The sequence below is a fragment of the Rhodanobacter lindaniclasticus genome (assembly GCF_004799035.1).
Classification (GTDB): domain Bacteria; phylum Pseudomonadota; class Gammaproteobacteria; order Xanthomonadales; family Rhodanobacteraceae; genus Rhodanobacter; species Rhodanobacter lindaniclasticus.
In genome coordinates this window covers 1-102,584 of sequence record NZ_MWIO01000008.1, presented here as the reverse complement: position 1 = coordinate 102,584, position 102,584 = coordinate 1, and the positions used below count along the sequence as shown (strand labels likewise).

96 protein-coding genes and 4 tRNA genes are annotated in these 102,584 nt (G+C 66.0%); 61 read left to right on the top strand and 39 right to left on the bottom strand.

Annotated elements, in window-relative coordinates:
- The 23 genes from B1991_RS02725 to gyrA form a co-directional block, all read left to right on the top strand.
- On the top strand, positions 1-83 hold an 83-nt coding region (locus B1991_RS02725; protein ID WP_136257176.1), incomplete at its 5' end, for an NADH-quinone oxidoreductase subunit D-related protein.
- Between the two features lie 163 nt (positions 84-246).
- Positions 247-813 carry an NADH-quinone oxidoreductase subunit NuoE gene (gene nuoE / locus B1991_RS02720; protein ID WP_136257173.1) on the top strand — a complete coding sequence of 189 codons (567 nt, stop codon included), beginning with the start codon at positions 247-249 and terminating at the stop codon, positions 811-813.
- Entirely contained in the window at positions 813-2,123 is a 1,311-nt protein-coding gene (nuoF, locus tag B1991_RS02715; RefSeq protein ID WP_136257172.1) for an NADH-quinone oxidoreductase subunit NuoF, read from the top strand. Before nuoE ends, nuoF begins: the two co-directional genes overlap by 1 nt.
- 127 nt (positions 2,124-2,250) lie before the next feature.
- A complete protein-coding gene (nuoG, locus tag B1991_RS02710) occupies positions 2,251-4,575 on the top strand; it encodes an NADH-quinone oxidoreductase subunit NuoG (protein WP_136257171.1) in 2,325 nt (774 codons plus the stop codon).
- Positions 4,576-4,580: 5 nt separating this feature from the next.
- Positions 4,581-5,633: an NADH-quinone oxidoreductase subunit NuoH gene (gene nuoH, locus B1991_RS02705; protein WP_136257170.1), complete on the top strand. Its 1,053-nt coding sequence runs from the start codon at positions 4,581-4,583 to the stop codon at positions 5,631-5,633.
- 3 nt (positions 5,634-5,636) lie between these two features.
- Positions 5,637-6,128, top strand: coding sequence for an NADH-quinone oxidoreductase subunit NuoI (gene nuoI, locus B1991_RS02700; protein WP_136257169.1), 492 nt, complete (start codon positions 5,637-5,639; stop codon positions 6,126-6,128).
- Between the two features lie 9 nt (positions 6,129-6,137).
- On the top strand, positions 6,138-6,794 hold the full coding sequence (locus B1991_RS02695) for an NADH-quinone oxidoreductase subunit J (RefSeq protein ID WP_136257168.1): 657 nt from the start codon (positions 6,138-6,140) through the stop codon (positions 6,792-6,794).
- Positions 6,791-7,096: an NADH-quinone oxidoreductase subunit NuoK gene (nuoK, locus tag B1991_RS02690; RefSeq protein ID WP_136257167.1), complete on the top strand. Its 306-nt coding sequence runs from the start codon at positions 6,791-6,793 to the stop codon at positions 7,094-7,096. Before B1991_RS02695 ends, nuoK begins: the two co-directional genes overlap by 4 nt.
- 4 nt (positions 7,097-7,100) lie before the next feature.
- Entirely contained in the window at positions 7,101-9,128 is a 2,028-nt protein-coding gene (gene nuoL, locus B1991_RS02685) for an NADH-quinone oxidoreductase subunit L (protein ID WP_136257166.1), read from the top strand.
- Positions 9,129-9,142: 14 nt separating this feature from the next.
- A complete protein-coding gene (locus B1991_RS02680; RefSeq protein ID WP_136257165.1) occupies positions 9,143-10,648 on the top strand; it encodes a complex I subunit 4 family protein in 1,506 nt (501 codons plus the stop codon).
- 12 nt (positions 10,649-10,660) lie between these two features.
- Positions 10,661-12,115, top strand: coding sequence for an NADH-quinone oxidoreductase subunit NuoN (nuoN, locus tag B1991_RS02675; protein ID WP_136257164.1), 1,455 nt, complete (start codon positions 10,661-10,663; stop codon positions 12,113-12,115).
- Between the two features lie 90 nt (positions 12,116-12,205).
- Positions 12,206-12,282 (top strand) — tRNA-Met (locus B1991_RS02670).
- 176 nt (positions 12,283-12,458) lie between these two features.
- The gene (locus tag B1991_RS02665; protein WP_168709562.1) at positions 12,459-12,986 is read left to right on the top strand and encodes a ribosome maturation factor RimP; all 528 of its coding nucleotides are present in this window, start codon (positions 12,459-12,461) and stop codon (positions 12,984-12,986) included.
- A 100-nt stretch (positions 12,987-13,086) separates the two neighbouring features.
- Positions 13,087-14,592 (top strand): transcription termination factor NusA, encoded by a 1,506-nt coding sequence (nusA, locus tag B1991_RS02660; protein ID WP_136257162.1) that lies wholly within the window; start codon positions 13,087-13,089, stop codon positions 14,590-14,592.
- Positions 14,593-14,726: 134 nt separating this feature from the next.
- Positions 14,727-17,492, top strand: coding sequence for a translation initiation factor IF-2 (infB, locus tag B1991_RS02655; RefSeq protein ID WP_136257161.1), 2,766 nt, complete (start codon positions 14,727-14,729; stop codon positions 17,490-17,492).
- A 145-nt stretch (positions 17,493-17,637) separates the two neighbouring features.
- Positions 17,638-18,021 carry a 30S ribosome-binding factor RbfA gene (gene rbfA / locus B1991_RS02650; RefSeq protein WP_136257160.1) on the top strand — a complete coding sequence of 128 codons (384 nt, stop codon included), beginning with the start codon at positions 17,638-17,640 and terminating at the stop codon, positions 18,019-18,021.
- Between the two features lie 25 nt (positions 18,022-18,046).
- On the top strand, positions 18,047-18,985 hold the full coding sequence (gene truB / locus B1991_RS02645) for a tRNA pseudouridine(55) synthase TruB (protein WP_136257159.1): 939 nt from the start codon (positions 18,047-18,049) through the stop codon (positions 18,983-18,985).
- 157 nt (positions 18,986-19,142) lie between these two features.
- On the top strand, positions 19,143-19,412 hold the full coding sequence (gene rpsO / locus B1991_RS02640; protein WP_136257158.1) for a 30S ribosomal protein S15: 270 nt from the start codon (positions 19,143-19,145) through the stop codon (positions 19,410-19,412).
- 83 nt (positions 19,413-19,495) lie between these two features.
- Entirely contained in the window at positions 19,496-21,601 is a 2,106-nt protein-coding gene (pnp, locus tag B1991_RS02635; RefSeq protein WP_136257157.1) for a polyribonucleotide nucleotidyltransferase, read from the top strand.
- A gap of 122 nt (positions 21,602-21,723) precedes the next feature.
- Positions 21,724-22,749, top strand: a complete 1,026-nt coding sequence (locus tag B1991_RS02630) for a poly(R)-hydroxyalkanoic acid synthase subunit PhaE (protein ID WP_136257156.1) — start codon at positions 21,724-21,726, stop codon at positions 22,747-22,749.
- 12 nt (positions 22,750-22,761) lie between these two features.
- Positions 22,762-23,829, top strand: a complete 1,068-nt coding sequence (locus B1991_RS02625) for a class III poly(R)-hydroxyalkanoic acid synthase subunit PhaC (protein ID WP_136257155.1) — start codon at positions 22,762-22,764, stop codon at positions 23,827-23,829.
- 64 nt (positions 23,830-23,893) lie between these two features.
- On the top strand, positions 23,894-24,913 hold the full coding sequence (gene mtnA / locus B1991_RS02620; RefSeq protein WP_136257154.1) for an S-methyl-5-thioribose-1-phosphate isomerase: 1,020 nt from the start codon (positions 23,894-23,896) through the stop codon (positions 24,911-24,913).
- Positions 24,914-25,214: 301 nt separating this feature from the next.
- Positions 25,215-27,821, top strand: a complete 2,607-nt coding sequence (gene gyrA, locus B1991_RS02615; RefSeq protein ID WP_136257153.1) for a DNA gyrase subunit A — start codon at positions 25,215-25,217, stop codon at positions 27,819-27,821.
- Between the two features lie 76 nt (positions 27,822-27,897).
- On the opposite strand, the gene hflD is transcribed toward gyrA, so the two are convergent.
- The 3 genes from hflD to B1991_RS02600 are packed head-to-tail and all read right to left on the bottom strand — an operon-like array spanning position 27,898 to position 30,156.
- The gene (gene hflD / locus B1991_RS02610) at positions 27,898-28,521 is read right to left on the bottom strand and encodes a high frequency lysogenization protein HflD (RefSeq protein WP_136257175.1); all 624 of its coding nucleotides are present in this window, start codon (positions 28,519-28,521) and stop codon (positions 27,898-27,900) included.
- Between the two features lie 10 nt (positions 28,522-28,531).
- Positions 28,532-29,674 (bottom strand): tRNA 2-thiouridine(34) synthase MnmA, encoded by a 1,143-nt coding sequence (gene mnmA, locus B1991_RS02605; RefSeq protein WP_136257152.1) that lies wholly within the window; start codon positions 29,672-29,674, stop codon positions 28,532-28,534.
- Positions 29,671-30,156: an NUDIX hydrolase gene (locus tag B1991_RS02600; protein ID WP_136257151.1), complete on the bottom strand. Its 486-nt coding sequence runs from the start codon at positions 30,154-30,156 to the stop codon at positions 29,671-29,673. Before B1991_RS02600 ends, mnmA begins: the two co-directional genes overlap by 4 nt.
- A gap of 118 nt (positions 30,157-30,274) precedes the next feature.
- Here B1991_RS02600 and clpS point away from each other — a divergent pair, with 118 nt between their 5' ends.
- Positions 30,275-30,601 (top strand): ATP-dependent Clp protease adapter ClpS, encoded by a 327-nt coding sequence (clpS, locus tag B1991_RS02595; protein WP_136257150.1) that lies wholly within the window; start codon positions 30,275-30,277, stop codon positions 30,599-30,601.
- A gap of 65 nt (positions 30,602-30,666) precedes the next feature.
- On the top strand, positions 30,667-32,937 hold the full coding sequence (gene clpA, locus B1991_RS02590) for an ATP-dependent Clp protease ATP-binding subunit ClpA (protein WP_136257149.1): 2,271 nt from the start codon (positions 30,667-30,669) through the stop codon (positions 32,935-32,937).
- A gap of 86 nt (positions 32,938-33,023) precedes the next feature.
- Here clpA and infA read toward each other — a convergent pair whose 3' ends face one another.
- Entirely contained in the window at positions 33,024-33,242 is a 219-nt protein-coding gene (gene infA / locus B1991_RS02585) for a translation initiation factor IF-1 (protein WP_007081871.1), read from the bottom strand.
- A gap of 99 nt (positions 33,243-33,341) precedes the next feature.
- Positions 33,342-33,617 (bottom strand): polyhydroxyalkanoic acid system family protein, encoded by a 276-nt coding sequence (locus B1991_RS02580; protein ID WP_136257148.1) that lies wholly within the window; start codon positions 33,615-33,617, stop codon positions 33,342-33,344.
- An 81-nt stretch (positions 33,618-33,698) separates the two neighbouring features.
- Here B1991_RS02580 and B1991_RS02575 point away from each other — a divergent pair, with 81 nt between their 5' ends.
- The 9 genes from B1991_RS02575 (at position 33,699) to B1991_RS02535 (ending at position 41,764) form a co-directional block, all read left to right on the top strand.
- A complete protein-coding gene (locus tag B1991_RS02575; protein WP_136257147.1) occupies positions 33,699-34,466 on the top strand; it encodes an FHA domain-containing protein in 768 nt (255 codons plus the stop codon).
- A 71-nt stretch (positions 34,467-34,537) separates the two neighbouring features.
- A complete protein-coding gene (serC, locus tag B1991_RS02570; RefSeq protein WP_136257146.1) occupies positions 34,538-35,623 on the top strand; it encodes a 3-phosphoserine/phosphohydroxythreonine transaminase in 1,086 nt (361 codons plus the stop codon).
- Between the two features lie 66 nt (positions 35,624-35,689).
- Positions 35,690-36,778 (top strand): prephenate dehydratase, encoded by a 1,089-nt coding sequence (gene pheA, locus B1991_RS02565; RefSeq protein WP_136257145.1) that lies wholly within the window; start codon positions 35,690-35,692, stop codon positions 36,776-36,778.
- The gene (gene aroA, locus B1991_RS02560; protein ID WP_136257144.1) at positions 36,775-38,085 is read left to right on the top strand and encodes a 3-phosphoshikimate 1-carboxyvinyltransferase; all 1,311 of its coding nucleotides are present in this window, start codon (positions 36,775-36,777) and stop codon (positions 38,083-38,085) included. The genes pheA and aroA overlap by 4 nt, the downstream gene beginning before the upstream one ends.
- 62 nt (positions 38,086-38,147) lie before the next feature.
- On the top strand, positions 38,148-38,927 hold the full coding sequence (kdsB, locus tag B1991_RS02555; RefSeq protein ID WP_136257143.1) for a 3-deoxy-manno-octulosonate cytidylyltransferase: 780 nt from the start codon (positions 38,148-38,150) through the stop codon (positions 38,925-38,927).
- A gap of 47 nt (positions 38,928-38,974) precedes the next feature.
- Positions 38,975-40,816 carry an excinuclease ABC subunit UvrC gene (uvrC, locus tag B1991_RS02550; protein WP_136257142.1) on the top strand — a complete coding sequence of 614 codons (1,842 nt, stop codon included), beginning with the start codon at positions 38,975-38,977 and terminating at the stop codon, positions 40,814-40,816.
- Positions 40,817-40,888: 72 nt separating this feature from the next.
- The gene (pgsA, locus tag B1991_RS02545) at positions 40,889-41,485 is read left to right on the top strand and encodes a CDP-diacylglycerol--glycerol-3-phosphate 3-phosphatidyltransferase (protein WP_136257141.1); all 597 of its coding nucleotides are present in this window, start codon (positions 40,889-40,891) and stop codon (positions 41,483-41,485) included.
- A 37-nt stretch (positions 41,486-41,522) separates the two neighbouring features.
- Positions 41,523-41,598 (top strand) — tRNA-Gly (locus B1991_RS02540).
- A gap of 92 nt (positions 41,599-41,690) precedes the next feature.
- Positions 41,691-41,764: transfer RNA gene (locus tag B1991_RS02535), tRNA-Cys, on the top strand.
- Between the two features lie 72 nt (positions 41,765-41,836).
- Here the strand turns inward: B1991_RS02535 and B1991_RS02530 are convergent.
- From B1991_RS02530 to B1991_RS02510, 5 genes are all read right to left on the bottom strand, one after another.
- Positions 41,837-41,923, bottom strand: a tRNA-Leu gene (locus B1991_RS02530).
- 58 nt (positions 41,924-41,981) lie between these two features.
- Entirely contained in the window at positions 41,982-43,214 is a 1,233-nt protein-coding gene (locus B1991_RS02525) for a TraB/GumN family protein (protein WP_136257140.1), read from the bottom strand.
- A gap of 134 nt (positions 43,215-43,348) precedes the next feature.
- Positions 43,349-44,239 (bottom strand): carbon-nitrogen hydrolase, encoded by an 891-nt coding sequence (locus B1991_RS02520; RefSeq protein WP_136257139.1) that lies wholly within the window; start codon positions 44,237-44,239, stop codon positions 43,349-43,351.
- Positions 44,240-44,341: 102 nt separating this feature from the next.
- Positions 44,342-45,376 carry an agmatine deiminase family protein gene (locus B1991_RS02515; RefSeq protein WP_136257138.1) on the bottom strand — a complete coding sequence of 345 codons (1,035 nt, stop codon included), beginning with the start codon at positions 45,374-45,376 and terminating at the stop codon, positions 44,342-44,344.
- 95 nt (positions 45,377-45,471) lie between these two features.
- Positions 45,472-45,837 (bottom strand): hypothetical protein, encoded by a 366-nt coding sequence (locus tag B1991_RS02510; RefSeq protein WP_136257137.1) that lies wholly within the window; start codon positions 45,835-45,837, stop codon positions 45,472-45,474.
- Between the two features lie 202 nt (positions 45,838-46,039).
- On the opposite strand from B1991_RS02510, the gene B1991_RS02505 reads away from it, so the two are divergent.
- The 5 genes from B1991_RS02505 (at position 46,040) to asnB (ending at position 53,344) form a co-directional block, all read left to right on the top strand.
- Positions 46,040-48,061 (top strand): ABC-F family ATP-binding cassette domain-containing protein, encoded by a 2,022-nt coding sequence (locus tag B1991_RS02505; RefSeq protein ID WP_136257136.1) that lies wholly within the window; start codon positions 46,040-46,042, stop codon positions 48,059-48,061.
- Positions 48,062-48,065: 4 nt separating this feature from the next.
- Positions 48,066-48,986 carry a phosphoglycerate mutase gene (locus B1991_RS02500; RefSeq protein WP_136257135.1) on the top strand — a complete coding sequence of 307 codons (921 nt, stop codon included), beginning with the start codon at positions 48,066-48,068 and terminating at the stop codon, positions 48,984-48,986.
- Positions 48,983-50,695: a single-stranded-DNA-specific exonuclease RecJ gene (gene recJ, locus B1991_RS02495; RefSeq protein ID WP_136257134.1), complete on the top strand. Its 1,713-nt coding sequence runs from the start codon at positions 48,983-48,985 to the stop codon at positions 50,693-50,695. Before B1991_RS02500 ends, recJ begins: the two co-directional genes overlap by 4 nt.
- 102 nt (positions 50,696-50,797) lie before the next feature.
- Positions 50,798-51,163, top strand: coding sequence for a SpoIIAA family protein (locus B1991_RS02490; protein WP_136257133.1), 366 nt, complete (start codon positions 50,798-50,800; stop codon positions 51,161-51,163).
- Positions 51,164-51,676: 513 nt separating this feature from the next.
- Positions 51,677-53,344: an asparagine synthase B gene (asnB, locus tag B1991_RS02485; RefSeq protein ID WP_136257132.1), complete on the top strand. Its 1,668-nt coding sequence runs from the start codon at positions 51,677-51,679 to the stop codon at positions 53,342-53,344.
- A 4-nt stretch (positions 53,345-53,348) separates the two neighbouring features.
- Here the strand turns inward: asnB and chrA are convergent, their stop codons facing one another.
- Both chrA and B1991_RS02475 read right to left on the bottom strand, forming a co-directional pair.
- Positions 53,349-54,548 carry a chromate efflux transporter gene (gene chrA / locus B1991_RS02480; protein WP_136257131.1) on the bottom strand — a complete coding sequence of 400 codons (1,200 nt, stop codon included), beginning with the start codon at positions 54,546-54,548 and terminating at the stop codon, positions 53,349-53,351.
- Positions 54,545-56,026 (bottom strand): multicopper oxidase family protein, encoded by a 1,482-nt coding sequence (locus B1991_RS02475; protein ID WP_210772079.1) that lies wholly within the window; start codon positions 56,024-56,026, stop codon positions 54,545-54,547. The genes chrA and B1991_RS02475 overlap by 4 nt, the downstream gene beginning before the upstream one ends.
- Positions 56,027-56,132: 106 nt before the next feature.
- Between B1991_RS02475 and prfB the strand changes: the two genes are divergently transcribed.
- The 9 genes from prfB to B1991_RS02430 all read left to right on the top strand — a co-directional run bounded on the left by prfB (position 56,133) and on the right by B1991_RS02430 (position 65,424).
- A protein-coding gene (gene prfB, locus B1991_RS02470; RefSeq protein WP_136257130.1) for a peptide chain release factor 2 occupies positions 56,133-57,258 on the top strand; the annotation gives its coding sequence in 2 pieces (ribosomal slippage) (positions 56,133-56,207 and positions 56,209-57,258; 1,125 coding nt in all).
- 42 nt (positions 57,259-57,300) lie between these two features.
- The gene (locus B1991_RS02465) at positions 57,301-57,627 is read left to right on the top strand and encodes a hypothetical protein (protein ID WP_136257129.1); all 327 of its coding nucleotides are present in this window, start codon (positions 57,301-57,303) and stop codon (positions 57,625-57,627) included.
- A 61-nt stretch (positions 57,628-57,688) separates the two neighbouring features.
- Complete coding sequence (gene lysS, locus B1991_RS02460) at positions 57,689-59,206, top strand: lysine--tRNA ligase (RefSeq protein ID WP_136257128.1); 1,518 nt, start codon at positions 57,689-57,691, stop codon at positions 59,204-59,206.
- Positions 59,203-59,697 carry a PaaI family thioesterase gene (locus B1991_RS02455; RefSeq protein WP_136257127.1) on the top strand — a complete coding sequence of 165 codons (495 nt, stop codon included), beginning with the start codon at positions 59,203-59,205 and terminating at the stop codon, positions 59,695-59,697. The genes lysS and B1991_RS02455 overlap by 4 nt, the downstream gene beginning before the upstream one ends.
- A 51-nt stretch (positions 59,698-59,748) precedes the next feature.
- The gene (locus tag B1991_RS02450) at positions 59,749-60,051 is read left to right on the top strand and encodes a YciI family protein (RefSeq protein ID WP_136257126.1); all 303 of its coding nucleotides are present in this window, start codon (positions 59,749-59,751) and stop codon (positions 60,049-60,051) included.
- Positions 60,048-60,305, top strand: coding sequence for a BolA family protein (locus B1991_RS02445; RefSeq protein WP_136257125.1), 258 nt, complete (start codon positions 60,048-60,050; stop codon positions 60,303-60,305). Before B1991_RS02450 ends, B1991_RS02445 begins: the two co-directional genes overlap by 4 nt.
- Positions 60,306-60,439: 134 nt before the next feature.
- Positions 60,440-63,949 (top strand): chromosome segregation protein SMC, encoded by a 3,510-nt coding sequence (gene smc, locus B1991_RS02440; RefSeq protein WP_136257124.1) that lies wholly within the window; start codon positions 60,440-60,442, stop codon positions 63,947-63,949.
- Between the two features lie 11 nt (positions 63,950-63,960).
- The gene (zipA, locus tag B1991_RS02435) at positions 63,961-64,923 is read left to right on the top strand and encodes a cell division protein ZipA (protein ID WP_136257123.1); all 963 of its coding nucleotides are present in this window, start codon (positions 63,961-63,963) and stop codon (positions 64,921-64,923) included.
- 33 nt (positions 64,924-64,956) lie between these two features.
- On the top strand, positions 64,957-65,424 hold the full coding sequence (locus B1991_RS02430) for a hypothetical protein (protein WP_136257122.1): 468 nt from the start codon (positions 64,957-64,959) through the stop codon (positions 65,422-65,424).
- Between the two features lie 58 nt (positions 65,425-65,482).
- Here the strand turns inward: B1991_RS02430 and ligD are convergent, their stop codons facing one another.
- The 3 genes from ligD to B1991_RS02415 form a co-directional block, all read right to left on the bottom strand.
- Entirely contained in the window at positions 65,483-66,514 is a 1,032-nt protein-coding gene (gene ligD, locus B1991_RS02425) for a non-homologous end-joining DNA ligase (protein WP_246031031.1), read from the bottom strand.
- 179 nt (positions 66,515-66,693) lie between these two features.
- Positions 66,694-68,778: a TonB-dependent receptor family protein gene (locus B1991_RS02420; RefSeq protein ID WP_136257121.1), complete on the bottom strand. Its 2,085-nt coding sequence runs from the start codon at positions 68,776-68,778 to the stop codon at positions 66,694-66,696.
- A gap of 23 nt (positions 68,779-68,801) precedes the next feature.
- Positions 68,802-69,026 carry a hypothetical protein gene (locus B1991_RS02415; RefSeq protein ID WP_136257120.1) on the bottom strand — a complete coding sequence of 75 codons (225 nt, stop codon included), beginning with the start codon at positions 69,024-69,026 and terminating at the stop codon, positions 68,802-68,804.
- A 202-nt stretch (positions 69,027-69,228) separates the two neighbouring features.
- Here B1991_RS02415 and B1991_RS02410 point away from each other — a divergent pair, with 202 nt between their 5' ends.
- On the top strand, positions 69,229-71,640 hold the full coding sequence (locus tag B1991_RS02410; protein ID WP_246031030.1) for a PAS domain S-box protein: 2,412 nt from the start codon (positions 69,229-69,231) through the stop codon (positions 71,638-71,640).
- A 17-nt stretch (positions 71,641-71,657) separates the two neighbouring features.
- Here B1991_RS02410 and B1991_RS02405 read toward each other — a convergent pair whose 3' ends face one another.
- The 3 genes from B1991_RS02405 to B1991_RS02395 all read right to left on the bottom strand — a co-directional run bounded on the left by B1991_RS02405 (position 71,658) and on the right by B1991_RS02395 (position 73,693).
- The gene (locus B1991_RS02405; RefSeq protein WP_136257118.1) at positions 71,658-72,038 is read right to left on the bottom strand and encodes a response regulator; all 381 of its coding nucleotides are present in this window, start codon (positions 72,036-72,038) and stop codon (positions 71,658-71,660) included.
- Between the two features lie 152 nt (positions 72,039-72,190).
- Positions 72,191-73,222, bottom strand: a complete 1,032-nt coding sequence (locus tag B1991_RS02400; RefSeq protein ID WP_136257117.1) for a LysR family transcriptional regulator — start codon at positions 73,220-73,222, stop codon at positions 72,191-72,193.
- Positions 73,223-73,294: 72 nt separating this feature from the next.
- Complete coding sequence (locus B1991_RS02395) at positions 73,295-73,693, bottom strand: hypothetical protein (RefSeq protein WP_136257116.1); 399 nt, start codon at positions 73,691-73,693, stop codon at positions 73,295-73,297.
- Between the two features lie 196 nt (positions 73,694-73,889).
- Between B1991_RS02395 and B1991_RS02390 the strand changes: the two genes are divergently transcribed.
- Both B1991_RS02390 and B1991_RS02385 read left to right on the top strand, forming a co-directional pair.
- Positions 73,890-76,877, top strand: a complete 2,988-nt coding sequence (locus B1991_RS02390) for a sensor histidine kinase (protein ID WP_246031032.1) — start codon at positions 73,890-73,892, stop codon at positions 76,875-76,877.
- Positions 76,870-77,496: a response regulator transcription factor gene (locus B1991_RS02385; protein WP_136257114.1), complete on the top strand. Its 627-nt coding sequence runs from the start codon at positions 76,870-76,872 to the stop codon at positions 77,494-77,496. The genes B1991_RS02390 and B1991_RS02385 overlap by 8 nt, the downstream gene beginning before the upstream one ends.
- Before the next feature lie 37 nt (positions 77,497-77,533).
- Here B1991_RS02385 and B1991_RS02380 read toward each other — a convergent pair whose 3' ends face one another.
- The 3 genes from B1991_RS02380 to B1991_RS02370 form a co-directional block, all read right to left on the bottom strand.
- Positions 77,534-78,964, bottom strand: coding sequence for an alpha,alpha-trehalose-phosphate synthase (UDP-forming) (locus B1991_RS02380; protein ID WP_136257113.1), 1,431 nt, complete (start codon positions 78,962-78,964; stop codon positions 77,534-77,536).
- A gap of 61 nt (positions 78,965-79,025) precedes the next feature.
- Positions 79,026-79,673: a hypothetical protein gene (locus tag B1991_RS02375; protein WP_136257112.1), complete on the bottom strand. Its 648-nt coding sequence runs from the start codon at positions 79,671-79,673 to the stop codon at positions 79,026-79,028.
- A gap of 193 nt (positions 79,674-79,866) precedes the next feature.
- Positions 79,867-80,763, bottom strand: coding sequence for a LysR family transcriptional regulator (locus B1991_RS02370; protein WP_136257111.1), 897 nt, complete (start codon positions 80,761-80,763; stop codon positions 79,867-79,869).
- A gap of 98 nt (positions 80,764-80,861) precedes the next feature.
- Between B1991_RS02370 and B1991_RS02365 the strand changes: the two genes are divergently transcribed.
- Positions 80,862-81,611, top strand: coding sequence for an SDR family NAD(P)-dependent oxidoreductase (locus B1991_RS02365; protein ID WP_136257110.1), 750 nt, complete (start codon positions 80,862-80,864; stop codon positions 81,609-81,611).
- Positions 81,612-81,644: 33 nt separating this feature from the next.
- The gene (locus B1991_RS02360) at positions 81,645-82,079 is read left to right on the top strand and encodes a hypothetical protein (RefSeq protein ID WP_136257109.1); all 435 of its coding nucleotides are present in this window, start codon (positions 81,645-81,647) and stop codon (positions 82,077-82,079) included.
- Between the two features lie 109 nt (positions 82,080-82,188).
- Here B1991_RS02360 and B1991_RS02355 read toward each other — a convergent pair whose 3' ends face one another.
- Both B1991_RS02355 and B1991_RS02350 read right to left on the bottom strand, forming a co-directional pair.
- The gene (locus B1991_RS02355; RefSeq protein WP_136257108.1) at positions 82,189-82,683 is read right to left on the bottom strand and encodes an Ohr family peroxiredoxin; all 495 of its coding nucleotides are present in this window, start codon (positions 82,681-82,683) and stop codon (positions 82,189-82,191) included.
- Positions 82,684-82,806: 123 nt separating this feature from the next.
- Complete coding sequence (locus B1991_RS02350; protein ID WP_136257107.1) at positions 82,807-83,616, bottom strand: SDR family oxidoreductase; 810 nt, start codon at positions 83,614-83,616, stop codon at positions 82,807-82,809.
- A gap of 341 nt (positions 83,617-83,957) precedes the next feature.
- Between B1991_RS02350 and B1991_RS02345 the strand changes: the two genes are divergently transcribed.
- Together B1991_RS02345 and B1991_RS02340 are read left to right on the top strand one after the other, a co-directional pair.
- Positions 83,958-84,437, top strand: coding sequence for a carboxymuconolactone decarboxylase family protein (locus B1991_RS02345; RefSeq protein ID WP_136257106.1), 480 nt, complete (start codon positions 83,958-83,960; stop codon positions 84,435-84,437).
- A gap of 77 nt (positions 84,438-84,514) precedes the next feature.
- On the top strand, positions 84,515-84,940 hold the full coding sequence (locus tag B1991_RS02340; protein ID WP_136257105.1) for a cupin domain-containing protein: 426 nt from the start codon (positions 84,515-84,517) through the stop codon (positions 84,938-84,940).
- Between the two features lie 40 nt (positions 84,941-84,980).
- Here the strand turns inward: B1991_RS02340 and B1991_RS02335 are convergent, their stop codons facing one another.
- The 6 genes from B1991_RS02335 to B1991_RS18580 all read right to left on the bottom strand — a co-directional run bounded on the left by B1991_RS02335 (position 84,981) and on the right by B1991_RS18580 (position 88,174).
- On the bottom strand, positions 84,981-85,310 hold the full coding sequence (locus tag B1991_RS02335; protein ID WP_136257104.1) for a hypothetical protein: 330 nt from the start codon (positions 85,308-85,310) through the stop codon (positions 84,981-84,983).
- Positions 85,301-85,693, bottom strand: a complete 393-nt coding sequence (locus B1991_RS02330; RefSeq protein ID WP_136257103.1) for a hypothetical protein — start codon at positions 85,691-85,693, stop codon at positions 85,301-85,303. The genes B1991_RS02335 and B1991_RS02330 overlap by 10 nt, the downstream gene beginning before the upstream one ends.
- Positions 85,694-85,867: 174 nt before the next feature.
- Entirely contained in the window at positions 85,868-87,166 is a 1,299-nt protein-coding gene (locus tag B1991_RS02325; RefSeq protein ID WP_136257102.1) for a cytochrome b, read from the bottom strand.
- Positions 87,167-87,292: 126 nt separating this feature from the next.
- A complete protein-coding gene (locus B1991_RS02320; RefSeq protein WP_136257101.1) occupies positions 87,293-87,565 on the bottom strand; it encodes an antitoxin Xre/MbcA/ParS toxin-binding domain-containing protein in 273 nt (90 codons plus the stop codon).
- Between the two features lie 47 nt (positions 87,566-87,612).
- Positions 87,613-87,942, bottom strand: coding sequence for a hypothetical protein (locus B1991_RS02315; protein WP_136257100.1), 330 nt, complete (start codon positions 87,940-87,942; stop codon positions 87,613-87,615).
- A gap of 94 nt (positions 87,943-88,036) precedes the next feature.
- Positions 88,037-88,174: a hypothetical protein gene (locus B1991_RS18580; protein ID WP_168709561.1), complete on the bottom strand. Its 138-nt coding sequence runs from the start codon at positions 88,172-88,174 to the stop codon at positions 88,037-88,039.
- 472 nt (positions 88,175-88,646) lie between these two features.
- Between B1991_RS18580 and B1991_RS02310 the strand changes: the two genes are divergently transcribed.
- Positions 88,647-89,408 carry a sensor histidine kinase gene (locus B1991_RS02310; RefSeq protein ID WP_168709560.1) on the top strand — a complete coding sequence of 254 codons (762 nt, stop codon included), beginning with the start codon at positions 88,647-88,649 and terminating at the stop codon, positions 89,406-89,408.
- A 162-nt stretch (positions 89,409-89,570) separates the two neighbouring features.
- Here the strand turns inward: B1991_RS02310 and B1991_RS02305 are convergent, their stop codons facing one another.
- Positions 89,571-90,395 (bottom strand): alpha/beta fold hydrolase, encoded by an 825-nt coding sequence (locus B1991_RS02305; RefSeq protein ID WP_210772078.1) that lies wholly within the window; start codon positions 90,393-90,395, stop codon positions 89,571-89,573.
- Between the two features lie 533 nt (positions 90,396-90,928).
- Between B1991_RS02305 and B1991_RS02300 the strand changes: the two genes are divergently transcribed.
- Positions 90,929-91,693 carry an SDR family oxidoreductase gene (locus B1991_RS02300; RefSeq protein WP_136257097.1) on the top strand — a complete coding sequence of 255 codons (765 nt, stop codon included), beginning with the start codon at positions 90,929-90,931 and terminating at the stop codon, positions 91,691-91,693.
- 61 nt (positions 91,694-91,754) lie between these two features.
- On the opposite strand, the gene B1991_RS02295 is transcribed toward B1991_RS02300, so the two are convergent.
- The 3 genes from B1991_RS02295 to B1991_RS02285 all read right to left on the bottom strand — a co-directional run bounded on the left by B1991_RS02295 (position 91,755) and on the right by B1991_RS02285 (position 93,233).
- Positions 91,755-92,027, bottom strand: coding sequence for a ParB N-terminal domain-containing protein (locus tag B1991_RS02295; RefSeq protein ID WP_136257096.1), 273 nt, complete (start codon positions 92,025-92,027; stop codon positions 91,755-91,757).
- A gap of 85 nt (positions 92,028-92,112) precedes the next feature.
- Positions 92,113-92,436: an SEC-C metal-binding domain-containing protein gene (locus B1991_RS02290; RefSeq protein WP_136257095.1), complete on the bottom strand. Its 324-nt coding sequence runs from the start codon at positions 92,434-92,436 to the stop codon at positions 92,113-92,115.
- On the bottom strand, positions 92,436-93,233 hold the full coding sequence (locus tag B1991_RS02285; protein WP_281280518.1) for a VC1465 family Xer recombination activation factor: 798 nt from the start codon (positions 93,231-93,233) through the stop codon (positions 92,436-92,438). Before B1991_RS02285 ends, B1991_RS02290 begins: the two co-directional genes overlap by 1 nt.
- 657 nt (positions 93,234-93,890) lie before the next feature.
- Between B1991_RS02285 and B1991_RS02280 the strand changes: the two genes are divergently transcribed.
- Positions 93,891-94,148, top strand: a complete 258-nt coding sequence (locus B1991_RS02280) for a hypothetical protein (protein ID WP_136257093.1) — start codon at positions 93,891-93,893, stop codon at positions 94,146-94,148.
- 226 nt (positions 94,149-94,374) lie between these two features.
- Here B1991_RS02280 and B1991_RS02275 read toward each other — a convergent pair whose 3' ends face one another.
- The 5 genes from B1991_RS02275 to B1991_RS02255 all read right to left on the bottom strand — a co-directional run bounded on the left by B1991_RS02275 (position 94,375) and on the right by B1991_RS02255 (position 100,043).
- The gene (locus B1991_RS02275; protein WP_136257092.1) at positions 94,375-95,739 is read right to left on the bottom strand and encodes a hypothetical protein; all 1,365 of its coding nucleotides are present in this window, start codon (positions 95,737-95,739) and stop codon (positions 94,375-94,377) included.
- Positions 95,736-96,689, bottom strand: coding sequence for an AAA family ATPase (locus B1991_RS02270; protein WP_136257091.1), 954 nt, complete (start codon positions 96,687-96,689; stop codon positions 95,736-95,738). The genes B1991_RS02275 and B1991_RS02270 overlap by 4 nt, the downstream gene beginning before the upstream one ends.
- A 3-nt stretch (positions 96,690-96,692) precedes the next feature.
- A complete protein-coding gene (locus B1991_RS02265) occupies positions 96,693-98,564 on the bottom strand; it encodes a hypothetical protein (protein WP_136257090.1) in 1,872 nt (623 codons plus the stop codon).
- A complete protein-coding gene (locus B1991_RS02260) occupies positions 98,554-99,237 on the bottom strand; it encodes a hypothetical protein (protein ID WP_136257089.1) in 684 nt (227 codons plus the stop codon). The genes B1991_RS02265 and B1991_RS02260 overlap by 11 nt, the downstream gene beginning before the upstream one ends.
- Positions 99,238-99,791: 554 nt before the next feature.
- Positions 99,792-100,043 (bottom strand): hypothetical protein, encoded by a 252-nt coding sequence (locus tag B1991_RS02255; RefSeq protein WP_136257088.1) that lies wholly within the window; start codon positions 100,041-100,043, stop codon positions 99,792-99,794.
- 345 nt (positions 100,044-100,388) lie between these two features.
- Between B1991_RS02255 and B1991_RS02250 the strand changes: the two genes are divergently transcribed.
- Entirely contained in the window at positions 100,389-100,856 is a 468-nt protein-coding gene (locus B1991_RS02250) for a hypothetical protein (protein ID WP_136257087.1), read from the top strand.
- 242 nt (positions 100,857-101,098) lie between these two features.
- On the opposite strand, the gene B1991_RS02245 is transcribed toward B1991_RS02250, so the two are convergent.
- Positions 101,099-101,416, bottom strand: coding sequence for a helix-turn-helix domain-containing protein (locus B1991_RS02245; RefSeq protein ID WP_136257086.1), 318 nt, complete (start codon positions 101,414-101,416; stop codon positions 101,099-101,101).
- Positions 101,417-101,542: 126 nt separating this feature from the next.
- Here B1991_RS02245 and B1991_RS02240 point away from each other — a divergent pair, with 126 nt between their 5' ends.
- A complete protein-coding gene (locus tag B1991_RS02240; protein ID WP_136257085.1) occupies positions 101,543-101,908 on the top strand; it encodes a hypothetical protein in 366 nt (121 codons plus the stop codon).
- A gap of 95 nt (positions 101,909-102,003) precedes the next feature.
- A partial coding sequence (locus B1991_RS02235) for an SseB family protein (RefSeq protein WP_136257084.1) occupies positions 102,004-102,584 on the top strand: 581 nt, incomplete at its 3' end.

Genomic DNA, 102,584 nt, shown 5'->3' with positions numbered 1-102,584 from the left:
CCGTCGTGCGCGGCCACATGCTTGCCGACGTGGTGGCCATGATCGGCACCTATGACCTGGTGTTCGGCGAGGTGGACCGATGAGCGGCGGAATCGGGCATCGGGCACCGGGAATCGACGGGGCGCGCAGCAGCGGCTCCACCCGTCGTGCCTTGAAGAGTCATCGTTGTCATGGAGCCGGGATCGTGATGCGGAGTGGCGTTACCCCATTCCCCGTTTCCCCGTCCCCGTCCCCGGAGTTTCACCCATGAAAGCCACCGGCAATTACAACCAGGTGAAGCATGTCGACCCGCTCGTCGTGCTTTCCGAGTACACGCGCAAGCATATCGACGCATGGGTGGCCAAGTTTCCGCCGGATCGCAAACGCTCGGCGTTGATCCAGGCGCTGTTCGGCGCGCAGGAGCAGAACCGCGGCTTCCTCACTGACGAGCTGATCACCGCCGTGGCGAAGTACCTGGACGTGCCGCCCATCTGGGCCTATGAGGTGGCGAGCTTCTACTCGATGCTCGAAACCCGGCCGGTGGGTCGCAACAACGTGGCGATCTGCACCAACATCTCGTGCTGGCTCAATGGCGCCGAGGACCTGGTCCGCCATTGCGAAGAGAAGCTCGGCATCAAGCTGGGGCAGAGCACGCCCGATGGCCGCATCTACCTGAAAGCCGAGGAAGAGTGCATCGCCGCCTGCGTGTACGCCCCGGTGGCCACGGTCAACGGGCATTACCACGAACATCTCACCACCGAAAAGCTCGACGCGATCCTGGATGGACTGACCCTCGACGGTCCGGCCGCCCACGGTGCGGAGGGGAGTCACTGATGGCCGTCGGACCCGCACCCCAGGAACACCAGATCGTCTACACCACCCTGCATTTCGACAAGCCGTGGGCAATGGAAAGCTACGAGCAGGTCGACGGCTACAAGGCGTGGCGGAAGATCCTCGCCGAGAAACCCGATCCGGCGTCGCTGGTCGAGGAAATCAAGAAGAGCAGCCTGCGCGGTCGCGGCGGCGCCGGCTTTCCGACCGGGCTGAAATGGTCCTTCATGCCCAAGGGCACGATGCAGAAGTACATCCTGTGCAATTCGGACGAATCCGAGCCGGGCACCTGCAAGGACCGCGACATCCTGCGCTACAACCCGCATGCGGTGATCGAGGGGCTGGCCATTGCCTGCTATTGCACCGGGTCGACCGTGGCCTACAACTACCTGCGCGGCGAGTTCCACCATGAGCCGTTCGAGCATTTCGAGGCCGCGCTGAAGGAAGCCTATGCCGCCGGCCTGCTGGGCAAGAACGTGCAGGGCAGCGGCATCGACGTGGACATCCATGCCGCGCTCGGCGCCGGCGCCTACATCTGCGGCGAAGAGACCGCGATGATGGAGTCGCTGGAAGGCAAGAAGGGCATGCCGCGCTTCAAGCCGCCGTTCCCGGCCAACTTCGGCCTGTACGGCAAGCCGACCACGATCAACAACACCGAAACCTATGCCTCGGTGCCGGCGATCCTGCGCAACGGCGCCGACTGGTTCCTCAACCTCGGCAAGCCGAACAACGGCGGCCCGAAGATCTTTTCGGTGTCGGGTCACGTCAATCGCCCCGGCAACTACGAGATCCGCCTCGGCACCTCGTTCAAGGATCTGCTGGCACTGGCCGGCGGCGTGCGCAACGGTCACAAGCTCAAGGCGGTGATCCCGGGTGGTTCCTCGATGAAGGTGCTGCCGGCCGACATCATGCTCGAAAGCACGATGGACTACGACTGTCTGCAGAAGGCCGGTTCCGGCCTGGGCTCCGGCGCGGTGATCGTGATGGACGAGACCACCTGCATGGTCAAGGTCTGCCAGCGCATCTCGCGCTTCTACAAGGCCGAATCCTGCGGCCAGTGCACGCCGTGCCGCGAAGGTACCGGCTGGATGTACCGCGTGCTGACCCGCATCGTCGAAGGCAAGGGTACGCAGGAAGACCTGCATCGCCTGAAAGCCATCGCCGGGCAGATCGAGGGTCACACCATCTGCGCGTTCGGCGAGGCGGCGGCATGGCCGGTGCAGGGTTTCCTGAACCGGTTCTGGAACGAATTCGAGTACTACGTGGAGCACGGACACTCGATCGTCGACGCGCGCGCGGAAGCGGGCGCATGAGCGCGGTGTTCGCACACGCGGGTCGCGGGCCGGTTGCCGGCGGGCGAGGGTCGCAGCCGGCCATGCGGCCGCTGCTCCGCGCCTCGACTCCCGACTCCCCATTCCCGGCTTCAAGAGGATTTGCTGCATGAGTACGCAGCCAACCAGCACCGCGCCCGATCTGGTCAGCATCGAGATCGACGGCAAGCCGGTGCAGATCCGCAAGAACGCGATGATCATCGAGGCGGCCGATGCCGTCGGCATCGTGATCCCGCGCTTCTGCTATCACCGCAAGCTTCCGGTCGCCGCGAACTGCCGCATGTGCATGGTCGAGGTGGAGATGGGCGGGCGTCCGGTGCCCAAGGGGCTGCCCGCGTGCGCCACTCCGGTCACCGACGGCATGAAGGTGCAGACCCGCTCCAAGCTCGCGCTGCAGTATCAGCGTGACGTGATGGAGTTCCTGCTGATCAACCATCCGTTGGATTGCCCGATCTGCGACCAGGGTGGCGAATGCGAGCTGCAGGACGTGGCGCTGGGTTTCGGCCGCAGCGTGTCGCGTTTCACCGAGCGCAAGCGCACCGTGGCCGACGAGAACATCGGGCCGCTGGTGGCCACCGAGATGACGCGCTGCATCCACTGCACGCGCTGCGTCCGCTTCACCAGCGAGATTGCCGGCACCTACGAGCTCGGCGGCATGAGCCGCAGTGAAGACATGGTCATCGGCACCTACATCGGCAAGACGGTGGAAACCGAGCTGTCCGGCAACATCATCGACGTATGCCCGGTCGGCGCACTCACCGACAAGGTGTTCCAGTTCAAGGCGCGTGCCTGGGAACTGGTCGCCAAGCCTTCGATAGGCGCACACGATGCGCTGGGTTCCAACCTGTGGCTGCACACGCGCCGCGGCGAGGTGCTGCGGGTGGTGCCGCGCGACAACGAGTCGGTCAACGAATGCTGGTTGTCCGACCGCGACCGCTATAGTCACCAGGGCATGTATGTCGCCGACCGCCTGCACGTTCCGCAGGTGAAACGCGATGGCCAGTGGCACGACACGACCTGGGAAGACGCCCTGGCGTTTGCCGCGGAGGCCCTGAAGAAGGCGCCGGGCAGCGAGCTGGGCATCCTGGTGCATCCGGCGACCTCGAACGAGGAGGGCGACTCGCTGATGCGCCTGGCGCGCGGACTGGGCAGCGCCCACGTCGACCACCGCCTGCGCCAGCTCGATTTCGCTGACCGCGCCGTGGCGGTGCCGTTCGGTACGCCGGTTGCCGAAGTGGAGCGGGTGCAGGCCGCCTTGCTGGTCGGCTCGGATCTGCGTCAGGAACTGCCGCTGGTCAATCATCGGCTGCACCAGGCGACCAAGAAGGGCGCACGCGTCTATGCGGTCAACCCGGTGCATTTCGATTTCAACTACAAGCTGGCGGGAGAGACCGTGGTCGCCCCGCAGGCGCTGGTCGATGCCATGCTGTCGCTGGCCAAGGCCGCGGTGGAGGCCGGTGCCACGGCACCGGCCGCACTGGCTGGCGCGCTGGACGGCGCCCGCAGCGGGCAGGGCGATGGCGAGGTGATTGCCGCGTTGAAGGCAGGTGCCTCGGTGGTGTTTCTCGGCGAGGCCGCCGCGACGCATCCGCAGGCTTCATGGCTGCGCGCGATCGCGCGCTTCATCGGCGAAGCTACCGGTGCCGGCGTCAATGAAGTGCCGGTGGGCGCCAACGCGGTCGGCTTGGGTCGGCTCGGCGTGGTGCCTGGCAATGGCGGGCTCGACGCCCAGGCCATGTTGGCGCAACCGCGCAAGGCGTATCTGCTGTACGGTGTCGAGCCGCCGCATGACTTTGCCGATGGCGCCGCGGCGCTGAAGGCGCTGCGTGGCGCGGACAAGGTGGTGGCCTTCAGCGCCTTCGGTGGTACCGCGTTGCGCGAGGTTGCCGACGTCATCCTGCCGATCGCCCTGCCGGCCGAAACCGATGCGACTCTTGTCAATGTCGACGGGCTGGCGCAGGGCGTGATCGCGGGGGCAAAGGCGCCGGGTCAGGCACGGCCGGGCTGGAAGGTGCTGCGCGCCCTGGGCGGCGGCATGCAGCTGGCGGGCTTCGAATTCGACGACATCGCCGGCTTGCGCGACGGCATCAGCGAGCGCCCGCCCGCGCCGGGTCGTGAGCTGTCGGCGCGTGCGCCGGTTGCCGGCCTCGTCCGCCTGGCCACGTGGCCGATCTATCGCATGGACGCCGTGCTGCGCCGGGCGACGGCGCTCAACGCCCATCCGCTCAATCGGGCGCCGGCGATCCGCCTCAACGAGACCGAAGCCGGGCGGCAAGGGCTGTCCGACGGCGCCAGGGCGATCATCGGCGAGGTGCAGCTGCCGGTGCTGGTCGATGCGGCCGTACCCGACGGTGCCGTGTGGATCGAGGCGGCCCACGACCTTACCGCCACGCTGCCGCCGCACGGCGCAGCCATCACCTTGAGCAAGGCATAGGCATCATGGCTGATCAACTCATCAACCAGGTCATGTGGCCGCTGATCTACATTCTGTGCATCGTGCTGCCGCTGGTGATCGCGGTGGCGATGTTCGTGTACTGGGAGCGCAAGGTCATCGGCTGGATGCACGTGCGCATGGGGCCGAACAAGGTCGGCCCCGGTGGCGTGCTGCAGGCTTTCGCCGACGTGGTGAAGCTGCTGATCAAGGAGGTGATCCTGCCGACCAAGGCCAACCGCTTCCTGTATTTCCTGGCGCCGCTGATCGCGCTGGTACCGGCGTTGGCGGCATGGGCGGTGATCCCGTTCAGCGGCAAGATGGTGCTCTCCAATGCCAACGCGGGCATCCTCTATCTGCTGGCGATGACCTCGCTGGGGGTGTACGGCATCATCATCGCCGGCTGGGCGTCCAACTCGCGCTACGCCTTGCTCGGTGCCATGCGTTCGGCAGCCCAGGTGATCTCCTACGAGCTGGCCATGGGCCTGTGCCTGGTCTGCGTGATGGTGCTGGCCGGCAGCCTCAACCTCAGCGAGATCGTCAACGCGCAGGCTGGCGGCAAGGGCCTGTTCGACTGGTTCTGGCTGCCGTTGCTGCCGATCTTCGTGATCTATTTCGTCTCCGGCGTGGCCGAGACCAATCGCCTGCCGTTCGACATGGCCGAGGGCGAGTCGGAGATCGTCGCGGGCTTCCACGTGGAGTATTCCGGCTCGGCCTTCGCGATCTTCTTCCTGGCCGAATACGCCAACATGATCCTGGTCAGCTTCCTGTCGGCGATCTTCTTCCTCGGCGGCTGGCTCAGCCCGCTGCAGGGCTGGATCCCCGCCGACGCGCCCGGCTGGATCAGCTGGCTGGGGGCCGGCAGCTTCATCTGGCTGTTCATCAAGGCGTTCGTGATGTCGTTCTTCTTCCTGTGGTTCCGCGCCACGTTCCCGCGCTACCGCTATGACCAGATCATGCGCCTGGGCTGGAAGGTCTTCATCCCCATTGCCATTGCCTGGGTGTTCGTCGCCGGTCTGCTGAAGTACTACGACCTGGTCAGCATCGGGGTGGGAGCGTAAGCCATGAACGTGGTAACCCGTTATTTGAAGAGTTTGATGCTGGCCGAACTGGTCGCCGGCATGGGCGTGACGATTCGCTACATGTTCAAGCCCAAGTACACCATGCGCTACCCGATGGAGCACATTCCGAAGTCGAACCGCTTCCGCGGGCTGCATGCGTTGCGCCGCTATGCGAACGGCGAGGAGCGCTGCATTGCCTGCAAGCTGTGCGAGGCCGTGTGCCCGGCGCTGGCGATCACCATCGATTCGGCTCCGCGCGAGAGCGACGGCCAGCGCCGCACCACGCGCTACGACATCGACCTGTTCAAGTGCATCTACTGCGGTTTCTGCGAGGAGAGCTGCCCGGTCGACTCGATCGTCGAGACCTCGATCCACGAGTACCACTTCGAGAATCGCGGCGAGAACGTGGTGAGCAAGCAGCAACTGCTCGCCATTGGCGATCGCTTCGAACAGCAGATCGCCGCGGATCGTGCGCAAGATGCACCGTACCGCTGAGGCCTCACGATGAATCCCCAAACGCTGCAACTCATCTGCTTCTACGCCTTCAGCCTCGTCACGGTGGCCTCCGCGCTGTCGGTGATCACGCTGAAGAACACCGTGCATGCCGTGCTGGCGCTGGTGCTCACCTTCTTCAGCGCAGCCTGCCTGTGGATGCTGCTGGATGCCGAGTTCCTCGCCCTGGCGCTGGTGGTGGTCTACGTCGGCGCGGTGATGGTGCTGTTCCTGTTCGTGGTGATGATGCTCGACATCGACCTGGAGAAAATGCACGAGGGCTTCGTGAAGTTCCTGCCGGTCGGCGTGATCGTGGCGGTCGTGATGCTGGTCGAGATGCTCGGGCTGATTGGCGTGCGGGCGATGCATGCGCACGACCTGGGGGTTGATCCGGCGGCGGTGACCGGCGTGTCGAACACCGCATGGCTGGGCCAGGCGCTGTACACGAAGTTCCTGCTGCCGTTCGAGGTGGCTGCGCTGGTGCTTACCGTGGGCCTGGTGGCCGCGGTGGCGCTGACCTTGCGCGAGCGTCGCGGCGCACGTTACGAGTCCGCCAGCCGGCAGGTCAGGGTCGATCCGCGCGATCGCGTGCGCATCGTGAAGATGGACGCCGTACGCCCGTCGTCGGCCTCCGCCGACGAAGGCACCGCAGGAGAATCCAAGCCATGATTTCGCTCGCACACTACATCGTGCTCGGCGCCGTGCTGTTCTGCATTGCCGTGGCCGGGCTGTTCATCAACCGCAAGAACGTGATCGTGCTGCTGATGTCGATCGAGCTGATGCTGCTTGCGGTCAACATGAATTTTGTCGCGTTCTCGCGCTTCCTGGGCGACGTGTCGGGGCAGGTGTTCGTGTTTTTCATCCTCACCGTGGCTGCGGCGGAAGCTGCCGTGGGCCTGGCGATCCTGGTCCTGCTGTTCCGTACGCGCAGCACGATCAACATCGCCGACATCGACAGCATGAAGGGCTGAACCCATGGGTCTTTCCACGAGCGTCCTGTTGACCATCGCACTGGCGCCACTGCTTGGTTCGCTGGTGGCTGGTTTCGTCAGCCCGTTCCTCGGCCGCGCGGGTCGCGCGGTCGCCCACACCGTCACCATCGCGTGCATGATCGTGTCGGTCGCGCTGTCCTTCCAGGTGCTGTACCAGCTCACCCTGGGTGGCGCGGACAACTACAACCAGAACCTCTACACCTGGTTCCAGATCGGACAGGTCAACGCCAGTGTCGGCTTCATGGTGGACCGCCTCACCGCGATGATGCTGGTGGTGGTGGGCTTCGTCTCGCTGGTGGTGCATCTGTACACCATCGGCTACATGCGCGACGACCCGGGCTATACGCGCTTCTTCAGCTACATCTCGCTGTTCACCTTCTCGATGTTCATGCTGGTCATGAGCAACAACTTCATGCAGCTGTTCTTCGGCTGGGAAGCGGTGGGCCTGGTGTCGTACCTGCTGATCGGCTTCTGGTACAAGCGGCCGACCGCGATCTTCGCCAACCTGAAGGCGTTCCTGGTCAACCGCGTGGGCGATTTCGGCTTCCTGCTGGGCATCGCCGCGGTGCTGACCTTCCTGCACACGCTGGATTACGCCGGTGCGTTCAGCGCGGCCCCGGCGCTGGCCGGCCAGACCCTGCAGATCACGGCGAACACGCAGTGGGATGCTGCGACGGTGATCTGCATCCTGCTGTTCGTCGGCGCCATGGGCAAGTCGGCGCAGGTACCGCTGCACGTGTGGCTGCCCGACTCGATGGAAGGCCCGACCCCGATCTCGGCGCTGATCCATGCCGCGACCATGGTCACCGCCGGCATCTTCATGGTGGCGCGCATGTCGCCGCTGTTCGAGATGTCCTCGACCGCGCTGAGCTTCGTGCTGGTGATCGGCGCCACGACCGCGCTGTTCACCGGGTTGATCGGCATAGTCCAAAATGACATCAAGCGCGTGGTGGCGTACTCGACGCTGTCGCAGCTCGGCTACATGACGGTGGCGCTGGGCGTGTCGATGTACTCGGGCGCGGTGTTCCACCTGATGACCCACGCCTTCTTCAAGGCGCTGCTGTTCCTCGGGGCCGGCTCGGTGATCATCGCCATGCACCACGAGCAGGACATGCGCTACATGGGGGGGTTGCGCAAGTACATGCCGATCACTTGGATCACCATGTGGATCGGCTCGCTGGCGCTGGTGGCGGTGCCGTTTACCTCGGGCTTCTACTCCAAGGACGCGATCATCGAGGCAGTCGGTCTGTCGCATCGCTGGGGCGCGAACTATGCGTACTTCTGCGTGATGGCCGGCGCGCTGGTCACCGGCCTGTACACGTTCCGCCAGATGTACCTGACCTTCCACGGCAAGGAACGTTTTACGGTCGCCGCCTCGCATGGTCACGGTCATGACGACCACGACCACCATGAGCCGGGCGTGCTGGCGCATGCGCCGAAAGAGTCGCCGTGGGTGGTGACCGTGCCGCTGGTACTGCTGGCGATCCCCTCATTGCTGATCGGTTACGTCACCGTGGCGCCGATGCTGTTCGGCAACTGGTTCGGCAGCGCGATCCATGTGGACGAGGCCAACAATGTGCTGGCCGAACTGGGTCAGGAGTTCCACGGCGCGGCGGCGATGGCCCTGCACGGCTTCACCCAGCTGCCGTTCCTGCTGGTCGTGGTGGCCTTCGTGATTTGTACCTATATCTACGTGTTCAATCCCGCGCTGGCCGGCCGGATCAAGCAGGCGCTCAAGCCGTTGTGGACCGTGCTCGACCGCAAGTACTGGGCGGATGAAGTGGAGTACGCGCTGTTCGCCAGCGGCGGGCAGAAGATCGGGCGCCTGTTCTGGAAGTTCAGCGACGCCGGCATGATCGACGGCGTGGCGGTGAACGGGTCGGTGCGACTGGTCCATCGTGGCGCGGCGCTGATGCGGCGACTCCAGACCGGTTACCTCTACCACTACGCGTTCGCCATGATCATCGGCGTGATCGTGCTGTTTGGCGGCTATCGACTGTTCGGCAACTAGGGGAAGCAGGCTCCATGTTCAATCATCTTCTCAGTCTGCTGATCTGGCTGCCCATCGTCGGCGCGGTGCCGGTGTTGCTGGCCGGCTCCGCCCGGCCCATGCTGGCGCGCTGGCTGGCGCTGCTGATTACCATCGCGACCTTCGTGATAAGCCTGTGGCTGCTGCGCTACGACCCGGAAGGGTCGGTGATGCAGCTGCAGGAAACCCATGTGTGGATCGCCACCTGGGGCGTGCATTTCACCCTGGCGGTGGACGGCATCTCCGTCGCGCTGATCCTGATGACGACCTTCGTCGGCATCCTGGTCATCGCCGGTGCGTGGAAGGTCATCCAGAACCGACCGCACCAGTACATGGCCTGCATGCTGTTGCTGGAGGGCCTGCTGATCGGCGTGTTCTGCGCCACCGACGCGCTGGTGTTCTACGCCTTCTTCGAGGCGGTGCTGATCCCGATGTACATCCTGATCGGCATGTGGGGCGGCCCGCGGCGCGTGTACGCAACGCTGAAGCTGTTCATCTACACGTTCACCGGTTCGGTGTTCATGCTGATCGCGTTGCTGTACCTGTACCAGAAGGCGCACACGTTCGATCTGGCGACGTTGGCCGCTTTGCCGCTGACGATGAAGGAACAGGCGTGGCTGTTCTTCGGCTTCCTGATCGCCTTCGCGATCAAGGTGCCGATGGTGCCGGTGCACACCTGGCTGCCCGATGCCCACGTCGAGGCGCCCACCGGCGGTTCGGTGTGGCTGGCCGCGGTGATGCTGAAGATCGGCACCTACGGCATGGTGCGCTTCATGCTGCCGATCACGCCGGATGCCGGTGCGCACTTCGCGTGGATCGTCATCGTGCTCAGCCTGGTCGCCATCGTCTACATCGGTTACGTCGCGCTGGTGCAGGAGGACATGAAGAAACTGGTGGCCTATTCGTCCGTGGCGCACATGGGCTTCGTCACCCTCGGCATCTTCATGGCCTTCATGCTGGTACGCGAGAGTGGCAACACCGAGATGGCCAGCCTGGGCATGCAGGGCGCGATGGTGCAGATGATTTCGCACGGTTTCGTTTCCGGCGCCATGTTCACCTGCATCGGCGTGATGTACGACCGCACCCACACGCGCCAGATCAGGGATTACGGCGGCGTCATCAACATGATGCCGTGGTTCGGCCTCTTCTACGTGCTGTTCGCGATGGCGAACTGCGGCCTGCCGGGAACCAGCGGTTTCGTCGGCGAGTTCATGGTGATCCTGGCCAGTTTCAGCGCCAGTCCGTGGATCGCGTTGTTTGCCGCGTTCACCCTGATCATCGGTGCCGGCTACACCTTGTGGCTGGTCAAGCGCGTGTTGTGGGGCCCGGTGACCACCGAGCACGTCAGGCACATGACGCCGATGACCGCGCGGGAAACCTGGGTGCTGATCGGCTTTGCCGTTGCGGTCCTGGTCATCGGCGTGTGGCCGCAGCCGCTGATCCACCTGATGGACAGTTCGGTGGCGCACCTGGTGCAGCAACTTGCCGTCCACAAGATCTGAGCAGAAGCGAACATGCCCACTCTCTATGACATCCTGACCCTGCTGCCGGAGCTTTACCTGGTGGCGGCGGTGTGCCTGATCCTGCTGCTGGACGCGTTCATGAAACCGGCGCAGCGCCCGCAGCTGCACTGGATCTCCATCGTCGTGCTGCTGGTGGCGATCTACCTGGTGGTCGCCGGCCAGCCCGAGCAGACCGCCACCGCGTTCAACGGCATGTTCGTGCGCGACCACGTGGCAGAGATCCTCAAGGTCTTCGCGCTGGGCATCACCGCGGTGGTGTTCGTCTACGCGCGGCCCTACATGATCGACCGCAAGTTGTTCGGCGGCGAGTTCTACGCGTTGATGATCTTTGCCGTGCTCGGCGTGATGGTGATGGTATCGGCCGGCAATCTGGTGACGATCTACCTCGGCCTGGCGCTGCTGTCGCTGTCGTCCTACGCGCTGGTCGCGCTGAACCGCGACGCCCGCTTGCCGCCGGAGGCGGCGATCAAGTATTTCGTGCTGAGCGCGCTGGCCGGCGGCATGCTGCTGTACGGCATGTCGATGGTCTACGGCGCGTCCGGCATGGGCGGCACGCCGACGCTGGATCTGGCGCAACTGCACGGCGTGATGGCCTACACCACGGCGCCCAAGCTGCTGCTGCTGGGCTTGATATTCATGCTGGTGGGCATCGGTTTCGAGCTGGGCGTCGCACCGTTCCACATGTGGCTGCCGGACGTCTACCACGGCGCGCCAACGCCGGTGACGACCTTCATCGGCGCGGTGTCGAAGCTGGCGGCTTTCGGCCTGGCTTGGCGCCTGCTCGAGGTCGGCATGGGTGATCTCAGCCGCTACTGGCAGCCGATGCTGGCCGCGCTGGCCACTGCATCGCTGGTGATCGGCAACCTGGTCGCCATCGTGCAGACCAACTTCAAGCGCATGATGGCGTACTCGACCATCTCGCACATGGGCTACGTGTTGCTGGGCCTCTCGGCGGCAACCCCGGAAGGCTATTCGGCGGCGCTGTTCTACGTGATCTGCTATGCGCTGATGAGCGCGGCGGCGTTCGGCGTGATGCTGGTGCTCGCCCGCGCCGGGTTCGAATGCGAGGAGATCAGCGATTTCAAGGGTCTGAACCAGAAGGCCCCGTGGATGGCGTTCCTGATGCTGCTGGCAATGTTCTCGCTGGCCGGCGTGCCGCCCCTGTTCGGCTTCTGGGCCAAGGTGCTGGTGCTGGAGGCGGCGATCCACGCCGACATGCTGTGGCTGGCCATCGTCGGCGTCGTCACGGCCTTCATCGGGCTTTACTACTACCTGTACGTCATCAAGGCGATGTACTTCGATGCGCCGGAGGAAGGCGCGGTGGTGGAGGTCAAGACCGACACCTCGCTGCGTGTGGTGTTGTCGGTGAATGCCTTGGCCCTGCTTGCGCTGGGCCTGTACTGGGGGCCGCTGCTGGCGTGGTGCCAGCGCGCATTCGGCGTCTGATGCCGAGGTTGGCGGGTGGTTTCCCGGCAATGGCGACGATCTTCGTGCTTGCAAGAAACCCGCCATCCCGGTAAACTTCGTGGACTCTGATGCGGGGTGGAGCAGTCTGGCAGCTCGTCGGGCTCATAACCCGAAGGTCGCAGGTTCGAATCCTGCCCCCGCTACCAGATCTTTCTTGATGCAAGAAAGCCTCCTCGTGAGGCTTTTTTGTTGGCCGCAGGGATGCGCGGCGCAGCGCCCAGGGCGCGGTACGGGAAGTGGCACGAGGACGATTATCGGCGAGCAGGGAAATGGGCCGTTGGAGCCCATTTTTTGTTTCCGCGACCCCAGTTCAGGTGACGTGATGGATACCCAGGCTCTGGCACAGCGATTCAGCGAAGTACTGGCCGATCTCGGGCTGGAGTGCCTGGGCGTGGAGTTCACTCCGTCGCAGGGGCAGAGTACCCTGCGCGTCTACCTGGATCTGCTTGAGGCAGGTGAAGGCACGTCCGAGGAGCGTCGCGAGGTCGGCATCGAGGATTGCGAGAAGGCCAGCCGCGAATTGTCGGCCCTGCTTGACGTGGAGGATCCCATCCCGGGTCACTACGTGCTGGAGGTTTCCTCGCCCGGCATCGACCGGCCGCTGTTCACCGCCGCGCAATTCCGCAAGGCCGCGGGGCAGGAAGTGAAGGTGCTGTTGAAGGTGCCACTGGAAGGTCGGCGTCGCCTGCGCGGCAAGCTGGCCGTGGTGGAAGGCGAACACATTTCGCTCGAAGCGGAAGGCCGGATCTTCGAGTTCGACCACGGTCAGGTCGAGAGCGCACGTGTTGTGCCGGATTGGGTCGCGCTCGGCTACGCGCCGCAGCCCAAGCCCGGCGGCAGGAAAAAGTGATTGGTGCGGCCCTGCGGCCGCGTTCCACGGGTTTTGCGCTCCGGACGGGCGCGACAATCAATTATCGGGCATCCGGACGGGCGCCTACGGAGCTTGTGCAATGAGCAAAGAACTTTTGCTGGTCGTCGACGCGGTCGCCAATGAAAAGGGCGTGTCGGAGGACGTGATCTTTGACGCGATGGAGGCCGCCCTGGCCTCCGCCGCGAAGAAGCGCTATCCGGACGAGGAGCCGGATATCCGGGTGTCCATCGATCACGAAACCGGCGAATACGAGACGTTCCGCCGCTGGGAGATCATCGCCGACGACGGCGAGATGGAATCCCCGGCGTATCAGCTGCGTCTGATGGACGCGCTGGACGAGCGCTCCGACGCCCAGGTCGGCGAGTACATCGAGGAACGGATCGAGAACGCCGAGTTCGGCCGCATCGCCGCGCAGGCGGCCAAGCAGGTGATCGTGCAGCGGGTGCGCGAAGCCGAGCGCCAGCAGGTGGTGGATGCCTTTGCCGACCGCGTCGGCGAGCTGGTCACCGGCATCGTCAAGCGCGTCGAGCGCGGCAACATCTATCTGGATCTGGGCAGCAACGCCGAGGCATTCATCCCGCGCGACAAGACCATTCCGCGCGAATCGGCGCGCGTGGGCGATCGCGTGCGCGGCTATCTTTACGAGGTCAAGTCCGAGGTTCGCGGCCCGCAGCTGTTCGTGTCGCGCGCCGCGCCGGAGTTCATGATCGAGCTGTTCAAGCTGGAGGTGCCGGAAGTCGGCCAGGGCCTGGTCGAGATCAAGGGCTGCGCCCGTGATCCGGGCGACCGCGCCAAGATCGCCGTGCTCGCCCACGACAGCCGCACCGATCCGATCGGCGCGTGCATCGGCATGCGCGGTTCGCGCGTGCAGGCGGTGTCCAACGACCTCAACGGCGAGCGCGTCGACATCATCCTGTGGCACGAGAACCCGGCCCAGTTCGTCATCAACGCGATGGCGCCCGCCGAAGTGCAGTCGATCATCATGGATGAAGAGAAGCACTCGATGGACATCGCGGTGGCCGAGGACAAGCTGTCCCAGGCGATCGGTCGCGGCGGCCAGAACGTGCGCCTGGCCAGCAAGCTGACCGGCTGGCAGCTCAACGTGATGACGCAGGACCAGGTCACCGCCAAGAGCGAGGCCGAGCAGGAAGCGGCACGCGTCCTGTTCATGGACAAGCTCGAGGTCGACCAGGAGATCGCGGTCATCCTGGTGCAGGAAGGTTTCTCCAGCATCGAGGAAATCGCCTACGTGCCCAGCGCCGAGCTGCTGGCCGTGGAAGGTTTCGACGAGGACATCGTCGAGGAGCTGCGCGCGCGCGCGCGGGATGCCCTGCTGACCGAGGCGCTGGCGGTGGAGGAGGGTGTCGACGAGCACCAGCCCAGCGCCGAGTTGCTGGCGCTGGAGGGCATGGATGAAGAAACCGCCTACGCGCTGGCCGCGCGCGAAGTCAGCACGGTGGACGACCTGGCCGACCTGGCGGTGGACGACCTCATCGACATCGAGGGCATGGATGAGGAACGGGCCGCGGCGTTGATCATGGCTGCACGCGCGCCGATGATCGCGCGACTGGAGCAGGGTGGCTGAGCGCGGGCACGGCGGCGCCCTGGAAGGGTACCGCCGGGAAGAGCCCACCGGGGTTCTTCACCAGGGATGGAAAGGGCGGCGATCATCATGCCGCACGCAATGACAAGCGCGGGAACGGCGGAGCAGAGAACAGAATGTCGGACGTCACGATCAAACAACTCGCCCAGGTACTGGGCATGCCGGTCGACAAGCTGCTGACGCAGCTTGGGGAAGCGGGCATGAAATTCTCCGATCAGGAACAGGTCATCAGCAGCACCGAAAAGGTGAAGTTGCTGGGTTTCCTGCGCCGAACCCACGGCAAGGGTGAGGCAGCAGCCGAAGCCGCGGACGCGGCACCGCGCCAGATCACCCTGCGACGACGCACGGTGGGTGAGTTGAAGGTGGCCGGCTCCGGCGGTCGTGGCGCCGCCGGCCCCGCCAAGACGGTGAACGTGGAAGTGCGCGCCAGGCGCACCTACGTCAAGCGCAGCGTGATTGCCGAAGAGGCCAGCGCCGAACCCGAACGCGAGGAGGCCGTGCGCAAGCTGCAGGAATCGCAGCAGCAGCGCGAGCGCGAGGAGCGCGAGCGGCTGGATTCCGAGCAGCGCCGCGCGCAGGACGCGCGGCAGCGCGAAATCGACGAACAGCAGCGCCAGGAAGAGGCGCAGCGCGCGGAAGCGGCCGCCGAGGCAAAAGGCGTGGCGGATGCCGAGGCACCCGCCCCCGAGGCACCGGTGGACGAGATGGTCGCCGTCGATGAGACGACAGCGGATGAATCGGGCGTGCAGCGGATCGACCAGCGGGAGCTGGGCATGATCCTTCCGCGCATCCATGAGCCGCGCAAGCGCGAAAAGCTGGTCAAGCCGGCCGCCGCGCCGGCCCCGGCCCCCGCACCGGCGCCTGCATCGACCACGACCGATGCCGCGCGCGGCAAGGCGCGGCATGCTCGCGAGCGCGAGGAAGTCGGCAACAAGCATGAGCGTGACGGCAGCAAGCGTTTCGCCGGTGGCCAGATGCACCTCAGCGAAGCCGATCGTGCGCGTCGCTCGTCCAGCAGCAAGCGCGGCAAGGGTGGACGCAGCGGCGGCCGTGACCTGCTCTCGCGCGGCAGCGGCGTGGCCGGCGGCACGCATGGATTCTCCCGGCCCACCGCACCGGTGGTGCGCGAGGTGGTGGTGAGCGATACCAACGTGGTCGCCGACCTCGCCCAGAAGATGGCGGTGAAGGGCTCCGAAGTGGTCAAGGCGCTGTTCAAGATGGGCGTGATGGCGACCATCAACCAGACCGTCGACCACGACACCGCCGTGCTGGTGGTGGAGGAGCTCGGCCATACCCCGATCGCCGACACCCAGAACAACGCCGAGGAGACGCTGGCGGCGCATACGCAGAATGCCGAGCTCGAGGGCGAGAAGGTCACCCGTCCGCCGGTGGTGACGATCATGGGCCACGTCGACCACGGCAAGACCTCGCTGCTGGACTACATCAGGCGTACCAAGGTGGCCTCCGGTGAGGCCGGCGGCATCACCCAGCACATCGGCGCCTATCACGTGAAGACCTCGCGTGGCGCGATCACGTTCCTGGATACCCCGGGTCATGCAGCGTTTACCTCGATGCGTGCCCGCGGCGCTCAGTCGACCGACATCGTGATCCTGGTGGTGGCCGCCGACGACGGCGTCAAGCCGCAGACGATCGAGGCCGTCAAGCACGCTCGTGCGGCCAACGTGCCGATCATCGTGGCGGTCAACAAGATGGACAAGGACGGCGCCAACCCGGACAACGTCAAGCAGGGTCTGGTCGCGCAGGAAGTGGTGCCGGAAGACTGGGGCGGCGACGTGCAGTTCGTGCCGGTGTCGGCCAAGACCGGCATGGGCATCGAGGAATTGCTCGACGCGATCTCGATCCAGGCGGAAGTGATGGAGCTCAAGGCGGTGGCCGATGGCCGCGCCTCCGGTGTGGTGATCGAGTCGAGCCTGGATCGCGGTCGCGGTCCGGTGGCGACGGTGCTGGTGCAGCAGGGCACGTTGCGCAAGGGCGATTTCGTGGTTTGCGGCGTCGAATACGGCCGCATGCGCGCGCTGATCAACCAGTCCGGCAAGCAGGTGGATGAGGCCGGTCCGTCGATCCCGGTGCAGGTGCTCGGCTTGTCCGGCGTGCCCGAGACCGGCGACGACTTCGTCTGCGTCGAGGACGAGCGGCTGGCCCGTGAAGTGGCGCAGGAGCGCGAGCTCAAGCGGCGCGAAACGCGGATGGTCAGCAAGAGCAATCGCCTGGAAGACATCATCGCCAAGATGGGCCAGGGCGACGAGCAGCAGACGCTCAACATCCTCGTCAAGGGCGACGTGCAGGGTTCGGTGGAGGCCTTGCGCGAGTCGCTGACCCAGATCGGCAACGAGCGCGTGCGGGTCAACGTGGTGTCCTCCGGCGTGGGTGGCATCAATGAATCCGACGCCACGCTCGCCGCCGCTTCCAAGGCGCTGGTGATCGGCTTCAACGTGCGCGCCGATGCTTCGGCACGCAAGGTGATCGAGACCAACGGCCTGGACGTGCGCTACTTCTCGATCATCTACGACGTGATCGACCAGGTCACCCAGGCCGCCACCGGCCTGCTCGGCATGGAAGTGCGCGAAGACATCATCGGCATCGCCGAGGTGCGCGACGTGTTCCGCAGCTCCAAGTTCGGTGCCGTCGCCGGTTGCATGGTCACCGAAGGCCACGTCAAGCGCAGCAAGCCGATCCGCGTGTTGCGCGACAACGTGGTGGTGTTCGAGGGCGAGCTGGAATCGCTGCGCCGCTTCAAGGACCTCGTCGACGAAGTCCGCAGCGGCATGGAGTGCGGCATCGCGGTCAAGCAGTACAACGACGTCAAGGTCGGCGACCAGATCGAATGCTTCGAGCGCACGGAAGTGGCCCGCACGCTTTGACTTTGAGCCCCTCTCCCGCCGGGAGAGGGGTTGGGGTGAGGGTTCACGTCTCCGCCGAAGCCTCGGGCGGGCCCGAACCCTCATCCGCCCCTTCGGGGCACCTTCTCCCGGAGGGAGAAGGGACGTTGTCCTTCGGAGCTTTCTTATGCCTTCCCGCGATTTCAAACGTACTGACCGCATCGGAGCCGAGTTGCGCCGTGAGCTTGGCCTGCTGGTGCATGCCGCGGTGCGCGACCATGGCTTGCCGTCGGTGAGTGTTTCCGATGTCGAGATCACCCGGGACCTGGACTGGGCCACGGTATGGGTCACCGCACTGGTGCCGGAGCAAGGCCTGCCGGCAGTGAAGGCACTCAACCAGATGGGGCACGAGATCCGCCACGCGCTGGCGCACAGCGGCATGCGCATGCGGCGCGTGCCCGAACTGAAATTCAAGTACGACGATTCGGTCGACAAGGGCGAGCGCATCGATCGCCTGCTGCGCGAACAGGCGGATGCACCCAAGCCGGACGATGACGCCAGCGCGGTCTGAGTCGAGCGGCACGGCTTCGGCACGAATGAGCAAACCGTCTCGCATCCAGTACCGCGACCTGCACGGCATCGTGCTGCTCGACAAACCGATCGGCTTGAGCTCGAACCAGGCCCTGCAGGGCGTTCGCCGGCTGTTGCGCGCGGCCAAGGGCGGCCATGCCGGTGCCCTCGACCCGCTGGCCAGTGGTCTGTTGCCGCTGTGTTTCGGCGAGGCGACCAAGCTGGCCGGCACGCTGCTCGGCGCCAGCAAGGGTTATCTGGCTGAATGCCGGCTTGGCATCAGCACCGACACCGGCGACCGCGAGGGCGAGGTGACCGCACGCCAGCCGGTGCCCCGACTCGACCCCGGGCTGATCGAAGCCGCGTTGGCGCCGTTGCGCGGAGCGATCCGGCAGGTACCGCCGATGTATTCGGCGCTCAAGCAGGATGGCGAAAGGCTGTACGTGAAGGCGCGCCGCGGCGAATCGGTGGAGCGGCCGGCGCGCGACGTGGTCGTGCATCGGCTGGAGCTGCTCTCCCGCGACGGCGATACCTTGCAGTTGCTGGTGGAATGCGGTTCGGGGACCTATGTGCGATCGCTGGCGACGGATCTGGGCGCGACCCTGGGTTGCGGTGCGCACCTGACTGCGCTGCGGCGCACCTGGGTGGATCCCTTCCGCAATCCGCACATGGTCACCATGGCCGAACTCGAACAGGCGGCGGAGCAGGGCGACGAGGCGTTGCTGCGCCATCTGCTGCCGGTGGCCGAGGGCCTGTGCGACCTGCCATCGGTTCACCTGGGCGAGGCGCAGGCGATGGCCATTTCACGCGGCCAGCCGATTCAGCTTGACCCATCGGTACCCGTCGGCCGCTGCGCGGCATTCGCGCCTGATGGTGCCTTGCTTGCCGTGCTCGAACTGGACGACCTGCGTCGCAGCCGCATCCTGCGCGGCTTCAACCTGCCGCCAGCGGGCGGATTTGCCTGAAAAGCGGGCTGCGCACTTGTTGTAACACCATCGGCATCAGTAGAATAGACAAGTTATTTCAACGCTTTCACTCCAACCAGGGCGAAGCTTGCGCTTGTGTCATCTCGCGATGATGCAAGCGCAAGCTTCGCATCGCCTTTCAAGGAAACGTACAACCATGTCCCTTACCGCAGAACAGACCAGCAAGATCATTGCTGATTTCGGCCGCGTGCCGAACGATACGGGCTCGACCGAAGTCCAGGTGGCCCTGCTGTCCGCCCGCATCGACCATCTCACCGGTCACTTCAAGGATCACATCCAGGACCACCACTCGCGTCGTGGCCTGCTCAAGCTCGTCAACCAGCGCAAGCGCCTGCTCAGCTATCTGAAGGATCGCGATCTTGCGCGCTACCAGACCCTGATCGAACGCCTCGGCCTGCGCCGGTAACGCTGAGCGCCGTTCGCGGACGCGAGGATCAAGCAGCGCCCGTGCGCGGGCGCCTTTTCCAAATCAGATCAGGAAACAGTCACGTGGCAAAAGTAACCAAGTCATTCCAGTACGGTAATCACGAAGTCACGCTGGAGACGGGCGAAATTGCCCGCCAGGCATCCGGTGCGGTCATGGCCAGCATGGGCGGCACCGTGGTGCTGGTCACCGCGGTCGCTGCGACCAAGCAGAAGGAAGGCCAGGATTTCTTCCCGCTCACCGTCGACTACGTCGAGAAGTTCTATTCCGCCGGCCGCATTCCCGGCGGCTTCTTCAAGCGTGAAGGCCGTCCGACCGAGAAGGAGACGCTGACCTCGCGCCTGATCGATCGCCCGGTGCGCCCGCTGTTCCCGGACGACTTCAAGAACGAAGTGCAGGTCATCGCGCAGGTCGTCTCGCTGAACCCTGAAGTCGACGGCGACATCGTGGCCCTGCTCGGCGCCTCCGCCGCGCTGAGCCTGGCCGGCATCCCGTTCAAGGGCCCGATCGGTGCCGCACGCGTGGGTTATGCCAACGGCAAGTACCTGCTGAACCCCTCGCAGACCGAGCTGAAGACTTCCGACCTCGACCTGGTCGTCGCCGGCACCGCCGGTGCCGTGCTGATGGTGGAATCCGAAGCCAAGCTGCTGTCCGAAGACGTCATGCTCGGCGCGGTGATGTTCGGCCACCAGCAGATGCAGACCGCAATCCGCGCCATCGCCGAACTGGCCACCGAGGCCGGCAAGCCGTCGTGGGATTGGCAGGCACCGGCGCGCAACGAGTCGCTGGTCGCCGCCGTCAAGGGTGCGGTCGGCGATCAGCTGGCCACCGCCTTCCAGGTGCGCGACAAGCTGGAGCGTCGCGACGCGATCGCCGCGATCAAGGCCGACGTGCTGGCCGGGCTCAAGGCGCAGGCCGAGGAGAACGGCTGGTCCACCGCCGCAATGGCCAAGGAGTTCGAGGAACTCGAATACCACACCATGCGCGACAGCGTGCTGAAGACCAAGGTGCGCATCGACGGTCGCCAGCTGGACGACGTGCGCGCGATCACCGCCCGTGTCGGCGTGCTGCCGCGTACGCACGGTTCGGCACTGTTCACCCGCGGCGAAACCCAGGCGCTGGTCGTCATCACCCTGGGCACCACGCGTGACGCGCAGATCATTGACGCCCCCGGCGGCGAGTCGAAGGACCCGTTCCTGTTCCACTACAACTTCCCTCCGTTCTCGGTGGGCGAAGCCGGCCGCTTCGGTGCGCCGAAGCGTCGCGAGATCGGTCACGGCCGCCTCGCCAAGCGCGGCGTGCAGGCGGTCAAGCCCAGCATCGAGGAATTCCCGTACGTGGTGCGCGTGGTCTCGGAAATCACCGAGTCCAACGGCTCCTCGTCGATGGCCTCGGTGTGCGGTTCCTCGCTGGCGATGATGGATGCCGGCGTGCCGTTGAAGGCGCCGGTGGCCGGCATCGCGATGGGCCTGGTCAAGGAAGGCGGCGACTTCGTCGTGCTGTCCGACATCCTGGGCGACGAGGATCACCTCGGCGACATGGATTTCAAGGTGGCCGGCAGTGCCGAAGGCATCTCCGCGCTGCAGATGGACATCAAGATCGACGGCATCACCGAAGAGATCATGAAGGTGGCGCTGGAGCAGGCCAAGCGCGGTCGGCTGCATATCCTCGGCGAAATGGGCAAGGCACTCAGCTCCGCCCGCACCGAGATGAGCGAGTTCGCCCCGCGCCTGATCACCATCAAGATCCACCCGGACAAGATCCGCGAAGTGATCGGCAAGGGCGGCGCCACCATCCGTTCGATCACCGAAGAGACCGGCACCACGATCGACATCAGCGATGACGGCACCATCATCATCGGCTCGGTCAATCGCGAGGCGGGCGAAGCGGCGAAGAAGCGCATCGAGCAGATCACTTCCGACGTCGAGCCGGGCCGCATCTACGAGGGCAAGGTCGCCAAGCTGATGGACTTCGGCGCATTCGTCACGATCATGCCGGGCAAGGATGGCCTGGTGCACGTGTCGCAGATCTCCGACGAGCGCGTCGAGAAGGTCTCCGACAAGCTGAAGGAAGGCGACATCGTCAAGGTCAAGGTGCTGGAAGTCGACAAGCAGGGCCGCATCCGCCTGTCGATGAAGGCGGTGACCGAGGAAGAGCGCGCCAGCGTCTGAACCTCGCGCCGAGATGTTTCCTGCAAGGCCCGGCCGATGCCGGGCCTTGTTCGTTCCGGCGCCGGCGATTTTGTGCAACACGCTTTTGCTAGGATGGATGCATCTTGCACGAGGATGCACCGATGGCCGATCCGGCGAACGATTTCATCAAGGACTACCAGGCGTTGGCGCAGCAGTCGTGGGATGCTTGGACGCGCCAGTTCCAGCCATCGCCCGCAGCCAATCCGTTCACCCCCCCGCCGGCGCCTGCGGCCGGCAACGACACGCTGGAGCGCACGCTGGCCGGGCTGAAGGGCTATTTCGACTGGATGCAGGCAGCCGCCAGCGGTGGCGCGGCCCAGCCGGCCCCGGACTGGCGTCAGCAGTTGCAGCAGATGTTCGGTGGCGCCAGCCAGCCCTTCGCGCAGGCGTTCGGCGGCATCGACAGCGCCGGTGCCGAGGGTTTCATGCGGCAATGGCAGTCGTGGCTGCAGGCGGCTCGACACAGCGGTTTCGCCGACCTGGCCGGAGCGCAGGGACCGACCCCGGCGTTCGGTCTGAACCGCGAGCAGCAGATGCAACAGCAGGCGCTGGCCACGGCCTTGATGGCCTCGATGCAAGCCACCGCCCGCTACCAGGAGCTGATCCAGCGCGCCAACGCGCAAGGCATGCAGCGTCTGCAAGGCAAACTGGCCGAGCCGGGCCGTCAGGTCGACTCGCTGAAAGCGCTGTATGACTTGTGGGTGGACGCCTCCGAAGAGGCCTATGCCGAGATCGCGTTGTCCGATGAGTTCCGTGGCGTTTACGGCGAGATGGTCGACACGCAGATGCGCGTGCGCCAGCTGCAGCAACAGCAGACCGAACAGCTTTGCCAGCAGCTCGGCGTGCCGACGCGCAGCGAGGTATCCAGCCTCGGCGAGCGGCTGCAGGCCTTGCGCCGCGAGGTTCGCGCCAGCCACAGTGCTGTGGCCACCGATCATGCTGACGAGATCATGGCCCTGCGTCGGGAGCTGGCGGCGCTGAAACGTCAGTTGGCCGAGCGCCCGGCACCGGCGATGGCGAAAAAGGAGGTTGCGGCCAGGCCAGCGGCCGCCGCGAAGAAGGCACCGACGAAAGCCGTGCGCAAATCCACGCCCAAAACCGTACCCAACCCGCGCAAGCGCAAGTAAAGGAGACTCGCCATGCAAACGCCATTGCGCATCGACCCGGCCCGGGCGCTGGCCGACATCGCCATCTTCCAGCGCAAGCTGGCCGCCGGCATGGCCAACCTGCGCAACATGCACGAGCCCGAGTACGCCAACACACCGCGCGAACTGGTCTACAGCGAAGACAAGCTGAAAGTGTGGCACTTCACCGGTCACGGCAAGGCGACGTCGAAGACCCCGCTGCTGATCGTCTACGCGCTGGTCAACACGGTGTGGATGACTGACCTGCAGGCCGACCGCTCGATGGTGCGCAACCTGCTGGAGCAGGGCGAGGACGTCTACCTGATCGACTGGGGCTATCCCGACGGCGCCGATCGCTGGCTGACCCTGGACGACTACATCAACGGCTACCTCGATCGTTGCGTGGATGCGGTGCGCGCGCGCCACGGTCTGGAGGCGATCAACCTGCTCGGCATCTGCCAGGGCGGCGCGTTCTCGCTGTGCTACACCGCGCTGCATCCGGACAAGGTGAAGAACCTGATCACCATGGTCACCCCGGTGGACTTCCACACGCCGGACAACATGCTGTCGCATTGGTGCCGCAGCATGGACGTCGACCTGTTCGTCGACACCATGGGCAACATCCCCGCCGGTCTGATGAATTATGTCTACCTCACGCTGAAACCGCTGCGGCTGAACCAGCAGAAGTACATCGGCATGGTCGACATCCTCGACAACCCGGCCGAGCTGGAGAACTTCCTGCGCATGGAGCGCTGGATCTTCGATTCGCCCGACCAGGCCGGCGAGGCGTTCCGCCAGTTCATCAAGGATTTCTACCAGGGCAACAAGCTGGTCAAGGGCACGCTGGAGATCGGCGGCCACAGCGTGGACCTGGGCATGATCACCCAGCCGGTGCTGAACATCTTCGCCGAGCAGGATCACCTGGTACCGCCCGACGCCTCGCGCGCGCTGGGCAAGCACGTCGGTACCACCGACTACACCCAGCTCGCGTTCAAGGGTGGTCACATCGGTATCTATGTATCCGGCCGCGCGCAGCGCGAGGTGCCGCCAGCGATCCACCAGTGGTTGCGCCAGCGCGACTGAGTCGCGCGCCTGCATGTGATCGCCTGTCGTGCGGAATCCGTGCACGACAGGCGATAATCAGCGGATGACTACCTCCGCCGATACCCACGATTCCATTCGCGCCGTGCAATGGCAGGGCGACCATCTGCGCCTGCTCGATCAGCGCCTGCTTCCGGCGCAGGAGCACTGGATCGAATGCCGCGATGCGGCACAGGTGACCCAGGCGATCCGCGACCTGGCCGTGCGCGGCGCGCCGGCCATCGGCATCGCCGCCGCCTGGGGCGTGGCGATGGCGGCGCAGCAGGGCGTGGCACTGGAACCGGTATTGGCGCAGTTGCGTGCCGCCCGGCCCACCGCAGTGAACCTGATGTGGGCGCTGGACCGGATGAAGAAGCGCATCGCCGCAGGCGCCGATGCCGCCGCGCTGTTGCGCGAGGCGCAGGCGATCCAGGACGAGGATCTGGCCGCCAATCGCCGCATGGGCGAGCTGGGTGCGGCATTGATCGCGCCGGGCTCGGGCGTGCTTACCCATTGCAATACCGGTTCGCTGGCCACCGCCGGATATGGCACTGCACTTGGCGTGATCCGCGCCGGTGTCGCCGCCAACCGGATCGTCCGCGTCTACGCCGGCGAGACGCGTCCGTGGCAACAGGGCGCGCGGCTGACCATGTGGGAACTGGTGCGCGAGGGTATCCCGGCCCAGCTGATCGCCGACTCTGCCGCTGCACACCTGATGAAGTCCGGCGCGGTTCAGTGGGTGATCGTCGGCGCCGACCGCATCGCGGCCAACGGCGACACTGCCAACAAGATCGGCACCTACCAGCTGGCGATCGGCGCGAAATACCACGGCGTCAAGTTCATGGTGGTGGCGCCCTCATCCACGGTAGACATGGCGACCGCCAACGGTGAGGAAATCGAGATCGAGCTGCGTGACCCGGCCGAGCTTCTCTCCAGCGGAGGCAAGCGCGTGGTGGTGGAGGGCGCGCAGGCGTGGAACCCGGTCTTTGACGTCGCGCCCGCCGAGCTGATCGATGCGATCGTCACCGAGCGCGGCGTGATCGAACGACCTGACACGCTGTCGATGCAGGCGATGTTCGGGCACTGATTTCCAGGGTTATGACGTTGCCTCGCACCGCCGTCGCGGCGCTCGCCGTGCTTGTCCGGTGGCCGTCGACGCGACCTGGCCAGGGGCTTCCACGCCCCGCGCGCTGCTCAATTCTTGAGCACATTTCGGACGCCCTTGTGCCGGCGTCGCGATGGCGCTGCAAGTCATTGATTTAAATGGTTTAAAACCTGTCGTTTTGTAGCCATCCGTGCTACAATTCACAGGTTGATTTCGGGTCGCTCGCGCATGCGCTTGAGACGCGGCGCCAGCGTCCTTTTTTTGTCTACAGGGAAGCCAATCAATGGCAGAAACCGCCAAAGAAATCATTCGCGTCAACATCGAAGACGAGATGCGTCAGAGCTACCTCGATTACGCGATGAGCGTGATCATCGGACGCGCGCTTCCCGATGTACGCGATGGGCTCAAGCCGGTGCATCGCCGCGTGCTGTTCGCGATGAACGAGCTGGGCAACGCCTGGAACAAGCCGTACAAGAAGTCGGCCCGCGTGGTCGGTGACGTGATCGGCAAATACCACCCGCATGGCGATCAATCGGTCTACGACGCGATCGTGCGCATGGCCCAGCCGTTCTCGCTGCGCTACCTGCTGGTCGACGGCCAGGGCAACTTCGGTTCGGTCGACGGCGACAACGCCGCCGCCATGCGTTACACCGAGGTGCGCATGTCGCGCCTCACCCACGAACTGCTGGCGGACATCGACAAGGACACCGTCGACTTCGGCTTCAACTACGACGAGAGCGAGCGCGAGCCACTGGTGCTTCCTTCGCGCGTGCCGAACCTGCTGGTCAACGGTTCGGCCGGCATCGCGGTGGGCATGGCCACCAATATCCCGCCGCACAACCTCAACGAGGTGATTGCGGCGACGATCGCGCTGATCGACGAGCCCGCGCTCTCGATCGACCAGCTGATGCACTACATCCCGGGCCCGGATTTCCCGACCTACGGCATCATCAATGGCTCGTCGGGCATCATCGAGGCGTACCGCACCGGCCGCGGCCGCATCCTGGTGCGCGCGAAGGCCGAGATCGAAACCGAGTCGAACGGACGCGAGACGATCATCGTCCACGAACTGCCGTACCAGGTGAACAAGGCGCGGCTGATCGAAAAGATCGCCGAGCTGGTCAAGGAAAAGAAGCTCGAGGGCATCAGCGAGCTGCGCGACGAGTCCGACAAGGACGGCATGCGCATCGTCATCGAGATCCGCAAGGACGCGATGGGCGACGTGGTGCTGAACAACCTGTTCCAGCAGACCCAGCTGCAGGTCACTTTCGGCATCAACATGGTGGCGCTGCTGGATGGCCAGCCGAAGCTGCTGAGCCTCAAGGACATCCTCGAGGCGTTCATTCGTCACCGCCGCGAAGTGGTCACCCGCCGCACCATCTTCGAGCTGCGCAAGGCCCGTGCCCGCGCGCACATCCTCGAAGGCCTCACCGTGGCGCTGGCCAACATCGACGAGATGATCGAGCTGATCAAGACCTCGTCGTCGCCGGCCGAGGCGCGCGAGCGCATGCTGGCGCGCAAGTGGCAGCCGGGCATGGTGGGTGCGCTGCTGTCCGCTGCCGGCGCGGATGCCTCGCGGCCGGAGGACATGGACCCGCGTGACGGCCTCAAGGCCGACGGCTACCAGTTGTCCGACGTGCAGGCGCAGGAAATCCTGGCCATGCGCCTGCATCGCCTGACCGGGCTGGAGCAGGAAAAGCTCTCCGACGAATACCGCCAGATCCTGGAAACCATCCGCGGCCTGATCGAGATCCTGGAAAACCCCAATCGCCTGCTGGAGGTGATCCGCGAGGAACTGGAGGCGGTGAAGGCGGAGTTCGGCGACGCCCGGCGTACCGAAATCCAGCATTCGCAGGAGGATCTCAACGTCCTCGACCTGATCGCTCCGGAAGACATGGTCGTCACGCTGTCGCATACCGGCTACGTCAAGCGCCAGCCGGCCAGTATCTACCGCTCGCAACGGCGCGGCGGCAAGGGCCGCTCGGCGTCCGCCTTGAAGGACGAGGACGTCGTCGAGCAGCTGTGGGTGGTCAACACGCACGATACCCTGCTCACCTTCACCAGCACGGGCCGCGTCTACTGGCTCAAGGTCTACCAGATTCCCGAGGCCGGCCCCGGCGCGCGCGGCAAGCCGATCATCAACCTGCTGCCGCTGGGTGGGGGCGAGAAGGTGCAGGCGGTGCTGCCGATCCGCGAGTATGCGGAGGATCGTTTCGTGTTCTTTGCCACGAAGCACGGCACGGTGAAGAAGACCCCGCTGACCGAGTTCGCCTTCCAGCTGCAGAAGGGCAAGCTGGCGATCAAGCTGCATGACGACGATGCACTGGTCAACGTGGAGCTGACCGATGGCGACAGCGACATCCTGCTGTTCGCTTCCAACGGCAAGGTCAATCGTTTCGACGAGAACACCGTGCGCTCGATGGGTCGCACCGCCGCTGGCGTGCGCGGCATGAAGCTGGTCGGCGGCGCCGAGGTGGTATCGCTGATCGTCGCGGCGGAAGGCGACATCCTCACCGCCACCGCACGCGGCTACGGCAAACGCACCGAACTGGCCGAGTTCACCAAGAAGGGGCGGGGCACGCAGGGCGTCATCGGCATCCAGTGCTCGGAGCGCAACGGCCCGCTGGTCGGGGCGGTGCAGGTCACTGAAGCGCACGAACTGATGCTGATTTCCGACCAGGGCACCCTGGTGCGCACGCGCGTGGCGGAGGTTTCGCAACTTGGCCGCAATACCCAGGGCGTCACCCTTATCCGCCTGCCCGCCGACGAAACGCTGGTCAGCGTGATGCGGCTGGAAGCGGAGGAGGGCAACGGCGACGAGTCCGGCGAGGGCGAGGCGCCGGCGGGCGACACGGGACCGGCCGGGGGACTTCCCGTCGGGGACGAGTGAAGCGCTCGTCCTGAAACGAAAGGCCCCGGCAAAACCGGGGCCTTTCGTCATCCGGGGCGCGCGAGTCGGGTACTTCTCAGCGATGGTCCAGGGTCGCACCGGTCAGCAGGCCACGGGCCAGCATGCTGCATTGGCGGCGGAACACCAGCAACTGCCATTGGCGCCCACCCACCTGGCGCCACAGCACCGCCGAGCGCATCGCGGCCAGCAGGTTTGCGCGCACCCGTTCAACTACTGCCGGCTGCTGCAACTGCTGCGGATTACCGCTGACCATCACTCGAGGCCTCAGCGTGGACAGCGTGGACGCGTACAGTTCGGCAAGGCGGCCGCTGACCTGGGTCGAGTCCTGCCCGAAATGCTCGACCTGGCGCTGCGCGGCCAGGATGCCCTGCTGCAGTTTCTCCATCAGTTCGGGGCGGCCGGAAAGGCTGCGCTCCAGCCGCATCACGGTGACCACCATGCGGGTCACCGACATGTCGCGTTCGCTCTCGTCCAGTTGGGCAACCAGGTTGCGCAGGCCGAGCCGGAGGTTGGAAACACCGCCGTACACGGCCACGACCGAGGGCGCGTCGATGCGGAAGATGCTGGCCACGCCGGCCTGCATGGCCGTATCGTCACAGCGCCCCTCATTGGCCAGTTGCTGGGCCAGCGAACAGGCCTGGAACAGCCCGGCGAGGGCGAGCACGCGTTCCTCGTTCATGCCGAAGGTTTCAAACACGGATTTGCGATTCCTTGAAGTGCGCTGTGGAGGTGGAGGCTGGCGGCAGCCCGCCATAAGCCGCATCGGTCGCCATGATCACCGCGCCGCCGAGACAGACCTCGCCAGCATAGAAGACCACCGATTGCCCTGGCGTGACGGCCCGTTGCGGCACGTCGAAGGTGACAGCGAGACCGGCCTCGCTCACGCTGACCGAACAGGCCTGATCGGCCTGGCGGTAGCGCGTGCGGGCGGTGCAACGAAACTCCGCGGCAGGTGGTGCGCCGGCGATCCAGTGCGGCACTTCGGTCTGCAGTCGCCGCGACAGCAGCCAGTGGTTTTCGCCACCCTGGGCGACGATCAGTACGTTGGCCGGTACGTCCTTGCCCACCACGAACCAGGGTTCGCCGCTGGCGCCATGCCGGCCGCCGATGCCCAGTCCATTGCGCTGGCCCAGGGTGTAATACATGACGCCCTGGTGCTCGCCGACCCGATGGCCGTCAGGCGTGCGCATCTCGCCCGGGCGCGCGGGGATGTACTGCGCCAGAAAGCTGCGGAAATCGCGTTCGCCGATGAAGCAGATGCCAGTGGAATCCTTCTTTGCATGGGTCGGCAATGCCGCGTCACGCGCGAGGGCGCGCACCTGCGTCTTTTCCAGGTCGCCCAGCGGGAACAGCGTCGCCGCCAGCGCCTGCTGGCCCAGCGCATGCAGGAAATAGCTCTGGTCCTTCGCCGCGTCCCGCGCCCGCAACAGCCGGTAGCGTCCGTCCACGCAATCGACACGGGCGTAATGCCCGGTGGCGATGCGCTCGGCACCGAGCGCGCGAGCCTCGTCCAGGAAGGTGCGGAACTTGATTTCCCGGTTGCACAGCACGTCCGGGTTGGGTGTACGGCCACGACGGTATTCGGCGAGAAAGTGCTCGAACACGCCATCCCAGTACTCGGCGGCGAAATTGCGCGCATGGAACGGGATGCCCAGTCGGCCGCAGACCGCCACCGCGTCCCTGCGATCGGCGTCGCTGGTACACGGGCCGTCACGGTCGTCCTCTTCCCAGTTCTGCATGAACAGGCCTTCGACGTCGTGGCCTTGCTGTTGCAGCAACAGGGCAGCCACCGACGAGTCGACGCCACCGGAAATACCCAGCATCACCTTCATTCGCGCGACCCTCCGCGCACCCAGCTCAGGCTGGACAGCGGCAGCCGCTGCCCGGCCAGCCAGGCATCGATGCTGGTCAGCACCAGCGGGCTGCGCAGGCGCTCGCCGAGGCCGGCGATTTCGTCGCGGGTCATCCACAAGGCGCGGCGGATGCCGGTGTCCAGCGGACGGCCGGCGTCGTGCTCAACTGCCCGGGCGGCGAAACTGAAGCGGATCACCGCCTCGCCGTGCTCGCTGCTGCGCCATTGCTGCACGCCGATCAGGTGCTGCAGTTCGACCGTCCAGCCGGTCTCTTCCAGCGTCTCGCGCACGGCCGCGGCGGCCAGCGTCTCGCCATCCTCAAGATGCCCGGCCGGCTGGTTGCAGACCAGTCGGCCCGCGACCTCTTCCTCCACCATCAGATAGCGCCCGGCGTCAGTCACCACGCATGCCACGGTGACGTGGGGGCGCCAGATCTCGGGGCGGGGCGTGGGGTCGGCCATCAAAAATGCAGGGGTGGAAAAACGTCCATTGTGCCACTACCTGAAGGAAACGCTGGCGCGCAGGGCGGGATCGGCGGCGCGTATACTTTGAACCGAAACAAGTACCTCCCACGAAATCATGGCCAACGAAAACGAACATGAGCAAGACAGCGGCCGCGGCCTGGCGCTGGAAACCGCCAAGCCCGAGGTGGCTCGCCCGCCACTGTTTCAGGTACTGCTGCTGAACGACGATTTCACACCGATGGACTTCGTGGTGGAGGTATTGCGCAGTTTCTTCGGCCTGGACCAGAAACAGGCGGTACAGATCATGCTGCACGTCCATACCCGTGGGCGCGGCGTGTGCGGCGTGTTCACGCGGGAAGTGGCAGAAACCAAGGTCACCCACGTCAACGAATATTCACGCTCGCACCAGCACCCGTTGTTGTGCACTATGGAAAAGCTCTGAACGCCCCCATTTCGTGCTCATCGCGGCGTTGAAGGCCGCCCAACAAGCTAGCGGAGACGATCCGAATGTTCAGCAAGGATCTGGAAGTCACCATCGGCCACTGCTACAAGCAGGCCCGCGAACAACGCCATGAGTTCATGACGGTGGAGCACCTGCTGCTGGCGCTGACCGAGAACCAGTCGGCGCTGGGTGCCTTGCGCGCCTGCGGCGTCGACCTGCCGCGCCTGGCCGGCGAGCTGACCCGCATCATCGGCGAGACGGTGCCGGTGCTGCCGCCGGGCGACGAGCGCGACACGCAACCCACGCTGGGCTTCCAGCGGGTGCTGCAGCGCGCCGTCTACCACGTGCAGTCGTCCGGTCGAAAGGAGGTCACCGGCGCCAACGTGCTGGTGGCGATCTTCGGCGAGAAGGACTCGCATGCGGTGTTCTTCATGCACCAGCAGGAGATCACCCGGCTCGACGTGGTCAACTACATTTCCCACGGCATCGCCAAGATCGGCGACGAGCCGGCCGCCGGTGTGGCCGGCGGCGAGCGTGAGGGCGAGGAGGGCGGCGAGCCGAAGGGCAACCCGCTGCACGAGTTCGCCAGCAACCTCAACGAGCTGGCGCTGGAGGGCAAGATCGACCCGCTGATCGGCCGCGCCGACGAGATCGAGCGCACCATCCAGGTGCTGTGCCGCCGGCGCAAGAACAATCCGCTGTATGTCGGCGAGGCCGGCGTGGGCAAGACCGCCTTGGCCGAGGGCCTGGCCAAGCGCATCGTCGACGGCGAAGTGCCCGAGGTGCTGGAGAGTGCCACCATCTGGGCGCTGGATCTCGGTGCACTGGTGGCCGGCACCAAGTACCGCGGCGATTTCGAGAAGCGCCTCAAGAGCGTGATCGCGCAGCTCAAGAAGCAGCCCGGCGCGATCCTGTTCATCGACGAGATCCACACCATCATCGGCGCCGGCTCCGCTTCGGGCGGCACCATGGACGCGTCGAACCTGATCAAGCCGATGCTGGCTTCGGGCGAATTGCGCTGCATCGGTTCGACCACGTTCCAGGAATACCGCGGCGTGTTCGAGAAGGATCGCGCACTGGCCCGCCGCTTCCAGAAGATCGACGTGGTCGAACCGACCGTGGCCGACAGCGTGGAGATCCTCAAGGGCCTGCGTTCCCGCTTCGAGGAACACCACCATGTCGCCTACACCAACGACGCGCTGAAGGCGGCCGTCGACCTGTCGGTGAAGCACATCCCCGACCGGCTGCTGCCGGACAAGGCGATCGACGTGATCGACGAGGCTGGCGCGCGTCAGCGGCTGCTGCCGGAAGACAAGCGCACCGGCACCGTGGACGTCAGCGAGGTCGAGTACATCGTGGCCAAGATGGCACGCATTCCGGAGAAGCAGGTCTCCGCTTCCGATCGCGACGTGCTGCGCAACCTCGAGCGCAACCTGAAAATGGTGGTGTTCGGTCAGGACCCGGCGATCGAGGCACTGGCCGCGTCAATCAAGATGGCCCGCTCGGGCCTGGCCGATCCGTCCAAGCCGATCGGCTGCTTCCTGCTGGCCGGCCCGACCGGTGTCGGCAAGACCGAGGTCACCAAGCAGCTGGCAATGCAGCTCGGCATCGAGATGATCCGCTTCGACATGTCCGAGTACATGGAAGGGCACTCGGTGTCGCGCCTGGTCGGCGCTCCCCCGGGCTACGTCGGCTTCGACCAGGGCGGCCTGCTGACCGAGGCGGTGACCAAGCATCCGCACGCGGTACTGCTGCTCGACGAGATCGAGAAGGCGCACCCGGACGTGTTCAACATCCTGCTGCAGGTGATGGACCGCGGCGTGCTCACCGACACCAACGGCCGCGAGGCGAACTTCAAGAACGTGGTGGTGGTGATGACCACCAATGCGGGTGCGGCCATTGCCTCCCGACGTACCATGGGTTTCGTCGAGCAGAAGCACGAGTCCGATGCAATGGAAGTGATCCGCCGCATCTTCACGCCGGAGTTCCGCAACCGGCTGGATGCGATCATCCAGTTCGACTCGCTGGATTTCGAGCACATCCTGCGCGTGGTCGACAAGTTCCTGATCGAACTGGAAAGCCAGCTGACCGAGAAGAAGGTGAGCCTGGACGTGGGCGCCGATGCCCGCCGCTGGCTGGCCGAGCACGGCTTCGACCCGCAGATGGGCGCACGGCCGATGGCGCGGGTGATCCAGGAGAAGGTGAAGCGGGCGTTGGCCGACGAGCTGCTGTTCGGCAAGCTGGTCGACGGCGGCGTGGTCACGCTGAGCGTGGCCGATGGCGAGCTGAAGGTCGAGTGCAAGGCTGCCGCCAAGCTGCCGGCCATCGTCGAATGACGCCCGGCTGATACAGGTGTCGGAAAAGCAGAAAGCGGCGCATGGCGCCGCTTTCTGCTTTCTGCGGTACCGCCCTGCAGGGCGGCCTACTTCATGCGGTAAGTGATGCGACCCTTGCTCAGGTCGTACGGGGTCATCTCGATCTTGACCTTGTCGCCGGTGAGGATGCGGATGTAGTGCTTGCGCATGCGCCCGGAGATGTGCGCGATCACCACGTGACCGTTCTCCAGCTGCACGCGGAACATGGTGTTGGGCAAGGTCTCCTGGACCGTGCCTTCCATTTCGATGACGTCGTCTTTGGCCATATATCCCGGGCTTCACGCGCGACCGATGTGGCCGCGTAAGCCGTCGATTATGCCACGAATGGCGGCATGGTTAAAGAATCATCAAGGCCCTGGGCAGGGTCAGGCGAACAGCTCCTCCAGCTTGCGCCGGATCTCCTGTTCGATCACGCCCTTCAACGGGGTCAGCATCATGCCCAGCCGCGCCTGCACCTCGATCGCCTCGCGCTCCACGGCGATCGAGCCGGTGAGGCCCGGGCGCGAGAAACCCAGGGTATCGCCCTGCCATTCGCCGGCCAGACCGAACTTCTCCTGCATGCGCGCCGCCACCTGGTCGACGCGGGCGCGGGCCTCGGCCATCGGCAACTGATGGGGGCGGCGGATGTGGATGCTCGGCATCGGGATGCTTCCGGCAAAGCGCCCATCTTACTGCCACGCAGGCGCATGGTAGAGTCTCGCGATTCATCGATCTGGCACGCCATGCGCATCGAATTTCCCAACGCCGCTCGCGAGGATTTCCGCTGGACGCAGGCACGGCTGTGCATCGGCAGCGACGCCGCCAACGACCTGGTGCTGGCTGCCAGCCAGGCGGCCGCGCGGCACGTGCGCATCGAGCAGGATCGCCGTGGCTGGGTGCTCCAGGTGCTGCCCTCGGCCGACCGTATCTATGTCAACGCCAGGCCGGTGCGCGAGCGTGCGCTGGTGCGCCCGGGCGACGTGGTCAGCATCGGCGATTGCCGCATGTTGCTGCGTGACGACGACGACCCCGCGCTGCGCGAGCCGCGCCAGGTTCCGGCGCACGAACGGTGCATCGTGGCGCTGCGTGCGGTCGCCGGCCCGCTGTCCGGGCGGCTGCTGCCGGTGCAGGACGGGTTGGAATTCGGCCCAGCTGGTCGCTGCCTGCCGGGCCTGCCGGCGGGCGAGGCGGCGGGCCTGCGCATCGGTTGGCAGGAGGGCCGGCTGATGCTGGAGTCGACCCTGCCGTCGGCGCGGCATCCGTTGCGGGTGAACGGTGTGGTGACGCAATGCGTGGCGCTGCAGGACGGCGACCAGATCGGCGTGGCGATGCACCGCTTCGTGCTGGAGGCTCCGGGCATGGAACCCGAGCCGGAACCGGTCGAGCCTGCGCCGCGGTCTGCGGCTTTGCCCGAGGCGGCAGCCGGTCCCTCCGGCGAAGTGTGGTGGCTGATCGCGACTGCCGCCGCACTGGCGCTGGCCATCGCCCTGGTGTTGCTGGTGCGCTTCTGATCGCTGGTTGACGAAAGCATGTTGCGCCGCGGCATAATGCGGAACAACCCCTCGACGCCGCAGGAAACCCCGTGAGCAGAGTCTGGAATTTCAGTGCCGGTCCCGCCGCGCTGCCGCTGGCCGTGCTCGAGCGTGCCCGCGACGAGCTGACCGACTGGCAGGGCAGTGGCGCTTCGGTGATGGAGCAGTCCCATCGCGGCAAGCGCTTCATCACCATGGCCGCGCAAGCCGAAGCGGACCTGCGCGCACTGCTGGACATTCCCGCAGACCACGCCGTGCTGTTCCTGCAGGGCGGCGCGACCCAGCAGTTCGCCCAGATCCCGATGAACCTGGCGGGCGAGGGCGATAGCGCCGACTACATCGACAGCGGCCACTGGAGCGCCAAGGCGATCAGCGAGGCGACGCCTTACGTGAAGGTCAACGTGGCCGCCAGCGCGAAGGCCGCCGGCTATCGGCAGCTGCCGCCGCGCGAAAGCTGGCAGCTCGATCCGCGCGCCGCCTACGTGCATTACACGCCGAACGAAACCATCCATGGCGTCGAGTTCCCCGACGTGCCCGAGGTGGGCGAGGTGCCGCTGGTCGCCGACATGTCCTCCAACATCCTGTCCGCGCCGCTGGACGTGCGCCGGTTCGGCCTGGTCTATGCCGGCGCGCAAAAGAACATCGGCCCGTCCGGGCTGGTGCTGCTGATCATCCGCCGTGACCTGCTGCAACGCGCGGGCCGGCCGATGGCGCGAATCTTCCGCTATGCCGACCATGCCGCGGCCGATTCGATGTTGAACACGCCCAATACCTGGGGCTGGTACCTCGCCGGGCTCACCTTCCAGTGGCTGCTGGCGAAGGGCGGACTGGCCGCGATGGGTGCAGCCAACCGCGCCAAGGCCGACTTGCTGTACGCGAGCATCGACGGCTCCGGTGGCTACTACCGCAACCCGGTGGATCCGGCCGCGCGCTCGCGCATGAACGTACCCTTCACCCTCCACGACAGCGCGCTGGATGCGCCGTTCCTGCAGGAATCCGAGGCCGCCGGGCTGCTTGCCTTGAAGGGGCACAAGGCGGTGGGCGGGATGCGTGCATCGCTGTACAACGCCGTGCCGCTGGAGGCGGTCGAGGCGCTGGTTGCGTTCATGCGCGACTTTGCCACGCGCCATGGTTGAACATCGTTCGCGGAGCATGGGATGCTCGCATGCAAATGGACTTCTTTCCATCCAGACGGCCAAGGCATGAACGACCCCAAGACCCCGCTGAGCGAGATGCGCGAGCGCATCGACAGCATCGACCGGCAGATCCAGCAGCTCATCTCCGAGCGCGCCAATCACGCTCGCACCGTGGCGAAGGTGAAGGGTGAGGGGCTCTCGGCGATCGACTATTACCGCCCCGAGCGCGAGGCACACGTGCTGCGCATGGTGGTGGACCGCAACCAGGGGCCGCTGTCCGACGCCGAGATGGTGCGCCTGTTTCGCGAGATCATGTCCTCCTGCCTGGCACAGGAAGACCCGCTGAAGATCGGCTTTCTCGGTCCGGAGGGCACCTTCAGCGAACAGGCCGTGCGCAAGCACTTCGGCCACGCCGCCTACGGCCTGCCGCTGGGCAGCATCGAGGAAGTGTTCCAGGAGGTCGCCGCCGGGCATGCCGACTTCGGCGTGGTGCCGGTGGAGAACTCGGGGCAGGGCATGATCCAGGTGACGCTGGACATGTTCCTCACCTCCGACGCCACCATCTGCGGCGAGATCGAGCTGCGCGTGCACCAGTGCCTGCATTCGCGCAGCGGCAGACTGGAAGACGTGCGCCGCATCTACGCTCATGCGCAGTCGCTGCAGCAGTGCAAGACCTGGTTGCGCATCAACCTGCCTGAGGTCGAGTGCATCGCGGTGTCGAGCAATGCCGAGGCGGCGCGACTGGCGCTGCATGCCGACGATGTCGCGGCGATCGCCGGCGAAAGCGCGGGCAAGGTCTACCGGCTGAAGACGGTGGCGCAGGGCATCGAGGACCGCGCCGACAACACCACGCGTTTCCTGGTGATCGGCCGCACGCTGTTCCCGCCCTCGGGCAACGACCGCACGTCGCTGCTGGTCACAGTCAACGACAAGCCCGGCGCGCTGTACGACGTGCTCAGTCCGTTCGCGAAGCACGGCATCAGCCTGAACCGGATCGAGTCGCGCCCCGCGCACACCGGCAAGTGGCAATACGCGTTCTTCATCGACGTCTCCGGCCACATCGACGACGATGCGCTGCAGGCCGCCGTGCACGACATCGGCGAGTCGGCCGCGTCGATCCGCGTGCTCGGCTCCTACCCGGTGGCCTTGCCTTGAGCGCACGGCTGGACTGGCTCAGCGGCGCAGGCGGTCCCTTGCACGGCAGCGTCGCCGTGCCGGGCGACAAGTCGATCTCGCATCGGGCGCTGATGCTGGCGGCCATCGCCGAAGGGTGTTCGCGCATCCGCGGTTTCCTCGAGGGCGAGGACACGCGCGCCACGGCCGCAGTGCTGGCCCAGCTCGGCGTACGCATCGAGGCGCCGACGGAGGGCGAGCGCATCGTCCACGGCGAGGGCCTGCACGGCCTGCGCGGGGCCACGCAACCGCTGGACTGCGGCAATGCCGGTACCGGCATGCGCCTGCTGGCCGGCCTGCTGGCCGGGCAGTCGTTCGACAGCGTGCTGGTGGGCGACGCCTCGTTGTCGAAGCGGCCGATGCGCCGGGTGACCGATCCGTTGGCGCAGATGGGTGCACGCATCGACAGCCATGACGGCCTGCCACCGCTGCGGCTTCACGGCGGCAGCGCCTTGCGCGGCATCCGCTATGAGTTGCCGGTGGCCAGCGCGCAGGTGAAGTCCGCCTTGCTGCTGGCCGGCCTGTATGCGCAGGGCACCACCGAGATCCTCGAACCGCACCCGACCCGCGACTACACCGAACGCATGCTGGCTGCGTTCGGCTGGCCGATCGAGTTTGCGCCGGGTCGTGCCCGGCTCGACGGCGGCCACGCCCTGCGCGCGGTCGACGTCGAGGTGCCGGCGGACTTCTCGTCGGCAGCGTTCTTCCTGGTCGCCGCCAGCATCGTGCCGGGTTCGCAACTGCGCATGCCGGGGGTGGGCCTCAATCCGCGTCGTACCGGCCTGCTGCAGGCGCTGCGCCTGATGGGCGCGGATATCGTGGTAGAACGCGAACGCGAGGCCGGCGGTGAACCGGTGGGCGACCTGGTGGTCCGCCACGCGCCGTTGCACGGCATCGAGTTGCCCGTCGCACTGGTGCCGGACATGATCGACGAGTTCCCGGTCCTGTTCATCGCAGCTGCCGTCGCGTCGGGCCGCACGGTGGTCCGCGGCGCGGCGGAGTTGCGGGTGAAGGAATCCGATCGCATCGCCACCATGGCGGCGGGGCTGCGCGCGCTGGGCGTGAGGATCGAAGAGACCCCGGACGGCGCGATCGTCGAGGGCGGGCCGATCGGCGCCGGCACGGTGGAAAGCCTCACCGACCATCGCATCGCAATGAGCTTCGCGGTGGCGGGCCTGCGCGCCATCGGACCGGTGCGGATCAACGACTGCCGCCACGTGGCCACCTCGTTCCCCGGCTTCCGCGAGCTGGCCAACGGCTGCGGGTTCGCCCTGCGCGACGCGAGCTGAACCCGTCGCGGCAGTCGTTGTATCGTGGACGCCTGCTTTCACGTGCAGCCAAGGATCGACCGATGTCGCTTGCCTCACCCTCGTTCATCGTGGCGATCCCCGCCCGATACGGCTCGACCCGGCTGCCTGCCAAGCCGCTACGCGAGATCGGCGGGGTGCCGATGGTCGTGCGCGTGGCGCAGCGCGCACTACAGGCCGGCGCCAGCCGCGTGGTGGTGGCGGTGGACGACGAGCGGATCGCCGAGGCGCTGGCCGGCCAGCACGAGGTGCAGATCTGCATGACCCGCCGAGACCACGCCTCCGGCAGCGACCGGCTGGCCGAGTGCGCCGAGCAGCTCGGCTGGGCCGACGACAGCATCGTGGTCAACCTGCAGGGCGACGAACCGTTCGCGCCGGCCGCCGGCATCCGCGCGGTCGCCCAGGCGCTGGCGGGCGATGACGCGCCGATGGCCACACTGGCCACGCCGATCATCGACGCCGAGGAGCTGTTCGATCCGAACGTGGTGAAACTGGTACGCACCGGCAACGGGCGCGCACTGTATTTCAGTCGCGCGCCGATGCCGTGGGCGCGTGATGCGTTCGCGACGGATCGGCATGCGCTGCCGTCGGGTACGCCGTTCCTGCGCCACATCGGTATCTATGCCTATCGGGCCGGGTTCCTGCGCCGCTACACGCAGCTGCCGCGCACCCCGCTGGAACAGACCGAATCGCTGGAGCAGTTGCGCGTGCTCGAGCACGGCTACGCGATCGCGGTGCGACTGACCCCCGAGCCGTTTCCCCCGGGCATCGATACCGAGGCGGATCTGGAACGCGCCGAACTGTGGTTGCACTCGCACTCGTGAGGCTCCATATCGGGAGCGTCGCCACCCGCTGCCGCTAGAATCCTCCCATGCAGTCCCCGCACCCGCCCCCCTTCGACGGCAAGGCTTTCCTCCGCACGCTCACCACGTCGCCGGGCGTCTACCGCCACTTCGACGCGGCGGGCGAGTTGCTCTACGTGGGCAAGGCCAGCAATCTGAAGAAGCGCGTCGGCAGCTATTTCCTGAAGCCGCCGACGGAGGCGCGGATCGCCGCGATGGTGGCGCAGATCGCCCGCGTCGAGATCACGGTGACGCGTACCGAGGGTGAAGCGCTGCTGCTGGAATCGCAGCTGATCAAGTCGCTCAAGCCGCGCTACAACATCCTGCTGCGCGACGACAAGAGCTATCCCTACATCTACCTCTCCAGCGGCGAGGACTATCCGCGGCTGGCCTTCCACCGCGGCGCGAAAAACCTGCCGGGTCGCTACTTCGGGCCGTATCCCAGCGCCCATGCGGTGCGTGAAAGCCTCAATCTGATGCAGAAGCTGTTCAAGGTGCGCCAGTGCGAGGACAGCTATTTCCGCAATCGTACGCGCCCGTGCCTGCTGTACCAGATCGGTCGCTGCAGCGCCCCGTGCGTGGGGCTGATCAGCGTCGAGGACTATCGCCAGGACGTGCGCCATGCCGAGATGTTCCTGGAAGGGCGCAGCAACGCGGTGATCGACGAACTGGCCGCGGCGATGGAGCAGGCCAGCCAGTCGTTGCAGTTCGAGCGCGCCGCGAAACTGCGTGACCAGGTCGCTGCGCTGCGCCAGTTGCAGGCGCAGCACCACGTGCGTGGTGCCAGCGCCGACATGGACGTGCTCGCCTGCCGCATCGAGGCCGGCATGGCCTGCGTCAGTGTGCTGTTTTTCCGCGACGGCATCAGCCTGGGAACCCGGGATTTCTTCCCGCGGCTGCCACTGGATGCCACGCCGGTCGACGTGCTGGCGCAGTTCATCGCGCAGTACTACCTGGATCGGCCGGTGCCGCGCGAGCTGATCCTGGGTGTGGCGTTGCCCGACCAGGTCATTCTCGCCGAGGTGCTGGGCCAGCATGCCGGCCACGCGGTGGAGCTCAAGTCCAGCGTGCGCGGGGACCGTGCGCAATTCCTGCAGATGGCCGAGCGCAACGCCCAGGCCTCGCTTACCGCGCGGCTGGCCAGCCGGCAGACGCTGGGCACGCGTTTCGACGATTTGCAGAAAGTGCTGGGGCTGGAGGACATGCCGCGCCGGATCGAATGCTTCGACATCAGCCACACGATGGGCGAGCTCACCGTGGCCTCGTGCGTGGTGTTCGGCCCGGAAGGTCCCGAGAAATCGCACTACCGCCGCTTCAACATCGCCGGCATCACGCCCGGTGACGACTACGCGGCCATGCACCAGGCGCTGACCCGGCGTTTTCGCAAGGTGGCTGAAGGCGAGGGCGTGCGTCCCGATGTGCTGTTGATCGACGGCGGCGGCGGGCAGGTGGCGCAGGCGCTGGAGGTGTTGCGCGACCTGGGGGTCGATGGCATCGAGGTGGTCGGCGTGGCCAAGGGGCCGGGCCGGCGTGCCGGCGAGGAAACCCTGGTGCTCGCGCGGCACGAGGCGGGCAGCGTGGATCGCGAACTGCATCCAGGCTCGTCGTCGCCGGCATTGCACCTGGTCGCGGCGGTGCGCGACGAGGCGCATCGCTTTGCCATCAGCGGCCATCGCAAGCGGCGCGAGAAGGCGCGCGAGCGCAGCGTGCTGGAGGACATCCCGGGCATCGGCGCGCGGCGGAGGTCGTTGCTGCTGAAGGCCTTTGGCGGCATGCAGGGTGTGGAGGCCGCGGGGGTGGAGGAGTTGATGCAAGTGAAGGGCATCGACCGAAACCTGGCCGAGAAGATCTACGCCAGCCTGCATGGCTGAATGCCGGCAGGCACCATCACGTGGCAGCGGCATGGCGACGTGCGAAACTGCAACAAACCTTCAGGACGAATCATGCGCATCAACCTGCCGACCTGGCTGACCCTTTTCCGCGTGGCATTGCTGCCGGTGATGATCGTGGTGTTTTACCTGCCGTTCCGCGGCCACAACATCACGGCCGCCATCGTGTTCATCCTGGCCGCCGTCACCGACTGGCTGGATGGCTATCTTGCCCGGCGGATGAAACTCACCTCGGCGTTCGGTGCGTTCCTCGACCCCGTGGCGGACAAGCTGATGGTGGCGGTGACGCTGTTCCTGCTGGTGCAGTCGCACCCGAGCAGTGGCTGGTCCGGCATCCTGATGGCGGTGACGGCCGCGGTCATCGTCGGGCGCGAGATCAGTGTCTCGGCGCTGCGCGAGTGGATGGCCAAGATCGGCATGAGCGCCACCGTGAAAGTCGCGATGATCGGCAAGCTCAAGACCGTGATGCAGATGGTGGCGCTGGTGGTCCTGATCGTGCAGCACGAGAAGGAAGCCACGGCGCTGCGGCTGTACCACATCGGCGAGGCCTTGCTGGTGATCGCCGGCATCCTGACCATCTGGTCCGGGCTGTACTACCTGCGCGCGGCCTGGCCGATGCTGCGCGACGATGCGTCGAACAAGCCGACTTGACGACGCCGATCCACGTATTAGAATGCGCGGCTCCGATGCGGGAATAGCTCAGTTGGTAGAGCACGACCTTGCCAAGGTCGGGGTCGCGAGTTCGAGTCTCGTTTCCCGCTCCAGGATTTGCACGGAACCCCGGATCACCGGGGTTTTGTTTTCCGGGGAATATGCGATGATCGTCTTGTCACGATGATTGCGTGCATCAAGCAACGGCCTGGTGGCAGAGTGGTCATGCAGCGGACTGCAAATCCGCGTACGCCGGTTCGATTCCGACCTAGGCCTCCATTGCATCGCGGCTGCCACGGCAGCCCGACAAAAAGCCCGCCAATGGCGGGCTTTTTGCTGTCTGGCGATGGGTGGTGCCCGGGGCGGGGGTCGAACCCGCATCGCCTTGCGGCGGAGGGATTTTAAGTCCCTTGCGTATACCAGTTTCGCCACCCGGGCCGGAGTGCGCACGCCGCGAAGGGTGCCGCCCGCAGCGGCGCGAATGCTAGCACGCGGGTCAGAACAGGCTTTTGACGATGTGGAAACCGGCGCTGTATTCGCCGATCAGGGTACCCACGCTGACCAGGGTGAAGTTGAGCAGGGTGCGCGCCACGCGGTTCTTCCACCAGCCGGTCCAGTGCACGATGTCTTCGCGCAAGCTGTCGAAGTCGGCCACGCGTGGACGACGCACCCAGGCTTCGGCCATCGCGCTGATGCCGCCGGCGGGAATGCCGGGGCGGAATGGCTTGATCGGAGCGGCGACGAAAGCGGCGGCGACGCTCAACGGATGGCTGCCGGCGGCCACCGCGCCCAGGGCGGCAAAGCCGCCGGTGAACAGTATCCAGGCCATCAGCGCCTGCGTACCCAGGGCGGCGTTGCGATGGAATGCCCAGGCGATCGCGGCGAACACCAGCAGCACCAGGCCGGCGGCGACCCATTTCGGCCAGCTTGCCTTGGGCGGGGTCTGCGCGAGTTCGGTGACGATGCGCGCCGGATCGTCGTGCTGTTCGCGCAGCAGCGAGCACAGGCCCTTGAGATGACCGGCGCCGATCACCACCAGCACGCGCCGCGGCTCGTCTGACGGAGTGCGCGCGGCTTCCTCGCGCAGGCGCGCCGCCATGTAGGCATCGCGCTCGCCGATCAGGCTTTCGTACAGCGGTTTCGAGCCGCTGGCAAACTCGCTGAAAGCGCTTTCCAGCAGGTCGCTCTGCTTGAGCTTTTCCACTTCGTCCCTGGCGATGTCGTTGCGTTCGAAGATGCTGGCGGCGAGCCCGCCGAGCAAGCCGAAACGCTGCCAGAAGCCCACGCTGCGCCAGGCGCGTTTCAGCGTGGTGCCGACTTCGCGGTCGATCAGCCACAGCGGTACGTCGTGCGCGGCGGCACCATCCATCGCAGCCTTCATCTCGGCGCCGGGCTGGATGCCGGACTGGTCGGCCAGGCGCTTCTGGAAGGTGGACAGCACCAGGCTGGCAACGACCATGCCGGCCTTGCCCTGGCGGATCACCTGGAACAGATCCATCTGCTTGAACGCTTCCGGGTCGCGCATGCCCTGCGCGCGGCTTTCGCACAATTCCACCGCCACCGCGTCGAAATGCTCGCTGGCCAGCAGTGCCTCGACCGCCTCCATGCTGCTGCGCGAGACGTGGGCGGTACCCAGCACCACGTACTCGACGCCGTCGCGCTGCACGCGCTCCAGCGGCTGTCCTTCGAGGGCCGCCGGCGGGGCGATTGCGGTTTCGGGAACACTCATGCGGACGGCGCGCCAGTCAACGGGGAGACAAGCCATGGATGGGGGTGAGGCCCCTGCGGCACAAGCCCAAATCTGAGAGTGCGGCCATGGATGGCCGCCTTTTGATCTTCGCGATCAAGGATGATCGCCAAGGGTCAGTCACGGAAGCGCTTCAGCAGATCGGCGTAGGCGTCGATGCGGCGATCGCGCAGGAACGGCCAGATCCGGCGCACATTCTCGCTGCGACCCAGGTCGATGTCGGCCAGCAGCAGCTCGCGGGCATCGGTACCCGCCTGGGCCAGGAATTCGCCTTGCGGGCCGGCGACGAAGCTGGAACCCCAGAACTGGATACCCGAGGCCGCGTCAGCCGGATCGCTCTCGAAGCCGGTGCGGTTGCAGGCGAGCAGGGGCAGGCCGTTGGCCACGGCGTGGCCGCGCTGCACGGTGATCCAGGCGTCGCGCTGGCGGTCCTTCTCGGCTTGCTCGTCGGCAGGGTCCCAACCGATCGCGGTGGGGTAGAGCAGCAGCTCGGCGCCGGCCAGCGCCATCAGGCGCGCCGCTTCCGGATACCACTGGTCCCAGCACACCAGCACGCCGAGGCGGCCAACCGAGGTGTCGATCGGTTCGAAACCCAGGTCGCCCGGCGTGAAGTAGAACTTCTCGTAGAAACCGGGATCGTCGGGGATGTGCATCTTGCGATAGATGCCGGCGATCGCGGCCGAGCGGTCGAACACCACGGCGGTGTTGTGATACAGCCCGGCGGCGCGGCGCTCGAACAGCGAGGCGACCACCACCAGCTTCAGTTCCGCGGCCAGCTTGCCGATGCGCTCGGTGCCGGGGCCGGGGATGCTTTCAGCCTGGTCGAACACCTCGACCGATTCGCGCTGGCAGAAGTACGGGCCGTTGTGCAGCTCCTGCAGCAGCACCAGTTCCGCACCAATGGCTGCGGCTTCGCGCAATCCCGCTTCGATCGCATCCAGGTTGGCGTCGCGGCTGCCGCGGTCGGTCTCCTGCAGCAGCGCGACCTTGAGGGTCTTGCGGGTCATCATGGTTCCTGCCGCCTGTGGCGTGACGTCCTAGTGTAGCGAACCGCGCAGGGGCGATTGTGCATGGGGCGGCAAGTGCCGGCACCGCATTTCATTCTCCGCTCAGATCATCCCGGCCGGCAGTTGCATGGTGATGCAGTGCAGGCTGCCGTTCTGCCAGATCAGCGGGCGGCAGGGCACTTGCACCACCTCGCGGCCCGGATGCGCGGTGCCGATGATGCGCGCGGCTTCGTCGTCGGCACGGTCGCCGTAGGCGGGCACCAGCACGGCGCCGTTGACGATCAGGTAGTTCGCGTAGGACGCGGCAAGCCGGCGGCCCTCGTCGAGGATGGGCTTGGCCCATGGCAGCGGGTACAACCGGTACGGGCGGCCGTCCGTGGTGCGCAGCGCGGCCAGTTCGGCGGCCATGCGTTGCAGTTCGTCGTGATGCGGGTCGACGGGATCGTCGCAGGCCTGGAACACGATGCGGTCGCCGGGCGCGAAACGGGCCAGCGTGTCGATGTGCGCGTCGGTGTCGTCGCCCTCCAGGTAGCCGTAGTCCAGCCACAGCACGCGGTCGGCGTGCAGGCTGTCGCGCAGGATCGTGCTCATTTCTTCGCGCGACTGCTCGGGATGGCGCTGCACCAGGCAGCGCCATGTGGTGAGGATGCTGCCCGCGCCGTCGCTCTCGATGCCGCCGCCTTCCAGTGCCCAGTCGATGCGCTGGTGAGCGGCCTGGCCGAACACGCCGGCATCGACCAGGCCGGCGACGAGGGCGTCGTCCTGCTCGGCGCCGAACTTGCCGCCCCAGCCGGTGAAGCGGAAATCGGTGAGCTGGAAGCCGGCGTCGCCGCGCTTGAGCGTGATCGGGCCGGAATCGCGCAGCCAGGTGTCGTCGTAGGGCAGTTCGACAAAGCGGACCCTCGCGGGATCCACGCCGGCGCCGCGCAGCTGCGACTGCACGTGCTCGCGCAGTGCGATGTCCGCGACCACCACGATCAGCGACTGGAACCGCGTGATCGCGGCGGCCAGCGCCACGTAGGTGGTTTCCACCGTGGCCAGCCGCTCGGCCCAGTCGGTGCCGGCGTGCGGCCAGGCGATCAGCACTGCGGCCTGCGGTTCCCATTCCGCCGGCAGGCGCAGGGTGGAGTCGGTCATGGCGGGGTTCTCGTGCAGACGGGCCGCTTATTGTAAGGCGCAGGCAAACGCAAACGCGGCCCGTGTCGCCACGGGCCGCGTTTGCGGGAAATGGATCAGTGGACCGCGGACGGGTCGGTGTTGTTGCCCGCGGGCGTGTTGAGCACCGAGTGGATCACGTGGCTGTGCTCGAAGTACACGATGAAGTTCGAGTATTCCCAGCGGTTGATCTGCGGGTGCTTCGCCGTGTCGCCGCCACGCGGGGACAGCTTGCGCTGAGGCGCGCCCCAGGTCTTCTCGACCTGGGCCATGCTCAGCCCGCGCTTGGGCAGGTTCATGCCTTTTTCCTGCTGCACGCGGTGGATCAGCAGGCTGTCGCCATGCTCGCGCGACTGCGCTGCGCTGGCCATCGACGGCACGGCCAGGCCGGCGGCTGCGGCCAGCAGGATGGCGATCGGCAAACGGCTCGTGAACTTGACCATGGCTCCCCTCTCCATACAAGGCTGTATGCGGCGTCGTTGTAGCAGACCGCGCCATGTTACGCCATGCCGCGTCGCGACGATTGCGATGGATTGGGCATTCGCTGCGGCCGGCCTTCTGATTGCAAGGCAGCGACAGGTGTGCCATCGCCGTTATCATGGGCGGCTGCAGTGCCCGTTTGCGCGGGCAGGACCCGCTCATTCCATGATTTCCTTCCGACATTTCGCCTTGCGCCGCGGCAGTCGCTTGCTGCTTTCCGACATCGACCTGGTGATCCAGGGCGGCTGGCGCCTCGGCGTGATCGGCCGCAACGGCTGCGGCAAATCCAGCCTGTTCGCCGCGCTGCAGGGCAAGCTGGAGAGCGATGCCGGCGAACTGGAGATGTCGGGCAAGCTGCGGCTGGCCTCGGTGGCGCAGGAAACCCCGGCGCTGCCGGATGCGGCGATCGACTACGTGCTGGGCGGCGACGAGGAGCTGGCTGCCGCGATCCGCGACGAGGCGGAGGCCGGCGAGCGCGGCGACATGGAGGCGATGGCCAAGGCGCATCACCGCATCGAGGAACTGAACGGCTACGACGGCCGCGCCCGCGCCGGCCGCCTGCTGCACGGCCTGGGCTTCCCGCCGGAAACGCACGAGCGCGCGGTGCAGGAATTTTCCGGCGGCTGGCGCGGACGGCTGAACCTGGCGCGCGCGCTGATGTGCCCGTCCGACCTGCTGCTGCTGGACGAGCCGACCAACCACCTCGACCTCGATGCCGTGCTGTGGCTGGAGGAATGGCTGCGCCGCTACCAGGGCACCTTGCTGATCATCTCGCACGACCGCGAATTCCTCGACGGGGTGATCACCCACACGCTGCATCTCAACGACGGCAAGGCCAAGCTGTACACCGGCAACTACAGCGCGTTCGAGCGCCTGCGCGCCGAGCAGCTGCGCCAGCAGCAGATCACGCACGAGCGCGAGCAGGCCGAACGGGCGCACCTGCAGTCTTTCATCGACCGCTTCAAGGCCAAGGCAACCAAGGCCAAGCAGGCGCAGTCGCGGATGAAGCGGCTGGAGAAGCTGGCCGGCACCGAGGCGGTGCGCGCCGAGCGGCCCTTCAGTTTCCAGTTCCCCGCGCCGGGGCGGCTGCCCGATTCGATGCTGCAGCTGGAGGACATCGTCGCCGGCTACGCATTGCTCCCTCTCCCCTCCGGGGAGAGGGCCGGGGTGAGGGGACACGGCCGAGGTGAAGATAGGGCGGAGCGCGCTTCGATGGACTTCAGTGCGAGCCCCGGCCCCTCACCTCAATCCTCTCCCCGGAGGGGAGAGGAGGCAATCGTCGTCCTTGCGGACGTGCGTTTTTCCATCGAAGCGGGCGAACGCATCGGCCTGCTCGGCCCGAACGGCGCCGGCAAGTCCACCCTGGTGAAAACCCTGGTCGGCGAACTCGAACCGTTCGGCGGCGAGCGCAAGGCGCACAAGGACCTGAAGATCGGCTACTTCGCCCAGCACACGGTGGAAAGCCTGCGCCAGGGGGCGAGCCCACTGGATCACCTGCTGGACAAGGCGCCCGGCGTGGCCACCCAGGTGATGCGCGACTTTCTCGGCACCTGGAATTTCGCCGGCGACCGCGCGTTCGAGTCGGTGGACGGCTTCTCCGGCGGCGAACGCGCGCGCCTGGCGCTGGCGCTGATCGCGTGGGACAAGCCGAACCTGCTGCTGCTGGACGAACCGACCAACCACCTCGACCTGGACATGCGTGAGGCGCTGGCCGACGCGCTGGCCGATTTCGACGGCGCGCTGGTGCTGGTCTCGCACGACCGCCACCTGCTCGGCATGGTCTGCGACAGCTTCTGGCGCGTGGCCGACGGCGAGGTGGCGCCGTTCGACGGCGACCTGGACGACTACGCGCGCTGGCTGAAGACGCGCACCGCCGCGAACAAGAAGGCGGCCAAGCCGGTGGTGGCCAAGGTGGTGGAGGTTTCGCCGGAGGAGCGCAGGCGTCAGGCTGCCGCCCAGCGTGACGAGGAAAAAGCCGCGCGCCAGCGGGTGAAGAAGATCGAGACGCGCACCGCCAGCATCGACGCCGAGCTGGCCGCGCTGGAGGCGCAGCTGGCCGATCCGGCCACCTACAACGGCCCGACCAGCGAAATGATGCGCATCGGCCAGCGTCAGGCGCAGCTGCGCGGCGAGAAGGAAACGCTGGAAAACGAGTGGCTGGCGCTGGTCGAGCAACTGGAGGCCTGAAGAGATGTCCAAACCCGAGCGATCGCTGCAACTGTGGCTGCCCTCGCTGGCGCACCTCGAGCCGGCGCATCCGCTGCGCGCGTGGCTCCCCCGCGCCGACCGCCTGGCGGACGGCGGCGTCGGTTATCTCGATGGCCTCGGCGCGCATTTCACCGGCGTCGACGCGCACGTGCCTGCGGCAGCGATCACCCGCCAGTTCCTCGCCGGCGACGCGGGCGACACGCTGTGGCTGTCGGCCGACCCGGCCTGGGTGCAGCCGGACATGAGCGGCGTGCGCTTGCTGGCCTGCGGCCGCATGGGCCTGGGCATGGACGAGGCGCAAGCGCTGGCCGAACCGCTGCGGCCGGTGTTCGACGAGGCGGGCATGCAGCTGGAGATATCCACCCCGGACCACTGGCACCTGCGCCTGCCGGCCGATACGCCGCTGCCCGGCCTGGCTCCGCCATCGCAAGCGCTGGGCGAGGACCTGGCACAACACCTGCCGCAAGGCGCGCACGGGCGCCGTTGGCGCGTACTGCAGAACGACATCCAGGTGCTGCTGCACCAGCATGCGCTCAACGCGCAACGGCGTACGCGCGGGCAGTCGCTGGTCAACAGCTTGTGGTTGTGGGGCGGCGGACGCCTGCCGGCACCACCGACCACAACCCTGGTCGGCGTGGTCAGCGATGACCTGCTGCTGCGCGCGCTGGCCGCGCGTGCCGGCATCGCGCAGCCGTTGCGCACGGCCGACGCGGTTACCGCTGCGGGTGCGGGCTGGCTGATCGACCTGCAGGACCTGCCGGCGCACGAACTGGCCTCGCGCTGGTGGCCGCTGCTGCAGCCGCTGCTCGAACGCCAGTCCGTCGTGCTGCATTTCGCCAGCGGCGAACGCTGGCTGCACAAGCCCGGGCATCGCTGGCGTTTCTGGCGCGGGGCAGGGCGTTGAGCGTGCTGCAGCTGCGTCGGCGCGAAAGCAGGGGCACGCCGCATGGCTGGCCGGATGCGGTGCACCCGGTGCTGCAGCAGGTCTATGCCGCGCGCGGCGTGCTGGAACCCGGCCAGGTCGAGCACCGGCTGGCGCGGATGCTGTCGCCGCAATTGCTCGGCGGCATGGCGCAGGCAGTCGAACTGCTGGCCGAGGCGATCCGCGACGACTGGGCCATCCTGGTCGCTGGCGACTACGACTGCGACGGCGCCACCGGCACCGCGGTGGCCGTGCGCGGCCTGCGCCTGCTCGGCGCGCGGCGAGTGGATTACGCGATCCCCAATCGCTTTGCGCATGGCTACGGTCTGAGCGCGGCCTTCGTCGCTTCGCTGCAACCGACGCCGCAACTGATCGTCACCGTCGACAACGGCGTGGCCAGCGTCGCCGGCGTGGCGGCGGCACAGGCGCGCGGCATCAAGGTCATCGTCACCGACCACCACCTGCCCGGCGAGCAGTTGCCCGCGTGCGACGCGATGGTCAATCCGAACCTGCCCGGTGATGGCTTTCCGAGCAAGGCGCTGGCCGGTGTCGGCGTGGTGTTCTACCTGCTGCTGGCGCTGCGCGCGAGGATGCGCGAACGCGGCGCCTTCGCCGGTGCGGAACCCGACCTTTCCGGTTTGCTCGACCTGGTGGCGCTGGGCACGGTGGCCGATCTGGTGCCGCTGGATTTCAACAACCGCGTGCTGGTCGAGGCCGGCCTGCAGCGCATGCGCAGCGGCCGCGCCTGCGCCGGCATCGCCGCGCTGGTCGAGGCCGGCAAGCGCAGCTTGGCCTCGCTGTGTTCCACCGATCTGGCGTTTGCCGTGGGGCCGCGGCTGAACGCGGCCGGGCGGCTGGAAGACATGCGCCTGGGCGTGGAATGCCTGCTCACCGACGACGCGGCGCAGGCGCGCCGCCGCGCCGAACAGCTCGACGCGATCAACCGCGAGCGGCGCGAGCTGCAGGCCTCGATGGTGGCCGAAGCCGAGGTGATGGTGGCCGGCCTGGGTCATGTCGACGCGGTCGGCGTGGCGCTGTTCGAGCCGTCGTGGCATGCCGGCGTGGTCGGGCTGGTCGCCTCCAAACTGAAGGAGCGGCTGCACCGCCCGGTGATCGCCTTCGCCCCAGCCAGCGAGGACGACACCGAAAACCTCCGTGGTTCCTGCCGTTCCATTCCCGGCTTCCACATCCGGGATGCGCTGGCCGCGATCGACGCGCGCCAGCCCGGCCTGATCGAACGCTTCGGCGGCCATGCGATGGCTGCCGGGCTGAGCCTGAAAGCCACCGACTACTCGCGTTTCGCCGCCGCCTTCGACGCGATCGCGCGCGAACTGATCGAACCCGAGCGCCTGCAGGCGGTGCTGTACACCGACGGCGAGCTGCCGCCCGGCACCGCCACGCTGGCGCTGGCCCGGCAGCTGCGCGCCGCCGGCCCGTGGGGGCAAGCCTTCCCCGAGCCGCTGTTTGACAACCTGTTCGACTGCGCCGGCTGGAAGCTGATGGGCGAGACCCACCTGCGCCTGCAACTGCGCGACCCGCGCGACGGCGCCGTGCACGACGCGGTGATGTTCAACGCCTACCGTGGCCAGCCCCCGCCGCCGCGGCTGCGTACGGCCTACGAGCTGACCATCAACGACTGGCAGGGCCGCGAAACGCCGCGCCTGCTGCTGCGGCATATCGAGCCCGCCTGATCGGAAGCGCAGGAATCTCGAAGGCCAGCTCCCGCGCCACCGGCTTGCGCGCTTTTCACGTGCCTGGATCCACAATGGCGTCCCCATCCGAGGAGCACGCCCGTGATCGCACAGATCGAAGGATTGCCTGCCGGCACGCTGGGCTTTCGCGCGCACGGCCAGGTCACTGCGGAAGACTACGAGAACATCGTGGTGCCGGACGTGGAGGCGGCGTTCGCGCTCAATCGCAAGTTGCGCCTGCTGTACGTCACCGCCGACGACTTCACCGGCTTCGACCCCGGTGCCATGTGGAACGACGCAAAACTTGGCGCGCGGCATTTCAGCAGTTGGGACCGCGTGGCGCTGGTCACCGACGTGCCCTGGCTACGCGGTACCGCCACGGCCTTCAGCTTCGCCATTCCCGCCCCGTTCCGCCTGTTCCATGGCGCCGAGATCGACGATGCCAGGCGCTGGATCACCAGCCCCTGATCCTCGGCAGGGGCCCGCTCGCGGGCGATGCTCTTGAGCAGGGAACCGGGAATGGAGAGTCAAGGAATCGCAGGAGCCAAAGCATCGCCCGCGAGCGGGCTCCTGCAAGGCCGGGCCAATTGCCTACTTGCCAAGCACCGGGGAATCTGCTCAAGTTGGGGCCATGCATCTCCCTGTCGCCCGCAGCCTGACCCTCGCCGCGCTCTCCGCGCGAGGCCTCGTGCTGGTCCGCCGCAACAATAATCGCGCGAACAATAACGCCAACCGTTGGCGGGCCCGCGCGTAGCTGCAAGTTTCATCGAATACGCGAAAGAGGCCCGCCAAGTGCGGGCCTCTTTCGTTTTGTGTGCTTGATTTTTGCGCGAATCCATCCGCGCAAGGCAAACCCGGCCATCCATGGCCGATGTTTCAACTTTGTGCGGGGTTCCATCTGCGCAAGAGCAACCCCGGCCATCCATGGTCGACTCTTCACAAAAAGCGGTATTCACCATCAGCAGCCGAGGAAACCCCACCATGTGTTCGATTTTCGGAATGTTCGACCTGCAGCCGGGTGATGATCTCGCTGCCTTGCGCCGGCAAGCGCTGGAGCTGTCGCAGCGCCAGCGCCATCGCGGGCCGGACTGGAGCGGGGTGTTCGTCGATGCCGGGGTGATCCTGGTGCACGAGCGGCTGGCCATCGTCGATCCGGCCAGTGGCGCACAGCCGCTGCGTTCGCGCGACGGCGCGCTGGCGCTGGCGGTGAACGGCGAGATCTACAACCACGGCCAGTTGCGGGCCGGCAGTGGCTACGACTTCACCACCGGCTCGGACTGCGAGGTGATCAACGCGTTGTACCGCGAGCAGGGCAGCGACTTCGTGGGCCGGCTCAACGGCATCTTCGCGTTCGCGCTGTGGGACGGCGAGGCGCAGCACTACCTGATCGCGCGCGACCCGATCGGCGTATGCCCGCTGTACTGGGGCCACGATGCGCAGGGCCGCCTGTGCGTGGCCTCGGAGATGAAGGCGCTGGTCGGCGTGTGCGCCGACGTGGCGCCGTTCCCGCCGGGCCACGTCTACGACAGCGCCAGCGGCGAGTTGCGCCGCTACTACGCCAAGCCGTGGCGCGACTACGCCGCCACGCGTGGGCACGAGGTTGCCGCGCCCGTGTTGCGCCAGGCCTTCGAGCAGGCCGTGCACCGCCAGCTGATGACCGACGTGCCGTATGGCGTGCTGCTGTCCGGCGGACTGGATTCCTCGCTGGTTGCCGCCTGCGCCGCCAGGTTCGCGCGCGAGCGCATCGAGGACGGCGACCGCAGCGAGGCCTGGTGGCCACGCCTGCATTCGTTCGCGATCGGGCTGGACGGCTCGCCCGACCTGGCCGCCGCCCAGGTCGCCGCCGACGCCTTGGGCACGGTGCATCACGGTTTCGTCTACACGTTCTGGGAGGGCCTGGACGCGCTGCCAGAAGTGATCCGCCACATCGAGACCTACGACGTCACCACCATCCGCGCGGCCACGCCGATGTACCTGCTGGCGCGGCGGATCAAGGCGATGGGGGTGAAGATGGTGCTGTCCGGCGAAGGCAGCGACGAGATCTTCGGCGGCTACCTGTACTTCCACAAGGCGCCGTCGGCCGAAGCCTTCCACGAGGAAACCGTGCGCAAGCTCGACGCGCTGCACAGCTACGACTGCCTGCGCGCGAACAAGGCGATGATGGCCTGGGGCGTGGAGGCGCGGGTGCCGTTCCTCGACCTGGAGTTCATCGACGTGGCGATGGGCATGGATGCGAAGCACAAGATGGCTGGCGGCGGCAGGATCGAGAAGCACGTCTTGCGCGAGGCGTTCGACGGCGCCTTGCCGAAGGAAATCCTGTGGCGGCAGAAGGAGCAGTTCAGCGACGGCGTCGGCTATGGCTGGATCGACGGATTGAAGGCGCACGCGGAGCAGGCGGTGACCGATCGCGAATTTGCCGCCGCGGCGGCACGCTACCCTTTCAACACGCCAGCGACCAAGGAGGCATATTTCTACCGGCGCATCTTCGAGCAGCACTTCCCCGGCGAAGCCTGCGCGGCGACCGTGCCCGGCGGCAAGTCGATCGCTTGCTCCTCGCCCGCGGCGCTGGCGTGGGATCCAGCGTTCGCCAACGCCGCCGACCCCTCGGGCCGCGCGGTGAAGGGGGTGCACGAAAAGGCGCTGGCTTGAACATTCAAGGCAGCACGGTGAGCAGCGAAGCGGCCACGCACCATCCGACGATGGCGAGCGCCGGCCAGCGTGCCCGGGCGAGCAGGGCGAAGGCGCTCAGCGCAACGACGACATCGAGCGGGCGATGCACCGCGCTGGTCCACACCGGGTCGTACAACGCAGCGGCGAGCAGGCCGACCACGGCGGCGTTGACGCCGGCCAGCACACGTGCGGCATCATTGCGCGCGGCGAGTGCCTGCCAGAACGGCAGCGCGGCGGAAACCAGCAGCAGCCCCGGCAGGAAGATCGCCAGCAGGCAGACCGTGGCGCCGAGCGCGCCGCCGTGTCCGATGCCGATGCGCTCGCCCAGAAATGCCGCGAGGCTGAACATCGGGCCGGGCATCGCCTGGGCGGCACCGTAACCGGCGAGGAAGCTGTTGCCGTCGAGCCAGCCCGGATCGACCACGGTCTGTTTCAGCAAGGGCAGCACCACGTGGCCGCCGCCGAACACCAGCGCACCGGCGCGGTAGAAACCCGCCGTCACCTGGGGCCATGCCGGCGCACCGGACCACGGCAGCAGCGAGATCAGCAACAACCCGGCGAACACGGCCAACAGGGCGGCGCCGCCGCGTCGCCCATGCCGCAGCGGCAGGCGCCCACCCGGATGCGCCGTCACCGAGCGGCACAACCACGGACCCAGCAGCGCTCCCAGCGCAACCACGAACAGTTGCATCCACGCGTTGCCGCCGATCGTGACCAGCAGGGCGGCGAGCGCGGCGAGCAGCAGGCGCGGCAGGTCCGGCGTGAGCCGGCGCGCCATGCCGAGCAGGCCTTGGGCGACCACCGCCACGGCAACCAGCTTCAGGCCGTGGATCACCGCCTGACCAAGTGCGCCGGACAGATGCGTGCTCAGCACGGCGAAGGCAAACATCAGCAAGGCCGAAGGCAGCGTGAAGCCGACGAAAGCCGCCACGCCGCCCCAGCCGCCGGCCCGCAGCAAGCCGATGGAAAAGCCCAGCTGGCTGCTCGCCGGCCCCGGCAGGAACTGGCACAACGCCAGCATCTGGCCGAAACGCTCGTCGTCCAGCCAGCGCCGTCGCTCGACGAATTCGCGATGGAAATAGCCCAGGTGCGCGATCGGCCCACCGAACGAGGACGCGCCCAGTCGCAGGAAGACGGCCAGTACCTCCCGGACAGAGCCTGCCGGCGCGGACGTGTTGCTCATGCGCAATCGAACAACGCCATGAAACCGAAATCCATGTGCAACTGCATGTGGCAGTGGAGCAGCGACAAACCGCGCTGGTCGGCGGTGAAATCGACGTCCATGCTCTGGTAGCCACCCAGCATCGCCACGTCCTTGATTACGCCGGCGACGGGTTGGCCGACGATGCGGGTGATCTCGAAGCTGTGCCGATGCAGGTGCATCGGGTGGATGTCGTCACTGGCGTTGTGCATGCGCAGCCGGTAGCGCTTGCCGTACTGCAGGCGGAACCTCGGTTGCATCGAGTGCATGTCGAACGGCTGGCCGTTGATCGTCCACTGGTTGAAGCCGTGGAGGGTGGCGTTGCGCTTGGCGAAGGTCAGCTCGATGGTCTCGTCGGGAGTGGCCGGAGGTGGCGCATCCGGCGAGGCGAAACGGCGGTAGTCCCACTGGAACGGCGGCGGCTTGATCCACTGCGGCTTGCCGTCGTGGCCAGCGTACTCGACCACGATGCCCATGCCGCGGGTGCGGTCGTCATCGGCGAGGTCACCGAGTATCCACACGCCCGGATGCGTCATCTCGACGATGGCCGAAATGCGCTCGGCGGTGCCCAGCCACAACACCGGCACCGTCGCCGGGTGCGGCACCGGGTTGCCGTCCAACGCCAGCACCGTGAACGCGTGGCCGGGCAGGGCCAGGCTGCGGATCTCGGTGGCGCTGCCATTGATGACGTGCAGCAGCACGCGCTCGCCGGCACGTACGCGGATCGGCTCGCCGTGGCCGAGCATGCGGCCGTTGATCGAGAACGACTGGTAGCCGACCTCATACCCGTGCGACGCGCCAGCGGCCAGCGAGGCCTTCATCGCCGTTTCGCCGCGCTGCTGCAGGGCCGGGTCGCGCCTGTCCGGCTGCAGGAAATCCATCGCCATGTCGCCGCCCTTGCTGAAGAACGGATCGAACTCCTTCAGGGTCAGGAACACCTCGCGGTCCCAGGCCCCGGACTCGTGCGGTGGCTCGATGTACACGGGGCCGACCAGGCCGCCGTACTGGCCGAGGTCGAGATCGGCGCCGGCGCGTACATGCGTGTGATAGAAACGCAGCCCCGTCGGCCCGGGCACGAAGCCTATCCGGCGCATGCCGTGCGCCGGGATGTAAGGCGTACCTTCTTCGGCGGCGCCATCCACCGCGGCAGGCAGCGTTTGCCCGTGCCAGTGCAGTTGCTCGGGCGTGTCGGTGTCGTTGTGGATGTCCACCAGCACCGGCCGGCCCTGTTTCAGCCGCAACAGCGGCCCGGGGAACTGGCGGTTGTAGGTACGCGTGGACACGACGTGGTCGGGTGCCAGCTCCACCAGGCTGCGGCCGATGCGCAGCGTGTGGTCGGCAGGGCGCTGCGATAGCGGCGACGGCATGGCCAGCGCGCCGCCGGCCTGGAGCAGCCCGGGCACGGCGCCAGCCAGGGTCAGACCACCCAGTTTCAGGAATTCTCGGCGGTCGATCGGCATGGCCAGCTCCGTTCGGGGACAAACGCGGCCAGTGTAGTGCGCCAGGCCGCGAAGGCAGCGCCGCCTCTGGTATTCTTGCGTGCTTGCCTCCCACCAAGATTTCACGATGATCGAGACCAATCCCGTCCATGCGCAGATCGACGACCTTCGCGGCCGCGTCGAAGCGCTTAGGGGGTATCTTTGACTACGCCACCAAGCGCGAACGCCTCGAAGAAGTAACCCGCGAACTGGAGAGCCCCACCGTGTGGGACGACCCGGCCAACGCGCAGGAGCTGGGCCGCGAACGCGCCCGATTGCACACCATCGTCCACGGCATCGACACGCTGACTGCCGGCCTGGACGACGCCGGTGACCTGCTGGAGATGGCCGTCGCCGACGGTGATGACGACACCGCGCAGTCGGTGATCGACGACCTGGCCAAGCTGGAGTCGCAGGTCGGCAAACTGGAGTTCCAGCGCATGTTCTCCGGCAAGATGGATGCGATGAACGCGTTCGTCGACATCCAGGCCGGCGCCGGCGGCACCGAGGCGCAGGACTGGGCCGAGATGCTGCTGCGCATGTACCTGCGTTGGGCCGAGTCGCGCGGCTGGAAGGTCGAGCTGATGGAAGTCAGCGGCGGCGACGTGGCCGGCATCAAGTCCGCCACCTTCCGGGTCGAGGGCGACTATGCCTACGGCTGGCTGAAGACCGAGATCGGCGTGCACCGGCTGGTGCGCAAGAGCCCGTTCGATTCGGACAACCGCCGGCACACCAGTTTCACCTCGGTGTTCGTTTCGCCGGAAGTGGACGACAGCATCGAGATCGACATCAACCCGGCCGACCTGAAGACCGATGTGTACCGTTCGTCGGGCGCCGGCGGCCAGCACGTCAACAAGACCGAGTCGGCGGTGCGCATCACCCACGTGCCCACCAATACGGTGGTGGCCTGCCAGACCGAGCGCAGCCAGCACGCCAACCGCGACCGTGCGATGAAGATGCTGGCCGCCAAGCTGTACGAGCTGGAAGTGCAGAAGCGCAATGCCGAGCGGGATGCATTGGAAGCCACCAAGTCCGACATCGGCTGGGGCAGCCAGATCCGCAACTACGTGCTGGACCAGAGCCGCATCAAGGATCTGCGCACCGGCATCGAGCGGTCGGATACGCAGAAGGTACTCGACGGCGATCTCGACGAGTTCATCGAGGCCAGCCTGAAATCCGGTCTCGAAGCCGGCGCCAAGCGCATCGACGCCTGACACCGGATTCCCTTCGACCCGCTCACTGACGAGGTGACCCGCATGAACAGCAAGAAGATCGGCACCCTCCTGATCGCCTTCGCTGCGCTGACGGCGTTCGGCGCGACAGCGCAGTCGCAGCAGGGCAGTGCCGGCCAGGGCATCAAGCAGGACGCGAAGGCGGTCGGCCACGGCGTCGCCGACGGCGCCCGCGATGTCGGCCACGCGACCAGGCATGTGGCCAGGAAGATCGGCCACGGCGCGAAAGAGGCGGGCACCGGCATCGGCCATGGCGCAAAGAAGGCCGGCATCGCCGTCGGCCACGGTGCGCGCGAGGGCTGGGATGCCACCAAGCGCGGCGTCAAGCAGATTTTCGACAAGGGCAATTGAGCGCCGCCCCATCCACGAGACACTCGCTGTCCAGCGCACGCTGGCAGCCACGGAACCATCCATGAGCGAAGTCACCGACACCCTTCCCGTCGACGAGAACAAGTTGATCGCCGAGCGCCGCGAGAAACTGAAGGCGCTGCGCGGGCAGGGCATAGCATTCCCGAACGACTTCAAGGTCGACAGCTTCGCCGGCGACCTGCAGGCCGAGTTCGCCGACAAGGACGTGCACACGGCCGAGGCGGTCGAGGCTGCTGCGCGCCGGGTGAAGATGGCCGGGCGCATCGTGCTCAAGCGCGTGCAGGGCAAGGTCAGCTTCGTGCAGCTGCAGGATTTCAGCGGGCGCATCCAGTTGTTCATCCACGCCGGCACGCTGGGCGAAGCCTACGAGGCGTTCAAGGGCTGGGACGTGGGTGACATCGTGGGCGCCGAAGGCGTGCTGATGCGCACCAAGACCGGCGAACTTTCCGTCCGGGTCGACCAGCTGCGCCTGCTGACCAAGAGCCTGCGCCCGCTGCCGGACAAGTTCCATGGTCTGGCCGACGTGGAGCAGCGCTATCGCCAGCGCTACGTCGACCTGATTGTCACCGAAGAGTCGCGCCGCACCTTCATGCTGCGCTCGCGCATCATCGGCTACATGCGCCAGTGGCTGGAGGCGCCGTCGCGCCGCTTCATGGAAGTGGAGACGCCGATGATGCAGGTCATTCCCGGCGGCGCCACGGCCAAGCCGTTCGTCACCCACCACAATGCGCTGGATCTGGACCTGTACCTGCGCGTGGCGCCGGAGCTGTACCTGAAGCGCCTGGTAGTCGGCGGCTTTGAGCGCGTCTACGAGATCAACCGCAACTTCCGCAACGAGGGCGTGTCGACCCGGCACAACCCCGAATTCACCATGCTGGAGCTGTACCAGGCGTACGCCACCTACCACGAGATCATGGACCTCACCGAGGCGGTGATCCGCGACACCGCGCAGGCCGTGCTTGGCACCACGCAACTGGAATGGGACGGCGCCGCGATCGACGTCGGCCCGGTGTTCCGCCGCTGGCGCATGGAAGACGCCGTGCTCGAGCACAACCCCGAGATCCGCCGCGAGGAACTGCGTAATCGCGAGGCGATGGCTGCGCACGCGAAGCGCCTCGGCGTGCAGGTCAAGCCCGGTTACGGCTGGGGCAAGCTGCTGCTGGAGATCTTCGAGAAGACCGTCGAGCACACCCTGGTGCAGCCCACCTTCATCACCGCCCATCCGGTCGAGGTGTCGCCGTTGGCGCGCGAGAGCGACACCGACAAGGGCATCACCGACCGCTTCGAGCTGTTCGTCGGCGGCAAGGAAATCGCCAATGGCTTCTCCGAGTTGAACGACCCGGAAGACCAGGCCGCGCGCTTCCAGACCCAGGTCGACGCCAAGGACGCCGGCGACGACGAGGCGATGCATTTCGACGCCGACTACATCCGCGCGCTGGAGGTGGGCCTGCCGCCCACCGGTGGCCTCGGCATCGGTATCGACCGCCTGGTGATGCTGCTGACCGGTTCGTCCTCGATCCGCGACGTGCTGCTGTTTCCGTACATGCGGCCGGAAGCGTGAGCGTCGACGTGCCCGCGCTGCAGGATCTGGCCGCGCCCGACGGCGTGTGCTACGGCTGCGGCAGCGCCCATCCGCGCGGGCTGCACATCAAGAGCCACTGGCACGAGGACGGCGTGCACGTGGTCAGCACGCACCTGCCGGGGGCGGATTTCCACGGCTGGCCGGGGCTGGTCTACGGCGGCCTGATCGCGATGCTGGTGGACTGCCATTCCAACTGGACGGCGATGGCCTACCACTACCGCGCCGAACACCGCGCGCCGGACAGCAAGCCGCGCATCGACTGCGTCACCGGCAGCCTCGGCATCAAGTTCCTCAAGCCCACGCCGATGGACGTGCCGCTGACGCTGAAGGCGCGCGTCGAGGGCGACGTCGGGCGCAAGACGCGCGTGCTGTGCGAAGTCTATGCGGGCGAGGTGCTCACCGCGGTGGGCGATTCGGTCTTCGTGCGTGTCGACACCGCCCGGCTGGCCGAGGCCGCGCGGAACGCCTGAGGGGTGGCGTGGGTTAAACTTGCGGTTTCGCAAAAGCCCGGAGCCTGCGCCATGTGGTTTGCCATCCTCGGAACGGACGTCGCCGACTCGCTGGAGAAGCGCAAGGGCGCACGGCCGGCGCACATCGCGCGCCTGCAGGCGCTGCTGGACGAGGGCCGCCTGTTCGTGGCCGGCGCATTCCCGGCGATCGAGTCCGAGGATCCGGGCCCGGCCGGCTTCAGCGGCAGCCTGATCCTCGCCGAGTTTCCGTCGCTGGTCGAGGCCCGCGCCTGGGCCGACGCCGATCCCTACGTCGCCGCCGGTGTCTATGCCGACGTGCAGATCAAGCCGTTCCGCAAGGCCCTGCCGGCATGAGCGAAGCGATGGTCGAGCAGATCCGCCAGCGGCTGACCCGGGCCCTGGCGCCGACCGAGCTGGAGATCGTCGACGAGGGCCACCTGCATGCCGGCCACGCCGGCGAGGGCAAGGGGCATTTCCACGTGCGCATCGTCAGCGCGGCCTTCGCCGGGTTGCTGCCGATCCGCCGCCACCGCCTGGTTTACGCCGCGCTGGACGGCCTGATGGACAACGGGATACATGCGCTGTCGATCGATGCCACGAGCAAGTGACTAAAAACAATAAGTTGGATTGATATCCTGAACCAATACTTCACGCCGGAACGCGTTGCAGCGCCGCTCCGCGTTTGGCACAGTGCCTTGTCGCCCGGCTGCACGGGCATTACCGCTGACCCGTTGAACACTGCATGCGCCTGAGCACCATCAAACTCGCCGGTTTCAAGTCCTTCGTGGACCCGACCACCCTGCACCTGCCGAGCAACATGATCGGCGTCGTCGGCCCCAACGGCTGCGGCAAATCCAACATCATCGACGCGATCCGCTGGGTGATGGGCGAGAGCGCGGCCAGCCGCCTGCGCGGCGATTCGCTGACCGACGTGATCTTCTCCGGCTCCAACACGCGCAAGCCGGTGGGGCAGGCCACGGTCGAACTGATCTTCGACAATGCCGACGGTTCGGTGCAGGGCGAGTACGGGCAATACGCCGAGATCTCGGTAAAGCGCCAGGTCACCCGCGACGGCCAGTCTTCCTACTATCTCAACGGCGCGCGCTGCCGCCGCCGCGACATCACCGACCTGTTCCTCGGCACCGGCCTGGGCCCGCGCAGCTACTCGATCATCGAGCAGGGCATGATCAGCCAGATCATCGAGGCGCACCCGGAAGAACTGCGCACGCATCTGGAAGAAGCCGCCGGCATCTCCAAGTACAAGGAGCGGCGCAAGGAAACCGAAAGCCGCATCAAGGCGACCCGCGAAAACCTCGACCGCGTGCGTGACGTGCGCGACGAGGTCGACAAGCAGCTCGAACACCTGAACCGCCAGGCCCGCGCCGCCGAACGCTGGAAGGCGCTGAAGGAAGAGCAGACCCGCAAGGAAGCCGAACTGCGCGCGCTCGAATACCGCGGTCTCAAGAGCCAGCACGACGGCGAAGGCGCCGGCCTGTCCGCGGCCGAGATCGAGATCGAGAAGCAGCTGGCCCGCCAGCGCGAGATCGAGGCGCGCATCGAAAGCATGCGCGAGCGTCACACCGACGCCAGCGAGCACCTCAACGCGGTACAGGCCGACGTGTACAAGGTCGGCGCCGAGATCGCCCGCGTCGAGCAGCAGGTACGCCACAACAAGGAGAGCGCCGAGCGCCTGCAGCGCGCCCATGCCGACAGCGAACGCGAGCACGCCGAGCTGGCCGCGCACATCGCCACCGATCGCGAGCAGATCGAAACCTTGCGCATGGCGCTGGCCGAAGGCGAACCGAAACTCGAGGCGCTGCACCAGCTGCAGGAGGACACCGCCGAAGCCCAGCGCAGCACCGAGGCGAAGCTGGCCGACTGGCAGCAGCGCTGGGATGGCCATACCCGCAACGCAGGCGAGTCCAACCGTGCTGCCGAGGTGGAGCGTACCAAGCTCAATTACCTGGACCGCCAGGGCATCGACCTGGCGCGCCGCCGTGAAGCACTGGAAGCCGAGCAGAAGGCCACCGACATGGTCGCCCTGACCGCCGCCGGCGAACAGCTGCACGGCGAGCACGACACCCAGCGCGAGCGTGTGGAAACCCTGGGCAGCCTGCTCGACCAGCACAAGTCCCGGCACGAAAAGGTGCAGGAAGAAGAACGCCAGGTGTTGTCCTCGCTCAACGAGATACGCCAGCAACTGCAGACCGCGCGTGGCCGGCAGGCCTCGCTGGAAGCGCTGCAGCATGCCGCGCTCGGCCAGGAAGAGAACGCCGCCAGCAGCTGGCTGGCCCGCCTCGGCCTGACCGCGTCGCGCCGCCTCGGTGAATCGCTGCAGGTCGAGAACGGTTGGGAAACCGCCGTCGAAACCGCCTTGAGCGGCTTCCTCGACAGCGTGCTGGTGGAAGGGTCGCACGCGCTGGCCGCCGAGTTCACGGCACTCGACAACGCCGACGTCGCCTTGCTCGATGCCGTCGAAGGTGGCGCCGGCGCCGCCGGCACACTGGCCGCGCACGTGCGCGGTCCCGCCGCGGCCATGGCCATCCTCGGCCATGTGCTCACCGCCGAATCGCTGGACGACGCGCACCGGCAGGTGGTTTCGCTGGCCGCACTGGCGCCGTACCAGTCGGTGATGACGCGCAGCGGCGAGTGGCTGGGCCCCGGCTGGGCCCGCGTGCGCCGGGCACAAGGCAGCCAGGTCGGCGTGCTGGCGCGCGAGCGCGAATTGCGCACGCTGGCCGAACAGATCGCCACGCTGGAGGCGCAACTGGAAGAGGCGGGCGAGCGGCTCGAGGCCCTGCGCACCAACAAGTTCGAAACCGAGCGCGCACGCGACGACGCCCAGCGCGAGCTGTACAACGCGCACCGCCGCCAGTCCGAACTGGCCGGCCAGTTGCAGAGTCATCGCGGCAAGCTGGAAACCGCGCGGGCCCGCGCCGAGAAGGTCAGCGGCGAACTGGCTGACCTGGCCGCCCAGCTCGACGAATTGCAGACCCAGACCCGCGAGGCCCGCGCCCGGCTGGATGAATCGGTCGGCCTGATGGGCGATCTGGAAGACCAGCGCCGCGAGCTGGAAAACGAGCGACGCGGCCTGCTCGAGGCACGCGAGGAAGCGCGCATGAATGCGCGCGAGGCAGCCGATCAATCCCACGCGCTCGCGCTCTCGCTGGAGTCCAAGCGCTCGTCGCTGCACTCGCTGGAACAGGCATTGGGGCGCATGGATGCCCAGTTGCGCCAGATCGAGGCGCGCCGCAGCGAAATCGCCGAGCAGCTTGCTGCCGGCTCCGACCCGATCGCCGAACTGGAAGCCGAGCGCCAAGCCTATCTGGACCAGCGCCTGCTGGTCGACAAGCAACTGGTCGAAGCGCGTCGCGCGCTGGAAGATTGCGACCTCGAGTTCCGCAAGCTCGAACAGGAACGCCACCTGGCCGAACAGGATCTGGCGGCCCTGCGCGAAGGCCTTTCGCAAAAACGCCTCGCCGCGCAGGCGCTGCAGCTGCGTGCCGAACAACTGGCCGAGGCAATCACCGCGTCGGGGCTGGAGCTGGAGCCCCTGCTGGCCGAGCTGGCCGACGACATCGATGCCGACCAGTGGCGCACACAGCTGGCCGAGCTTGGTCACAAGATCATCCGGCTGGAGCCGGTCAACCTGGCCGCGATCCAGGAACACGCCGAGCAGAGCGAGCGCAAGACCTACCTCGACAACCAGCTCACCGACCTGGTCGACGCGATGGCGACGCTGGAAGGCGCGATCAAGAAGATCGACCGCGAGACCCGCCAGCGTTTCAAGGAAACCTTCGACAAGGTCAACGCCGGCGTGCAGGAACTGTTCCCGCGCCTGTTCGGCGGCGGCCATGCCTACCTGGAACTGACCGGCGACGATCTGCTCAACACCGGCGTGACGATCATGGCGCGTCCGCCGGGCAAGCGACCCTCCAACATCTCGCTGCTGTCCGGCGGCGAGAAGGCGCTGACCGCGGTGTCGCTGGTGTTCGCCATCTTCGGCCTCAACCCCGCGCCGTTCTGCCTGCTCGACGAGGTCGACGCACCGCTGGACGAGGCCAACGTGGGCCGCTTCTCCAGTCTGGTGAGCGAGATGAGCGAACACGTGCAGTTCATCTTCATCAGCCACAACAAGGCCACCATGGAAGCCGCCACCCAGCTGTGCGGCGTGACCATGCGCGAGCCCGGCGTGTCACGGCTGGTGCAGGTGGATCTGGCCGAAGCGGCTAAACTGGCGGGAGCTGCCTGAAGGAACCGATGATGACCGTGCAACCCTTGCTTGCCTTTGCCTGGAACGCCGCCGTCGGCATTCCCATGCTGGTCGTGGGGCTGGTCGTGCTGGCACTGATCTGGTTGTTCGGCCAGCCGCGGAAGGAGCAGGGCAAGCGCAGGGCAGCGGGCGATGCTCACACGCACGGACACGCGCGGCGCGAGCCCACCATGGGCGGCTCCAGCTTGGCCGACAACCCGGCCTTCAGCCTGGGCGACACCTCGGCGACGCCGCAGCAGGGCGAGCTAGACGTCGGTCTGCGTGAGGAACTGGAGCGCCTCGGCGCCACGCTCTCCGGCGAACGCCATGCCGCCAAGCCGGCCGAGCGCCTGACCGAACGCCTGGCCGGCCATGCCGCCTCGATCGTGGACACCTTGCGCGCGCCCGCCGAACCCACCGCCGAACCCACCGCCGAAGCGCCCGCTGCCGCGCCGGTGCCGCCGCCAGCGCCGCCCACCGCCAAGCCGGCGCCGCGCTCGGAGCTGGGTCGGCGCCCGGCCGACAAGCCGGTGGAACGCATCGTCACGCTGTTCGTGGTGGCCCGCGACGGCGCGCGTTTCAACGGCCCGGACCTGGTGGTCGCCACCGAGAAGGCCGGGCTGGAATTCGGCGACATGGGCATCTACCACCGGCTGGTGGACGGCAAGCGCGAACTCGGGCCCATCTTCAGCGTCGCCAACATGCTCAAGCCGGGCAATTTCGACCTGGCCCGGCTGGACGCGCTGCAGACTCCGGGGGTCAGCTTCTTCATGACCTTGCCCGGACCCATTCCCGCGCTCGACGCCTGGGACGCCATGCTGCCCACCGCGCAGCGGCTGGCCGAACTGCTGGATGGCCAGGTGCTCGACGAGGAGCGCAATGCGCTGGGTCGTCAGGGCATCGCGCACATCCGTGATCAATTGCGCGGATGGGACCGCGACCACGAAGGTGAAGAAATCATCTTCGGTCGTTGAGCGGCTCGCCTTGCCTGACCGGGAGCGGGAACCATGACGATTGGCTTGCGCTGGAAAGTCGCCGCCGCCCTTGCTGCCCTCGTGCTGGCGGCGCTGGCCTGGAACGGGGTGTCGCGCTACCTCGCCGCCCGCCATGCCGACGAACTGATCCAGGAATCCCGGCGTGCCGCGGCGCTGCAGGCCGAACAGGCGAAAGCCCGTGCACGACAGCGCCATGACCAACTGGCGCGCGACCTGCGCCAGCGTCGGGAGGAACTGGCCAGCAATTATCGCCAGGTGGCCGACCAGGCCCGCGAATACCAGGCCCGTCGCGTCGTGCAGCTGGAACGCCAGCAGGAGCAGGACAGGCGCGTCGCCGCCAGTTACCTGCTGGACGAAAACCAGCAATGCGCCAACGGCATCGTGATCGATCGCCGCGGCTCCACCTTCACCCAGGCCCGCGGCCGCGGCGGCGGGCCGATCCGTTGCCAGGGCGACAAGGCCCTCGAACCACTGCGCTGATTCCGCACCGGGGTCGCGGATAGTCACTGGGCTTGGCCTCTGACGCCGTTCGCGATGGTCAGTCGAGATTGTCCATCACGTCATCGAGGTTCTGGCGCAGTTCGTCGATGCCATCCCACGGGTCGCTGCGCAGCCGCGCCAGCCGCTTCGGCGCGGAATGGATGTCGAAGTCGTGGCCGCTTTTCAGCTTGCCCAGTTCGGTCCAGCGCAGCGGCATCGCCACCGGCGCACCGGGCCGGGCGCGCAGCGAGTACGAGGCCACGCTGGTGGCGCCGCGACTGTTGCGCAGGTAGTCGACGTAGATCAGCCCCTCGCGTAGTGCCTTGCTGGCGGTGGCGATGAACTCCAGCGGATGGGCCTGCGCGAGCGAGCTGGCGAACGCCTGGGCGAAGGCTTTCACCTGCGGCCACGGACCACCGGGATTGATCGGCAGCACCACGTGCAGGCCCTTGCCGCCGGTGGTGCGCACGAACGACTCCAGCCCCACCTGCGACAGCAGCTTGCGCACCAGTCGTGCCGCGGCCACCACGCGATCCCAGGCCACGTTCTCGCCGGGATCGAGGTCGAACACCACGCGGTCGGCCTTGTCCGGCTGTCTGACGGTCGCACCCCAGGGGTGGAATTCCAGCACGCCGAACTGCACCAGTTCGATCACCGAGCTGGCATCGCGTGGATAGATGTAGCTGGCCTGCGTGCCGGATTCTTCCTTCAGCTTCACGCTGCCGACGTGCTTGAGGCCCGGGATCATGTGCTTCTGGAAGAAGCAGTCCTTCCCGGTGCCTTCCGGGCAGCGGATGACCGAGGTGGGGCGGTCCACCACGCCGGGCAGGAACCAGTCCATCACACTGGCGTAGTAGTCGGCCACTTGCTGTTTGGTGATGCCGTCCCCGGGATACACCACGCGATCGGGATGGGTGATGGTGATGTCGGCGGCGGGTGCCTCGTTTTCGCCTTTGCGGCGATTCCGGGCCGGACGCGTGGATGGGGCACGATCGCTGTCACGCAGATCTGCGGCGGTCTTGTCGGTACGCATGGTCTTCAGGTCCGGTTGGCGCAGCAGGTGCTTGTTGCCGATACCACGGTAGTACACCTCGGCCCCCGTGTTCGGTTCGACCCGACATGCGTCGCGCAGCTAACGTGTCGATCGTGTGCATGTGAAAGCCGGGTGCCTCGGCGGGTAGGTCAGCAACGGCTGCCTTCAAGGTTGCCCAATCCCCAACCCCCGTATGGAGGTATCGCTCGCGAGCGCGCTCCTGCGGAGCGTGCCTGTCAGCGGAACGTCACCCGACAACCGACGTAGATCGCGCGGCCAGGACCGGGTTCGTAGTAGCGGCCGGTGGATTCGTTGACGATGACCGAGCCGATGTAGCGGCGGTCGAACAGGTTGTCCAGGCGCAGGAAGGGCGCCACCTGCACGCGGATGCTGTCGATGACGTAACCCATGCTGGCGTCGACCAGCGCGTAGCCCGGTGCACGCGCGGTATTGACATCGTTGGCGACGACCGCGCCGATCGCTGACAGCTGCAACCGGGCATGCCAGCCGCGGGCGCCGCCCCAGCGGAGGCTGGCGTCCAGCGCCGAGCGCGGCACGCCGGCGATGCGCGTGCCGCTGCCGTCCGGCGATTGGGTGAAGCGTGCATCGAGCCAGGTGTAGGCGAGATGGGCCTGCCAGCGCGGGGCCAGGGTCAGATGCAGTTTGGCTTCGATGCCGCGTCTTTTCGCACGGCCGCGATTGCGGTACGTGGTGCGGCCGTCGGTGTTGCTGTCCACCGCCAGCTCGTCGCGCGTGTCGGCCTGGAACCACGCCAGCTCGATGCTGTTGTCACCGACCAAGCGCCACTTCGAACCGAGTTCGAGGTTGGTCGAACGGGCGGCGGCCAGGCCCAGGTTGAGGCCGCTGCCGCCATCGCTGCGATAGCCGAGTTCGCTGAAGGTGGGCGTTTCGAAACCGTGTCCCCACGACGCGTACAGATGCCAGTTGCCGGTGGCGCGGAACAGCGCGCCGGCGACCGGATTGGTGGCGCTGTAGACACGCTGGCCGCTGTCGTCGGGGTTGCCGGCGGTGATGTAGCGATCGTCCACGCGGAAATGCACGCTGCTGTGCCGCACGCCGCCGCTGAGCGACCAGCGCGACGACAGCTTCCAGCTGGCCTGCGCGTACTGGTCGAAATCCCACACCACGTCCTGCTCGTCGCGGCGCAGGGCGCCGATCACGCCCAGCGTGTCGCCGACGAAATTCTCGTAGCCGCGGCGCTGCTGGTTCTGGCGGTCCCAACTGCTGCCCACGATCAACTCAAATGGGCGTCCGCCAAGCCGGCCCTCCCGGCGCCGGCGCAGATCCACGCCGCCGTAGCCGCCATCCAGATCGACGACGCCGCCGGCGCTGAGCGCGCTGGCCTGTGCCACCGGCGGTATCGACAGGATCTGTTGCACCGCGCGTCGACCGTAGTAGGTCAACGCGCGCCATTCGCCGCCGCGCTCGTCATCGTGTTCGGCGACAAGGCCGAGCTGGTTCTGCCGCACGCTCTTGCGGGTGTCATAGATCAGCGCCGATGGCGCGGCCTGGCGCGGATCGGCCCGGTATTCCGGCCAGGTGAGCCCCTTCGGGTCCTGCGCATGCGGCAGCAGCACGCTGTTGGCCACCACCGTGACGCGGTTGCCGCCGCCCAGCGCGAAGCGCAGTTTGGCGTTGCCGTTGTAGCGGGTGGCTCGGCTGTGCCGGCGGAAACCGTCGCCGTCGAGGCGCGACAGGTCGAGGTTGTAGTCGAGGTCGCCGGCGATGCCGCGCGTGCCCAGTTCGACGCGCTGACCGGCGTAACGCCCCGCGCCGAACATCATCCGCCACTCCGGTGGATCGGTGCCGTCGGCGGTGAACAGCTGGATCACGCCGCCGGAAGAATTGCCGTACAGCGCCGAGAACGGTCCGCGCAACACCTCGATGCGATCGGCCGCGCCGAGGCTGAAGTTCGACACCTGGCCCTGACCGTCCGGCATGGTGGCGGGAATGCCGTCCACGTACAGCCGCACGCCGCGCACGCCGAAGGTGGTGCGCGCACCGAAGCCGCGGATCGAGATCTGTTCGTCCTGCGCCGCATTCTGCCGGTCACGCGCCAGTACGCCGGGCACCTCGCGCAGGGATTCGGATGGATCGATCGATGCCCGATTCGCCTGGATCTGCTGCAGGCTCACCGCGTCGATCGACACCGGCAGCTCGAACGGTTGCTGCGCGTGGCGGGTCGCGGTGACCACTACCACAGGCAGGGTGGCGGCCGCCTCGCGCGCCGCACCGGGGGGCACCTCATCCTGCGCCAGGGCGGGGAGGGCCCAGACGGCCAGCCCCGTCGCCAACAGCATCGACCGGCAAGCGGCGCCGCGGCTCATCCGCATGAGCGGCCCGTGCAGCAAATCCGATGTGCATGGATGACAAGGTGCATGTCTGCCGCCTGATTGCCGGTTCCGTCCCATGGATGATCGCCGCGAAGCAGTCGCCCCTTCGCGGGCAACGCGCAGACCATCACCTCGTTGCCGCTGGTGGCGTCCAGTCCGCCATGGTCGCCGGCCGCGATCGCCGCGCATTGCCGGCCATCCACAGCATAGGACATCGGCGTTGCCTGGCCTTCGGGCATCGGTGCCCAGGCGACAGATTCGGCCCGCGCGATTGGCAAGGCCCGCGAGGCGGGTGCATAGTGCCCAGGAGAGACTGGAGAGGATCCCGTGGGACGGTCGTGAAGCGCCCGTCGCCCCCAGCATTCATCCCTGCAGGGTGCGACGCGTCAGGATCGGTACGGGAGGGACATGATGGCCATGACCGAACCACCCACGCTGGAGCGCGATCGGTTCTCGCACTCCGTGCTGCAGGCCCTGCCGATCGCGGCGTACACCACCGATGCCGAGGGCACGATCACCTTCTTCAACGAGGCAGCCGTCGAGCTGATGGGACGGCGCCCCGAGGCGGGCAGGAAGTGGTGCATCCCGGCGCGGTTGTTCCGCCTCGATGGCACGCCGCTGGCGCACGACCAGTGCCCGATGGCCATCGCGATACGCGAGGCGCGAACCCTGTACGGCGAGACAACCATCGCCGAGCGCTCCGACGGCCAGCGTGTACACGTTGCCGAGTACCCGACTCCGCTGTTCGACGAGGGCAGGCTGGTCGGCGCGGTGAACATGCTGGTGGACATCACCGACCAGCAGGAGGCGGAGCAGGCCAACCGGGATCTCGCGCGCCGGCTGAAGCAACGCCTGGCCGAACGCACACGCCTTGCGGAGGCCCACATCGAGCGCCTGCACCGCAGCGAGCGCTACTTCCAGCTGCTGGTGTCCAACGTCACCGACTACGCGATCTTCATGCTCGATCCCGAAGGCCAGATCACCAACTGGAATACCGGTGCCGAACGCATCAAGGGCTACCGCGCCGACGAGATTGTCGGCCAGCATTTTTCCCGCTTCTACACCGAGGAGGACCGCAGGCTCGGCAAGCCCGCGATCGCCCTGGCCACGGCGCTGCGCGAGGGGCATTACGTCGCCGAGGGCTGGCGGGTCCGCAAGGATGGCGGCCGCTTCTGGGCCAGCGTGGTGATCGATCCGGTTTTCGACGACGGCGCCCTGGTCGGCTTTGCCAAGATCACCCGCGACGTGTCCGAGCGCAGGCAGGCGGAGGCAGCGCTGATCGAGAGCGACGAACTGGCGCGCGGCATCATCGACTCCGCGCTGGACGGCTTCGCGCAACTGGACGAGGCGGGCCGGATCGTGCGCTGGAACCCGCAGGCCGAGGCGATGTTCGGCTGGTCCCGGGCGGAGGCGCGGGGCCAGGTGCTGGCGGTCCTGCTCGGCCCGCCCGGCGAACCCGAACGCCTGGCCGTCGAGCTGAAGCCCGGTGTGGCGCGGGGTGCCAAACGCGGCGCCACGCGGCAAAGCGAGATGATCAACCGCGTGGGCGCGCGGATACCGGTGGAGCTGAGCGTCAGCACCTTGACCGTGCGCGGCAAGTCGCGCACCAACGTGTTCATCCGCGACCTCAGCGAAAAGATCCAGATCGAGGCGCAACTGCGCCAGGCGCAGAAGATGGAGGCCGTCGGCCAGCTCACCGGCGGCCTGGCGCACGATTTCAACAACCTCCTGCAGGGCATCATCGGATCGCTGGACTTGATCCAGATGCAAGCTGGCGCGGGCGACATCGCCAATGTGGAGCGCTTCGTCCAGGGTGCGCTGAACTCGGCCAACCGCGCCGCCGCCATGACCCACCGGCTGCTGGCGTTCTCGCGCCGCCAGCCGCTGGACCCGCGCCCGGTGGCGACCAACCCGCTGATCTTGTCGATGGCGGAGTTGCTGCGACGCACTGTCGGCGAGTCGGTGACGCTCACGTTCGAACTCGCACCCGACCTGTGGCTGACCCTGTGCGACCCGAACCAGCTGGAAAGCGCCTTGCTCAACCTGACCATCAACGCCCGCGATGCGATGCCCGATGGCGGCAACCTGCTGATCCGTTCAAGCAACATGGATGCGGGCGCCATCAAAAGCGACAACTGGTCGGAGGCCGGCGGCGGTCAATACATCTGCATCGAAGTGGCGGACGAGGGCGTGGGCATGAGCCCCGAGGTGCTGGAGCACGCCTTCGAGCCCTTCTTCACGACCAAGCCGGCGGGGCGGGGCACGGGCCTGGGGCTGTCGATGATCTACGGTTTCGCGAGACAGTCGAACGGTTATTGCGACATCCGCAGCGAACCGGGCCAGGGCACGTCGATCAGGCTCTACCTGCCTCGCCACGTCGCTGCGCTGCAGGAAAAGGCCGGGCAGGCGGACGCCGTCCTGCACGCGCTGTCCAGCGACGAGTTCGTGCTGGTGGTGGATGACGAGAAGGTGGTGCGCCACGTGGTGGTGGAGGTGCTGAACCAGCTGGGCTATGCCGTGCTGGAAGCGGAGAATGCCGATGCCGCACTGGCCGCGATCGAGTCCCGCGGGAACCTGCACATGCTGATTTCGGACATCGGCCTGCCGGGCATGAATGGCCGCCTGCTCGCCGAGATCCTGCGCGAGCGCCAGCCCGGCCTGAAAGTGCTGCTGATGACCGGCTATGCCGCCGATGCATCATCGGCCACGGGATTTCCCGCAGGCATGGAACTGATCGCCAAGCCGTTCACGGTGAATGCCCTGGCCGATCGCCTGCGCCGGATGCTGGGCGATGGTTCGGACCAGGACGCGATCGACGGGAAGGCGTGAGACGGCGGAAGCCTGTCTCAGGGATGCGGCGGGGCGGGGGGTAGGGCCAACAGGTCGCGGACGATCTGTCGCAGCATTTCCACCGATACCGGCTTGTTGATCATGCGGACCTGCGGGAACTCTTCCGCGAGCGCGGTGAGATCACCCCCGGACATCACCACGAACGGGATCTTGCGCTTCTGCAAGGCCACCATGACCGGCCAGGCGTTCTCCCCGCGCAGGCCGACGTCGATCATCGCCGCGTCGAACGGGCTGGCCTCGACCTCGTTGAGAGCGTCGACCAGATTGAGGTCGACCAGCACTTCCAGGCCCATGGCCTGCAGTGCGTCCTCCATTACCATCGCGACCACGGGATCGTCCTCGACCACCAATACGCGCTTGCAATCTTCCTCTTGCATGGCCGCCGCCTCGTCCTGCCCTGTGCAGGCATTGTAGACGTACCGCGATCACTTGGGCTGCCGCTGCAGGAAGGACTGCGGCCGGGGGTTCGGACCGTCAAGGCCACCACCCGGGCGAAGGGGCGGGAGAACCGGCTCGCCCGGCCGAGATGCTACGCCGGGACGCCCGCGGCGTCGGCTGCAGCGGGCAGGTGGATGCGTTGCGCCGTCAGTTCGATGCCGCAGAGATCGAGTGCCCGGATACTGGTGGTCATGAAGTCGATGAAGGCGCGGATCCGCTTCGGCAGTTGCTGCCGGCTCAGGTAGCACAGGTAATGTCCGCGATCATCTGGCGCATCCTGTTCCAGGCACGCCACCAGCGCACCGTCGCGCAGCGCCTCGCTTGCCTGGTATGCAGGGAGCTGGGCCAATCCCTGGTTGTCGAGCACCGCACGCATGGCAAGTTCGGGGTCGTTGACGACGATGGCTCCGTCCGGCGTGATGCTGCGCTTCTGGCCGTCGACCTTGAAATCCCAGCTTTGCAGGCGGCCACTGGCCAGGCGCTGGTTGATGCATGAGTGGGCGACCAGGTCATCGACCGAGTCGGGCAAGCCGTGCTGACTGGCGTACCGGGGCGACGCGCAAACGTGCATCTGCATCGGGATCAGCTGCTTGGCGATGATCTGGCTGTCGTCCAGGCGGCCATCGCGGAAGGCGACGTCGAAGCCGTCGGTCGCGAAATCCACCGTGCCTTCATCCAGCAGCAGCTCGAGCGTCACCGCGGGAAAGCGGGCCCGGAACTCCGCCAACAGCGGTGCCACGACCTTGCGGCCGAAACCATGTGGGGCGCTGATCTTCAGCCGCCCCTGCGGCGGGCCTTCGCGCAGGTCGCGCATTTCTTCGAGAGCCTGCAGGATCTGGTCCACGCCGGGGCGGCAATTCTGGTAGAACAGCTCGCCCTCGCGGGTGATCGAGGTCGCGCGCGTCGTACGGCAGAACAGGCGTGCTCCGATCTGGCCCTCCAGTTTCTGCACGCTGCGGCTGACCGCTGAACGACCGATCCCCAACCGGTCGGCCGCGCGGGAAAAGCTGCCTTCGTTGGCCACGGTAATGAAGGCGACCACGCCGGCGTAGCTGGCCGACAGGCTGGATGCGAGGAGATCCTGATGGTCTGATGAGCCTGGGGGTGGCTGGATCTTGGACATGGCAGACTCGTTCCGTCTGAGCGGTTGACTCAGGGTGGCAGCAATGCCGCATCCGCGGAATCCCGGCTCAGGTCAGTCGCCGTCCCCTCGATCCGGGGTGTTCGCCTGGAGGTGAATGACGCGGCGTCCGTGGCGTTCGGCATCCACCGAGAAGGCGCCGGGCCCAACCAGCGCTATTGCCGCACAGCCACCGACGTGGCCCGCAAACAGCAATTGCCGGGCCGGGTCGGCTGAGGCAACCAGGGTGAACGCCACCGCCACACCCAGGAGCAGGGCAACAGATCGCGTTGTCAGCCCCGCGACGAGGAGCAGGGCGGCCAGCCCCGTCGCCACATGAAGAAAGGTGGCTCCAAGGATGTCCGTCGGCAGCATCGCGGCTACGCCGACGGCGACACAGGCGTAGCCGAGGCGGAGGATCAGCAAGGCGAGCCCGGCGGCACCATCGGGGTAGCGGCATACGTAATTGCTCATGTCGCGACGATATCGCCATATCGCCTTGCCGCGAGGCCCCTGTCGAGGGCGCGCGCAGCCCCCCGATCGAGGGTAGGATATTCGTCCTTCAGGGCATGGCGGGACTGGCACATCGGTGCAGCCGGGGTGAGTTATCGCGACGACGTGGTCACTCAGATTTTTTCTGCTTGCGGTGCTGGGGACTCTTCCCTTGGCGGTGCTTGCGGGGAAGCGTTCCCTCGCGGACTACTCCCACCAGCGCTGGACTGAAGCGAGCGCAACGCCGGTACCGGTGCGGGCGATGGCGCAAAGCCGGGATGGATTCCTCTGGCTTGCAACGGGCGAGGGATTGTTCCGCTTCGATGGAGCCCGATTCGAACGGATCGAGGCTGAAGGCGGCACCCGGAAAAACGATTTGCCCAGCGCGCTGCTGGTGACGAAAAGCGGGGATGTCTGGACCAATTTCGAGACGTCGCGTCGATTCGCCGTCTACCGACAGGGCGTACTCCGCATCCTGGATGCGCCCGCCGCCCCGAGCCGGATCGTCGAGATGGTCGAAGGCAAGGATGGCGCGATATGGGCGCTGACGGCGAACTTCAATGCGGAGGTGCTGCGTTTCCACGACGGGCGGTGGAAAACGTTCAGCGCGGCAGACGGCCTTCCGCAGAGCAGTGCCGCGAACATGCTCGTGGCGGCCGATGGCGCGATCTGGATCGCATGCGGCAGTGCGGTGGCGCGCCTGGCGCCCGGTGCCGCGCGGTTCGAGATCTATCGCAAGACGCCGCCGGGCATGGTGTCGCAGGATCCGGAAGGCCGGATATGGCTGACGGAAAGCGGTGGAAGCTATCCCCTCACCGGCCCCGGCGGGCGCGGCATGCTGGCGCCGCCGCATACGCTCCATCACGCCGGCGGCGGACAGGTCCGGGCAGCGCCGCTGTTTGACCATGAGGGCAACCTCTGGATCGGAACCCGCTACGAAGGCGTGAGGCGCATCACCACGCCAGCCGCCACGCACGGAAGTGGCGGCTGGGAGTCCGAATCGTTCACGAGCCGCGACGGCCTGTCCGCGGATGTAACGAACCAGTTGCTGGAGGACCGGGAAGGAAATGTCTGGGTCGCGACCGAACGAGGCCTCGACAAGTTCCGCCCTGCCACGCTCATCGCGGAACCCGAGCTGGGCTCGCCGGCGATTTTCGGCGACAAGCTGCTGGCGGCCTCCGACGGAAGCGTGTACATCGGAGAGGCGCACACTGTTTTCCGCGTCCGGCCCGGCGGCACGCCTGAGGCGATCCTGCGCAACCTGGCAGAGCCGCAGAGCCTGTGCGAGGCGCCGGACGGTGCGATCTGGATCGGCTTCGCGAGCCGGATCGTCGTGTGGGCCGATGGCGGCATCCGCAAGACGATCGAGCGCCCGGACCTGCGCGCCAACCACAATCTGATCTACGACTGCGCTTTCGACGCCGCCGGAAGCTTCTGGATGTCCGCGTCCGGGGGCGGACTGCGCCGCTACCGGGATGGTCGGTGGGAAACGATGCTGGCCGCCGGGGATCGCGCCGACTTCTATCCGACCACCATGGTGCGGGCTCCCGACGGAGGCATGGTTGTCCAGGCGGGGGACCGGCTGGTGTGGATCGACGAAGCCGGGAAACGGTCGTACACGCGCCTGGATTTCGGTGAAGGCGGGCTCAAGGTGCTTACCCTCTACACGAGCGGAGACGATGTCTACGCAGCGGGTGCCTTCGGCCTTTCCCGCATCCGCGCGGGCCAGGTCGAGACGATCCGGGCCGATCCGGTTTCGCCGGACAGTCGCATCAACGGCATCGTGCGGACGCCGGCCGGCGATGCCTGGCTGGCGTATCCGAAGTCACTGGTCCGGTTTCGCGCGGGCGATCTCGATCACGCATTTGTCGACAAGACGCTCCCGACACCGACGCTTTCGCTCGGCTCCGGTGACGGGCTCCGCAGCCAGCCCCATTCGCATTCGCAACGGTCGATGGTGCGCGGCGGCGACGGACGGCTGTGGATCGCGACGGAGACCGGGACGCTGTGGATGGATCCCGCTCACGTCATTCGCAACGCGTTCCCTCCCGGCCTTGCGATCAAGTCGCTCATCGCCGACGGACACGCCTACGGGGATCCGGCGGCATTGGAACTTGCGCCGGGTACGTCCAAGATCGAGATCGACTTCGCCGTGCTGAGCCTGGCCGATCCTCCACGCGTGCAAGCGCGGTACATGCTCGAGGGAACCGATCGCGACTGGGTCGATTCCGGCGCGAGGCGCCAGGCGTTCTACACCAACCTCCCGCCGGGGAAGTACCGGTTCCGGGTGATCGGTGCCAACAATGACGGCGTCTGGAACCGTGCCGGAGCCACGCTGGAATTCACCATACCGCCTACCTTCGTCCAGTCGGGGTGGTTCGTCCTGCTCTGCGCCGCGCTCGTGCTGGTTTTCTTCGGAGCCATCTACCGGTGGCAGGTGACGCGGATCGCGCGCCGCATCCATGCCAGGCTTGACGAGCGTGCCGGAGAACGCGAACGCATTGCGCGCGAGCTCCATGACACCCTGTTGCAGGGTATCCAGGGACTGATGCTGCGCTTCCAGGCGGTCGCCGACCGGCTGACTCACGATGACAAGTCGCACGAGCAGCTCGAGGCCGCACTTGCCGCAGCCGACGAAGTCGTGGTCGACGCCAGGAACCGCGTGCGTGACCTGCGCGGTCTCGAAGGCACGAACGACCTTTGCCTGATCATCGAGCACCTCGTTGCCGAAGCGCCGTTCGATCCCCCGATCCCGGTCCGCATCGTCGTGGAGGGCAAACCGCGGCTGCTGCATCCCTTCGTCGCCGAGGAGATAAAGAGAATCGTGCGCGAGGCGCTTTTCAACATGGCGCTCCATGCCCGCGCGTCATCGGCTGAAGTGGCTATAGGCTTCGAGCCGCGGCATCTGGCCATTCGCATGCGCGACGACGGCGTCGGCATCCCCGGTGACGTGGTGGCGCATGGACACAAGGACGGGCACTTCGGCATGATCGGCATGCGCGAGCGGGCCGAGCGGATCGGCGGCAAACTGATCGTCAGCAGCACGCCCGGCGCGGGCGCCGAAATCACGCTCACCTTGCCGGCCAAACTGGCGTTCGCGAAGGGGAAGCCGCGCCATCGGTCCTGGCTGCCGTTGCCGATGCGAAGGAAGCCTTTCGATGAGTGACCAGAAGATCCGGATTCTCGTGGTCGATGACCATCCCGTCCTGCGCGATGGCGTTGCCGCCATCCTGCAGAACCAGGCCGACATGGAAATGGTGGGCGAGGCGCGCAACGGGGGAGAAGCGGTCGAACGCTTCCGTGCGCTGCGTCCGGATGTGACGCTCATGGACCTGCAGATGCCGGGAATGAATGGTGTCGACGCGATCGCCGCGATACGAACGGAATATCCGGGTGCACGGATCATCGTGCTCACGACGTATGCGGGCGACGTGCAGGCCGTGCGCGCGCTGAAAGCGGGAGCGCTCGGATACCTGCTCAAGAACAGCCTTCGAACCGAATTGATCGAGGCGATCCGGGACGTGCATCGCGGGAAGCGTCGGGTGCAGCGCGATGTCGCCGATGAAATCGCGCTGCACGTGGTCGATGAGGCCCTTACCGAGCGTGAAATCGCGATACTCCGTCTGGTGGCGATCGGCAAGGCAAACAAGCAGGTGGGGGCGGAGCTTGGCCTGTCCGAAGAGACCATCAAGGGCCACTTGAAGAACATATTCTCCAAGCTGGACGTGTCGGACCGTACCCATGCGGTCACGGTGGCGGCGCGACGAGGCATCATCGAGCTGTGAGCCGCTCCCGTGCGGAGCCCCGCAGGAGCGTGGCGGGTCAACCTGCAGCAGCGGGAGCCGGGATTCGATGCCCTGGTGATGTCGATGCAAGGCTCGATGATGTGGCCGTGTCCAGCGCGTTCAGAAAGCCGCGTTGCCACTTGTCGATGTCGTTCTCCCGCAACCGCTTCATCAGCGCATGCCAGCGTTCCATGCGTTCGCCAAGCAACATCCCGGACGCCGTGGCGATGGCATCGGCGACCGCATCCAGGTCCAGCGGATTGACGATCAGCGATTCCTTCATTTCGCATGCCGCCCCCGCCAGGGCAGACAGCACCAGCACGCCGGGATCCGCCGGGTCCTGAGCCGCGACGAATTCCTTCGCCACCAGATTCATGCCGTCGCGCAGCGGCGTCACCAGGGCGACGCGCGCCATGCGGTAGAAGCCGGTCAAGGTGTCGTGGGCGAAGTTGCGATTGACGTAACGCAACGGCGTCCAGTCGGGTTCGGCATGGCTGCCGTTGACGTGGCCGGCGATCTGTTCCAGTTGACTGCGCAGTGCCTGGTATTCGACAACCTCGCCACGCGACAGCGGAGCAATCTGCAGAAAAGTCAGCCTGCCTTTCTGCGCGGAGTGGCGTTCGAGGTAGCGTTGGAAACCGAGGAAGCGCTCGGGCAATCCCTTGGAGTAGTCCAGGCGATCGACACCGATGGCCAGCTGTCGCGGCGCCACGCTCCTGCACAGATCACGTACGGCCGGGTTGTGGACGGCCTCGGCGGCTTGCTGGGCGATGAGTCCGGTGTCGATGCCGATCGGAAAGGCGCCGATGCGAAAACGATGGCAATCGGCGGCTCGCAGCTCGGTTGGGCCTGTTTCGGTGCAGCCGCCGAACAGCAAGGCATAAGTCCGGAAGCGCTCGACGTCACCCTGGGTCTGGAAACCCACCAGGTCGCACGCGTGGAGAAGGCAGATCAGCCGCTGGTGCTCCGGCAAAGCCTGGACCAGATCGGCCGACGGCATCGGTACATGCAGGAAGAAGCCGATCCGGCAGCCGATGCCCAGCCCACGAAGCATCGATGCCAGCGGAATCAGGTGGTAGTCGTGGATCCACAATGTGTCGCTGTCGCGCAGCAGTGGCGCCAGCTTTTCGGCGAACTGCCGGTTCACGCGCAGATAGCCCTCGCGCCGCTTCCGGTCGCAATCGACCAGGTCCATCCGCGAATGCAGCAACGGCCACAGCGTGCGATTGGAGAAGCCGTTGTAGTAATCGTCGTGGTCGCGCTGGCAAAGATCCATGGTCAGGAAGCGGATATCCCCGACGCGCTGCTGATGCAGCTCGCCGTTCGGCTCCCGCGTGATCTTTCCGCTCCAGCCGAACCACACGCCACCTCGCGCATGCAGTGCGGAGAGCAGGCCGACAGCCAGCCCGCCCGCGCGATTCTCGCCGGGCAGGGCAACGCGATTGGAAACAACGACAAGACGGCTCATGTGGTTTCTGCCCGCATTCAGGACTGTGCTCGTGGCGGTGCAGGCCCGCCACGGCGGATCGTCAAGCGGATTCCCCGAGCGGGAGGGTCTTGCCGGCAGCGGCCGGACCGGCGAACGGCGATTTCCATGCGGCGCCCGCGATCCTGTTGCCGATGCCGCGGAAGTGCTCGCTCAGGAGTTGGTCCGGGTTGATCGTCTCCACGCTGGCATCCGCCATGAGCCGCCGATAGAGGCCGTGCGGCGTCCATGTCCAGTAGGACCTGCCGAGCAGGAAGGCCATCAGGACAGCGCAGTTGGACCACCCTCGCAGCTGCGTGCCGCGGCCCGGGATGGCTTCGCGCACCTTGAGTACGTGACCGGCTGCTCCCCAGCGCAGGAACTTGATCGCTTCGTTTGCCGAGAGCACGTCGACCATCAGGCGCGTCCACCAGGGTTCAACCAGCAGCCAGCTTTCGTGGTCCAGCTTGCGGATGGCGAACACGTGCTTGTGCTTCGCATGGGCGAAGCGGTGCCACCACTGCGGATACAGGCCGGGAACAAAACAGACCAGCCATTCAGCCGCCGGCAACGTCACCACCGATCCGTTCTCGTCGATGTCGAGGGCCGGCTCGTCGGCGCCATCAGCCGTGTCGTCGGCATCGCGAACGTCGAACGCGGTCAATGTCGGCAGCAACGCCACCGTCTTCAGTTTTTCAAGCAAGGGGGACATGCGCGACTCCTGTAAGGCTTCCGAAGGCGACCACCGCGTGCAGGCGATCGCGTGGGAAAACTTTAGGATTGCGGCCAGGCCGCCGGAAGCCATGGAGGCGTATTCACCGTGTTCCGTGCGAGGCACCAATGCCGACGCGCGCGCGTATCGACAGGCAGGAACATCCGCCCCGGGAATGTTCGCCGGGGTATCTTCAGGCGGCGGCGAGTTGCCGTATCTCCTGCTCGACCAAATCCGAGAAGAGCCGGACTCTTGCCGGCGTGAGTTTGCCGAAGGGGTGCAGCGCCCGCAGTGGCAGCGGGGGCAGGGGATGGTCGCGCAGCAGCTGGACCAGATCGCCGCGATCGAGGTCAGCCTGCACGGTGCACTTCATCAGATGGGCCACACCCATGCCGCCGAGTGCAGCGGCGTGCAAGCCGAATCCGGTATCCAGGCCGAGGCGGCCGCGCGGCGTGATCGTGGTGCCGTCCCTGAACGTCAACGGCAAGGTCCTGCCTGCAAACAGGTAGCGCACGAATGGCAGTTCTCGCAGCTCCTGCACCGAGCGCGGCTCACCCGCCCGCTGCAGGAATGCCGGCGAGGCGACCAGCACCATGTCGAGGCTGGCGAGCGTCCTCATCTTCAGCTCGCTCTCCACGGTGGTTCCGACGCGGAACACCACGTCGTATCCCTCCGCGATCACGTCGACGTGCCGATCCGCCAGCGCCAGATCCAGTTCCAGTTGCGGATGCGCGGCGAGGAACTTCGTGGTGATCGGTTCCATCAGCAGGCGGCCGAGTTCGCCAGGCATGCTCACGCGCAGGCGACCACGCGCTCCGCCCATCGGGCGAATCGCGTCCGCGGAATCCTGGATGTCACGCAGCAGCGGCGCAACGCGGTTGAAGAACGCCTGGCCGTCCGGGGTCAGGCTCAGCGTGCGGGTCGATCGGCGAAACAGTTGCGTGCCCAGGTCGCCTTCCAGTCGCCGGACCGCCTTGGAGATCGCGGATGGAGTCGTCCCCGCGTTGCGTGCGGCTGCGCTGAACGAGCCGGCCTCCGCCACTCGCACGAAGGCGACCAGGCCGGCGGACTGATTGAGCAAGCTGGACATCTTGGACTCCGGGGCACAACTGCTGTGCCGTCTGCAGGACTGGTTGGCGAAATCGGCTGCCGCATATCCCGTCCACCACCAACTACCCGGGACATCGCATGAAACGTCTGCAAGACAAGGTCGCCCTGATCACCGGCGGCAACAGCGGCATCGGCTTGGCGACCGCGGAACGGTTTGCCGCCGAGGGTGCGCAGGTCATCGTGACCGCGCGACGGCAGGACCTGCTCGACGACGCGGTCCGGCGCATCGGGCATGGTGCCTTGGGCATCCGTGGCGACGTCGCGGACCCCGGACACCACGCCACCGTGGCGGACAACATCCGCGACCGTTTCGGTGCGCTCGACATCTACGTGGCGAACGCGGGCGTCAACACGATAACGCCCAGTGCGCAGGTGACGCCGGAAGAGTTCGATGCCCAGTTCAACGTCAACGCACGCGGCGTGTTCTTTGGCGTGCAGCAGATCGCGCCCATCGTTCGCGACGGCGGAAGCATCGTGTTGACCAGCTCGCTCGCCGCCACCAGGGCACTGGACGGCCATGCCGTCTACGCCGGCTCCAAGGCGGCCATCCGGGCGTTTGCACGCCACTGGGCGCTCGAGTTCAAGGCCCGGAAGATCCGCGTCAACGTGCTCAGCCCCGGGCCGGTGGATACCTCGATCCTGGAAAAGATGGGCATCCCCGAAGCGGAGCGGCCCGGCTTCGTCAGGGCGATGGCCAACATGATCCCGGCCGGCCGTTTCGGCGAAGCGGACGAGCTGGCGCTGGCCGCACTTTACCTGGCATCGGACGAGAGCCGCTTCGTCAACGGCGTCGAGCTGCTCGTCGACGGCGGCATGTCGCTGAACTGATCCATCCACCCCGAACACAAGGCAGGAAACATCATGACAACCTCGCAGCACACGACCCCGCGCAACCCGGAGATCCTCGACTTCATCGAGCGGCTGGCCGACACCGGCAGCCACTATCGCATGGAGGAAATGGAGGACCTCTACGTGGATGACCTCGGCTTTCTCGTGCTCACCCCCGAGGGAGACATCGCGCGTTTCTCGAAGGCGGAAATGCTGGGCGAGTTCAGGAGCCGCCGCGACGCCGGCGAACCGCCTCTGTCGACCGAAAAGCGCGTCCTGCATGTCGAAGAGCAGGGCGACCACGCGACTGCCGTGCTGTATCGGCGGATGAGCGATCAGGCCGACCCGGCACTTTACGAACTGCGCCTGCGCAAGGTCGCCGGCGCGTGGAAGGTTGCCGGTGAGACGGTCATGCCGTGGCCGGACCTGGCCACCGCCAGGGGATTCCTGCCGCCGCGCACGAAGTAGGCAGCAGGCAAGCCGGCGCTCGCGCGGTCCGGGCGAGCGCACCCCGCGATTCCGGATCACGCATGCGGCGAGGTTCCGCATGGCCTGCACCTTGCTGCCCGGATGTCGCTCAGGGCTCTAGCGAAACCACGCACTCGATCCCCGCGCGCGCCATCTTCGCGTACGGGCAAAGGCGCTCGGTATTGCGCACCAGCTCGGCGGCGATCGCCCGGTCGACACCGGGAAGATGGATGCGGATGTCCGCCGACAGCATGAACAAGCCATCGACCGGATCCCTGCCGAAGGTGACCCTGGCCACGACCTCGGCATCGGGGATCGGTACGCTCGCGCGTGCGGCAAGCAGGCTCAACGCACCGTGGAAGCAGCCGGCAAAGGCGGCGGCGAACAACTGCTCCGGGTTGGTCCCGCCACCGGAGCCGCCCAGTTCCGCAGGCATGCGCAGCTGCACGTCGAGCATGCCGTCGTCGGAGCGGGCCACGCCGGATGCGCGGCCGTGCTTCGCTTCGCCGCCGTTGACGCGGACGGTTCCGGTATAGAGCGGCAGAAATTCCGTTCCGAAATGCTTGTCGAGCAGGGAAACGGGCGGGGGTTGCGGCTTGACCATGGACGAAGCTCGTGTAGTGGTGCGGATGGTGGGCGGGTGGGATGCGCGGAGAAGCCCGGACAGGCGCCAGCGGCGGCCGGTCCGGACTTCTGGTGATGCACATGGTTTGCGGCGGACCGCCGGTCAGTGCGCAGCTGCGTGGCCAGTCGTTGCGCCTGGCGCGACTGCCAGACGGTCGGCGTAGGCCGAACGGCTGAGCCAGGCATGGAAATCCAGCTTGCCGATGCGCGCCGCATCGGTGGGCAGCAAGGTGTCCTGCTCCAGGCGGGCGCCGAAGTACGGGGCGGCGGGATCCGCGACGACCTGTCGTGGGTCACCGATGGCGGCGAGGAAGCGCTGGACCCATTCCGCCAAAGGCGCCTTGTCCGGTCCGGCGATCTCCACCACGTCATTGCGCGGTTTGCCGCGGGCGTAGTCGGTCACCGCATCGGCCACGTCATCGGAGGCGATCGGCTGCATCAGGCCGGTCGAGAGGTGGATCTCCCGATCGCCCGCGCCCTCGTTGGCGATGCCGTTCAGGAACTCGAAGAACTGGGTGGAGCGCACGATGGTGCAGGGAATGCCGGATGCGCGCACCAGCGCCTCCTGGGCCATCTTGGCGCGGATGTAGCCGCTGGTCGAGAACGCCGGGCGGCCGGTGCCCACTACCGACAAGGCCACATGGTGCTGCACGCCTGCCTTGTGTTCCGCGGCGAACAGGTTGCGTCCGGAGGTCTCGAAGAAGTCGAGCACGGCCCGGTCCTCGAACGAGGGCGAGTTGGCCAGGTCGATCACCGTGTGCACGCCGCTCATGGCGGCGTCGAGACCTTCCCCGGTAATCGTGTTGACCCCGGACGATGGCGCGGCGGCAATCACTTCGTGGCCGTGTTTGCGCAGGCGCTCCACCACCTTGCTTCCGATCAGTCCGGTGCCGCCAATGACGATGATTTTCATGATGAGTCTCTTGTCCTGACCGCGCATCGAGCGCCTTGTCGCCATCCTAGGGGCCCTGCACGGTTGCCCGATAGATGGCGCATCGGCAGCAGCATGTTTCCCCGAACGCACCAATCGCCGACGTGGGCCAAGCCGTCGGGCGCGGGCATGGCCACCGCCGGTCGAGCCGATTCCGTGTGCACTAGTCGCTTCATTGATGCGCCGAAAGCAACACCGAGAGTCTGCCGGGGCGACTACCGGTCGCGGCAGGCCGCGCCTAGGCTGAAATCCGTCACGCCGTTGCGTGCAAGCGGCGCCTCAGCCGATCTGGGGACAACAGCAAATTCAAAGAGGACAGAACCGTGACCCAACGCATCGATTACCAGAAACAGGCCCCGGAGCTCTTCCGCGGGCTGGTTGCCGTGAACAACCTGGTCAAGCAGTCCAGCATCGAGGAATCCATCTGCGACCTGGTCGACATCCGCGCATCGCAGATCAACGGGTGCGGCTTCTGCGTGGACATGCACGTCAAGCAGGCGGTGATGCACGGCGAACGGCCGCTGCGCCTGCACCACCTTGCCATCTGGCGCGAGTCGACCCTGTTCTCGCCCCGCGAACGCGCTGCACTGGCGTGGACCGAGGCGCTCACGCAACTGTCGCCGCAGGGCGTCTCCGACGAGGTCTACGAGCGCGTGCGCACGCAGTTGTCGGAGAAGGAGATCACCGACCTGACTTATGCGGTGATGGCGATCAATGCCTGGAACCGCATCAACGTGGGTTTCAGAAGCGTTCCCGGATCGTTCGACAAGGCGCTCGGCCTCGACAAGGCCGGCCTGGCCTGACCCGCATGCGACGCGCCAGCGGCCTGTCTGTTGCCGCGTCGCCTTCGACAACAACCGTCAACTGCAAGGAGACAACCATGCGCGCAATCAAGACTCTGGGGCTGCTTGGCCTGCTCGTGTCCGGCGCGGGCCTCGCACATTCGCCGGCGCCGACGCACGGCCCCGCGCACCCGCCTTCCGCCGAGGTCACCGCCTTGATGACCAAGGCGCTTCCCGACTATCCGGGCAAGCAGGCCGAGATGATCACGGTCACCTATCCGCCCGGCTCCGTCGATCCGGTGCACCGCCACAATGCCCATGCGTTCGTCTACGTGCTCGAGGGCTCGATCGTGATGGGGCTGAACGGCGGCAAGGAGGTGACCCTGACGCCCGGGCAGACGTTCTACGAAGGCCCGAACGACATCCATACCGTCGGGCGCAATGCCAGCCTCACCAAGCCGGCCAAGTTCGTGGTCGTGCTGCTGAAGAACGAGAACGCACCCGTATTGACCCCGGTGGATTGACCTGGCCGGGCAGGGAAAGAGGCGGCCGCATGCGGCCGCCTCAGCGTGCCACGTGGGAGGATGCGGTCGGTTCCGGCGATAGCGACGGGACGACGTGGAACACCAAGAAGACATCGACTACCTGCTTCGGCACCGTGCCCATCGGCATTTCGAAACGACCGTTGACCCGATTGCCGGCGGCATCCTCCAGGGTGCCGTGCACGGCGAGCCGGTACGTCCCCGGTTGCCATGGCCCGGCCGGGACGAAGGCCCAGGCGGTTTCGCCGTTCTCCAGCTTCGCATGGCCTTCCACCAGGCGATCACGGCGGTCGACCACGGCAAGGTAATCCGCGTCGCGACCGTCGATCGGGGCATCCAGCTTCACGCGCACCGGTTGCCGGGATGCGGCGGACACGGTGGACAGTCGCCACGCGGACGGCGCCGGCCCGTGCGCATCCACGGGCCCGACGTGCCAGCGCTTGACGGGCAGCTTGTCGTTTCGGGGCGCACCGCCATGTCCTCGACGGACACCCTGGCGCCACCGACCTGTTTCGAAAGCAGGGTTTCCAGGTCCAGGATGTTGAACGCCGTGCCGGCCGGCTTGGGCGGCGCCGGCGGAAGTTCGATCGCGTGGATCTTCGCTTCCTTCCAGTCGGCGAAGAAGAGGATGTTGCCGGGCCCGGCAGCGAGGCGGGAGATCGATTCAACGTGGGCCGCGCAGGCCGCGACGGGCAGGGCCAGCAGGCAGGTGATGGCAATGAGCTGGGGACGCATGATGATTCCTCGCTGCGGTGATGAGGCGGACCGGGTGCAGGTGCTCCCGTTGAAAGCATCGGCGAGGCCGCGCCGCGGCGGCAGCCGTGCGGGGCGAATCATCGCGGTGATGACGGCGCACCGATGTGGCGTTGCGGGATTGCCATCCGAGACACGGGGTGTCTCGCCGTTTCCTCAGTGCCCGGGTGGAAGCCGGTCCGGTACCGGCCTGGTCTTCTCGTGGCCGAAACGCGTGTAGAACCACAGGAAGACGAAGTAGCCGAAATAGCCCAGCACCATCAGGCGTCCGAACGCATTGTCCCAGGTGGTGACATCCGCATGCGGGAACCACGCCTGGATGAGTTCGGCAATCACGCCTGCGCCGCTCAATCCCAGGCCGAGGAAGGAACAGGCGAGCACCACCAGGGCCACCCGGAAACCGCGACCCCGATAGCGCACCGAGCGGACCTCGCCCCGATCGATCCAGGGCAGCAGCGGGAGCAGCACGATGGCGCTGAACATGCCGAGCACGCCCCAGAACGCCGTGCCGAGGAACGAGGGGATCATGCGCACGATCGCGTAGAACGGCGTGAAGTACCAGCTCGGCTTGATGTGCGAGGGCGTGGCCAGGTTGTTGGCCGGGATGAAATTGTCGTGTTCGAGAAACCAGCCGCCCATGGTCGGTGCGAAGAACACGATGAAAGCCGCGACGATCAGGAAGAAGGAGACGCTCAGGATGTCCTCCACCGTGTCGTAGGGATGGAACGGGATGGTGTCGACCGGCACGTTCGGGCCCCAGCGATTGCCCTTGGGACCGTGCTTGACGTCGATGCCCTCCGGATTGCTCGAACCCACCTCGTGCAGCGCGGCGATGTGCAGCACCACCAGCAACAGCAGCGCGATGGGTATCGCGATGACATGCAGGGCGAAGAATCGGTTGAGCGTGGCATCGCCTGGGAGGAAATCGCCCATGATCCACTGCACCAGCGAATCACCGATGAAAGGCACCGTGCCGAACAGCGACACGATCACCTTGGCGCCCCAGAACGACATGTTGCCCCACGGCAGCACATAGCCCATGAAGGCTTCGGCCATCAAGGCCAGGAAGATGATCGAGCCGAGTATCCAGACCAGCTCGCGCGGTTTCTTGTACGAGCCGTACATGATGCCGCGGAACATGTGCAGGTACACGGTGACGAAGAACAGCGATGCACCGGTGGAATGCATGTAGCGGATCAGCCAGCCCCATTCCACGTCGCGCATGATGTACTGCACCGAGTCGAACGCATGCGCCACGCTGGGGTTGTAGTTCATGGCCAGGAAGATCCCGGTCACGATCTGGTTGGCCAGCAGCACGATGTTCAGCACGCCGAAGTAGTACCAGAGGTTGAGATTCCTCGGCACGTAGTACTCGCTCATGTGCTTGCGGTACATGGCCTGCAGGCCGGGCGCCCGCTCATCGATCCAGTCCGCTATACGGGTGATGACGTTCATGGTGGCAATGCCTCCCTGGTGACGGGAATGCTGGATGCGCGCGGCGACTGGCGGTAGATCCGTCACAGGCTTCGCCGTGTTGCCGGTCGGGCAACAATTGCCGACGAATGCTGCTGCGTTTCCCGTTCAGGCGATGCCATCGAGCAGATCCCAGAGGCCGTCCTCGTCGCCTTCGGCCAGCAGGTCGTAGGGGATCCTTCCCCCGCTGGCGCGCTGGGGAGCGCACATCCAGTGGGCGGCACGCTGCCTGCTGCCGATGTACTCCCTGACCTCGTTGGCGAGCTCGGGATGGCGGGTCTCGAGGGCTTCGAACGCGCTGGACACCAGCGCTTCGCGCAGCTCGGCCAGCCGCGCGAGCTCGCCGGCGACGTTCTGGAATTTCGTGGTCGCTGTACGCATCGCTCTTTCCGTTTCGTGAGTGGAGTGATGGTGGACGGGGCGCATGATCAGTCGCGCGCGCCGCTGCGCACGGAGCGGAGAAAGGAAATGACCGCATCCGTACGCCCGAGCGCCACCAGCTGCTCCGCGGTGAGGTATCCCAATTCCGCGATAGGCACTTGTCGGTACCAGTGCTTCATCGCCTGAGGATCGGGCTCGATGCCGGCGGCTTCCCGCAACACCGCCAGGGTCGTCGGGATCAGGTTGAAGATGGTGCTGTAGCTGCTGTCGCCAACGGGTGCGATCAGCCGGTCCGCCGGGTCGGCGTGGTAGGCCGCGTCGACCAGCGAGCGAAGCGAAGGGGCGGCCCGGCGACGGGCCGAGGTGGCTGTGGTCATGGTGGCGACCTCCTGCAGGGAACGGGGATCAAGGTCGTCCGGACTTCCAGACGTCCAATCGGTGCGGCCAGGTTTGTCACGGGCTGCACGCTGTTCATGGCGGCAGACGCACGCCGAGCAGAAGCATGGTTTCCCCGCAGTCGGGCTGGATCACGCTCGTTGCTCCTTGGCGCAGGTTCGCGGGCAACGCGATGGCGGAGGCCTCGCGTCGGGGTTCGGCAAAGCGGTTCATGCTTCCTGCCCACGGCGTCGTCGTGTGGCTGATTGGCTATCCGCGGGGACACCGCACCAAGGTGGGTTGTCCCGTGCACGAACGGGTGGAAAGTGCACGACCCGTTACAGCCGCCTCGACGATCTGACACCCGTCATCTCCGTTGCCGTGGGGAGGAAGCGGATTCGATTTTTCATCGCCGAGGCTGGCCGCGGTAGATCCGTGCGGGGCTGCATCGTGTTGTCGCGGCGACAACAAGCACGTGCAGCGCCACTGTTGCCGGCCGTACAACACGGTGGTCAGCGTGCGCCGTCTACTTGTCCCGCCGCGGCGTACTTACCATGCGACCTCCGTGCCGGAGTTCACGCCGCGTAGATCATCGACGCGCAGCGGGCGGCGCCATCCGAGGGCATCACGCATGAGTCCACAGTTCCCCGGTCCGACACACGACAAGCCGCGCGACCGCCAGGCACGGCCGGCGCCAGTCCCCGCCGTGGACGCGATCCGCGATCGCTGCCTTGCCATGGTCTCGCACGAACTGAAGCAGCCACTGTCGGTGCTCCTGCTGAACCTCGGTCGGCTGCTGGAGAAAATGGCCGAGCCGGATGTCGAGGGTGCGGTGGAGCTCGGCCACGCGATGCGCCATTCCATCCGCCGGCAGGCCCGCATCATCGACGACCTGTTCGACCTCTCGCGCATGCGCATCGGCAAGCTTCGGCTGGATCCGGAAATGGTGGATCTCGACGAGGTGGTCCATGCAGTCGCCGCGGACGTGGCCATCGGGGCGCCGGATCGCGATCTGCGCGTCGACGTCGACACATCGGTCCGGCACTGGTGCAAGGCCGACCGGGTTCGGCTGGAACAGATGCTGTCGAACCTGCTGGACAACGCGGTGAAATTCAGCGGGCAGGGCGGTTGCATCCAGGTGCGGGTCGCCAGCGTCGACGGGTTCGCCACGGTTTCGGTGACCGATGACGGCTGCGGAATCTCCGCGGAGTTCCTCCCGCATGTGTTCCGGATGTTCGGGCAGGAACGGAGTGGAGGCCAGGGCGGCCATCCGGGCATGGGCATCGGCCTGGCGCTGGTGCAGGAGCTGGCGAAAGCCCACGGCGGCAAGGTGGAGGCGCAGTCGCAAGGGCCGGGAAGCGGCGCGAGTTTCACGCTGTGGCTCCCGATGCCGAGCTCCGCCACCGGCACGCTTCCGATCCCGCCGCGCGGCGCAAATGCACTGCCCATGTCCACGCCTGGGTCATGACGCGGATGCGGACGGGCTGCCCGCCCGACGGGTCAACAAGGAGTGCCCGCCGCGCGGCAACGACGCGGCTGGCACTCCCGGTGCTCTTCGGTCTTCCCGGGGCATCGCCCCGACCTCCGACCTCCGCGACTGCGTGGGCCGAAGGAGGGGGCGTCGACAGGCTCAGCTGCGGAAGAAAGCCAGCAGGTCGCGGTTGATCACGTCCGGATGGACGGCAAACATGCCGTGCGGATAGCCCGGGTAGACCTTCAGGGTGGCGTGCTTGAGCAGTTTCGCCGACAACGGCGCGGAGTCGGCGATCGGCACGATCTGGTCGTCGTCGCCGTGCATCACCAGGGTGGGCACATCGATGGCCTTGAGATCCTCGGTGAAGTCGGTTTCCGAGAAGGCCTTGATACCGTCGTAGTGCGCCTTGGCTGCGCCCATCATGCCCTGGCGCCACCAGTTGTCGACGCAGCCCTGGATGGTCTTCACGCCCGGGCGGTTGAAACCGTAGAACGGTCCCGAGGCGAGGTCGCGATAGAACTGCGAGCGGTTGCTGGCCAGCGCAGCGCGCAGGCCGTCGAACACTTCCCTCGGCAGGCCGCCGGGGTTGGCGGCCGTCTTCAGCATCAGTGGCGGCACGGCGTTCATCAGCACCAGTTTGGCGACGCGGCCGGCGCCGTGGCGAGCGACGTAACGCGTTGCTTCGCCGCCGCCGGTGGAGTGACCGACATGGATGGCGTCATGCAGGTCGAGGTGCTCGACCACCGCCGCGGCGTCGGCCGCGTAATGATCCATGTCGTGGCCGGTAATGCCCTGCGACGAGCGGCCGTGGCCGCGACGGTCGTGCGCGATGACGCGATAGCCGTGATCGAGGAAGAACAGTATCTGCGTATCCCAGTCATCGCTGGACAGGGGCCAGCCGTGGTGGAAGACGATGGGCTGGCCGGAGCCCCAGTCCTTGAAGAAGATTTCGGTGCCGTCCTTCGTGGTGATCGAGTTCATGTCGTGGTTTCTCTGTCGGATGGGTCGGTGATCGCTCGGGGCTGCCCGGGCCATGGACATCGGCAGGGGCAGGGTGGTCGCCGCCGCGGCGAGCAGGCCCGCAACCATCAGTTGCCGGCGGCGCGGATCGATGGGTGCGATGTCGTCCGGGTCTTGCATCGGGATACTCCTCTGTGGATGGACGCCCATGCCATCGGGGCCCACGCAAGGCTAGGCGTGGGCCCGGCAAGCCGGTAGAGAGGCGCGGGTGTCCATCGTGTTGCTGGAAGCTCACCAATCACGCCGCGAATGACGTTTCGGGCATGGCATGCCTGACCGGCATGCGCCGACGTTGCCGGGATTCCCCGCATGAAGAAGAGCTGCGGCCACCCGCCTCGCGATCTTGCCGGCAGCAGAAAGTGACGAGCACCGGGGCGGCATGGGACGGCGCGGGCCACTGGTGCATGCACGGAACCACTGCCGTTACCGTCGTGGCTCTACCGGGGTACACCCCGGCTGCCTAGCATCGGGGCACGCAAGCCGAGGAGGCAGACATGAACATCGTCGTCATGGGCGGCAGGGGATTGGTGGGGCGCAACATCGTGGAGCGATTGCGCCGCCAGGGTCACGCCGTGTCGGCCGCCTCCCGGGCCAGCGGCGTCGACCTGATCACCGGCAGGGGGCTGGCGGAGAGCCTGGTCGGCGCTGACGTGGTGGTCGACGTCACCAATTCGCCAACCTTCGACGACATGGCCTCCTTCGAATTTTTCAGGACCGCCATCATCAATCTCCTCGCTGCCGAAAAGCGCGCCGGGGTAAAGCTCCACGTGTCGCTTTCGGTGGTTGGAACCGGCCGTCTGGACGCAAGCCCGTATCTTCGGGGGAAGTCGCTGCAGGAACGCCTGATCGCGGCATCGGGCATTCCGTTCACCATCGTTCACGCGACCCAGTTCTTCGAGTTCCTGCTGGACATCGTCAACTACGCCGTTCGCGGGCAAACCATCAATCTCTCGCCGGCCTTCATCGAACCGGTGGCTTCGGATGATGTCGCGGCGACGATCGCCCGGGTCGCTGTCGACGCGCCTCTCAATGGATCGCTGGAGATCGCGGGTCCGGAGCGAGCGCGCATGTCCGAACTCATCCAGCGATTCGTCCTCGACATAGAGGCACCCTACGAAGTGAGGACCAAGGCCGACGCAACCTATTTCGGTGCGGTGCTGGACGAGTCCGTGCTCCTTCCTCATGCAGACGCGGAACGGGGCACACTGGGATTCGAGGCCTGGCGGGATCTGTCCGAATACGCTCGTGCCGACTGGTAGGGGCTCCGAAACCCGGGATCTAATTTCGCATAATGTATAGCCTTACCGCGCCTGCTCGCCATTATCTCGCCCCCGTCGCTTCGTCATTATTCCGGGGATTTTCCGGGGTGGCAAACTGTGCATTTTCTGGCGGGTTTTTTTCGGCCCCGCCGGCACCGATCGACGGCCGGTAGGCGTCGATTCTGTCCAGCAGGTAGTCCGTGATCCCGGCGACCGCTTCCGGGTCCAGGTCACAGTCCGGCTTCGCCTTTTCCCGGTTGAGACGGTCCAGAAGTTCACGGTACGCGCTGAGCAGCGTCTTACTGCGATAGGGCTTGTCGTCACGCTCGATCATGTCATCATCCCTTGGGGCTTCGGCCCCGGTTGTGTGGTACCCGAGGCCCCCGCATTCGCTCGCCAGCGTCGGGGGCCTCACTTCGTCAGGCGCCCGGTTTCCCGTGGCACCGCTTGAACTTCTGGCCGCTGCCGCAGGGGCAGGGCTGGTTCGCGCCAACCTTCGTGATCGGTCGCATCGGGCTACCTCCCGATGCCCCGGGAAGGGCCGCAGACGCGCGCGCAGGCTCCGCCTTGGCCTGTGGCCCCACCTTGGCAGGAAGGGCCGCAGGCTTCGGCTTGCGGGCGTCCAGGTAGTCGCGCAGGGCGACGGCGCACAGCGCGTTGAGCGAGACGCCCAGGCCGTCCGCGTAGGCCGTGGCTTCCGCCTTGAGCGGGTCAGGGAGCCGCAGGGTGGTCGACCTGGCCATCACGCCACCCCCTTGCAGGATGGCTCTTGCCGTGGCGTCAGAGTGACGTCAGATTGCAGGCCGTTCAGTTTGTTACCTCCCCTGTTAGCACACGGGAGGTCCGCCGAGCCGTGAGGCAGGGCGGACGAATGGCATACTGGCGCGGTTTGTTCCATATTGCAAGCCCCCAGAGTGCCGCCGAGAAAGGCGGCTTCGTGGTGGCATTGTGGCGTCACTTTGGCGCCACGTCCACTGCCGCCGCACTGATCCGCCGTCGCTCCACGATCCCCCAGCTGGCCAGCCGCCCCGGCGGTCCCGCCGGCGGCGCCTGCGGCTGTACCGGCGGCGGGCTGCGCCGGGGCGGCGCGGGACGCTGGAAAGGTCGAAAGAGCGGTTCGGCGGGACAGCGGCGGCGCCATCGTGGGCGGCGGGGCAGGTGCGGCCGGGGTGGACACCGCGGCATCGACAGCCACGCGGCCGGCCTGAGAGACGCCCTCCCGGGCTCGCAGGGGCTGCGCCCCCACACCCCCGGACCTGGCCCGCTGGTAGCTCTCGCGGAACAGGGCGGCTTGCGTCACGGTCAGCCACAGCTGGCGCATGTCGCGCTCGCGGAAGGTGCGTCCGTCCGGTGAATGCAGGCCCAGCCGGTTGATCGTCCAGCCTTCCCACTCCTCGAACAGCCCGCCCAGCTGGCCGGACCGGACGAGCCGCAGCAGCCGCACCGCCGACCACGGCACCCGGTTGCGGCCGGCGTCCCAATGCCGGATGGTGCGCACCGAGACGCCCAGGTATTCCGCCGCCCGCAGTCGGCTCAACAGGCACGAATGGCGCAGGTGGATGCGGCCAAGAAACTTAGGCCGCAGTAACTACTTGAAAAACTTAGAAACACGTGTCGGACTATCGCTGTGCTTGGTACCAGACCGTGCCAGGAAAGTTATGCCAGCGCGCGCTCGTGCCAAGAGACTTATACAACGCGCGCCGGCATGCCAAGAAATTTATGCAATGGAACTCAATCGACCAAAAAACTTTGGCCGCTGAGTTGACCAAGGCGGCTAGCTTTCGCGAAACAGCTTGAGTGACCTCATCGCAGGTGTCGCTCCGCGAAGGTCCGACGTGCTCCGATCGATGACAAATGCGCTTCGCCACCCGCCAGTAGTCCGGATTTGCTCTACGGTAGCTCCAGCACGCGCCAAATCCATGGCACCCCCAACGCGGGGAGAGTAGGCAGTGAAGTACCCAATGAGGCCAGCCGCCTGAGCCCGTCGACGAAAGATGCGGCTGATCTCTTGCGATCTAAGAGCCAGTGACGAGGCGTCTTTCGGTCCCTTACGCCGTCCCCCGATTGGCCTAGCAAGCGGGCCGTGCAGAATACCCGCCGCTTCGCACCAACGAAGGACTCGCCTCAGGGTATCCGGCGAGATCCATCGCGTATCGGAGTAGGCAAATGCCGAACCGTTTTCAGGTATGAAGCAAACTTGGCCACTCCCGTCGGCGGATTCGATGATGTGCTCCCGGCAAAGCTCGACCAGTTCCGATGGCTTGAAGAGCGTGTCGAGAGCCAGAGCCAGCAATGCACCGTCGCGAAGTTCGTGCAGAGAGTCGCCGAGGGTAGCCAAGACCTTAGCGACGTTGACCGCATTCAATTCGTCGGCTTGCGAACGTTCAGTCTGTCCATTGAGCTCAAGCTTCGCCATGAGTTGATCCCAACGAGGCTTCCACGATCGCTGCTTTGACGGAGGGATGAATCCTCGGGCTTCATGCGCTTGCCCTACGCTGTAGAGGAGGCGCCTGATCGTGGAGACTTTAAGGCCTTCGTCGATCGCATCCTCCAACCAAGCCGCAACTTGGTCCTCGGAAGCTGGGATCGGCGTCACCTCCATCCGCTGGCACCACGAACAGTACCTCGCTAGGTCTGACTCAATAGCGACGCGTGTCCGTTCGCTGTGGCTATCCAGATGTTCATAGAGAGTCATAGGTGGTTCCTTGCGTGGTGGTTACAGGAAGCTGGTAGCCGATACGGATATGCAGCGTAGGGTCGAACGAAACCAGCGCGATCGGCTGGCCAAGAATCAGTGCGAAGTGGGGCTCCTCACGCCCGGATCGGATGTACTCGACTGTGGTGCGAATGTTGTCGATGGCACAAAGCGAAGTCAGATACGAAAGGGCATGCGCAAGCACCTTCGCTGACCGCGACTGCATCGCCCACAATGTGAGCTCATCCATCGGTGTTAGCCAATCCGCGCCCGTGGTTGCTTCCGGCGATGCATAGACAGCAAGTAGCAACTGCCGTCCGACACTTTTTGCGCTGGCGACCGATGCGTTGACGGCAGCTGCAGGAACCCGATCCGGGTCGATTGTCAGGATTGGAAAGCCAAGCACAGAGATGTTCGCCGAGCTCACCTCAATAGTGGTCGCCGAGAAGTTCAGCGCATCGAGCTGGCGTCGGGCATCCAATCCGTACGCTACGACCTGATCGCAGTGCTCCTTGAGGACAGGACAGGGGAGGCCTGGTCGCAAGAAGGTTGGCTGCCACCACGTTCGCAGGATCGCTCCGACTTCCTCGTTGCTTGTCGCATGCCCGATAGAGTGTTCGTCGAACCCAGACCGTGCGAATGGAGAGGAGGCGCAAAGCTCGTCGCTGCCCCGAGGAAAGGCATTTTGTGAGACAAACCTGTAGTCCTCCCTCTTATAGAGGCGACCCGCGGGAAGAAGGCGAGTCGTCTTTCTTGTTCGACCCGTAGAGTTGAGATACTCGTGAATCGCGCGAGTCACCTGATCCTTCGGCCACTGATGCATGCCGAGTAGCGCTTTGTTGCGTTGGTAGTGATCAATCCCACAAGGACAGTGAAGAAGTCGGAAGTCGGCACTGCGCCCCTTGTGCGGTAGCAATGAGCGCCCACACGTACAATTTTTAACAAGGCCGTCTCCGTGCCACGGACAGGTCGCGATCCACGGCAACTGGTGGAGCATGGTGTGGAATCCATACGCAAGACACTGGCGGCAGCCACGCAGAAAGTCTGCGTGAGCCTCGGATTTGTCGCTAAAGGGATGCCAGTCCTCCCAATGGTGCGGAAGAAGGTCATGCTCCCGACCCCAAAGCGATGCCTCCCAGCCGTCCATCTCTTTCCATGGAACGATTCCGCCGCAGAGCCCTGCTTGAATCGTGGAAGTTGTCTTGAGCACTTCGGGCAATTGCGTCAGCCAAAGGCCATTGAGCCGTGAAAGTCTGTAGGCGCGCCCAAAAGAGGAGATGTAGGGGACCTGTGCAAGATCGCCACCGATAAGCCTTTGGATCTTGGTAAGTGCCGCAATGTGTCTATTCATCCGCGCAACTGCCTCGCGCGAGAGAATTCCAATTTCAAGTAGCCAGCGCGCGTGATGGCCTCCTTGATGCTTTCGTAGGAGAACTCTCGAAAGGCCTCTTGGCCACCTGCGATATGAACCAGCAAGCGCTTGACGGCCAGTTCAAGAATCATCATCGGGAAGTCACTCTGGCCGTTTAGATTGGCCTCCTTTCGGATCTCGTCGACGGCCTTCACGAATTTCTGTGCATCACTGGCGAAGCGCCATCCCTTTTCGTACGCCTGAGGCGCGAAGTACGCGCTAAACGGGACACCCTCGTGTTCCATGGCGTCGTAGCGACCCAGCGCTTCCGCAATTTCAGCAATGCCGACCAAGCCACGAAAGGTGTGATCCGCCATAAAGAAACGGCGGACAACGTGCGGCGGCATGTCATCGATCTGGCAGCGCCGGTTATCCTTTTCAGCCGATGAGTCATCCGACTGGTTGACGAACACGCAGAAGAGCCGATACCCGTCCAGGCTTACGCCGTCGTCTATATTGGCGAGGTACTCATAGTCATCCTTGCTCAATCGCTGGGCTTCGTCGATGAACAGGACGAATCGGCGGGCGGCCATCTGCTCGCACTCGGCTGAGATCCGGTCGACGATGTGAGAGAGGCGATCAATCGCTGCGGCCCGTGGATGGGACGTAAGGTTGAGCGCTCCTTGGATCACCTTATAAAAGACATTGTCCGATCCGTTACTCCGCCGCGGCATGCTCACCCACGCGGTCGGCGTGGGCTGCTTGAGCCAACTGGGGTGCGAGCGAAGGTAGCGGGACGCGGTGGATTTTCCGTCTCCGGACCGCCCGGCCACTTGAATGCCTCGGTAGCCATCCTCCAGCGCGATCAAAATCGCCTCGGCCAGGAGAATCGCCGGCCGGGTGGCGACTTCGGGACGCCCTTCATCTTTGAACATGGGATGCGTGCTCATGGATCAGTCCTTCACGTGGTCAAAGGAAACGCGGCCAGTGAGCGGCGTCTCCGTGGAGGGTTTCACGTCTTGAGGAGCGGCTGGGTCGGAAAACGACACGGTTATCGCCCCACTGGTGGTGAGTTGCATCAGGCGAGCGATCTGATCAGCGGCGTTCGCGCGGCCTTCTTGGCAGCTCTTGAGCGTGAAGGCTGCGTAGGCGGAAATCGCGCTGTGCACGCCCCGGATTTCCAGTTCGCCACTCCGGCTCAGCTTGAGAATGCGACGGCGCGTGGTGATGTCGTGGCGATGGATGTTCCAAGGCGACGACGCGGTCAATGTGCACACGTGATTGAGCGATTTGTCGACGAGCACCAGCGTGCGCAAATCTTCGAGATCGATCTGGGCTTTGTAGTTACTACCCAACAGGTCCCAGTTCTTGTCGAGAGTAGGGTGGCGATAAACGACACCCATAAAACGCACATGGACGGGTTTATTGTGGCGCTGGGAGCCGCGAAACCTGACGGTACGAATTTCAGAGGTCAGTGCCTTGGCATCCAGTTCGTTGTGCGGCGGTGACGGCCAGAAATGCGGGGTATTGGGGTAGTTGAGAAGGATGTCGATCGGACTGCGATTTTGCCGAGCGGGCAACGGCGTGATGTTGTAGCTGGTCATGATCACGTCCATGACGTCTTCCAGTGCCTGGAAAGAGATGGGGTGATCTGTGCTTCGCCATTCGGATACGGGCGTGGCCTTTTTCCCGAGGTGACGTGTCGGGATGTAGCCTCCGGGCAAATCGCGGAGTGCACCAATTTCCAGGCGGTTGAAGAAGTGCTCGACCGCGGGCCTCCCCTCCGGCGTGTGCGGTTTGCCCAAGTGCAAGATGCCGTCGTAATTGCCCACCCATGCTTCGAGGGGCAGGCTCGCCTTATGCGCCAAGGCGTTGTCCATCGCCGTGACCCGGCCACTCATGGCCCCGAACTCTAGGTTCTGCGGCATGGTCGCACCCGGCTCGTAGTTCAAATCGGGAACACAAAGCGCCCTTGGAGTCCACGGGCGCAGGGAGGATGCATAACATTGAGCGACATCGAGAGCGGTGTATCCGCGCCCGAAGACGATCTTCCACGCCAACACAGCGGAGGAGTCGACCTCAACGACAACCAGAACCCAGACTTTCGAAATCTTGAGCTTGATGGGTTCCCCGCGTGCGTTGGGCACTTCCAGCATGAAGTGCACATCTTTGCAGTGGGCATCAAATTCACAGCGGTCGTACGGTTGGCGATGAAACAGTTGGCTGAGCGACTGGATCTTGGGCTCAGGCAAAGTCGTTGCGTCGAGGTTGCCGGCAACGAGCGCGTCTTTGCGCATGCCCCTGATGTAGCGAGCAAACGCCCGTCTTCCCTTGTCTTTCTGGCCCAGCGGCCAACAGTTGTTGCCGAAGCGTTTCGAGACGATTCCGCGAATCTCTCGCATCAACCGGCAGAACGAGGGCGGCAGTCGTCCGGGCGGCAGGGGCGCAATGAAAGCGCCGGTCAGATCCCGGACTTCGGGGAGTACTTTTAACAGGGACTTGAGCGCATAGGGCGCACCCTGGGTTGGAACGGAAGCAACCATCTCCGAGGTTTGGCGCGCACCCCAGGGCAGGCACGCCCGATAGCCGTACAGTCCTCCATCTGGGGAGACCGAAAAGGCCTTCGCGATCACGCTGGTGAGTGTCACTCGGTTGACCCCGTGGTCTATCGCCGCGTGACGCACCGAGGCGCCGAGTATGTAGGCCTGCAAGGCATCGCAGCGCGACTGGAATTGCGCCTGATGGCGATCGAGGACGAGCCTTTGATCCGGACGCTTCCAATGGAGCGCATCCGCCATTTGTGCAGCGGAGACGTCAGTAGCCATCATTCGCCCCCCGCGTCAGGCGACTGTGGCTGCTGAGCGGCAACTCCTTCTGAAACCCCAGCCAACCCTCGTGCAGCAAGGTGCACGTAGCCATACGCACTACATCTGCCGGGATTTGGCTCAACGACCCTTCAATTTGCTGGAAGGAGAGTGAGGTCACGACCGGAGAGAACAGCTCCTTCACCCTCCCAGCAATGGAGGGAACCTCGGCACGGCGTCGCGCTGCTTGGATGTGGGGTAGAAGGCGCAGGTAATTGGCGATGGATTGCGCTCGATGCTGCAGGTCGTGCTCAAAGACGAAACGTAGTGAAAGGCCTGCTCGATGGGCGGCCTGATCCCAAACGGTGGCGTCCTTGGGCTGGAGGCCGTCCTGGACACGTTCGCATTCCTCGATGCCTTGGACTGCCCAAAAGGTTTCGCGGCCGTCGGTCCCGAGTGTCCAAAAGTCGAGTTCCACGGTACGGCCTGAATACAGCTCGAGGCTGCGTGGTCGCTCGACCACGGCTTCCGCCGCCGGGTCAAACTCGTTTTTGAGAAAAAAGGCCAGGCGGGTAATGCCGACAAGCGAGACGGCACGTGCGGCCTTTGGCGAATAGGTGATGTACACATCCTCATTGCTGAGTTCGCTTGCGGTGAGGGCCCGCGGATCGAATGGAAGGACAGCCGATGACATGAATTTTCTCCAAGTGAATGCGTCGACCCTGCCGGTGATGGCAGATCGATTGAGTGCAGGCTGAGGTGTTAGGCGCGTCCCAGACACGAGCGCCCGCTGGGCAATGAGCCCAGTCATGGAAGGCGTCGGTGGTGGGGTGCGCGCTTTAGCGCAGCGAGGACTAGCCGCTACGACGAAGGATCGGTGGGCGCCACGGAGCGCGTCGCGGCAGTTGGGTAGGCCGACGATGTGTAGATGCGTGGAGTTCTTGCGGCACGAATTTTCCCAATGGGTGAGTCAACTTCCTGGTTCGAAACCAGGCAGCGGGGAGCCGCGGCCGCCCAAGAAAGGGCGCCCGTTGCTTGACTAGGGAGGGGATCGCACATTAAATTGCAGGCAAGTCGTGTACCAGCAAAATCAAAGTCCGTAGCGTTGGCGCGCTGTGGGCTTTTTTGTGCGCGCGGGATTGGCGGCTAAATCGACTAGGCATCCATCGGATGGGACCTCCTGCATCTACGGGGCGGGTAGAAACCCAACCAAGGCGCTTGAGCTAAGGACTTCGGGGGTTGGGACGGTTAGTCAGGCTGGTTTGACTGCTTGCGCGCCTCTTCGAGCGAAGCTAAATATTCCGCGACCGCCTCGGCGGTTGCGAACCATCCTCGCCGTCCCGTCATCTTGACGAGCTGCACAGGCAACTGACCACGGCTATTTGATTTGCGGATGGCGCCAACGCTGGAGTACCTCAGCACCACGGCCAAGTCTGTCAGTGTCAGTACGTCACCGAATCGGGTGCGGAGATCCGCTTCGCGCTCTGTCTGAGTGGCCATCTATGCAATGTCTTCTGCAGTCTTGGTAGGGCGTGCTTGGTCACACGTCGGCCCAACGGTAGGGCTTGCTAGTGCTCGGATCGAGACCCGTGATTTGGTGTGCATCGCGCATTGCAAAACATTGGTCTAGACTTCACGACACTTCAGTGATATTGGCGCGCAGGCGCGATGAGGACAGAACTACGCATCCTGGCAACCCGACTTTGGGTGCGGCACGCTTGGCAGGCGTCAGGTGACACCAAGATAGACGCGTTCATCGACCGATTCGACGCCTACGCATCACCTCAAAGTGGCGATGGCTTGAAGCGAACACTATTGAGCGAGTGGAGGCGCGGAAAGCGGTATGTGAGCGAGACCTGGGTCAATCGATTCGAGCAGGCGATTCCTGGGACGAAGTGGGTCCACGCAGTCGGGACGTTGTTAACGCCGAACCGTCTGAGCGCCAACGCTGCTCGAGGTACGGTCTCACCATTTTTCGTGACGGAGCCCAACAACGAGAGACGATGGATCATGCTCTACGATGGTGCACCTTCGCCGACGGAATGGGAGGATTCTGCGGCACTCGCCCTGCGTGGTGACTTTTTCGGCTTCATCGCGATATTGGCGCTGGTTCGAGAAGCGTTCGCTTGTCTCGACTACGATCGCCTTTGTCAGCACCTGGCGGCTCTGTACGCGCTACTACCGTCTATTGCTCGGATTGATTGGGTGCGCCCTGATGTGGGCCTGCTCATCCAGTGCATCGAAAGCATGATGGCTAAGGATATCTATTGGCTCCCAGCGCGTGTCGAGATCGATTGGCAAGAATTTTCGTGAAGAAGTCGAGTATCCCCGGCGCTGGGCTTGCGATCCGCCGTGGATAGTTTCGAAGCGCGGCGATAGGCTCGAAAACGCGCCGAATCGACTATGACGCCGTCCGGTGCCCCTCTTCGGAGGGGTGTTGTCCTTGGCGGACTACGTCAGCCCACAGAAGAACGAGGTGCAACAAAACAAAACGCCGCAGCGCACATCTTTTCTCGACCGGTTGTTGAATGGCAAGTAGGCCTAAGGGAGAGCACTTACGCGTGTTCAATGGCCTGTAGAAGCCTATCTTGCTCAGTGGCATCCAGCGCGCTGAAGGCACGGATCATTCGAGCAAGCCGTTCGTTGTCGGCGTAGAGATACGCCAGCGGCACGCCAAGCGCTTTCGCCAGGCGCTTCGCCGTCGCTTGATCCGGGGCATGGACGTCCTGCTCGTATCGGTTGATGCGTGTGCTAGCCACGAAAGGGTCCAGACCGGCGAGGATGCCCAGATCCTTCTGGGATAGACCGGCATCCTGACGCGCTTGCCTCAGCCGCTTGCTGAAGATGGATGACGGTTCGCTTTGGCGCGACATGGAATTCTCGTGGAAGATAGCCGCTACGAGATTCGTTGCTTTGCCGCGTCACCGATACTACGATATTCGTAGTTTTGTTGATAGCCTCAGCGTTTGGCCACCCTACGACCGATAGGAAACCAGTCCATGCTCCTGCAACTGGTGTTCGAAGATCAGTGGTCCATCCCCGTGCCGATGGACGATCGGCTCGGGGAGGCGCTTGGCGTGCAGCGTGAGCGGGCCTGCCACGACGAGTTCGACCTCGCATTTGTTGAGCGCTTGTCAGAATGTTTTGCGAATTCGCTCGCAGCATGCCTTGATCCCGACCTGCAGCTGCCGACCGACAGCCAGGTGAAGTACGCGATGGACATCGCTCGCGAGTTGGGTGTGTCTTTACCTGCCGACGCGCTACGCTTCCGCGGTGCGGCGCACGACTTCATTGACCGCTTCGAGGACGTCTTTCGCGCGAACCGCGAAAGACGCCGGCGCTTGACGAGCCCACCCGGCGGGTAGCTTCGTCGGAATGATCTGCCAATACGGCGTCGAACAATTCGTAGGGTGCCGATCGCACCCGTCGCCGACGCGAACCAACTTTCGTCGAACGTCGCATGCCCAAGATAGCCAGATCACCACTTGACGCGTTGCTTGAAGCGGCGAGGGCCGCCTCGAATCCCACGGATATCATGGATGCCGAACAGCGCTTCTATAAGGCACTGATGGAGGCCACGGTGTATGCGCACGTTCCCACCGGACCTACGCCGCCCGATCGCATCCGGTTCGTTCAGTTCATCAGGCCCGACAACGGACAGACGGTGTTGCCGTTTTTCAGTGATCGGGAACAAGCAGAGGTAGTGGCAGCCGCAGGCAAGGTCATAATCGTGGCCATGGCCGGGCGGCGGCTCTTTGAGCTGACTCGCGGCGCAACCCTGATACTCAACCCTAACCGAGATCAGCTCACGTTCTATCCGCCGGAGATCGGCGCTCTCCTGGAAGGCCGCCCGCTTGGCGTCTTTTCTAGGGAAACGCTGGGGACGAATGAGCAGGTCGGAGTGTGCCTACCATCCGTGCCGACGGATGCCTTGGTGCTGGCGCTCCGCGGTCTCTACGAGCGTGAGCCCTCCGTGCGAGCCGCCTATCTGGTGGAAGCCCACCGCGGGTCGGACGATTCAGGGTTCTACCCCGATTCTGC

Excerpts from the sequence above, each read along its gene's own strand:
- nuoE (WP_136257173.1), top strand. The coding sequence starts at position 247 with ATGAAAGCCACCGGCAATTACAACCAGGTGAAGCATGTCGACCCGCTC.
- nuoF (WP_136257172.1), top strand. The coding sequence starts at position 813 with ATGGCCGTCGGACCCGCACCCCAGGAACACCAGATCGTCTACACCACC.
- nuoG (WP_136257171.1), top strand. The coding sequence starts at position 2,251 with ATGAGTACGCAGCCAACCAGCACCGCGCCCGATCTGGTCAGCATCGAG.
- nuoH (WP_136257170.1), top strand. The coding sequence starts at position 4,581 with ATGGCTGATCAACTCATCAACCAGGTCATGTGGCCGCTGATCTACATT.
- nuoI (WP_136257169.1), top strand. The coding sequence starts at position 5,637 with ATGAACGTGGTAACCCGTTATTTGAAGAGTTTGATGCTGGCCGAACTG.
- B1991_RS02695 (WP_136257168.1), top strand. The coding sequence starts at position 6,138 with ATGAATCCCCAAACGCTGCAACTCATCTGCTTCTACGCCTTCAGCCTC.
- nuoK (WP_136257167.1), top strand. The coding sequence starts at position 6,791 with ATGATTTCGCTCGCACACTACATCGTGCTCGGCGCCGTGCTGTTCTGC.
- nuoL (WP_136257166.1), top strand. The coding sequence starts at position 7,101 with ATGGGTCTTTCCACGAGCGTCCTGTTGACCATCGCACTGGCGCCACTG.
- B1991_RS02680 (WP_136257165.1), top strand. The coding sequence starts at position 9,143 with ATGTTCAATCATCTTCTCAGTCTGCTGATCTGGCTGCCCATCGTCGGC.
- nuoN (WP_136257164.1), top strand. The coding sequence starts at position 10,661 with ATGCCCACTCTCTATGACATCCTGACCCTGCTGCCGGAGCTTTACCTG.
- B1991_RS02665 (WP_168709562.1), top strand. The coding sequence starts at position 12,459 with ATGGATACCCAGGCTCTGGCACAGCGATTCAGCGAAGTACTGGCCGAT.
- nusA (WP_136257162.1), top strand. The coding sequence starts at position 13,087 with ATGAGCAAAGAACTTTTGCTGGTCGTCGACGCGGTCGCCAATGAAAAG.
- infB (WP_136257161.1), top strand. The coding sequence starts at position 14,727 with ATGTCGGACGTCACGATCAAACAACTCGCCCAGGTACTGGGCATGCCG.
- rbfA (WP_136257160.1), top strand. The coding sequence starts at position 17,638 with ATGCCTTCCCGCGATTTCAAACGTACTGACCGCATCGGAGCCGAGTTG.
- truB (WP_136257159.1), top strand. The coding sequence starts at position 18,047 with ATGAGCAAACCGTCTCGCATCCAGTACCGCGACCTGCACGGCATCGTG.
- rpsO (WP_136257158.1), top strand. The coding sequence starts at position 19,143 with ATGTCCCTTACCGCAGAACAGACCAGCAAGATCATTGCTGATTTCGGC.
- B1991_RS02630 (WP_136257156.1), top strand. The coding sequence starts at position 21,724 with ATGGCCGATCCGGCGAACGATTTCATCAAGGACTACCAGGCGTTGGCG.
- B1991_RS02625 (WP_136257155.1), top strand. The coding sequence starts at position 22,762 with ATGCAAACGCCATTGCGCATCGACCCGGCCCGGGCGCTGGCCGACATC.
- mtnA (WP_136257154.1), top strand. The coding sequence starts at position 23,894 with ATGACTACCTCCGCCGATACCCACGATTCCATTCGCGCCGTGCAATGG.
- gyrA (WP_136257153.1), top strand. The coding sequence starts at position 25,215 with ATGGCAGAAACCGCCAAAGAAATCATTCGCGTCAACATCGAAGACGAG.
- hflD (WP_136257175.1), bottom strand. The coding sequence starts at position 28,521 with ATGAACGAGGAACGCGTGCTCGCCCTCGCCGGGCTGTTCCAGGCCTGT.
- mnmA (WP_136257152.1), bottom strand. The coding sequence starts at position 29,674 with ATGAAGGTGATGCTGGGTATTTCCGGTGGCGTCGACTCGTCGGTGGCT.
- B1991_RS02600 (WP_136257151.1), bottom strand. The coding sequence starts at position 30,156 with ATGGCCGACCCCACGCCCCGCCCCGAGATCTGGCGCCCCCACGTCACC.
- clpS (WP_136257150.1), top strand. The coding sequence starts at position 30,275 with ATGGCCAACGAAAACGAACATGAGCAAGACAGCGGCCGCGGCCTGGCG.
- clpA (WP_136257149.1), top strand. The coding sequence starts at position 30,667 with ATGTTCAGCAAGGATCTGGAAGTCACCATCGGCCACTGCTACAAGCAG.
- infA (WP_007081871.1), bottom strand. The coding sequence starts at position 33,242 with ATGGCCAAAGACGACGTCATCGAAATGGAAGGCACGGTCCAGGAGACC.
- B1991_RS02580 (WP_136257148.1), bottom strand. The coding sequence starts at position 33,617 with ATGCCGAGCATCCACATCCGCCGCCCCCATCAGTTGCCGATGGCCGAG.
- B1991_RS02575 (WP_136257147.1), top strand. The coding sequence starts at position 33,699 with ATGCGCATCGAATTTCCCAACGCCGCTCGCGAGGATTTCCGCTGGACG.
- pheA (WP_136257145.1), top strand. The coding sequence starts at position 35,690 with ATGAACGACCCCAAGACCCCGCTGAGCGAGATGCGCGAGCGCATCGAC.
- kdsB (WP_136257143.1), top strand. The coding sequence starts at position 38,148 with ATGTCGCTTGCCTCACCCTCGTTCATCGTGGCGATCCCCGCCCGATAC.
- uvrC (WP_136257142.1), top strand. The coding sequence starts at position 38,975 with ATGCAGTCCCCGCACCCGCCCCCCTTCGACGGCAAGGCTTTCCTCCGC.
- pgsA (WP_136257141.1), top strand. The coding sequence starts at position 40,889 with ATGCGCATCAACCTGCCGACCTGGCTGACCCTTTTCCGCGTGGCATTG.
- B1991_RS02525 (WP_136257140.1), bottom strand. The coding sequence starts at position 43,214 with ATGAGTGTTCCCGAAACCGCAATCGCCCCGCCGGCGGCCCTCGAAGGA.
- B1991_RS02520 (WP_136257139.1), bottom strand. The coding sequence starts at position 44,239 with ATGACCCGCAAGACCCTCAAGGTCGCGCTGCTGCAGGAGACCGACCGC.
- B1991_RS02515 (WP_136257138.1), bottom strand. The coding sequence starts at position 45,376 with ATGACCGACTCCACCCTGCGCCTGCCGGCGGAATGGGAACCGCAGGCC.
- B1991_RS02510 (WP_136257137.1), bottom strand. The coding sequence starts at position 45,837 with ATGGTCAAGTTCACGAGCCGTTTGCCGATCGCCATCCTGCTGGCCGCA.
- B1991_RS02505 (WP_136257136.1), top strand. The coding sequence starts at position 46,040 with ATGATTTCCTTCCGACATTTCGCCTTGCGCCGCGGCAGTCGCTTGCTG.
- B1991_RS02500 (WP_136257135.1), top strand. The coding sequence starts at position 48,066 with ATGTCCAAACCCGAGCGATCGCTGCAACTGTGGCTGCCCTCGCTGGCG.
- asnB (WP_136257132.1), top strand. The coding sequence starts at position 51,677 with ATGTGTTCGATTTTCGGAATGTTCGACCTGCAGCCGGGTGATGATCTC.
- chrA (WP_136257131.1), bottom strand. The coding sequence starts at position 54,548 with ATGAGCAACACGTCCGCGCCGGCAGGCTCTGTCCGGGAGGTACTGGCC.
- B1991_RS02475 (WP_210772079.1), bottom strand. The coding sequence starts at position 56,026 with ATGCCGATCGACCGCCGAGAATTCCTGAAACTGGGTGGTCTGACCCTG.
- B1991_RS02465 (WP_136257129.1), top strand. The coding sequence starts at position 57,301 with ATGAACAGCAAGAAGATCGGCACCCTCCTGATCGCCTTCGCTGCGCTG.
- lysS (WP_136257128.1), top strand. The coding sequence starts at position 57,689 with ATGAGCGAAGTCACCGACACCCTTCCCGTCGACGAGAACAAGTTGATC.
- B1991_RS02450 (WP_136257126.1), top strand. The coding sequence starts at position 59,749 with ATGTGGTTTGCCATCCTCGGAACGGACGTCGCCGACTCGCTGGAGAAG.
- B1991_RS02445 (WP_136257125.1), top strand. The coding sequence starts at position 60,048 with ATGAGCGAAGCGATGGTCGAGCAGATCCGCCAGCGGCTGACCCGGGCC.
- smc (WP_136257124.1), top strand. The coding sequence starts at position 60,440 with ATGCGCCTGAGCACCATCAAACTCGCCGGTTTCAAGTCCTTCGTGGAC.
- zipA (WP_136257123.1), top strand. The coding sequence starts at position 63,961 with ATGACCGTGCAACCCTTGCTTGCCTTTGCCTGGAACGCCGCCGTCGGC.
- B1991_RS02430 (WP_136257122.1), top strand. The coding sequence starts at position 64,957 with ATGACGATTGGCTTGCGCTGGAAAGTCGCCGCCGCCCTTGCTGCCCTC.
- B1991_RS02420 (WP_136257121.1), bottom strand. The coding sequence starts at position 68,778 with ATGCTGTTGGCGACGGGGCTGGCCGTCTGGGCCCTCCCCGCCCTGGCG.
- B1991_RS02415 (WP_136257120.1), bottom strand. The coding sequence starts at position 69,026 with ATGTCCTATGCTGTGGATGGCCGGCAATGCGCGGCGATCGCGGCCGGC.
- B1991_RS02410 (WP_246031030.1), top strand. The coding sequence starts at position 69,229 with ATGACCGAACCACCCACGCTGGAGCGCGATCGGTTCTCGCACTCCGTG.
- B1991_RS02405 (WP_136257118.1), bottom strand. The coding sequence starts at position 72,038 with ATGCAAGAGGAAGATTGCAAGCGCGTATTGGTGGTCGAGGACGATCCC.
- B1991_RS02400 (WP_136257117.1), bottom strand. The coding sequence starts at position 73,222 with ATGTCCAAGATCCAGCCACCCCCAGGCTCATCAGACCATCAGGATCTC.
- B1991_RS02395 (WP_136257116.1), bottom strand. The coding sequence starts at position 73,693 with ATGAGCAATTACGTATGCCGCTACCCCGATGGTGCCGCCGGGCTCGCC.
- B1991_RS02385 (WP_136257114.1), top strand. The coding sequence starts at position 76,870 with ATGAGTGACCAGAAGATCCGGATTCTCGTGGTCGATGACCATCCCGTC.
- B1991_RS02380 (WP_136257113.1), bottom strand. The coding sequence starts at position 78,964 with ATGAGCCGTCTTGTCGTTGTTTCCAATCGCGTTGCCCTGCCCGGCGAG.
- B1991_RS02375 (WP_136257112.1), bottom strand. The coding sequence starts at position 79,673 with ATGTCCCCCTTGCTTGAAAAACTGAAGACGGTGGCGTTGCTGCCGACA.
- B1991_RS02370 (WP_136257111.1), bottom strand. The coding sequence starts at position 80,763 with ATGTCCAGCTTGCTCAATCAGTCCGCCGGCCTGGTCGCCTTCGTGCGA.
- B1991_RS02365 (WP_136257110.1), top strand. The coding sequence starts at position 80,862 with ATGAAACGTCTGCAAGACAAGGTCGCCCTGATCACCGGCGGCAACAGC.
- B1991_RS02360 (WP_136257109.1), top strand. The coding sequence starts at position 81,645 with ATGACAACCTCGCAGCACACGACCCCGCGCAACCCGGAGATCCTCGAC.
- B1991_RS02355 (WP_136257108.1), bottom strand. The coding sequence starts at position 82,683 with ATGGTCAAGCCGCAACCCCCGCCCGTTTCCCTGCTCGACAAGCATTTC.
- B1991_RS02350 (WP_136257107.1), bottom strand. The coding sequence starts at position 83,616 with ATGAAAATCATCGTCATTGGCGGCACCGGACTGATCGGAAGCAAGGTG.
- B1991_RS02340 (WP_136257105.1), top strand. The coding sequence starts at position 84,515 with ATGCGCGCAATCAAGACTCTGGGGCTGCTTGGCCTGCTCGTGTCCGGC.
- B1991_RS02330 (WP_136257103.1), bottom strand. The coding sequence starts at position 85,693 with ATGCGTCCCCAGCTCATTGCCATCACCTGCCTGCTGGCCCTGCCCGTC.
- B1991_RS02325 (WP_136257102.1), bottom strand. The coding sequence starts at position 87,166 with ATGAACGTCATCACCCGTATAGCGGACTGGATCGATGAGCGGGCGCCC.
- B1991_RS02320 (WP_136257101.1), bottom strand. The coding sequence starts at position 87,565 with ATGCGTACAGCGACCACGAAATTCCAGAACGTCGCCGGCGAGCTCGCG.
- B1991_RS02315 (WP_136257100.1), bottom strand. The coding sequence starts at position 87,942 with ATGACCACAGCCACCTCGGCCCGTCGCCGGGCCGCCCCTTCGCTTCGC.
- B1991_RS18580 (WP_168709561.1), bottom strand. The coding sequence starts at position 88,174 with ATGAACCGCTTTGCCGAACCCCGACGCGAGGCCTCCGCCATCGCGTTG.
- B1991_RS02305 (WP_210772078.1), bottom strand. The coding sequence starts at position 90,395 with ATGAACTCGATCACCACGAAGGACGGCACCGAAATCTTCTTCAAGGAC.
- B1991_RS02300 (WP_136257097.1), top strand. The coding sequence starts at position 90,929 with ATGAACATCGTCGTCATGGGCGGCAGGGGATTGGTGGGGCGCAACATC.
- B1991_RS02295 (WP_136257096.1), bottom strand. The coding sequence starts at position 92,027 with ATGATCGAGCGTGACGACAAGCCCTATCGCAGTAAGACGCTGCTCAGC.
- B1991_RS02290 (WP_136257095.1), bottom strand. The coding sequence starts at position 92,436 with ATGGCCAGGTCGACCACCCTGCGGCTCCCTGACCCGCTCAAGGCGGAA.
- B1991_RS02275 (WP_136257092.1), bottom strand. The coding sequence starts at position 95,739 with ATGAATAGACACATTGCGGCACTTACCAAGATCCAAAGGCTTATCGGT.
- B1991_RS02270 (WP_136257091.1), bottom strand. The coding sequence starts at position 96,689 with ATGAGCACGCATCCCATGTTCAAAGATGAAGGGCGTCCCGAAGTCGCC.
- B1991_RS02265 (WP_136257090.1), bottom strand. The coding sequence starts at position 98,564 with ATGGCTACTGACGTCTCCGCTGCACAAATGGCGGATGCGCTCCATTGG.
- B1991_RS02260 (WP_136257089.1), bottom strand. The coding sequence starts at position 99,237 with ATGTCATCGGCTGTCCTTCCATTCGATCCGCGGGCCCTCACCGCAAGC.
- B1991_RS02255 (WP_136257088.1), bottom strand. The coding sequence starts at position 100,043 with ATGGCCACTCAGACAGAGCGCGAAGCGGATCTCCGCACCCGATTCGGT.
- B1991_RS02245 (WP_136257086.1), bottom strand. The coding sequence starts at position 101,416 with ATGTCGCGCCAAAGCGAACCGTCATCCATCTTCAGCAAGCGGCTGAGG.
- B1991_RS02240 (WP_136257085.1), top strand. The coding sequence starts at position 101,543 with ATGCTCCTGCAACTGGTGTTCGAAGATCAGTGGTCCATCCCCGTGCCG.